The sequence below is a fragment of the Parabacteroides vesiculifaciens genome (genome assembly GCF_049860805.1).
Lineage (GTDB): Bacteria > Bacteroidota > Bacteroidia > Bacteroidales > Tannerellaceae > Parabacteroides.
Window position 1 is genome coordinate 2,306,860 of record NZ_CP187555.1, and the last position, 115,343, is coordinate 2,422,202.

A 115,343-nucleotide genomic window follows, 5' to 3' on the forward strand; every position below is an offset into this window, starting at 1 on the left:
ACAGCGGCGACCATATCCTGAAGTTAGAGGCTGTCCTTTCGGGCACGCTCAACTATATCTTCAACACGTTGAGCGCCGATATCCCTTTCAGCAAGGCAATCCAGATGGCAAAGGAGGAGGGCTATTCCGAGCCGGACCCCCGTATCGACCTAAGCGGGAAGGATGTGATCCGCAAACTGGTGATCCTGGCACGCGAAGCCGGTTACAAGGTGGAGCAGGAAGATGTGAAGCGTAACCTCTTTATCCCCGAATGCTATTTCGAAGGGTCATTAGATGATTTCTGGCGCAACATACAGGGCCTGGATGCCCAGTTCGAAGAAAAGCGCCAGCAGTTGGAGGCTGAAGACAAACGTTTCCGTTTCGTTGCCAAAATGGAAAACGGGGCCTGCGAAGTGGGTTTGCAGGAGGTCGATGCCCACCACCCGTTCTACGAGCTGGAAGGCAGCAACAACATCATCATGATCTCTACCGAACGATACCACGAGTATCCTATGATCATCAAAGGCTATGGAGCCGGGGCCGACGTAACGGCCGCCGGAGTCTTCGCCGATATTATTTCGATCGCTAACATTCGATAAATTATGAAAAGTATAATCATCCTGGGAGACGGTATGGCCGACGAGCCGATAGAGGTATTGGGTGGCAAGACACCAATGCAGTATGCAGACACTCCCTACATGGACAAACTGGCTGCACTGGGCGTTACCGGACGCATGAAGACCGTTGCCGACGGTTTCCATCCGGGAAGCGAAGTGGCGAACATGGCAGTACTGGGCTACGACCTCCCGACCGTCTACGAAGGGCGGGGTGTGCTCGAAGCCGCCAGTATCGGATATGACTTGAAACCGGGGGAAATGGCCATGCGCTGTAACCTGATCTGCGTGGAAGGCGATATACTGAAAAACCATTCATCCGGCCATATCGCCACGGAGGAGGCAGACGAACTGATCCGCTTCCTTAACGAGCAGTTAGGGTCCGACCGCGTGCACTTTTACACAGGTGTGTCTTACCGCCACCTGTTAGTGGTGAAGGGAGGTGACAAGCGCTTAGACTGTACCCCGCCGCACGACGTCCCCCTCCATCCTTTCCGCCCCCTGATGATTAAACCGGAAGTGCCCGAAGCGCAGGAGACGGCCGATCTGCTGAACAGCCTGATCCTGAAATCGCAGGAGATACTAAAAGACCACCCCGTCAACCGCCGGCGCATCGCAGCAGGGAAAGACCCGGCAAACAGCATCTGGCCCTGGTCGCCGGGCTATCGTCCGGCCATGCAGACCATGCAGGAGATGTATGGTTTCAAGCAGGGTTCCGTCATCTCGGCCGTCGACCTGATACGGGGCATAGGCGTGTATGCCGGCCTGAAAGTGATCGACGTGGAAGGGGCTACCGGGCTTTACGACACAAACTACGAAGGCAAAGCGCACGCCGCCCTCGAAGCCCTGAAGACGAACGATTTCGTCTACCTCCATATCGAAGCCAGCGACGAAGCCGGGCACGAAGGGGATGTCGACTTGAAGATCCGGACGATCGAGAACCTGGACAAACGGGCAATCGGCATCATCTTCGAGGAGTTGCAGAAATGGGATGAACCGGTGGCGATCGCCGTCCTCCCCGACCACCCGACGCCTTGTGCCATCCGTACACATACGAACGTTCCCGTCCCTTTTCTGATCTACAAGCCGGGACAGGCACCTGACAGTGTGACGCATTTCGACGAGTTCTCCGTGCTGGAAGGGAAATACGGCATATTAGAAAAAGATGAATTTATAAAAGAATTAGTATGAGATATTACAGCACAAACAAACAAGCTCCGCTCGCCTCACTGGAAGAAGCCGTAGTAAAAGGTCTTGCCGGTGACAAAGGCTTATATATGCCGGAACAGATCCGGCCTTTGGACAAAGATGTGATCTCCGGTCTCAAAGACAAGTCGTTCCATGAAATTGCCTGTACCGTCGCACAGGCTTTCTTCGGGGATGATATAGAACCGGAGACGCTCGATGCGATCGTCCGCGACACGTTGTCGTTCGAAACACCGGTCATCCCTGTACGCGACCATATCTACAGCCTCGAACTTTTCCACGGTCCGACTTTGGCATTCAAGGATGTAGGGGGACGTTTCATGGCCCGCCTGTTAGGCTATTTCATTCGGAAAGAGGGGCTGAAACAGGTGAACGTGCTGGTGGCGACTTCCGGTGATACGGGTAGCGCCGTTGCCAACGGCTTCCTCGGCGTGCCGGGCATCCACGTGTATGTGCTCTACCCGAAAGGGAAGGTAAGCCCAATCCAGGAATGCCAGTTCACCACGCTTGGACAGAACATCACGGCGCTGGAAATAGACGGCACGTTCGACGATTGCCAGGCATTGGTCAAATCCGCCTTTATGGACGAAGAGCTGAACCGCCACATGAAGCTAACATCTGCCAACTCTATCAATGTGGCACGCTTCCTGCCGCAATCATTCTACTACTTCAATGCGTATGCGCAATTAGATAAATCAGGGAAAGCGGACGAGCTGGTCGTATCCGTCCCCAGCGGGAACTTCGGCAATATCACCGCCGGATTGTTCGCCCACCGGATGGGGCTGCCGGTCAAACGCTTTGTGGCTGCCAACAACCGCAACGACGTGTTCTTAGAATACCTGCGCACGGGTGTTTACACGCCGCGTCCTTCCGTCCCGACCATCGCCAATGCGATGGATGTCGGCGATCCGAGCAATTTCGCCCGTATCCTGGACTTGTACGGGAAGAACGGCAATCCGCACGCGGAAATCAGCCGGCTGATCAGCGGTTACCGGTTCACGGACGAAGAGATAGGGGCTACCATGAAGCAGGTTTATAACGAAACCGGTTACATCCTGGACCCGCACGGCGCTTGCGGCTACCAGGCTTTGATCGAAAATAAACTGTCTCCAGTCGAAACAGGCCTGTTCCTCGAAACCGCCCACCCCGCCAAGTTCAAAGGGACGGTAGACAAAATACTGGATGCCGACATCGAAATCCCCGCCAAGCTGAAAGCCTTCATGCAAAGAGAAAAGCAAAGCATCGGATTGGAAAAAGATTTCGGAACCTTCAAAAGCTACCTGCTGGCACAATAAACGGGTTTTGCAAGCATAATGATCGCACCGTTCAGGGTGAAAAAAACTTTGCCACCCTGAACGGCGCGGCGTTTATACCCAGGACACCGATTCTACCCAAAAGACTACTTTCCGGCGATCATCTGCTCAATCTCTTCTAATGACCTTCCCGTTGTTTCGGGAACCAGTTTCCAAGTAATCAACATATAGGGCACGCACATACAAGCGAACAACAGGAAGACACCCGAAGGAGCCAGATTTGTCAACAGCCACGGCGTGAGTTGTCCGATCAGGTATGTGCCAACCCAAAGCGAAAAACCAGCTATCGACATCGCCGCCCCGCGCACTTTGACCGGATACATTTCCGATAACAGGACGAAGATGACGGCACAGATCGAGATGGCGCAACTAAAGATATAAGCCATAATCAAACCCAACAACAGGAAAGGGGAAAGCCGCCCCCCTGCATTCAGCATGAAATAAATGCTGACACCTACAAGCGTGACGATCATCCCGCTCACCCCTATGTAAATCAGTTTTTTCCTCCCTATCCGATCAATCAGCCACATGGCCAAAACGGTAGAAAAGACATTCACCAAGCCGACCATAATCTGGAAATCAAGCGAGCTGTTCTGTGCTAATCCGGCCTCTTCAAACAATACCGGGCCATAATACAACACGGCATTCACCCCCATGAACTGTCCTAACATCGCCAAGCTGATCCCGACAAACAGCACCGTGCGAAAACCCGGCTGAAGCAACAAGCGCCAATCGCTTTTCGTCTCCGTCCGGACAAGCGACCGGATCTCCTCTATCTGCTCTCCGGCGGTATGGACGCCGAACAAACGGCTCATCACTGCCCGTGCACGTTCTTCCTGCCGGTTGATCACCAGCCAGCGCGGACTTTCAGGGATGAAAAAGAGAATTATGAAGAACAACAGAGCAGGAACGATCTCCATCCCCAACATCGCCCGCCAGACCTCCATCACAAAAATCATCTGTAGCCAGTGCCCGTCAAAAGAGGAGGACAAGGAATACCTCAGCACGGCTGCATTTGCGAAATAAGAACCGACGATACCTACCGTAATAGCCAACTGGTAAAGAGCCACCAACCGCCCGCGATACCGTGCGACCGATATCTCTGAAATATAAAGAGGAGAAATAATGGAAGCAATCCCGATCCCCACTCCTCCGACAATGCGATAAACAACCAACTCGTCCACCGAAGAAGAAAACATACAGCCGATTGCAGAAGAAGCGAACATGACCGCCGAGAACAACAGGACAGGCTTCCGCCCGTAGCGGTCGCTTAACTTACCGGCCATCAGCACACCGGCTATCGAACCGATCAATGCACATCCGACATACCATCCCGTCTCTATATCATCTAATCGAAACTGGGTGGACACCCCTTTGATCGTTCCCGAAATAACCGCCGTATCGTAACCGAACAGAAAACCGCCGAGTGCCGCCACAGCTGACAAGAACACGACATATCCCATATTTTCGGAATTGTGATTTTTCATAATCTTCTCTCTTTATCCGATTTCAAAATACTCCTTATAACGGTCATACAGATGACCCGCCTGCAAATAGGAGGACTGGGGACTCATGAAGTGGGAGAACTCGAAAGTGATCGCCTTGTCGTACTTTTGCCGGGCAGCCGCTTCGAGCTTCATGCGCAACTTGTCGAACTTGATCGGGAGGAACTTGATCGGCATGTCCCGGTCAAACGATTCGGCATTTGTCCAGCACTCGATGCCATACTTATCCGCCATCTTCTTATTGACACTGAAAAATGCATCCAATTCATCGTAATCGATATGACCGTCCTGGAAAGCGCAGGCATCCACGTTCCCCTTGATCCCGTCGAATATTTCAGACCATTCTCTTTCATGCTGTTCCACAGAGACCGCTTCGGCTTTTGTCAGATCGCCTCCGGCAGCGGCAACAGCTTTCTTTCCGTCAATCCACGGAGAAATGAGAGTAGGCAAACCACCTGAAACCTCCTTACACTGCTTGCCCAAACTGCTGAATGCCGTAATCGCTCCCTTAGTCGCACGGCTGATCTCCTGGCAGAGATACCACCCCTGGAAACTTTTATGACACCCGTATTTCTTCCAAACTTCCTCAATCACATATTTATTGGATTCGATTTCCCAGGTCAGATCCCCCGTATCCCAGTATCTGCCGGAATCATATAATCCGAAAAAAAACTTCATACCGTATTTATCCGACAGACGCAGGTACATATCGATCAAATCGACCGAAGGCATATAGCAGCCAAATGTTTTCATCAGGTACTCCGAAGGATAGGTGATAAACTTGCGATAGCCGCTCCGGATCACGATTACCGTATCGATCCCCATTGCTTTCATATAAGCAAAATCCCGGTCCCATTCCTTTTCACCCCAATTCTGATGTGGGATATCATGGGATATCTCATCCAAAAAAGTCCCGGATATTTTCAGCCCCTGCGCCTTCGGGATGATTAGTTTACTTTCAATATTCTCATCCGTGTCGTTTTCCACACGGCTTGCCGATGCCTTTTCCGCACACGAAGCTAATGCCCCGGTAGCCAAAACAGCCCCAGTTACAGAAACCTGCTTGATAAAATTCCTCCTGTTGTGATTCTTCATGGTAAATATACATTTTAGTCTAACACTACAAATATATATAAAATATTTAATTAACTAAATCAAAAACGAGAGACTCCTTTAATATTATTGCATAATTATGTTCCTTTTCTTTAGAAGCATACAACAAAGTCACGACCGGATGTGTACGGATCGATTCGATAAAGGCTCTCTCGGCCACAAACGATCTACAAAAACACGCAGACCGTCGGAGACGTCCATCTCATCATAAACACGTTTCAATTTAATCCGTACCATATCTTTAATACTTTATGTTTTAGACATAAACAACATCTATCCGTAAATAGTTACCTTCCCCGAAATAAGCATATTTAGCATTCGGTTTCTAAACTTTCAGGAAAGAGAAGCTGTTTAGAATACAGAAATAAGAAACATAAAATTGATTCGCTATGAGTACAGAAACAGTAAAAAAGTCTGCTAAGAAACAGAGTATCATAAAATCCTCCAACATGGAGATCGCAACATTTATCGGAGAACTTTTCTCCTTTAACAGCAGTCTGAAGCTTTATCACTGGCATGTAACAGGCCCCGGCAGCTATGCCAAACACATGGCTTTGGACGAAGCGATCGCCTCCCTGCTGGATGTCATCGACCGGATCACCGAAACGACTTATGCTTTAGTCGGCGATTTGCATATCTCCATCCCCGAAACAAAAACGCCGGACGATATTGCCAAACATGCTTCCGACTTTTACAACTATGTGGAGAAACACAGGGATCTTTTCCCGGAAGCCTTCTCACAGTCCATCATCGACGACTACCAGGAAGCGATCCAGCAATTGATCTACAGACTGGTTCGATTAGAATAACGACAATATCTGATCTTTTTATATACAACAAAGGGACTACCTCAGCACCAGGATAGTCCCTTTATTTATTTTTCCGAACGGACAAGACGGTCATTCAATGGCCCATTCTTTCATCTCGTACATATCCTGATATTCCTCCCATTCGGGGTCAACCTCCGTATAGATAGAGAGCGGCAACGTTTCAAACGGAGCCAGAACTTCATTCAACCGCTCACCGAAAACGCGGACGGTGCGAGTGTAATAGACCCATATCCTCTCCTCGCCTCCAGTATAAACGCCGGTCAGGATCGAGAGTTTATCCTTTTCCATCGCCTTACGCAGGACTTCCTGCACCTCCTCCATCTTTTCGGCAAGCGCTTCGGAGGGCATTCCTTTGTCGTCACCTTCATATTTCCAGGTAATTTCCACCCGCTCCTTGAACTTGCCCGACTGGACAAATTCGGTTAATTCATCACGACCGGAAACAGTGACCAGTTGTCCGGATTCATTCTCTGAAAGAGCTGTAAACCATTCATTGCTTAATCTCATATCAATATCAATTATTCTACAAAAATAGGGATTATTTTCCTACCGATACATTATTTTTGCGGCAAGAATACAAGATAAAAGAGATATGATCAGGCAAGTGGAACTCCAGGATGCGAAGGCAATCACAAATATTTACAACGAATATGTACTGCATAGCGTAGCAACTTTCGACACGGAACCGGTGCAGGAAGAGGAAATGCGCGCCCGAATTGCGGAAATATCCTCCCGTTTTCCTTATTTCGTCTACGAGGAGGAGCAGGAAATCGCCGGCTATTGTTATGCCCATACGTGGAAAGAGCGTGCCGCTTACCGCTATACCCTGGAAACGACTGTTTATCTGTCTCCCGGACATACCGGAAAAGGAATCGGCAGGCTCCTGATGCAAAGACTGATCGAAGCATGTCGCGAAAACGGCTACCGCGCCTTGATCGCCTGCATCACGGAAGGAAACGAAGCCAGTAACATCTTGCACGAAAGACTTGGTTTCAAACAGGTTTCCCGCTTCAAAAAGGTCGGTTTGAAGTTCGATCGGTGGTTAGATGTCGTAGACTACGAACTTCTGCTGACCCCGACCTGCGACTGAAAGGCGCTGTTCCGACCGTCAACGGATAACTCGGAGCTACTCAAGATCACATATCTTAGATCAATTCTTTTTCCTTCTTGGAAAGGGTACGATAAACGATATCATAAGATTGCCGTACGAGTTCCTTGATCGTATTGTCGGGAACGTCCTGATTAAAGTAGACACTCATCCAATGCCGCTTATTCATATGCCATCCCGGCTTTATCCCCTGATAGGCTTCTTGCAGTTCAAGGTTCCTCTCCGGTTCGCATTTCAAGCAACAGAAATCGAACACCTCTATATTGACAAAACAAAACCATTTACTCCCGACATAGAAGCAAAGCACATCCCTGCTGTACCTATCTGCCACATCAAGGAAAGGCATCTTCTCCTGCACACCTTTGAAAGACAAACAATACTCTCTAAATTCTTCTACATTCATCTCTGTATCTTTTAATATAGTTCTAAAACCAAACTTTCCTACAACAATTTCTTCAGTTCTTCTATATCCGGTAATGCTTTACGAAGTCGTTCCGGCATATCTTCGGATGCACGGTAAGTAACAACCCCCATCGGCTTGTTATAATCGCGAACTGCAAATTCCACAAAGGTCTGATTCATCTCTCTACAAAGTATGATTCCGATAGAGGGATTTTCGTGCGGTTTTCTCACGTACGAATCCAAAGCAGAAAGGTAAGTATTCAGTTGACCTAAATACGAACTACGGAATTTCCCAGACTTCAATTCGACCGCCACCAAAGAATTAAGCTCCCGATTGAAAAACAACAAATCAATAAACATTTCTTCCTCTGCCACCTTAATACGGTATTGATTGCCTATAAAGCTGAAATCCTGCCCGAAAGTCATGATAAACTTCTTCACATTAGCAACAATAGCTTTTTCTACTATCCTTTCATCTAAATCCTCCTGCTCATTCAGTTCCTCCACATTAATAAAATCAAGCAAGTATTCATCTTTGAATAAACAAACTGCTTTTAGAGCTTGCTTAGTATCAGACAACGTTTGTGCGAAATTGTTAGGCAAAGTTCCCCGATGGCTGTACAGGTCTGCTTTTAAGTAATCCCTTAAAGTGTATTTACTCCAATAGCGAGTAGCGCACTCATGCATATAAAACAATCGTGCTTCCAAAGTCTTGGCTTTAGCTATGATTTCTATATGATGACTAAAGCCGACTGACAAGAAATCAGACCAGTTAAATTCAGCAGCCATTGGCTGCCGAATTTCCACAAGAAGGAGTTTTTCATCCAACTCTAAATCGGCAGCCAATGGCTGCCGATTTAGAACGACTGCCCATTCTTCATAAAATTGCCGCATATTTTTAATGCTTCGAGTTGAAAATCCCCTCAATCCCGGAAGCTCCTTTTGCAACATGGAAGAAATCTGCTCTATCGCGCCTTTGCCCCAAAAGCCCTTACGGGAGTTTTCCGAAACATACCGTCCGATACCATAATACAAAGAAAGCTGTTCTTTGTTCACTGATGCGGCAGCACGGTACTGGCTGCGCAAGATAGCATCCTTTATGTTTTTTACCGCTTCTATATAGTTCTGATTTATATCCATCATGTTCCTATTTACAGACAAAAGTACGAAAATAAAGCAGAGGATCAACAACTTGATTTCCAAAACCAATAAATTAAAAATGAAAAGATTATCTTTGCTAATCTTACTTAAGTATATTAGCATGATACGGAAATTAGCAAAAGAGGAATACAACAATGCCGCAGATTTATCCTATCAAGTCTGTATGGAGTGTGGTATCAGCGACTTTACCCAAGAAGGCATCGAAACCTTCAAAAGTTTCATCTATGACGCATCATTAATGAATGAACTTGACCTATATGGGGCTTTTGATAACAATCTATTGATAGGAGTCATCGGTATCAATAGAAAAAGACAACATATATCACTCTTTTTCGTCCAACCGAAATATCACCGGCAAGGAATAGGAAAATCGCTTTTCAATTATATGATGAATGATTGTGACTTCACCAAGATAACGGTCAACTCCTCAACATATGGAGAAGCATTTTACAAACACGTAGGCTTCAAAAAGGTCGGCGAGGGAGCGTTTAATAAGGGAATTTTGAGTATTCCGATGATAAAAGAATGATATGAAAACAGATTTTACAATTAGGACAGCCCGGCTGTCTGATGCCTCTGAACTCAGTGATTTATTTCGAGAGACAGTCCTCACAATCAACAAACGTGATTATTCACAGGCGGAAGTGGAAGATTGGGCATCGTGCGGAAACGATCTTTCCCGTATAAAAGAGATGATCCGGACACATTATTTTATTGTGGCTACTAACCGACAGTCACAAATTGTCGGTTTTTCATCCATTACGACACAGGGATATTTACATTCCATGTTTGTTCATAAGGATTTCCAAGGTAAAGGCATTGCTACGATACTCTTAAATGACATAGAGCGTCATGCTATCACAGCAGGAATTATGCGAATCACATCAGAAGTTAGTTTAACAGCCCGCCCATTCTTTGAAAAAAGAGGCTATATAGTAAAGGAAGAACAAAAGCGCAAAGCCAATCAACTTTCTCTCACTAATTTCTGGATGGCGAAGGAATGGGCTCATTCTTCCTCTTTTTCCAAAGCTGGTAACTGTTGAAAATATTTTGCCACAGGACGTAGGATCCGGGACCGACTGACGAGAGGGGGTCCAGATAGGTATAGGCCATCCAGATGGCGAGTACGGTGTTTTTCTGTCCGAGAGCTTGTCCGGCACTGATGCGGTCGAAATAACGGGTTCCGATCCGTTTACCTAAATAGAACTGGACGGCGCAGGTCACGAAGCCTGCTAAGGCAATCAGCACCTCCACTCCTACCGGAGCATTGCTTTCGGCAAGAGACTTCACGGTCTGGGCCGTCACGATGGCAAGTGCTACACCCCAGAGATAGAAAGCAAGATCACGGAAACCCAACAGGAAATGATGCAGCTTCGGAAGGAAATAGCGGAACAACATCGCCAGGAAAAACGGACAGAGCAGCAAAGGAAACACTTTGCTCAATATCTTCAGGAAAGCCGCCATAAAGGTTATGTCCGCATGAGGCTCGACCAGCGGGAACATCAACGGGACGACTATCGCCGCCAGAACATTCGACAATAACGTGTAAGTCGTCAGGCTGGACGCGCTCCCCCCCAACTTACCGGTGATAACAGCCGCAGCCGTAGCCGTCGGGCAGATCAGGCAGACCATCGCACCCTCGAAAACCTCCTTATAAGCACCGTCCATATGCACGAATATCAGCAAAGCAGCAATTGCCGAAGCCGAAACAAGCTGGAACAGCAGCAGCCATCCATGCCAAGGGGAAGGCAGCAACTCATGCGGTTGCACCTTACAGAAAGTCAGCAGTAGTTGTGCAAAGATCAGTGCGGGAGTCATATAGGCAATAAAAGAATTCATGAACGGCTTTGTCGGCTCCAGAAAAGCAAAGTTGGCAAAGATAAAATACCCTAACGCCCCGGCGAGCATCGCAACAGGCAATGTCCAGTTTTTCAGAAAATTCAACATAGAAACAATTCTTTTTATTCCGCTGCAAACTTACAAAACATCCGTCACTTCCCAACTATAATCATAACAAAATCCCAGATACGACAAAACCCATAGCTTTACGGATCATAAAGCATAGCCTTATGTCTCCTAAAGCTATGCCTTACACCTCCCAAAGCTATGGGTTTCACATGTATTATACAGTCTTATTTGCGGAACGGCGCTTTTACAACCTGGGCTTTCAGGTTGCGGCCCCGGACTTTGATAAAGATTTCGGTCCCGGCTTTCGCAAATTCAGGTTTCACGTATCCCATACCAATGCCTTTCTTCAAGACAGGCGACATGGTTCCGGATGTTACCACACCGATGATATTATCTTCGGTATCAGCGATTTCATAGCCATGACGGGGAATACCTTTGTCGACCAGTTCGAAAGCACACAACTTGCGAGTAACGCCCTCCTTCTTCTGACGTTCCAGTTCGGCACGGTTCGTAAAGTTCTTGCCTTCGGCGAACTTGGTGATCCAACCCAGACCGGCTTCGATCGGAGAAGTGGTGTCGTCCAGGTCATTGCCATACAGACAGAAGCCCATTTCCAGACGAAGCGTATCACGTGCACCCAAACCGATCGGTTTGATACCTTCGGGCTTACCGGCTTCAAAGATAGCATTCCAGATCGTCATAGCATCGTCCAGATAGAAATAAAGTTCGAAACCACCGGCTCCGGTATATCCCGTATTGGAGATGATCACGTTCTTGCAACCGGCAAACTCGCCCGTCACAAACGAATAGTAAGGGATGGAAGACAAGTCGACCGGAGTCAGACGTTGCAACACCTCGACGGCTTTCGGGCCTTGGATAGCCAACTGGGCGGTACGGTCGGAAGCGTTTTCCAGCTCTGCCCCTACCGTGTTATGGCTTACGCACCAGTCCCAATCCTTGGCGATGTTGCCTGCATTGACGACCAGGAGATACTTTTCCGGTTCGTAATGGTACACCAGGAGGTCGTCCACAATACCGCCCTTGTCATTCGGGAAGCAAGTATATTGAGCCTTGCCGATCGGTAGCACGGAGGCATCGTTCGATGTCACGCTCTGGATGAAAGCCAGCGCGTTCGGGCCTTTTACCCAAAACTCTCCCATATGGGAGACATCGAATACACCCACGCCGCCCACGACGGTCATGTGTTCATCAATAATACCGGTATATTCAATCGGCATGTTGAAACCGGCAAACTCATGCATTTTAGCACCCAGTGCAATGTGCACATCGGTAAACGGAGTTGTTTTCATGTTATTAATATGATTTGTTTAAGATTTTTGAGCCAGCAGCTCAGCTATTTTAATGATTGTTTCCATACTCTTTTCCAGCGACTTGACCGGAAGGAATTCATAACGTCCGTGGAAGTTCAACCCGCCGGCGAAGATGTTCGGGCAAGGAAGTCCCATGAAGGAGAGACGCGCACCGTCCGTTCCTCCGCGGATCGGCTTCACTAAGGGCGTCACACCGGCAGCCTTCATGGCATCGAAAGCGAGGTCCACGATGAACTTCTTCGGTTCGACCACTTCACGCATATTATAATACTGGTCTCGCATTTCGAGCGTCGTACTGCCTGGATGCATTTCATTCATACGCTTCACCAGCTCTTGCAACAACTCTTTCTTCTGTTCGAAAGCGGTACGCACATGGTCACGTATAATATAGGAAAGGGAAGCCTCTTCGACCGTTCCGCTCATACCGGTCAGGTGGAAGAACCCTTCATAGCCGGTCGTATGTTCGGGACGCTGTGCGACAGGTAGCCAGGACGCAAATTCCACTGCCAGCAGGGAAGCGTTCAGCATCTTGTCTTTCGCATATCCCGGATGCACATTCAACCCTTTGAAAAGGACTTTGGCGCCGGCTGCATTGAAGTTTTCGTATTCCAGCTCGCCGATCTGTCCGCCGTCGATCGTATAGGCCCATTCTGCGCCGAACTTTTCGACATCGAAATAGTCGGCTCCCGCCCCGATTTCTTCATCAGGCGTAAATCCGATACGGATCTTGCCGTGTTCGATTTCCGGGTGATCCTTCAAATATTTCATTGCGGCGATGATAGCGGCCACGCCTCCCTTATCGTCCGCGCCTAACAAAGTCCTGCCATTCGTCACAATGAGATCCTGATCTTTATAATCGTTCAGTTCGGGGAACATAAGCGGTGAAAGCACGATGTTTTCTTCGGCGCACAGCACGATATCGCCTCCCTTGTACGTCACGATACGAGGCTCGACATCCTTGCCCGACATATCGGGGCTGGTGTCCAGATGGGCGATAAAGCCGATTGTCGGAACCTGCTTTGCCGTATTGGCAGGCAGGGTAGCCATCAGGTAGCTATTTTCGTCGAGGGTGATGTCTTCCAATCCTACCTCTTCCAATTCTTTTACCAATGCTTCGGCAAACACGCGCTGCCCCGGCGTACTGGGAGTCACACCCGTAGTTTCGCTCGACTCGGTGTCGAACGTCACATACTTCAAAAATCTATCTGTTACAGTCATAAGCTTATCATTAATATTACAAGCCATAAAAGTAATCAAAGTGTCACTAACAACAAAAAAATCATGCGCATTTCTGCACATGATTTTCCTTATTCCGTCTGATCTATTTCTTTAGAAACAACTGCTTCCGTCGAAACAATGCGTACATACTTTACATTTCGGCAATCCGATCGCCTCCACGAGTGTTTCCAGCGTATTGAACTTTAACGAGCTCAGGCCGAAACGTTCGGCTATGATAGCCACCATCCTTTGGTATTCCGGCGAATCGGTCGTCGCATATTTCTCCAGGTTCTTATTCTCGTCCCCTTCCAGCTCTTTAATGATCCGTCGGGTGATCAGCTCGAGGTCGCTCTTCGACGAAGTAAAGCCGAGGAAAGGACAGCCGTAGATAAGGGGCGGACAAGCAATACGCATATGCACCTCTTTTGCGCCGTAGTCATACAATATTTTCACGTTGTCGCGGAGCTGCGTCCCGCGTACGATCGAGTCGTCGCAAAACAAGATACGCTTGCCTTCCAGCATGGCCCGGTTGGGGATCAACTTCATTTTGGCAACAAGTGAACGCATTTCCTGGTTGGCCGGAGTAAAACTACGCGGCCAGGTCGGCGTGTATTTGGCAATGGCCCGGTGGTAAGGAGCTCCTTTTCCTTCGGCATAACCTAAAGCCATACCGACACCGGAATCGGGAATACCGCAGACACAATCTACTTCGTTTTCGTCTTTCTTGCCCATTTTGTAGCCGCTCTGGAAACGGACTTCCTCGACATTTTTGCCTTCATAGCAGGAAACAGGGAAACCATAATACACCCAGAGGAAGGAACAAACCTGCATCTGCTCGTTGGGCTGGCGCATCTGCTCGATGTTGTCGGCACGCATACGGAGGATTTCGCCCGGCCCGACAAACCGTTCTATTTCATAATCCAGGTTAGGCAGACTGCTCGATTCGCTGGTAGCTGCATAGGCGCCGTCTTTCTTACCTATAATAATAGGTGTACGCCCCCACTTGTCGCGGGCAACGATGATGCCGTCTTCCGTCAGCAGCAGCATGGAGCAGGAACCTTTAATCCGGTCGAATACATTTTCAATACCCTCGACAAAATCTTTTCCCTGCGTAATCAGCAACGCCACCAGTTCGGTCTGGTTCGTCTTGCCCGAGCTCAGTTCGGAGAAGTGCATATTCGCCTTGAGCAAGTCCTGTTCCAGTTCATCGATGTTATTAATCTTGGCAACCGTCACGATAGCGAACTTACCGAGATGGGAGTTGATAACAATCGGCTGCGCATCGGTATCACTGATGATACCGATGCCTGCATTTCCCACAAACTTATCGAGAGCAGGCTCAAACTTTGTACGAAAATAAGAACTTTCCAGATTGTGAATCGAACGAGTAAAACCGGCTTCCTTATCGTATGTTGCCATACCTCCCCGGCGAGTCCCCAGATGAGAATTATAGTCAGTGCCATAGAATAAATCAGTTGAACAGGCCGACTTAGAAATAGTTCCGAAAAAACCACCCATTGTAAATAGTGTTTTTGATTTTTGAATTTGGCTGCAAAGGTACAAGATTATTTAGAAATCCGAAATATCCCATCCTTATAAACAAACTCTAAGTTTGCGTAAAGCAAGAAGCTGAGGTTAATTTATATCTTTGTTGTATGAAGAAACTAAATTAACCGACTAACGGAAGTACACTAATGGAAAACGATAGTCTTTAAAGACTAGTTATTGTAACAGACTTCCGTTAGTCAAGCAGGCAAAGACTAAATAGATTATTGATATATAATAGGATATCATTTAGAGTAGTAGCCCATTCCTGCTTTCGGTTAATCCAAAAACAATATAAAGGTATGAATAAATTATTTATCGGGATTGATTTCTCCAAGAAAAAAGTAGATGTAAGTGTGATAGAGAAAGAAAACATATCTTCAGGTGTCCACCGTGAGTTCAGTAATGATGTTGCCGGACATGAGAGTCTGTTGGCATGGCTTTGTGATAGCTATCCGCAGACAGGCAAAGATCAGATGCTCTTTTGCGGTGAGAACACGGGACTTTACAGCGTTTGTTTGAGTAACACTCTCGCGCACGAGGGTTATACACTGTGGCTGGAACATCCTTACAGGATCAAACACAGCAGCGGCATGCAACGCGGGAAAAACGATAAATTGGATTCATTGCTGATCGCACAATACGCTTGCCGTTTCGAGGATATGGCCAAGGTCTATACCCCCAATACGGAAACCATCCGGGCGCTGCACTCATTTTTCACATTCCGTGATTTATTGGTGAAAATGAAAAATGAAGCATTGGTACATGCCAAAGAACTCCATTCGGTCCTAAAAGGGAATCACGCAACAGATTACATATATCAACATAGCCTGACACAAGTGGATAACTTGAACCGTGAAATAAAAGATGTGGAAAAGGAAATAATGGATCTGATCAACAGTGAAGAGGAGATCAAAAACAATTATGAGCGTATTACATCCATCAAAGGCGTGGCTTTTGTCAACGCCCTTGCTTTGATCGTTTATACCGAAAACTTCACCTGTTTTGACGATCCGCGCAAGCTGGCCTGCTATGCGGGAGTGGTACCGTTCCAACGAACCTCCGGCTCCAGTGTCAAAAGCAATGCCAAGACAAGTGGATTTGCCAATAAAAAACTAAACACGCTACTCACCCAAGCGGCACGAACCGCTGCCATACATGATCCAATATTAAGAGAATATTACAGGCGCAAAAGAGAAGAGGGGAAGCATCATAATTTAGTTATAAACAATATTAGAAACAAACTGATACATCGAATCTGTGCATTGGTCAGGAACCAAACTTTCGACCAAACGGCTTAGATTTTTGCAATATTCTTAATTTGTTTTAAAATCTTTCCGTTTATTTGGTTGGGAACATAGATTACTCTAATCTCCAATCTTCCACTATCAAAATGTCACTACTACCCCATCAAAATCGAATTACAATAGCGGGAAATTAGAATTAGTAGCAAGGGTAATATTTTTTAACATAACTATTTCACATCAACACCCCTGTTTTCTTTATCAAAATGACAAATAGATTTCCCCAACAAACTACACACGCAAGCATTTCGCATACATTTTTTAACACATTTAAAAGCAAAAGGTTTCCAATCACTTACAAACAAATAACACCCTCATCAGCAGAAAACGCTTGCATTGTAAAAAATAATATCTACTTTTGCACCCGGGTAAGTCCTACACGGCATGCTCCCTCGGAATCCCCCAGGGCTTGACCGCAGCAAGGGTACTTGGTTGTAGCGGCGCGATGTAGTAAGCTTACCCACCTGCCTCTTTAGCTCAGTTGGCCAGAGCACGTGATTTGTAATCTCGGGGTCGTTGGTTCGAATCCGACAAGAGGCTCGGATAAATTGAAAATGGACAATTGAAAATTGAAAATTAGTTACACAAAAAATAATTATCAATTTTCAATTGTCCATTTTCAATTATAAATATTGTATATTCTCGCAAAAGGATTAATTTTGCTGATGAGAACATTAAAAACAGCATTATCATGGAAGAGAATAAAGGTTTACTGTTGAAGTGCGCGATGTCTTATGGCTTGGCTATGGGTATCTATTGGGTGATTAAATATCTGTTCCTTATTTTCGGGTATTCCATCCCCGCACTCATCTATATTTATGAAGTTCTAAGCATCGCCGTCCCTTTTATCGCCTACTACCTGACCAAACGTTACCGGCAGGACATAGGCGGAAGCATCAGTTTCTTCCATGCGTGGCGGTTCGGCATCATGCTGTACTTCTTCGCCGCCTTGATCGTTTCAATCGAGCATTTCATATTCTTCCAGTTTATCGCGCCGCCCGACTTCCTGAGCAACACGATGACACAGGCTATAATAGCGCTGAAGAATGCTAATTTCAACAGCGAAGTGATCGAGGCCATCAAACAGACCAACTTCACTCCCATCCACTTGGCTATTCAGCAGATTTTTAATAATATATTTTACGGAATCATATTATCCATACCGGTAGCTGCGCTGGTTTGCCGAAGTCGAACAGCAAGCCCGGTGTCCGAAGAGAAATAAGAAGAAAATAATAACAAATAATGGACATATCAGTAGTTATACCACTGTACAATGAAGCCGAGTCTCTTCCAGAATTGTTTGCTTGGATAGAGCGGGTGATGAAAGAACATAATTTCAGTTACGAGGTAATCTTTATCAATGACGGGAGCACGGACAACTCCTGGGAAGTGATCGAAGCACTTAAAAGCAAGAACCCGGAAGTGATACACGCGGTCAAGTTCCGCCGTAATTATGGCAAATCCCCTGGTCTGAACTGCGGTTTCCAGCGGGCAAAGGGAGATGTGATCATCACGATGGATGCCGACCTGCAGGACAGTCCCGACGAGATTCCCGAATTATACAGGATGATTACTGAAGACGGCTACGACCTGGTGTCCGGTTGGAAGAAAAAGCGTTACGACCCGCTGTCTAAAACCATTCCGACCAAGTTGTTCAACGCTACGGCACGCAAATTCTCCGGCATCACGAACCTGCACGACTTCAACTGCGGGTTGAAAGCATACAAGAACATCGTGATCAAGAATATAGAAGTCTATAACGATATGCACCGCTACATCCCCTACCTCGCCAAGATCGCTGGATTCAGCAAGATCGGCGAAAAGGTGGTGCAACACCAGGCACGCAAGTACGGAACGACCAAGTTCGGACTGAACCGCTTCGTGAACGGCTATCTGGACCTGATCACCCTCTGGTTTACCTCCAAATTCGGCAAGAAGCCGATGCATTTCTTCGGATTATGGGGGAGCGTGATGTTTTTCATCGGTTTCATCGCATTGGTCATTGTGCTGAGTGCAAAACTGATTTCCATCTGTACAGGAGATTTGCGGCCGCTGGTCACCAATTCGCCTTACTTCTATGTTTCGCTGACAGCCATGATCCTCGGAACACAAATGTTCCTCGCGGGATTCATCGGGGAGTTGATTTCAAGGGATTCACCTAATCGAAACAAATATAAAATCGAGACGGAACTGTAAGGATTTATGATTTATGAATTATGATTTATGCACTGACGGTAAATTATAATTCATAAATCATAATTCATAAATCATTCAAGCATGTCATTTTTAGAAATAGTGTTACTGGCAGTGGGACTGTCAATGGACAGTCTCGCAGTTTCTGTTACCGGCGGAGCTCTTATACAAAACTACAAGCATCACCATATGCTGAAGATAGGCTGTGTGATGGGGGTTTTCCAGGCGGGGATGACTTTAGCGGGTTACCTGGCGGGGATGAGTTTCAAGAAATACATCACGGCGTTCGACCACTGGATCGCTTTCCTGCTGTTGCTTTACCTCGGAGGTAAAATGATATACGAAAGCACACAGGTACAGGAGGAGGATTGCAAGACGAACCCGTTATGCAACAAGACGCTGTGCGGACTGGGCGTTGCGACAAGCATTGACGCGCTGGCGGTCGGCATATCGCTGGCCTGCATCGAATCGGCCATTGCACTGGAAGCCCTGACGATAGGGATCGTCACGTTCCTGATTTCAGCTTTCGGGGTTTACTTCGGAAACCATTTCGGCCGTAAGATCGATCTCAAACTGGACCTGATCGGCGGGTTGATCCTGATCGGCATCGGGACTAAGATTCTGATCGAGCACGTCTATTTCAACGGATAAGTCGCTGACGGCACAAATCCGGACCTTATTTAGACATTGTAAAAAATACATACCATGAAAAGCCAACAATTACGAAAATTAGCTCCAGAACTGGATTCGCTACGGTTAGGTAGCGGATGGAGCATCGAAGAACTCAGCAAACCGCAGATCATTGTGGAAAGCAGCTACGGACACAGCCATCCGGGCAGTGCACACCTCGACCAGCTCGTCGCCGAAGCCGGCAAAGGGGTAAACGACGGAGGGGGACGGGCAGCCAACTATTTCGTCACCGATATCTGCGACGGCGAAGCGCAAGGGCATGACGGCATGAACTTCTCACTCGTCTCACGCGACATCATGGCCGCCATGATGGAAATCCATGTAAGAGCTACTCCATTCGATGCGGGTGTCTATATCGCCAGCTGTGACAAATCCGTTCCCGCCCACCTGATGGCGATTGCCCGGCTGAATATGCCTGCCGTTTTCATTCCGGGCGGGATCATGAAAGCTGGCCCGAACCTGCTCACACTCGAACAGATCGGCACCTACAGCGCCCAGTACGAACGAAGGGAAATCAGCGAAGAACAGTTTATGGTCTACAAGCGGGATGCCTGTCCCGAATGCGGCGCCTGCTCGTTTATGGGAACCGCTTCGACCATGCAGGTCATGGCGGAGGCGCTGGGGATCGCACTGCCGGGGTCGGCTTTGATCCCGACAAAGGTCCGGGAGCTGAAAGAGATGGCACACCGGGCCGGTTACCGAGCAACGGAACTGGCGAAAGACGAGCTTAAGCCGTCGGACATTATGACGGTCAAGGCTTTTGAAAACGCAATCATGGTGCATGCCGCCATAGCCGGTTCCAGCAACAGCCTCCTCCACTTGCCGGCAATCGCCCACGAACTGGGCATCCAGCTGCCACCGGAACTATTCGACGAAATCCACCGCAAGATCCCGTTCCTGCTCAACATACGTCCCAGCGGCTTTTGGCCGGGTGAATACTTCTGGTATGCCGGAGGCGTCCCGGCAATCATGGAAGAAATCCGGGAATTTCTACACCTTGACGCCCCCACCGTAACAGGCAATACATTAGGTGAGAACCTGGACGAACTGAAACAAAACGGCTTCTACGAGCGTTGCCGCAAATATCTGCCGGCCCTCGGCGTAAAAGTGTCCGACATCATCAGACCGGCCGGCAGTCCGATTAAGGCACAAGGGGCCATCGCCATCCTAAAAGGGAACCTGGCACCGGAAGGGGCTGTTGTTAAACATGCAGCCATCTCGCCGAAACTGATGCAGGCCACGCTGAAAGCACGCGTATTCGACTGCGAAGAAGAGGCACTCCAAGCTGTCCTGACCAAACATATTCATCCGGGTGAGGCCGTCTTCATCCGCTACGAAGGGCCGAAGGGCAGCGGTATGCCTGAAATGTTCTATACGACGGAGGCCATTGCTTCCGATCCTGAACTGATCGAGACCATCGCCCTGATCACAGACGGTCGCTTTTCCGGCGCCACGCGCGGTCCTGCCATCGGGCACGTTTCTCCCGAAGCCTCCGAAGGCGGCCCGATCGCCTTGGTCGAAGACGGAGATTTGATCCGTATCGACATTCCGGCACGCAGGCTTGACATCACCGGAGTAGCCGGCATCCCCAAAAGCCCCGAAGAGATGGAGGCAGTGCTCGCTGAACGACGCGGGCGTTGGACGAAACCGGCTCCCCGCTTTAATACTGGTATTCTTAGTATTTTCACCCGCAACAGCGTTTCGCCGATGAAGGGTGCTTATATGGAGGATACGCGTCATGGCTGATCCCGCAACGCTTTTGTTAGTCACCCTCCTGGCAATCGGATTGTTGCTCATGCTGGTGCTATGGGTCAAGTTGCATCCGTTCCTGTCCCTGCTGATCACCGCCATGTTCCTGGGGATCGCTTCGGGCATGCCGTTGGAGAGGGTGAGCGCGGCCATCCAGAACGGATTGGGCGGAACACTGGGATTTGTCGCGACGGTTGTCGGGATCGGTAGTATCTTCGGACAGATCCTGGAAGCTTCGGGTGGCACGGAGGCTATCGCCAAGACGCTGATCCGGCGGTTCGGGAAAAAGAGGGCGCACTGGAGCCTGTCGATTGCCGGATTCCTGATCGCAATACCGGTGTTCTTCGATGTCGGTTTCATTATTCTGGTCCCGGTGGTTTATGCCCTGGCGAAAGACACGAAAAAGTCGACCTTATATTATGCCATCCCGCTGCTGGCGGGACTGGCTGTGACACATACGTTCATACCGCCTACACCGGGTCCGGTGGCGGTCGCCGATATGTTGGGGGCCGACCTGGGATGGGTGATCCTGGTAGGCGCAGTTATCGGGCTACCCATTACAATCATCGCCGGGCCTTTGTTCGGCTCTTACATCGGAAACAGAATACAGGTTTCCCCTCCGCCTCACGTAATGGAGGAACTGGCAAAGGGGGATGAAACGGACGATGGGCATTCGCTGCCTTCCTTCTGGATGGTATCTTCCATCATCGGCATTCCGCTGCTCCTGATGGTAGTCAAGTCGATGATCGAGCTGTTCATCAAATTAGGATATATGCATGAAGGGACGTTTTACGAAGTTGCGTCTTTCCTCGGCCATCCGTTTACAGCCCTGATCATTGCAACGTTGATCGCCGCCTGGCTGTTAGGCACGCGGCGGGGGTACACACGCAAGGAATTGCTCGACATCAGCACGAAAGCCCTGGCTCCGGCAGGTATGATCATCCTGATTATCGGTTCGGGCGGTGCGTTCAAGCAGATGCTGATCGACAGCGGCGTTGGCGACGTGCTGGCGCAACTGATCTCAAAAACACAGTTTCCTCCGATCATCCTCGCCTTCATCATTGCGGCGGCAGTCCGCATCATCTTAGGTTCCGCCACAGTCTCGATGATCACGGCGGCAGGTATTGTCGGTCCCATACTGAATGCCTACACCCTGTCGGATATGCATCGTGCACTGATCGTCATATCCATTGCCTCCGGAGCCACCATCCTCTCCCACGTAAATGACAGCGGTTTCTGGCTGGTCGGCAAATACCTGGGGCTAACGGAGGTCCAGACGTTAAAGTCATGGACGGTCATGGAGACGATCATTGCGCTCGGCGGGTTCGGGTTTGCGCTGCTGTTCAGTTTATTTGTATAGACAGAAAAGTCTTATCAGAGAGATAAACAAAAGAGTATGTGCTATAAGTCTGGCACATACTCTTTCTGTTTTATTCTATATGGATTTTCCTTGTTTGCCTGATCCGGCTTATACTGGATGCCGCATGGATGATGTCCAAGACTTCAATACGCTCTTCGCAAATGCGATAAATGATCAGGTGGGAATCCAGAATGATATTCCGGTACATACGGGTTTTCGTAGTTAAGTGGTGGCATTCGGGATAATAAGAATAGGTTGATCGTAAATCAAGAACTTCTCGTTCAATGATATCTAAATAACGATTTGTCTGGAAATAGCCAAATCGCTCGAGACCTTCTTCCATTACATGAATGAGACTTGACTGAAATTCGATGGAGGTTATAACAGGCTTCTCCCTTGTTCCTTCATCCATATCCGGACATTTCTAAAACATTCTTCAGCAGGAATAAACGGCCCCTGCTCGATCTTTCTGATATGATCCAGGAATTCATCCCGGGTGGCATGGAGGGGTTTGTTCGGGTTCCATTTCTCTTTTAGGGACAAGGCCTGGCTTTTGCGTGGTCTGCAGGTTTTGGCAGACTTGTCGGCTTCTGACGGGAGTTTGCTTAATTTTGTCATAGTCATTATTTTTATAAATTAATATGCTGACAAATATATGAAATCAGCCGGACGCAGCCTAATAAAAGAGGAGATAAATCAGAGAATAATGAAAAGGGGCTACACGACATTCCTCCAGATTCACCCAAGCCGCACCAAATCGTTGTATCTAAAATATTTACAGATATTGAGAAGTGAACTCTGAAGCAAAAATTTGCCTCTGCATTCGATTTACACTATCTTTGCAGCCTAAACGACAAAAAAATGCATAAGAGAGTTTACTTACTGGCAATTTTGGGAATTTTGTTCTTCGTTTCCTGCAAAGACAAAAAACAATATTACGAAGAAAGCGGCACTGTGTTCCATACTCTATATACGATCAAATACGAAGCGCCCCGGATTTTGACAGATAAAATAGATGCCGAACTGCAAAAATTCAACCTGTCCCTGAATCCCTTCAATCCCAATTCGATCATCGCGAAAGTGAATAATAACGAACCGGTAGAGGTAGACGAATGGTTTACGGAGGTATTCAACAAGTCGATGGAAGTCTCCCGCAATTCGGATGGCGTCTTCGATATCACCTGTGCCCCGTTAGTGAACCTCTGGGGATTCGGATTCAGCAAGAAAGACAGCGTGACGCCTGCCATGATAGACAGCCTCAAAACTTTTGTAGGCTACCGGAAAGTGCATCTGGAAGACAAGAAAGTAGTGAAAGACGATCCCCGGCTGTTGCTGAATTGCTCCGCCATAGCCAAAGGATACTCCTGCGACGTAATCGCCCGCTTGCTTGAAAAGGAAGGAGTAGAAAACTATATGATCCTGATAGGCGGCGAAGTGGTGGTAAAGGGTGTCAACCAGAATGGCGTATGCTGGCGCACCGGCATCAACCTCCCGGAAGAAGATCCGACAGGCACCAAAAACAATTATGACGAAATCGTCCAGCTATGTAAAAAGGGTGCGATTGCCACTTCGGGCAATTACCGCAACTTTTACATCAAAGACGGCAAGAAATATGCCCACACGATCGACCCCCGTACCGGTTATCCTGCCGAACAGAGCGTGTTGAGCGCCACCATCGTTGCTGACGATTGCATAACTGCCGATGCCTATGCCACCGCGTTTATGGCGATGGGACTGGAAAAAGCCCGGCAGATGGCTGACTCCTTGCCGGAGATCGAATACTATGTGATATATGCCGACGAGAACGGGAAGCACCAGATTGAATATTCAAAAGGTATGCTCCAGTATCTGCCTAAACGGAAAACAATGATTAGCTCGGATAATTCCTGATTGATTAAATATGATAAGAAACGTCCTGAACCAATTTGAGTGTAAAATAGGAAAAGCAGGCGAGATTTTATGTAATACGGATAACACTGGTAATGTCTTATTGTTTGTCTCTTCCGGAAAACTGGTGATCTATAATAGAGACCAGATGCCGGTTACAGATGTGGACGAAGGGTATTTTGTATTACTGCCTGCCGAAAAATCATTTATTGCGACTGCCATCACATCGACACGGATCATACTCATGCATGCCGGTCCGCTTTCCGAAATGATAACGGACGACCCGGAATGGGATCCGGATCGTCCTGTTGTACTCCCTATTTGCCCATCTTTAGCCAAAACCTTATACCTAATCGAATATTATCATAATGAAGAACGGGATGAACTGAACTAACGAAGCGTGGCTTTCACCAACCCGTTATTCTCCTGATGCAGGCTGACGCGCACTTTGTGGTCGTCGCCGTACTGCCAGTCCGTTACCGGGACATTGTTTACCAGCACTTCCGACGGGCGTTGCGGAGCATCGATCTCCAGTTCGTATGTCCGCGATTTACACATACCGTCATACGAACCTTCTACCGGGAAGATAGTAAATTCGACCTTCCGCCCGCTCTGCCTGCATTCGAAACGGGTTGCGGCAATCGCCCCGTTCTCGTAATTGTATGTTTTGCCGTCGTCTTCATACATCGTATAGGAAGAGACGTCTTTGGGGAATACTTTCACCATCAGAGTGTCCAGCGGTTTCTCCCCTATGAATTGCATATCTTTCTGGAACGGGATGATCGCCCCTTCGCGGACAAACAGCAGCCCGGCGCGGTTATCGGGTATCGTATGCTTGATTTCCCTTCCGCCGGCCAACTTCTCGCCTGTCCAGAAGTCAAACCAGTTTCCCTCCGGCAGGTAGATCGAATCGCTGAAGATGCCGACCAGGAAGCTCTGGCCGAACATATACTGGTAGACCATGTCATCCGTCTTGCGGTCGTCCGGGAACATCAAAGGCATGGAGCGTACGATCGGCATACCGGTCTGTGCGCCTTCAAGCGCCGCCGAATAAATATAAGGCATCAACGCGTAACGTAGCTTCACATAATCCCGGTACATCTTCTTCTCCTTCTCAGGAAAATAGAACGGCTGATGCAACGAATACCAGCTATTGATCTGTACCCACGGCAGGAAAAGGCCGAAATGAAGGCTCTGCAACTCCTCGTCCTTGTTGACATTCATCACGTCGCAGGAGGTGTTGAGGAAACCGCTCATACCCAAGTTCAGCTGGTCGAACAACGCCGTCCGCCCTCCCCCGTTGTCGCCGCTGGTAGAAGCGCTCCAGTGCTGCGTTCCCGCCCAACCGGCGGTATAATGATGCCAGGAACGGAGCCCGGTGTGTTCACGCATCATCTTATACATCTGTTTCGGAAGAAGGATCTGGTTCAGGTTGTGCATTTCCTTATCGGTATGTCCGTTGTAATACTTGAAGTCCGGATGTTCGTCTATCGTACGTGCCGGGTCCATCTTGAATCCGTCCACGCCATTGTCCACAAAGTTTTTCAGGTGATCCATCCAATGCTCCTGTCCGGAAAGGGGTTTCCCCGTCACCCTTGCTAAAGCGTCTTCTTCAGGGACGCTCAGGTCGTATTCGATACAGAGCCAAAGCCCCATATGGTAGCCCATCCCATGCAAGCGGCCAATAAGCAGGCGGTGGTTTTCTTTCTTCGGGTAGCGGGTGGAATCCCAATAGGCTTCCGCCGAGAACTTCTGATAGTTCCATTTCTTCTTGGTCGAGAAATCGTAGCGTTTCTCCATCCATTGCGGTTCGAGCCAGAACAGGTCGCAGGGGACGCCCATCTCACGGAAACGCACGGCGTCGTTCAGGATGTCGAACTGGTCTTCCAACATATTCGGACCGAAGCATAACCCGTACGCATATTTCGGCAACAAATAAGGCCGGCCGGTGATAGCCGTATAATCGTTGATCACATCGGGCATCGAATTGCCGAACATCAGGTAGAAATCCGCTTCGTCCGTCGTATTATAAATCGAGAAAACATCCGGTTGGTAGCTGCCGATATCGAAGAAGTTCTTCCGCGTCGTATTGTTGAAGATCCCCCAGTTTTCGGAGCTGAACATAAAAGGCATCGGGATCTCGGTGTGCTGGTAAGTGGTCCACATACGCAACAGTTCGCCCCGGTGCTGGATATGTTCGCGGCTGGTACTACCGCCACCATAGAAACGTTCGCCGTCTTTCAGGGAGATCGAGAGGATGCTGGTATGCTCGTAATCGCCGGTTTCAGCCATATCTTTCGAGGCTCCCGGATTATTATCGTCGCCGATGATCGTGCCGTTGTTAGGGACTTTCATGTCCTTGTATTTGGCATTGATCACTTTTCCCAGGTTGGTGCACAACGGATCGGCAGAGGTGAGGAAGACCGCTTTCTCGATAATCACCCGGCCTTTCCGGTCTGAGACAGACATAGCCCCGGTCTTTTTATCGATTGTCAGCCGGTAGCCGCCGGTCGATACTTCAAACTGCTGTTTGTTGTCTTTCGGGGAAACCGGAACCGGGTCCCAATCCGTTTTAATAATCCCGTAACGTTGCATCAACGACTCAGAAAAGGTTGAACGAGGGGTGATCCGAATCCGGAATATTCCATCCGTACAAACTTCCACATTCATGTTCAGCCCGTTCTGCAAACGGACATCGAAGGACTGCCTCTCCCCTGCCGCAAAAGCGGATTGCAGGAAAAACAGGCATACAAGCAAATAGTAAATCTTTTTCATGATACTTAAAAGTTAATACCACAAAAATACAGACTTCCTATTCGCCTTACCTTCAATAAATCACCTTAAAACATAGATTTTTGTCAAATCTTCAGAACTTCTTCAGTTCCTGGTAAAGCAGCCTGACCGGCAACCCCATCACATTATAGAAACTGCCGTTGATGGCCTCGACCGCCACATAGCCGATCCATTCCTGTATGCCATAACTGCCGGCTTTGTCGAACGGGCGGTACTTATCGACATAATAGACGATCTCCTCTTCATCCAACCTGGCAAAACTAACAGCCGACGAAGCGGAGAAAGAGATCGTTTTCTCCTTTGTCGTGATACAAACGCCGGTTATCACCTCATGGACACGGCCGGAGAGTTTCCGGAGCATGGCGATCGCATCCTCGCGGTCTTTCGGCTTCCCCAGGATTTCACCAAAAGTCCACACGATCGTATCGGCCGTGATCAGCAGCTCGTCCGCCGGCATGGAAGGGATATAGGCTTCCGCCTTTTTCCTTGCAATATAAACCGGCACATCAAACGCCGGCAACGTGTCGGGAAAAGATTCGTCTATACCGGGGATCACCTGTACTTCAAAGTCGATATCCAGACCTGCCAACAACTCGCGCCGCCGAGGAGAATTGGAGCCTAATACGATTTTATATCGATTCAGGTTAGGGAGTATGTTTTCCATTGTCTTATTTTATCTGTCAGATTCCTACCAACCGAAAGCCTCGTCACCCATCCAGTGGCCCTGGGCTTTCATTGTTTGTTCGATTACATCACGGGCAACGCCGGCTCCCCCGTTCTTGTGGGAGATGTATTTGGCGATACGCTTGATCTCAGGAGCCGCATCAGCGGGTGCTACAGGCAGGCCGACCATTGTCATCACCTCGTAGTCGGGGATATCGTCACCGGCATACATGACCTCTTCGGGCTGCAAACCGGTCTTTTCCAGAAAATCCCGGTAATCGTGGACTTTAACGGCGCTCTTCATATATATATGTGTAATGCCGAGACGCGAAAAGCGGATCTGCACCGCTTCCGTATAGCCCCCGGTAATGATGGCTACATGATAGCCTTTCTTGACGGCGAGCTGCAAGGCATAGCCGTCCTTTATATTAACGGTACGCATAGGATCGCCGTTCGGATGCAAAGGGATTACATCACAGGACAAAACGCCGTCTACATCAAAGACGAATGCCTTTATCTTTTTCAGATCATAATTGATACTACTCATGTTGTGCCTCCTTATGTATGCTCTGGCTGATCAGCCGGTAGATCGACCGCATATCGGGATCGTCCAGCATAGCCAGATGTTTGTTGATCACATTCTCATCGTACCGGATGGCCGGGCCGGTCTGTGCCTCGGACGGAGGCATCGTATGTATCTTGGCTGCCGTTTCGTCGATAAGCGGCAGCAGGACATCGGCCGGTATATCCTGCTCCTGCAATAATTTAACAGCCAACGCATAGATATGGTTGGTGAAATTACAGGCAAAGACAGCCGCCAGGTGTAAACTTTTGCGTTTGTCGGACGACAGGAAGCGGACATTTCCCGAAAGTATCTCCGCCAGCCGTTGCAACTTGCCGGCATTTTCGGGCGTATTGGCTTCGAGGAAAAAAGGAATGACGCTGAAATCCACTTCGCGCGTTTTGCTGAATGTCTGCATCGGATAAAGGACTCCGTAATTGGCGGCATGACCGCTAAAAACATCCATCGGCATACTGCCTGCCGTATGCACCCAAAAGCCGTTGTTCGGCCGGACACGGGCGATCACATCCGCCAGGGCCGTGTCTTTCAAGGAAAAGACATACAGGTCGGCATCCGTCCCGACAGCTTCGGGATCGGTTGTCCAGGGACAGCCTAAGCGGGCGGCCAGCCGTTCCGCATTTTCCGGCGTATGGCTATATACCTGCCCGATCCGCATTCCTTTCCGGTGCATTTCGAGCGACAGGCGCGTTGCCAGGTTGCCGGAGCCTAAAAAGATGGTTTTCATGCTTCCTCCTGTTGGTTTTCGGTCGGCATGCGGAAAGTTCCGAGATGTATCTTCTCCCATTGCAGGTGCGATTCGTCGAACGGCTTACGTTCCTGGTCCTTATATCCGAAACCGATGATGGACAGGACTTCCATCTGGTAAGGCACGTCGAGCAGCCCCCTCACATACTGGGCTGCATCCGCATCGTCTTCCGTCTGACGGTTGCGGATCTGGCACCAGCAACTTCCCAATCCCAGGTCTTCGGCCTGCAATTGCATATAGATGGAGGCAATCGAAGCGTCTTCCACCCAAACATCGCTTTCCATCACATTCGCCATCACAACGACAGCCAGTGCACAATCTTTCAGGAAAGCGGCTCCCGCCGGTTTGCATGCCGACAACTTGGCCAGCATCTCCTTATCTTCCACGACAACGAACTGCCAGGGATTTTTTCGTTTGGAAGCCGGCGCCATCAGGGCGGCTTTCAATATCATTTCCACCTGATCGGGATTCAGTAACTGATCCGTAAACTTACGGGTACTTCTTCTGCTCTTTATTAATGTTGCGAAACTTTCCATTTATATTTTACTTTTATTGATTGTGAAAGAGAAAACAAAGATATGTATTTAACAGATAAAGAACAAAAATCACATGCTCTTGCTTTAAAATTATCCGAATGATGATTTATACGCGCGTTTCAAGCAATTCATTTTTCGCCCGCGGGCGAAAAAATAGTCCGGTTACGGGGTCGCCTTTGCCGTCATATAACATAGAGAAGGAATTTGTAAATAAAGGGGAACCGTAGGGGCGGGGTTCTACTCCGCCCAATTGAAATCAGCATCATTCATTTAAATAACAATGGGCAGAGCAGAGCCCTGCCCCTACGGAACGACCATTATATTGTATAACGAAGCCATCCATGTTCCATACCGGCAAATCGTTATTCAGGATTCACATCTGCATAAATAATAGATAATCAGTGATTTGTAGTGAACCCTGTGAAGGATGGGTAAAAACACGATACTAATGACATCCGATATCTCCGAATCCGGTAAGAAATAGTTCCTGATATAGCACGAACTGATCGGCTCACAGCCGTGAGCCGTATGAATCACACTCGTGAGCCGTACGAACCACATCTGTGAGCCATACGAATCACGGCTGTGAGCCGATTAAAGGATGCGGCGTTTCGGATGAATCTCTGTAAGGTTTTCCGTTAATAATAGGGAATGTCTTTGGCTTGTTTCCCCATCTGTTTCGATGGACTTTCTTTTTGTGGGTTTATTTATAAAAACAGCGTAAGTGTCTCCGCGATCCACCCCGAATGACTTTTTAGAAGCGGTTTCACATCAAAACACTGATAATCTCTCAATTACAAAGGTGTGAACCCTTAGTCTCGCCAAGTATAGGAGAGGTGGGACGGTTAATGATGGACGGCTCTGCCAGTTTATCCGGGCAGATAAATCAGTGTGAGGAGCTATTTTCGGCCTTTCTTTATTTGCTTATCGGCGAAAAGAGTTATATTTGCAGCGACTAACATATATAACCAAGGTGTGGTGAACCTGCATCTGATTCGTTGCGGGCATTTTTATGCCTGCAACGATATTCATAGGCGGTTCCGTACCCCCGTGGGGAGCACTAATGTGCCTCCAGCATCTTGGTATGTGTTAGTCAACGGGAAAGGCGGAACCGTTCTTTTTTCGCCCTACTTTTTACCTTTATAATATTATGGAAGCAGCAAACACCTCGACACTCCCGAAAGAAGTTGTTCATGAAATCTTTTTCAGGGAAGAAGCCAGTCGTGTCCGGAAAGCGTTCGCCAACCGAAGCGATGAGGAAGATTTAGATTATCTCCTTCACCAATTGCAGTGCATGAAAAGCCTGATGACATATCTCAGGTTGCCCTGGGATCGCTTGATCCCGATCCTTTTTAGAAGTTTTGCCTGTTACATGCGGCAGCCGGATGAGACGGTAAGCAGCCATAAAGCCTGCAGACTTACTGCCCAACTGATGGATGGCGCCGTCTTTATGTCCCAAAACGGAAAAATGCTAAATGCACTGGTGGAATTTTTTAATCATCAAATCGACGACCTCGACAAACTGCTGGCAGAGAAAAACGAAACTTTGTCTTAATTGCTTAGTATGCAGGGATAGAGGCAGGGCGCAGGACTTTGCCTCTATTTCAGGAGGGTTTCGAAAAGGCTCTCTCTTCTTTAAACCCTGTAAGGATCATTGGTACATTGGCATATTATCCAATTGGTACATTATTGCCTAAATATGAACTCCTTTAGTTCCTGACAAATTTTGGTGTACCCCTTTACGTGGAAGGGAAATCTGCGTAAACTATTCGTTTTCATTTTAATTTTCCTGTACCTTTTCAACATAGAGAAAATAAATCTTTGTTTCTCGCGTTAGTAAAGCTATAACTATAATAGATTATGAAGATTCGTGCGATAGCTACGCTACTATTTATATTATTTTCGATATCTGTTTTCGGACAGGGGCGTGCCAAAATCAGCGGTTACATTCGCGACGCAGACGGTAATCCGCTGGACTTAGTCAATATCCGGGTTAAGAATACGTTAAACGGGACGATGAGTAATGAAAAAGGCCACTACTCGCTGTCGGTTGCAACCGGCGATTCGGTGACGCTTATCTATTCATGCCTGGGCTATAACAAGGCTGAAAGGATCATTCCGCAGGTAACCAAAGATATGCGGCTCAACGTACAGATGAATTATACATCGCTCGAATTGGGAGAAGTCGTTGCCACCGCTATCCGTAAACAAACAACGACCCTTGAGACCTTGAATGCCGACCGCGTCAAGTTGCTTCCCGACCCTGCCGGAGGAAGTATCGAGAGCCTGGTCGTCACCTTCGCGGGCGTCTCTTCCAACAATGAATTAAGTTCGCAATACTCCGTACGTGGCGGAAGCTACGACGAGAACATCGTATATGTAAACGGACTGGAAGTGTTCCGTCCGCTGCTCATCCGTTCCGGACAGCAGGAAGGGTTGAGTTTTATCAATCCGGATATGACGGAAGCCGTCAACTTCTCCGCCGGAGGGTTTGAAGCCCGCTACGGGGACAAGATGAGTTCCGTGCTGGATATCACCTACAAGAAACCGAAAGGGTTCGAAGGCTCTGCCTCCGCCAGCCTGTTGGGAGCCAACGCTTATGTGGGCAGTTCTTCCGGCAAGTTCACGCAGGTGACCGGTTTCCGCTACAAAACAGGACGTTCGTTATTGAAAACGACCGATACGGATGCCGAATATGATCCGAATTTTATTGACCTACAGACTTATATGACATACAAGTTCGCCCCGAAGTGGGAGATCAACTTTCTCGGGAACCTGGCTATAAACAATTACAAATTTATTCCCCATACCCGTGAAACCTCTTTCGGGACGGCAACCAATGCAAAGAAATTCAAGGTGTTTATGAGCGGCCAGGAACAGGATAAGTTCGAAACGCTGTTCGGTGCGCTCACCTTAAAGCACAACCTGAACGACAATACTGAACTCGGTTTGCAGGCCTCCGCCTTCACCAGCAAGGAAGAGGAGGGTTATGATATTGCCGGCGACTACTGGCTGGGAGATGCAGCCGAAGAAGGTGGCGGGGGCGAGATACAGAACTTATCCATAGCCCGCTACAACGAACACGCCCGCAACCGCCTGCACTCCAACATCATGAACGTCGGGCACTATGGTGTAGCCCGCCTGAAAAACAATACGTTGAAATGGGGTGCGACTGTCCAGATGGAAAAGATCAACGACAAGATCAGCGAATGGGAAAAGCGTGACTCTGCCGGATACTCGCTACCGCAAGGGGGCGGGAATGTCAACGTGATCGCAAACCTGTTCTCTGACAATGAACTGGAAAGTACGCGTATCTCCGGTTATTTGCAGGATGTATTCAAGTTCCGTACCAAACAAGGTCTGTTCACACTGGTCGGAGGTGTACGCGGCAGTTACTGGAGCTATAACAAGGAGTTTATATTCAGCCCGCGTGCTTCACTCGGTTTCATTCCGAATTTCGACCAGAACCTGACCTTCCGCCTGGCTTCCGGCCTCTATTACCAGTCGCCTTTCTATAAAGAATTGCGCACGACCGTACAGGATGAACACGGCAACAGCATCATACAACTGAATAAAGACTTGAAATCGCAGCGCTCCATCCATGTCATTGCAGGCGGCGATTATACCTTCCGGGCATCAGGCCGGAATTTCAAAGTCAGTGCCGATATGTATTATAAGAAGTTAGACAACCTGAACCCCTACACGGTAGATAATGTCAAAATCCGGTATTATGGCGAGAACTGTGCACAAGGCCATGCGATGGGCCTCGATGTCAAATTCTTCGGCGAGTTTGTCCCGGGTACGGACTCCTGGATCAGCTTCTCCCTGATGAAAGCGGAACAAAGCATCCGGGGCAGCGAGTATGTACCGATGCCCAATAGCCAGGGTTATAACGTTTCGCTCTTTTTCCAAGACTATTTTCCCGGCTACAAACGTGTCAAGCTGAACCTGAAAGGCGTATTGTCCGGCGGGCTTCCCGTCACCGCCCCGCGTACCGGCTATGAGGAAGGTTATTTCCGTACTCCGACTTACAAACGTGTAGACCTCGGTTTCTCCTACCAGCTTGCTGGAGGGACAGATGCGATCATGGACCGCGGGTTCTTCCGCAATCTCAAGAACATTTGGCTCGGACTCGACATTTTCAACCTGTTCGACATAAAGAATACAAGTTCCTATTATTGGATTACCAACATAGACAACCACCAGTATGCGATCCCGAATTATCTGACCGGACGCCAGTTGAATGTTCGCCTTATTGTTGACTTCTAAATTTATGATTTATGATTTATATGTCGATCATAAATCATAAATCATAAATCATAAATCACAATTTTTCTTTCCTAATTCATAAAAAAGTGTACCTTTGCCCACATAGAACAAAAAACAATATTAAATTACTAAATTATTATTGACATGGAACTTACACATATCGAACATTTGGGTATCGCAGTGAAGAGCATCGAAGCTTGTCTGCCGTATTATGAAGAAGTTTTAGGATTGAAATGCTACAACATCGAAGAAGTTGCAGACCAGAAGGTAAAAACAGCTTTCTTTAAAGTCGGCCAGACAAAGATCGAACTGCTGGAACCGACAAGCGAAGACAGCACAATCGCTAAATTTATCGAAAAGAAAGGTGAAGGTATCCACCACATCGCATTTGCTGTTCCCGACGTACAGGCAGCATTGGACGAAGCCGAATCAAAAGGTATCAAGCTGATCGACAAAGCTCCTCGCGGAGGCGCTGAAGGTTTGAACATTGCATTCCTTCACCCGAAATCGACTTGCAGCGTTTTGACTGAACTTTGCATGCCGGGAAAATAATAACACATTCGTTCATTTCTAACAACAAATCAAAAATACAATGAGTAACCAACTTGAAAAAGTAAAGGAGCTTATCGCCCTTCGCGAAACAGCTCGTTTAGGTGGTGGAGAAAAAAGAATTGAATCTCAGCACAAAAAAGGTAAATACACCGCACGTGAACGTATTGCCATGTTGCTGGATGAAGGAAGTTTTGAAGAATTCGACATGTTCGTACAACACCGTTGTACAAACTTCGGTATTGAAAAAACTAAGTATCTGGGCGACGGTATCGTAACAGGTTACGGTACGATCGACGGACGCCTGGTATATATTTATGCTCAGGATTTCACCGTATTCGGCGGTGCTTTGTCTGAAGCACTGGCCATGAAGATCTGTAAGGTCATGGATCAGGCTATGAAGATGGGCGCTCCTGTTATCGGTCTGAACGACTCGGGTGGTGCACGTATCCAGGAAGGCGTTAACGCTTTGGCCGGTTATGCAGAAATCTTCCAGCGTAATATCCTGGCTTCAGGTGTTATTCCTCAGATTTCCGGTATCTTCGGTCCGTGTGCCGGTGGTGCGGTTTACTCTCCTGCCCTGACAGACTTCAACATTATGACCCGCGGAACAAGTTATATGTTCCTGACCGGTCCGAAAGTAGTAAAAACGGTTACGGGTGAAGACGTAACACAGGAACAGTTAGGTGGCGCAAGCGTACATACGACTAAATCCGGTGTGGCTCACTTCGCAGTCGATACGGAAGAAGACGGTTTGCAGTTGATCCGCAAATTGATCAGCTTCCTGCCGCAGAACAACCTGGAAGAAACTCCGTTGATCGAATGTAAAGATCCGATCGACCGTCTGGATGATAACCTGAACGACATCATCCCTGACAATCCTAACCAGGCTTACGATATGTACGACGTAATCGGAACCATCATCGATAACGGTGAATTCTTGGAAGTACATGCCGACTATGCTAAGAACATTATCGTAGGTTTCGCCCGTTTCAACGGACAGACTGTCGGTATCGTAGCCAACCAGCCGAAAGTAATGGCAGGCTGTCTGGACAGCAACGCTTCCCGTAAGGCAGGCCGTTTCGTCCGTTTCTGCGATGCTTTCAACATTCCTTTGGTGACATTGGTAGACGTACCGGGATTCTTGCCGGGTACAGGCCAGGAATACAACGGCGTTATCCTGCACGGAGCCAAATTGCTTTACGCTTACGGCGAAGCTACAGTGCCTAAAGTTACTGTAACATTGCGTAAGTCTTACGGTGGTGCTTACTGTGTGATGAGTTCCAAACACCTGCGCGGTGATATGAACTACGCATGGCCGACTGCCGAAATCGCAGTTATGGGACCGAGCGGTGCCGTCGAAGTTATCTTCGCTAAAGAAGTAGCTGCCGCAGAAGATCCGAAAGCTTGCGCTGCCGAGAAAGAAGCCGAATACAAGAAAGCATTTGCAAACCCGTACAATGCCGCTCAATATGGTTATATCGACGATGTTATCGAACCGCGTAACACTCGTTTCCGTATTATTCGTGCTTTACAACAGTTGCAGACTAAGAAGTTAAGCAATCCTGCTAAGAAACATGACAATCTGCCTCTATAATTCTTAAAACAGGAAATGAATATGATTAATAAGAAAATAGGGGTATTGCTGCTGTTTGCCTTGCTCGTTTCATTCGGGGCAAAAGCACAGCGCGCTACCTCCATGCGAATAAATGAAGTGCTGGTCATCAATGAAGATAACTTTGTTGATGATTACGGCAAACGCCACGCTTGGATCGAGCTGTATAACGGCTCGGCCGGTTCGGTTAATATCGCCGGTTGTTTTTTGACTAACGACAAAAACAACCCGAAAAAATATCCGATCCCGAAGGGCGATGTTCTGACAGTCATCCCTCCTCGCCAGCATACTTTGTTCTGGGCAGACGGAGAACCTAATCGCGGTACATTCCATGTTAATTTCACTCTTGACCCATCAAAAGAAAATTACCTTGCATTATATGATGCTGACGGTAAAACTTTGATTGACGAGATCGTTATTCCGGCTTCACAAAAAGCGGATATCAGTTTTGGTAGAACGTTTGACGGACAAGGAGAATGGACTATTTTGTCAAAAGTTACCCCCAGCACCAACAACGTAACATTGGACTCTAACGAGAAAATCGAAAACTTTAAAGAAAATGACTCCTGGGGTATCGGTATGACCTTGACTGCTATGGCAGTTGTATTTTCCGGGTTATTCCTGCTGTTTATCATCTTTAAACAAATCGGTAAATTCTCTATCGCTGCCAGCAAACGTAATGCACAGAAAGCTGCCGGGGCAGCCGTTGTTGCTGACAATGCAGGTCAGGAATCCGGAGAGATCTTTGCGGCTATCGGTGCGGCTCTGTATGAAATGAGCGACGATAACCACGATATCGAACACACGGTTCTTACGATCCGCAAGGTTCAAAGATCTTATTCTCCGTGGAGCTCCAAGATTTACGGTCTGCGTGAAGTTCCCAAAAAGTAATTATCTCTAAAAACAAACAAGAATGAAAAGTTTTAAATATACTATTAACGGTAACGTATATAAAGTACATATCAACTCGGTAGTAGATGATATCGCTGAAGTAGAAGTAAACGGTACTCCCTATCAAGTAAAAATGGAGAAACCGGCAAAAAAACAGATGGTTACACTGAAACGTCCGGCCCAAGCTCCTACAACGGCAAGCGGCGATCCTGTTGTTTCCCGTCCGGTAGCCTCGACAACCAAAGGCGCTGTCAAATCTCCGCTGCCAGGTGTAATCCTGCAGGTTAACTGTAAAGTCGGTGATGCTGTCAAGAGAGGCCAGAATCTGCTTGTCCTCGAAGCCATGAAGATGGAAAATAACATCAACGCCGACCGTGACGGTAAAATCATTGAAATAAAAGTAAACAAAGGGGATTCCGTACTGGAAGGTGCTGACCTCGTCGTAATAGGATAATATTATGTTAGGATCAGTATTATTACAGGCAGTAGGTGCGACTCATGAAAGTTTTCTCCAGTTCCTGGGAAAAAACCTTGAGTTGTTCCTCACATATACAGGAGTCTACAACGCGACACCGGGTCACATCATCATGATCCTTATCGGTCTGTTGTTTATCTTCCTGGCTATTAAATATGAATTCGAGCCAATGCTCCTTATCCCTATCGGATTCGGTATCCTGATCGGTAATATTCCGTTCAAAGATGCAGGATTGCAGGTCGGTATCTACGAACAAGGCTCCGTACTGAACATCCTCTACCAGGGTGTAACCTCCGGATGGTATCCGCCGTTGATCTTCCTCGGTATCGGGGCTATGACCGACTTCTCCGCCTTGATCTCCAACCCTAAGTTGATGTTGATCGGTGCAGCTGCTCAGTTCGGTATCTTCGGTGCTTATATCATCGCTCTTCAGATGGGATTCGAACCGAACCAGGCCGGTGCTATCGGTATCATCGGTGGTGCTGACGGCCCGACGGCTATCTTCCTTTCTTCCAAGCTGGCTCCAAACCTGATGGGTGCTATTGCGGTATCGGCCTACTCTTATATGGCGTTGGTTCCTATCATCCAGCCGCCGTTCATGCGTTTGCTGACTACTCAGAAAGAACGTCTGATCCGTATGAAACCGCCGAGAGCCGTTTCTTCTACGGAAAAGATCGTCTTCCCGATCGTAGGTCTGTTGCTGACTTGCTTCCTGGTTCCTTCCGGTCTGCCTCTGTTGGGTATGCTGTTCTTCGGAAACCTGTTGAAAGAAAGTGGTGTAACGCGTCGTTTGGCTGAAACAGCCCGCGGTCCGCTGATCGATACAATCACGATCCTGTTGGGTATCACGGTAGGTGCTTCCACTCAGGCTACTCAGTTCCTGACATTAAACTCCATCAAGATCTTCGGTCTGGGAGCTTTGTCATTCGTGATTGCTACTTGCGCAGGTATCCTGTTCGTTAAGTTCTTCAACCTGTTCTTGAAAGAAGGTAACAAGATCAACCCGCTTATCGGTAACTCCGGTGTGTCTGCCGTACCTGACTCCGCCCGTATCTCTCAGAACGTAGGTCTGGAATATGATCCGACCAACTACCTGTTGATGCACGCTATGGGTCCGAACGTAGCAGGTGTAATCGGTTCTGCCGTAGCAGCCGGTATCCTGTTGGGATTCTTAGGATAATCGATTTATTCTACATAAAAAAGGCTCCGCATCAAATGATACGGAGCCTTTTTTATATCTATTCTTATCAGATATTCTGTTCTATAGTCATCGGATCCGTTTCAGGATTTGCCTCCTGTTCCAATGTCGTTCCAAAAAACAACCAGAACATCAACAGGATAATAGCAATCACCACTCCAATGATCAGCAGTACATTCGTTTTCTTTCGTCTCATGTCTATTCTTCAATTAGTTTGAAGATAAAACAAGACGAACCCTCGTTTGGTTTAACAAGGGTTTACTTTTGTCCGTGCGAAATAGTTTAGAAAAATTTAGTTTCCCAACACCTTATTCTTCGCAACCGTCGCCTGGAACTCTTTCAGATAGAACGGTTCGAAGTAAGCGGTATCTTCGAACCTGCCGGCGGCAAAGGCTTGTTCTGCCAGCGAAACCATGTTTACGGCGAGGGGATGGATGTCTTCGATGAAAATGGCGTTCGGAGAAGTGATGACCGGTTTGCATTTGGAAGCACCGTTACCAACGAAACAAACGTTGCCTTTTTCCAGGTAAGAAGCATATGTGCCGGCATCCACAATATCGGCAGCCGTCTCGCGGACAGGCTTCAAAGATGCATCGTAGATAGCGGCATAAACCTCCATCCGGCGGGCATCCAGCATGGCGCAATAGAGGCAACCGTCAATAGCCTTATTCTCTTTAATGGCAGTAGCAGCTATGATATCCAATGTATGAATACCGATCAGAGGAATACCGAAACCAAAACAAAGACCTTTAGCAACAGACACCCCGATACGCAAGCCGGTATAGGAACCAGGACCGCTACTGACCGCAACGGCATCCAGCTTACCACCTTTCTCTTTCAGCACGGAAAGAGCTTCTTCGACAAATACGCCTAACAAGGCGGCATGCGAAGGACCGTCGAATGAGGCCTTCTCAAAAAGGACTTCACCGTCCGTAGACAACGCTACAGAACAAACAGAAGTCGATGTTTCGATATTTAATATACAGGACATAATTAATTGCCAATCTTGATTACGGATACAAAAGTATAAAAACATAACTGTAATCACATGATCTAAATTGATTTTATTAACTATCTTTGCAATCTAATTTTTAGAACAATGATACAATCAATGACAGGATTCGGTAAGGTTACAGCCGAACTCCCTTCTAAAAAAGTAACCGTAGAAATAAAGGCTCTGAACAGCAAGCAACTGGATTTGTCTACCCGTATTCCTTCTGCCTACAAAGAAAAAGAGATGCAAATACGAAGTTTGTTACTCCAGTCGCTTGAACGTGGAAAGGTCGAATTTAATATATTCATCGAGTATATTGGTAAAGACACGCCTACACAGATCAACCTGGCTGCGGTGGAAAATTACTACACTCAAATCAAAGATATTGCCGACAAACTAAACATCGGACTTCCCGCCGACTGGTTCCAGACATTGCTCCGAATGCCGGACGTGATCAAGACGGAAGCCCAGGAAGTGAACGAAGAGGAATGGAACGTGGTTGAGAACGCAATCAAAGAAGCCATCCAACACCTCTGCGATTTCCGTATCCAGGAAGGCGCCATGTTGCAAAAGTTGTTTGAGCAGAAAATCGCCAATATAGGCCGCCTGCTTTCAGAAGTTGAACTCTACGAAAAGGAACGGATCGAAAAGGTCAAAACCCGTATCATGGACAACCTCGAAAAGATTGCCGGACAGGATTACGACAAGAACCGCTTCGAACAGGAGATGATCTATTACATCGAAAAGTTGGATGTAAACGAAGAGAAGAACCGCCTGGACAATCATTTGAAATACTATATCAGCACGATGGAAAGCGGACACGGACAAGGTAAAAAGCTCGGTTTCATCGCCCAGGAAATGGGACGTGAGATCAACACCCTCGGTTCGAAAAGCAACCATGCCGAGATGCAAAAGATCGTCGTCCAGATGAAAGACGAACTGGAACAGATCAAAGAACAAGTATTAAACGTATTATAAAACCGATATATGGCTGGCAAACTGATCATATTCTCCGCACCGTCAGGTTCGGGCAAATCAACTATCATCAATTTCCTGCTAAAGCAGAATCTGAACCTGCATTTCTCCATCTCGGCTACCAGCCGGGCCCCGCGCGGAACGGAAAAAGACGGAGTGGAGTATTATTTCCTTACGCCGGACGAATTCCGTACACGTATCGCGGCAGGTGATTTTCTGGAATACGAAGAGGTCTATACCGATAAATATTACGGTACACTGAAAAGTGAAGTGGAAAGACGGCTGGTAGGCGGCGATAACGTCATATTCGATGTCGATGTTGTAGGCGGTTGCAACATCAAGAAATTTTATGGAGACCGTGCCCTGTCGGTCTTTATCCAGCCCCCCTCGATCGAAGACCTGCGCAGACGCCTGGAAGGACGTGGCACGGATACTTCGGAGGTAATCGAAAGCCGCATTGCCAAAGCTGCGTTCGAACTGGGTTTTGCCGACAAGTTTGACGTTATCGTGGTGAACGACAAACTGGAAACGGCACAAGCAGAAGCATTGAAAGTGATAAAAGAATTTCTTGAGAAAGCATGAACGGTAAGAAATTATCCAAGAAGTGGCTATATACATTCATCGGTATAGCATTTGTCGCTCTTGCCACTTGTATAGCCGCTTTGTATTATAAGGAATATATCATTGCAACCGGTACCGGTCTGGTATTCGGTGCACAGGTCATAAACATCATCAAGTGGAAACGGGACTGAAAGAAAATACGGCAGGCAAACGTAAAACCGGTATTTATTCAGGTTCGTTCAATCCGGTTCACATCGGCCACCTGGCATTAGCCAACTGGCTATGTGAATTCACGGAATTGGACGAAATATGGTTCTTGATCACCCCACACAACCCGCTAAAAGAGAAGGAAGAATTGATAGACGACCGACTCCGCTACGAGTTGGTAAAGAAATCTATTGCCGGCTATCCTAAATTCCACGCCAGCGACTTCGAGTTTTCCCTGCCTCAACCCACTTATACCATCAACACGCTCCGGGCATTGGAAGCGAGTTATCCGGATCGTGAATTCTACTTCATTATGGGTGCGGACAATTGGAAATATATCAACCGGTGGTTAGAATACGAGGCCATCATTTTCAATTATCCGATCTTCATTTATCCGCGCAAAGGATTCGATGTCGAAATACCGGCACTATATCCACGTGTAAAAAAGGTTGACGCCCCTCTGATCGAAATATCCTCAACCTTTATACGTGAAGCATTCGAAGCTGGAAAAGATGTCCGTTTTTTCCTGCCCGAGGCTATACGTAACCAGCCTTTTCCATTACAAAACAATACCTTTTAAGAACATAAAGCGTAAAGTCGCATACGTTTTTAGTCAATAAGTAAGAAAAGTTTTGTACTTTTGCGCCGTATTATACAAAATAATAGCGTAATGAATCTATTAGAACTGAGTGAACAGGAAATCATAAGACGTAACAGCATGGAGCAGTTACGCCAGATGGGGATAGAGCCTTATCCCGCAGCTGAGTATGTAACGAACGCATTTTCCAAAGAGATAAAAGAGAACTTTAAAGACGATGCAGAGCCCCGTCCCGTACGTATTGCCGGCCGTATCATGAGCCGCCGTATCATGGGAAAGGCATCCTTCATGGAATTGCAGGATTCAGAAGGCAGAATACAGGTTTACATCTCTCGTGATGACATTTGCCCGGAAGAAAACAAAGATCTGTATAACATCGTTTTCAAGAAGTTGCTGGATATCGGCGACATTATCGGAATCAAAGGTTTCGTGTTCCGTACACAGATGGGCGAGATCTCTGTTCATGCACAGGAACTGACCGTATTATCCAAATCACTCAAGCCGCTACCGGTTGTCAAATATAAAGACGGCGTAGCTTATGACGGGTTCAACGACCCGGAAATGCGTTACCGCCAACGCTATGTCGACTTGGTGGTAAACGACGGCGTAAAAGATATTTTCATGAAACGCGCAGCTGTTATCAAAACGATGCGCGCCGCTTTAGACGAAGCCGGGTATACAGAGGTAGAAACTCCGATCCTCCAATCTATCCCCGGAGGTGCAAGTGCACGTCCGTTTATCACGCATCATAACTCGCTGGACATCGGCCTCTATCTGCGTATCGCTACCGAATTGTATCTGAAACGATTGATCGTCGGTGGTTTCGAGGGCGTTTACGAAATCGGTAAGAACTTCCGTAACGAAGGTATGGATCGTACGCACAATCCGGAATTCACCTGTATGGAACTTTACGTTCAATATAAAGACTATAACTGGATGATGAGTTTCACCGAACAACTACTGGAACGTATCTGTATTGCCGTCAATGGCACAAGCGAAAGCGTAGTCGACGGCAAGACCATCAGTTTCAAAGCTCCCTACCGCCGTTTGCCGATCCTGGATGCCATCCAGGAAAAGACAGGCTACGATTTGAACGGCAAGAGCGAAGATGAGATCCGCGCAATTTGCAAGGAGTTGAACATGGAAATTGATGATACAATGGGTAAAGGAAAACTGATCGACGAAATCTTCGGCGAGTTTTGCGAAGGTACGTTTATCCAGCCAACTTTCATCATCGACTATCCGGTCGAAATGAGCCCGCTCACCAAGATGCACCGGAGCAAACCTGGATTGACCGAACGTTTCGAGTTGATGGTCAACGGCAAAGAAGTGGCAAATGCCTATAGCGAGCTGAACGATCCGATCGATCAAGAAGAACGCTTCAAAGAGCAATTGCGCCTGAGCGAAAAGGGAGACGACGAAGCGATGTTCATCGACCAGGATTTCTTACGCTCCTTGCAATTCGGTATGCCCCCGACGTCCGGTATCGGCATCGGCATCGACCGCCTGGTGATGTTGATGACAGGCCAGACGACTATCCAGGAAGTATTGCTCTTCCCGCAAATGCGTCCGGAAAAAACCGTAAAAAAGGATGCCGCAGACAAATACGCCGCATTGGGTATCGACGAAGCTTGGGTTCCCGCTTTGCAAAAAGCCGGATATATCACGACCGACACGTTGGCCGATGTCAACCCCAACAAATTGAGACAAGAGCTCTGCGAGATGAATAAGAAATACAAACTGGAATTGCAAAACCCCGCCGCCGAAGAAGTGGAGGCATGGATTGCCAACGCAGCCAAATAATAGAATAATACTATGAAGTTGCCCGGAAAAATTGCAATAATGGGAGGCGGTAGCTGGGCTACCGCCTTAGCCAAGATTGTACTTTCTACACAAGATAGTATTAACTGGTATATGCGTCGGCCAGACCAGGTGGAAGAGTTTTTGCTATTGGGACATAACCCCAGCTACCTGTCCGCCGTCAAATTCGATACCGACAAAATTAAATTCTACACGGATATCAACGAAGTAATCAAAGATTCGGATACCCTGATTTTCGCCACTCCGTCTCCTTTCCTGAAGCAACATTTGATGAAGGTCACGACCTCTATGCAGGATAAATTCATCATTTCGGCCATCAAGGGAATCGTGCCGGACGAAAATATGCTCGTAGCCGATTATTTTGCCGAATACTACAATGTTCCGATAGACAATATCGCCGTTATCGGTGGCCCATGCCATGCCGAAGAGATCGCACTCGAACGGTTGTCCTATATCACGCTGGCTTGTCCGAATATCGAGAACGCAAGAGCTTTCTCTTCCGTATTCAAGAACCAGTACCTGAACAACTCCTGCTGTAAAGATGTTACAGGTATTGAATATGCTTCCGTATTGAAAAACGTATATGCCATCGTCGCAGGTATCTGCCACGGCATGAAATACGGAGACAACTTTCTGGCGGTTTTCATCTGCAACGCGATCGAAGAGATGCGTAACTTCCTTAATGCCGTACATGGCCTGGAACGGGATGTGACAGATTCGGTATATCTCGGCGACCTGTTGGTAACCGCATATTCCCGCTTCAGCCGAAACCGTACGTTCGGGACCATGATCGGGAAAGGCTATTCCGTGAAAATAGCCCAACTCGAAATGGAGATGATTGCCGAGGGATATTACGGGACTAAATGTATCCGTGAGATAAATGAAAAATATAAAGTAAACATGCCGATCCTGGATACTTTATATAGTATTCTATACGAAAAGAAATCGCCGACTACCGCGATACGGCAGTTGACTGAAACATTTAAATAATAATGTAAATATGAAGAACATCAGTCTTAACATTGACAAAGCGCTGGGTACTGTAACGAAAGAACAGGTGTACGCTCAGGCGGCAAAGGCTAACGAATGTAACGCCACTTTACAAAATGGTAATGGAGCAGGTAACGACTTTTTAGGTTGGTTGCACCTCCCCTCTTCTATTACAGATGCTGAATTGACAGACATCGAAAATACAGCTAACGTGCTTCGCTCCAAATGTGAAGTTGTTGTTGCCATCGGTATTGGCGGTAGCTATCTGGGGACAAAAGCAGTGGTTGAAGCCTTGAACAATAGCTTCGACTGGTTACATACGGACCGTAAAAATCCGATTCTGGTATATGCCGGACACAATATCGGCGAAGATTACCTGTATGAACTTTGCGAAATCCTGAAAGGCAAACAATTCGGCTTGATCAATATCTCCAAATCCGGTACGACAACCGAACCAGCACTGGCTTTCCGTATGCTGAAAAAGCAATTGGAAGATGCCGTCGGCAAAGAAGAAGCCAAACACCGTATCGTTGCCATCACGGACGCTAAAAGAGGCGCTCTCCGTACGCTGGCTGATCAGGAAGGCTATAAGACATTTATCATTCCTGACAATGTAGGCGGCCGTTTCTCTGTACTGACTCCGGTTGGTTTGTTGCCTATCGCCGTTGCCGGTATCAGCATCCGCGACCTGGTTGCCGGAGCCGTATCGATGGAAAAAGCAACAGATGTAAGCGTTCCTTTTGCTGAAAACATGGCGGAAATCTACGCTGCTACACGCAACGAATTATATAAGAGCGGCAAGAAGGTTGAAATCCTCGCTAACTTCCACCCGAAACTCCACTACATCGCTGAATGGTGGAAACAATTATACGGTGAAAGCGAAGGTAAGGACGGCAAGGGTATTTTCCCGGCTTCCGTCGACCTGACGACCGACCTGCATTCTATGGGTCAGTGGATCCAGGATGGAGAACGTACGATCTTCGAAACCGTTATATCTGTTGAAGAACCGACTCACAAGGTGCTTGTCCCGACAGACGATGCGAACCTGGACGGCCTGAACTTCCTCGCCGGCAAACGTGTTGACGAAGTGAACAAGATGGCAGAACTGGGTACCCAGTTGGCTCACGTAGACGGTGGTGTTCCGAACCTGAAGATCACAATGCCGGAAGTAAACCCTTACTACATCGGCCAGTTGTTCTACTTCTTCGAAAGAGCTTGTGGCATCAGCGGTTATATGTTAGGTGTAAACCCGTTCGATCAACCGGGTGTAGAAGCCTACAAAAAGAACATGTTCGCCCTACTGAACAAACCGGGGTACGAAAAGGAAAGCGAAGCGATCCGCGCACGGTTGTAATTAATAAGGGACATTCAGTAAATGTCTTTAAAAACATAAAATGGCATATGAAGATGCTTTGTTCATATCATCTCATATGCCATTTTTATTATCTATTCTTTCTCTCTGACCTAAAATCTTCTCCTTTCGGGCACGATGTTCCGGAAGAAGCCTGGGACTTCTTCTAATAGATTCTTTATACTTATGCTATGCAGCTCTCTTCTGTCTGTTTTTGATTTTATCAATCATCAATATGGCGTTTGCCGTATGTATTCCAAAGAAAATCCACAGGATTTCTGTTTTCCTGTTCCGTGCTTTGACTTTCGATAGCGAGTAATGCTGTTTTTGCGTACCGAAACTGCCTTCAAGCCTGGTGGCTCTTTCCCTTGAGAGTTCACTCCTGAGAACCTTCCTCACCCGCTCATCCTTCGCGACCCTTCCCTTGCGTACAAAGGAGGTTGATATCCCATATTTTGTACAGAACTTCCTGTTGGCATTATTGGCGTATATGGAATCGGCGGCCACACACCTGACCCTTACATTCATCAACTTCTGATGCATACGGATACAATCCTTCAAGCGTATGCCCTCATTGAATGCCTTGAAAGAGACGTGCTCGATGAACGAGATCCCGTCTATCTGTATGTTATTAACCTTTGCGCCGAACTCTACAGATTTTACCTCCTTGCCCCTTACGATAGGGCGTACGTAATGACGGTCAATACTGACAATACGGTCACTGACCTTCCTGCCTTCAAAGAGTTCCTTTTCCTGTACAAGGACCTTTCTGATGATGGAAAGCCGCTTCTGATAATCCTGTGTATATGTGAGTGAAGAGCCGTATTCTCTGTGAATGTCATCCCGTTGTATGATGAGTTTTTCCAGGAGTCTGATCATGCGACGCCTCAGCATCCTTGTCCTTGAAGCCTTCCTCTTTCTTTTCTTGCAATAGGATAGATAGGATACTGCAACATCCGCATATTTGTTACGGGGACGCCTTATGCCGAGTTGCCCACAATGTATGCGGATATGCCGGTAGAGCCATTCGATGCTTTCCCAAAGGAGCTTCATGTCCGTAGGGAAACGCATATGACTTTCATAGCATGTGGCATCGGTCATGCATACGTGAAGGTTCTCAAGATAAGGCTTCCAGTGTGAGGCAAGGATTTTCTGAAGGGAGTCGATGTCAAGACGGGATGCTATCTCATTACGGACAGCACTGATTATCTTGTAGTTCGTTATAGGGCAGGACGGGTCTATCATGATACCACAGAACAACTGATAGTGTATGTTTCCGTTAAGATGTTCTACCAATAACCTGTCAGAGAATCCGGTGTAAGCCTTCAGTACCATAAGGGCTATCTTCGAGGAAGGACTGAAACTGTTCCTGCGACCCAAGCGGGATTGTGAAAGGCCTATCTCTTTGGCTATGCTCTCGAACGGAAACACGGAATGAAGACTGCCAAGTTCACTCGCATGAAAACTCTTACGATATTTTTCCAGAATATCGAATTCTGTAAACCCTAAAGTAGGGTGAATTTCTGAAATATTTTGTATCTTCGCCATATCTTAGTGTGGATATTTCCCCCGTTTTGGCCGTCAAACCGTATTTTACGGGGGAATACCTAAAGATACAAAAAAGCCAACTAATTCGCAATACTTTTAGTATGAATTAGTTGGCTAATTTTATAGGATTTACTGAATATCCCTAATAAATACACAAGTTTTAGGCACGGATTTCACGGATCTACACGGATTAAGTTATTTTTCTTTCCGTGTTTTCCGTGTAATCCGTGCCTAAATTATATCTATTAATAAGCGAAATAAACTCAGTCTTACATCCTATAGCGCAACCCTGCCATCGCCGTACCCATATGTCCGAAACCGACCTCCACAAAACCGGCGATCTGGCGGCCGACTTCGATTCCTATCGGGGAAACCTGATACATAAAGAAAGCCTTCGTAGCGGTTTTTTCTTCCGGGCGCGATTCGGTATTGATATAAGTGGCTTTTGTAGTTGCGATGGCGACTCCGGCATTTATACGGGAATAGAGCGTGATGAAATTATAGTTATACCAATTATATTTGAGGGAAGGACAAATGGAATGGAAAGAATTATAGAAATCTCCCACCAACTTCGTATCGCGGACAATCCGTTTGTCGCTGTTCGTATACGAATAGACAACCCCTAACCCAAGATTTTCATCCGGATAAAAGAGATAACTGATGTTCAGGGCGCCGAACTTGCCCTTATCATCAAACAAATCCGCACCGGTAGAGGAGGCCGGATTAAAATAGTCTTCATAATAACTCATCAAGTCTGCAACCGGCAGGCCACCATAACTTAACGATACCTCATGTTGCAAATCTGTCCAATTTTGGGCTTTCGCCTGATAACTCAGGGCACACAACACCGCTGCTAACAACAATAAACCCTTTTTCATACTCTTCTGATTTTATTGGTAATTATTATGGCCCGAACGCCGGGATACTTGTACCAAAGGTAAAAATTTCTACAAGATTTTAATAACTTTGCAGAAGTTTTTTAAGCGTAAAAAAAGAAATGATTCAAGAAGCAATCGCTCGATATCTGCAAAAGGAGCAACAAACATCCCTTTCTCCCAAGGCCGTACTTTTCGATATGGATGGTGTCCTTTACGATTCCATGCGTTTTCACGCCCGTGCCTGGTACGAGACGGCCACCCGTCACCAGTTGATCTCCACACCGGAACTATTCTACCTATATGAAGGCCGGACCGGCGAAAGCACGATCAACGAACTCTATCAAAAGACTTTCCAACGCGATGCGACCGATAAAGAAAAGAAGACCATCTACGAAGAAAAAGCGGTCTTATTCAATCAATATAATGACGGAAAAGCCATGCAGGGGGCTGCCGAAGTACTGAAAGCAGTGAAAGCCTTCGGTTTGCAAACACTCGTCGTAACCGGTTCCGGACAACACAGCCTACTGAATAAGCTGGAACATACCTATCCGGGCTACTTCAAACGGGAAAAGATGGTGACGGCCTTTGACGTAAAACTGGGTAAGCCCCATCCCGAACCCTATCTGATGGGCTTGGAGAAAGCAGGCGTCGAGGCCCATGAAGCCATTGTCGTAGAGAACGCTCCGATGGGCGTACAAGCAGGAGTAGCAGCCGGTATTTTCACTATAGCGGTCAATACCGGACCGCTGAACGACTCGGTATTGCTGGATGCCGGCGCCGACCTGCTTTATCCAGGCATGACGGCTTTAGCGGAGGATTGGGAGAATATTATGCTTGCGATCAAGGCCACAAAAGATAATAAAAAAAGATGGTGTTAACACACCATCTTTTCACAAACCTTTATAACGCAAAAACTCCTTATTTCACATAATCTGCCTTATTCAGGTAATCATAGCTCTGCTGGACGCTAGCTACCGGATCGTTCTGGGTATATTGTTCGACTTCAACATACCAGTCTTTGATATTGTTTGCATACATCTGGTCAAAGATAGGTTTGAAATTCATCTTGCCGCTTGCGCCGATTTCCTTCTCATCTTTGATATGGACTGCCTTGAACTGGCTCGGACGGTTCTTCAAGTAAGCAACCGGATCGCCACCGCCTTCCTGTACCCAATACACATCCATTTCGAAGAATACATGGTTCGGACTTACATTATCCAGCAGGAAGTCATAGATCAACTGGCCGTCGATTTTACGGAATTCAAAAGCATGGTTGTGATAACCGAATGCGATGCTGGCGGCAGCCGTTTTGTAACCAACAGTATTGAAATAGTCACAATACATCTTCAGGTCGTCCAAAGTCGTTTTGTCAGTAACCGGCATCCAAGGCTGAACCATATATTTGACACCTAATTCGTTATGAGCGGCAATAGCCTGATCCCACCAACTCATTACTTCTGCCTCTTTTTCTTTGGTAAACTCTTGTCCCAAGTGGGCGCTCGTGCATTTCATACCTAAGTCGTTCACTATCTTCTTGAATTCGGCGGGGGCCATACCGTAAACCTTGCCATTATCATAGCCGGCTGTTTCAAGATTCTTATACCCCATCTTGGAAGCTGTTTCCAAAACTTTCTGGATTCCTTCTTCTTTTACAAGGTCTCTTAAAGAATATAGCTGAAGCCCAATGTTCTTCGAAGACTCGGAAGCGGATGCTTTACCGGCACAAGAAGATAACAACTGAGGCATCACCATACCCCCTGCAAGCATTAACGAAGCTTGCTTTAAAAAGTCACGTCTGTTCTGCATAGTACTAAAAAAATTAAGTTTGCTTGAGAATTTTCACAAAAGTAAAACTATATTCGATGGATTCTAACATAATAACGTTAAAATGATCAAAACAGAGTCACAAAAAGTTCCTTCCTTCTTTTACCGTCTTCTTAAGAGGGCGGCAAAGGAGAATAAAAACCTGCTAAGAAGACGGAAGGATATCCTCAATATCTTCGCTAAGGGAACGGTGGCTACGGATAATTTGGAAACGGTAGATAATGAGGGCCAGTACGAAGTAGACGCCTGCTTGAATCCATAACGTATGATATTCATGCATCACCTCGCTAAGGGTTGCCCCGCAAGTATTGATACGGATGAATCCCTGGATCCCGGGCGTCGAGGGGAATAGATATCCGACTGCCTGCCAGAACGGAGGGATCGCCTCTTTCGGCCAAGACACGCCGGAGATGAAAATCAGTATCACGGACGTAAAGACAAACACCAGCATAGGAGCTTCGCGAGTCGTCATAAAACCGGACAGGGTCATGGCAAAGAAAATCGAGGCAAACAGGTACGGCAGGATGAACACCAAGACCGTGACCGGATCTCCTACCTGAGGCAGGGAGAACAACTTCGGCACAATAGCCAACACCCAAATACAGACAACTACATATATAAGTATATATGTCAAAGACTTGCCCAGCACGATGCGCAACGTCCCGTTAAAATGCCGGCTAACCGGAACAAGGCAATGGAAGCGGTTCTTCTCACGAGCCGTCCCTCCCAACATACCGATGCCTAAAACCAAAGTCTGCTGGATGACCAGGATCAGGATGGCGGGAACCAGGAAACTGGCAAAGCCATTCTGCGTATTGAAGAGAGTCACAGACTCATAGGGGATCGGATCAACCGTTATCTCCTCCTCTTTTACTGTCCCCTTAAAAGGACGGCGAGCGAGGGAGATTTCTTTCCCAAGATCGAGCGACACTTCCGTCGTTGCCAACAGGAACGCCTTATAAAACAAGAGGCTACTCATATCGCAATACAAGGGAAGCGTCGTTTGCTTTCCCGTATGCAAATCCTTACTAAACTCGGTCGGGAAATAGAGGATCCCATAGGCCTCCTTCCTATCCAACATCCGCCGGGCCTCTTCCATGTCCGTCGAGACAGCGACCACCCTGACATCGGGCGTAGCGTTCACACGGCGAGTGAACTCGCGGCTCAGATAGGAGTCGGACTGGTCCACGACCACCATCTTCGCCTCATGCACCACTTCGTTATTATAAATAAAGGAATAGAGCAACGGATAGGCAAACGGCACCAGGAAAAAGAAGATCAGCACCCCCTCGTCCTTGAAGACATTCTTCAATTCGTCTTTCCAGATGTAAAAGGTATCCAGAATTCCTTCTTTTATTATATATCGTAAACGATGTTCTCTTTTCATTTCTTTCTGTTTTACGGAATATATTTAAAGTATAACAACGCGTTCTTCAGGTTCTTTCCGATCAAGAAAGGCAAAACAAGGAAACCCGTGAGCCACGCATATTCTGTCCAGCTATAGAAGAAAGGCCTTCCGTTCAAAGCCTGGTCCACATAGATCAGGAAATAGTGCCGGAGCGGGAACAAGTCAGAGAGTGCCTGCAACGTAGGGTCCATCCCTAACACCGGGAAAGAGAATCCGACGATAGAGAAAGCTATCATTCCGAACAGGCAGGCAAAACTCAGCCCCAGGCGGAAAGTCGGCAACACCCCGATCATGAAGATCCCTACCGCCTGCGAAGCGATCACCAACAAGAACAGAGCCGACAACATCGGTAGCCAACCACTATTGAGCGGAAACGAATTGAACCCGTATAAGGCGGCCGCATACAAGAACGCCACAGTCGTAAAGATCACCGTATAAGGTAATATCTTTCCTATAAGGCTCACCGTTAGCGAATTCCCGCCCATCGCCAACCATTCGCGCGCCGTCGAGTATTTGATCTCGGAGCCGATACTCATCACCGTCACCAGGAAGATCATCAATTGCAAAACACCGGGCAAGAGGGTGTTATTCAGATAGACCGAATAATTGAGCCACGGGTTGCCGATCGCATGTGTGTCGATCACAATCGGCTGGAGTTGCGCCATTATCTGGCCTTCGGTATAGCCATGCGCCAGTCCGGTTTGCAATCCGACCGAAGCGCCTGCCAGGACAGACATGGTTTTCATGTCCCGGAACAAGAGGGAGGCGGCAATGAGGTAGGTACCGTTCGTATAGAACGATAACTTAGGTTGCCGTCCTGCCGTCGCATCCACACCAAAGTCTTTCGGGATATAGAAGATGCCGTAAACTTTTCCTTCCTGCATTGCCCGGCGGGCTTCCTCGAACGAAACGGTTGTCTGCACGACCTTCGTTTGCTCGAAAGCATCCAACTGGCGTACCAAATTACGGGAGTTGGAAGAGCCGTCCATGTCTACCACCGCAATGGGCATATCGGTCGGCAAGCCCTCCTTCATCAACGAAAGGAAAAAGACCACACAGATAACCGGAGCCACCAACATACAGAAAAAGTAGACCGGTTTTTTGCAAATCCTGAATACCTCACGCCTGGCGATTTTGACAAATGACAAATGACAAATGACAAATGACAATTTGGGTTTGCTATTTATATCTTCATTTTCCATTCAAATTTGCTTTTATATTCTTCTTTTACCGTCCTCTAAAGGACGGCAAGTAAATACCCTTCTCTTTTGGAGGGCGTGTCAAAACTGTACTGTTCCCGCACTTGACACGGGGAGTTTGGCACACCTTCACAAGGGATGATTTATTTTCAATCTTCAATTTTCAATTTTTTAATGACAGACATTCCTGGGCGCAAGTCGGCTACCTTCTCCAGAGGGCGGGCACGCACTTCGAATGTCTTGGAGTCGAACTGCCCGTTCGTCTTCGTCGCTTTCCAGGCGGCGTATGTACCCATATCCTTCATATAATAGACTTTCAACTTGACCGGCCGGTTATCCAGCGCCGGGATAAAAGCATCCAGTTCGGAACCGATCTTGATGTCTTTCAGATGGTCTTCACGGATGCTGAACGTCACCCACATATCGTTTAGATCGGTGATATTCATGATAGGAGCACCCGTTCCGACCAGTTCGCCCACTTCTGGGAAACGTTCGGACACTTCACCGTCAATCGGGGAGACCAGAGCAGCTTCCTTCAAGTAGGATTCCACTTCAGCAACCGCTCCTCCGGCCTGTTGCACAAGGGCGGCGGCGGCGGCTTTATCTTCCGTACGGGCACCGTCCACAGCCATATCATACTGGGACTTGGCAGCTTTTTCGGTAGCAATCATCGCCTTGTAGTTGGCTTCCGCCTCATCGCGTTTCTGGGCGGACATCACCCCTTTGTCAAAAAGGTTTTGTACGCGTGTATATGATTTTTTGGCAATATCCAACCCAGCCTGCGCCTTCTGCCACATTTCGTATGCACCTGCTATCTCCTGCACGCGAGCTCCTCTGATAGCCTTTGCGTTCTGAGCTTCGGCAGCACGGCGTACAGCTTCCGCCTGCTGGAGTTTGGCAAGGACTTCGGGCGTATCCAGAAAGACAAGCGTGTCGCCCGCCTTCACCTTATCGCCCTCACCGAAACGGTACGCCTCGATCCGTCCGGGCACTTTGCCGGAAATACGGACTTGCGTAGCTTCCGCCTGCCCCATAATAATATCGTCCGGCGGTGTCAATAAAAAGAAACCGGTTAATGCGACTAATCCGACCACACCTAAAAATGTGATAAATGCAAGTAGCATGTTGTTGATCGAAAACTTCCTATTCTCGTTCATAAGAGTATGTATTTTGATTTATTTTTTAATTTCTAATTCTCAACTTTCAATTTTCCCATTGCTTTTGTCAGGTAGACTTCCGTCAGTTTCACCTCTATCTGCGCATCTATCAGGCTGGAACGGGCCGATACCCAAGCCGTCTGCGCCTGCATCAGGTTAAGTGCCGGGATTACGCCCTCTTCGAAGCCCAGATTGGCATGGCGGAGGTTCTCTTCCGCGTTCTCCATATTGCGGGTGGAAGCAGTCAGCTTCTTGTTCGCTTCGTTGACCTTGTAGACGGATTGGTTGACTTGCAACTCCACCTTCTCGCGGGCGTCCTGCAATTCCAACGACTTGATGCGTGTCTCGGCACGAGCCGAATTGCGCTTATAGCTTCCCTCCCACCAACCGGAAAGAGGCACTTTCACCATCACGCCGACATTGAACATCCCCGCAAATTCATTCTTGAAACCGTTCATGGCATTCGGGTTCGTAACCAGATAGTTCGCCATAAAAGCCACATTCGGCAACATATCCGACAATACGATCCGCTCCTTGCGTTTATAAATCTTAGTCGCCAGGTCGAGACTCTTCAACTCGTTACGGTTCATGAAAGCCTCGTTCACATCAGCGGCCGTAATGGACGGTTCCACCGGGAAATCCTCTATGTCTTCATCCGCCAAAGCAAGCGGCTCTTCCAACGGAAGCCCGCATATCTGGGCCAACAACATACGGGAGAGAGCGAGGCCGTTATCGACTTTCGTCTGTGCCATCTCGGCCTCGTTCAGTTTGACTTTGACGGAGAGGCCGTCGGCTTCGGTCGCCACTCCTTCGTTGATCATGGCCGTTATATCGTGATCGGTCTTGCGAAGCAAGTCGACATAGGCATCGGCCAGCTTCTTTTTATTCACCAGGGAAATCACCTGCCAATAGGTTTCATCGGTTTTATAGATGACATCCTGCAATTGCTGGTCATTCATCGACTCGGCCAGTTGTTTGGCATACTTGGTAATCTGATTGTAATTGATGATCTTCCCCCCCATAAACACAGGTTGTACGAGAGAAACGCTTCCCACCCAGATGTTCTGGATATCGAGATGTTGCAGATCGCCCACCCCTTCCATCAGCTTTCCAAACACCGGAAGCTGGGCGATCGGGCCAAGAGCTCCTCCGATAGAAGTGCCGAGTGCTCCCATATCCAGCAGATTGATATCTTTCTGGTTCCACATATACGCACCGGTTGCCGAGAGCCCAGGGAAATATTTGGTGAAGGCAGCCTTTTTCTCATAACCGGCTATTTTAATCTTTTCTCCCGAAATTTTCAACTCTTTATTGTTCTGAATAGCCAGTTGACGGCATTCCTCTAACGTCAACGTACGCCCGGCGCTTGCATAGCCCGACGAAATCAGTAAAGCTACTAATACGACAAATCTTTTCATCTCTATCTTGTTTTATTCGGATTCTATTCTAAATACTCCATCTCTATGCCAAGACCTTATTGAAACTCAGCAAATATAAGGAATCCGGTGCAAAAGTATTGGTTCGCTTTAAATATAAAATTGAACTAATTCAATTAAGATGGAAGAAATAAGACTTTCTTTTTCAACTTGCAATACCAGGCATTACTGATTCCCATATAGCGGGCGATATATTTATCAGGAACCCGGTTGATCATCCAGGCATAGTTTGTGTAGAGGAACTGGATGAACTCTTCAGCTGTGGAGGAGAGGCGGACGGCCAACAACACATCCAACTTATAGATGATCGTCAACATTATATTTTGGTAGTAGGAAGCAAACAAAGGGTAACGGAATGAAAGGCTCTCGATATGGCCACGGGAGAAACAAAGCAACTCGCCGGCCTCGAGCGCCTTGATCTCGAATTCGGAAGGCTGCTTGGTGAAATAGCCGATAGCGGAAAGAAACGGAAACATATTATCGGCCGCAAAGCCGGTGACACATTCGTTGCCATTCCCGTTTACATATAGATTGATGAAAAGGCCTTTGTTGATAAAATAGGCATCCTGGCACAACTCGCCCGTACGCAACAGGTAATCTCCTTTCTTCACGAAGATTACCTTCGCATGATTTTCCAGTTCGCCGAGAAAAGCTTCATCGCGGGCGAGGGCTTCCGGAAGATCGGCAAGTAGTCGCACGAAATGAGCATCCGTTTCCATCACTATTTTTCGAGTGTGAAGCTTTTACGACCGATCAGGTTGCCATCCGCAAATATATCGACCCGGTATGTGCCCGGAGAAAGAAATTCTTCGATATTCCAATACATCGTAACCGGCAATTCCTCACCGTCATATTCGACTAACTTCTTCATGGAGTAATTGATTTCTTTTCCTTCGAAGGTAAAGACATCGGCACGGCTCTTCAACAAAATATCATCGTCCGGCTTCATGATACGCACATAGATCGTCTTCTCACCGACCGGAGCCGTAATATTCTTGCCGATCCGGAAGTCCACGACGAATTGTTCCATCTTCTTGATCACCTTCGCTTTCTTTCCTCGGCCATTGACAGGAGTCACGTTGATACCCGTCGCATCCAGACGGCTTGCCAGTGTGACACGTTCCGTCAACTTCTCTTTTTCCTTCTTCAAAGTAGTAGCCGTAGAAGAAGCCTGTTTGTATTTCTTTACCGCTTCATTCTTTTCAACCTTCAGTTGTTCATTGGCGCGGTTCAAGGAGTCGATCTGCTCAAGATAGTTACGCATGATCTTACGCAACGTTTGCAATTCCTTTTTCAGGCGGGCAATCTCTTTCGTATTAGTCGCTTTTACGGTACGAAGCTCTTCCAACAGGCGCTGTACTTTGGCTTGTTCGGTAGAATAAAGACTCAGCAACGAGTCATTACCTATAGTAAATTTTTCTCCTTCATATTGAAGAGACATTTGGTTAAATTCATCCTCCAGCATCTCCTTATCCAGAACATAAGCCTGTTCCAACTCTTCCATCTGCTGCTTCTGGTTGAAAATATAATAAGCTGCACCAGCGATAATCAACAATAACACAACCACTGCCATGATCAGCAGTGACATTTTATTTATTTCTTTTGTTTCTTTCTTTTCAGCATCCATACGGTTACGATTAAAAATGAACACGCAAAGGTAGTATTTAATAAGTTGCTAAAAAAAGGAGTAACGGCTTATTATACTTTTTTTAAGAAAAAAGAGGATCATCATTTCGTGGCAGAAGAAGTCTCTTCTTTCGGAATCAGGGCGACCGCACCAAATTCATTTTTAAGCAATACGATCTTATGGACTACATAATATAAGGAATAATCTATCCCCGCTACAAGAAAACTTATCTATATAGGCATAAAAAATATCGGAATGCCTATCAATTCTGTAATCAGTGCCAGTGATTATAAAATCAGTGCCAGCAATTATATAATCACAACCACTGATTATAAAGTCACTGACACCGATTACAGAATTAGCAGGCACTTAAGGAAGAATTATTCGGGACAAAAACGGGTTTTTCTCTCCATTGAAATAAAAAATTGTTACTGCTGGATTTGGTGCGGTTGCCCTATTTCGGAATAGTTGACGCATCACCGTTACGAAAAGCGGTGTAATGGGGAGATAAGATCTCGACATCGGCCGCCGCAAACTTATCCTGGATATTCTGGAAAAGCTCCGAATATAGCTGGTTGAGCTTATCGGCATCCTTGATATAGGCATTAATCTGGTAAACTGGATAAAAGTCGCTCAAGGACGTTTCCAGCACAAAGGGTTCCGGCTCACTACTCACGCCAGGCGTCGCTTTTGCCGCATCGATCAACAATTGATGTACTTTCCGCCAGGGCGTATCATAACCGATCGTCACTTCTGCATGGATAATCAATCCCAGGTCACGCGCCGACTCACTATAATTAGTAGTATGGGATGACATGATAAATGAATTAGGGATTGTCACCAGTTCGTTTTTAGGCGTACGGATGCGGGTAACCAGCGTTGTTTTCTCGATCACGTTCCCAACGGTATCGTTCAACTTTATGCGGTCTCCCAATTTAAACGGCCGCATATAAGTAATCACAAAGCCGGCAATGATATTGCCGATCACCGTACTCGATCCCAACGAAACAATCAGGCCGACAAAAACCGACACCCCCTGGAACACACCCGAATCGGCCCCCGGCAGATAGGGATAAATCATTGCAACCATAAAAGCGTATAGCAGAAAACGGACGATATGATAGGTTGGCGACGCCCAGTCGGGATAAAAACCGGAGATCTTCAACTTCCCTTCAGCCACCTGATCCGTCATATATTTAATAATACGCACGACATACCGGATCACCAACACGATCACGATAATCGTAAAGAGATTGGGCAAATAATTGACAATGCCTTTTCCTATAAACTTGACTGGTTTCCAAACATAAGAGAAGAGTTGAGTCGCGAAATTCTTCGTTTCCGGGAAAATAGAGAACAAGATCGGGACCGAAAACAACAATTGCAATACGATTAACAACCAGCGTATCATATTAGCCAGGAAAATCAACAATTTCACCTGCTTGTCCGTATCCAGCAAATCATAGCCGTGGAAGGTGATCGACTTCAGCCGCGTCTCTTTCAGGGAAGCGATCTTCAACTTGGCTTTCCGGTATACAAACGAGGTCAGCCCGATCAATACGGACTGGACCAGAAGAATCGCCAGGAAATATAAGACACGCTTTATTTCCGAATCTTCCAACGACAAGGCTTGCATTTTTTTCGCCAAGCCTTCTTCCGCTTGTAGGAAAAAGGGAGATGAGAGCAACGATGCAAATAGAAAGATAACCCGTTTCATTTTTTTTGTAATCTCTGTTGAATAATACTATAACCTGATGCCTCAAAAATGGTTCAAGTTTCGAATATTATTCCTACCTTTGTGGCACTCAATTAAATAATAATTTGCATGCACGAGAAACTTATTATTCTTGATTTCGGCTCGCAAACAACTCAATTAATCGGCCGTAGAATCCGTGAGTTGAATATGTATTGCGAGATTGTCCCCTACAACAAATTCCCCCATGATGCTACAGATGTAAAAGGTGTTATCCTTTCCGGAAGTCCCTATTCCGTATATGACGCCAATGCGTTCAAAGCTGACTTAAGTGAAATACGCGGTAAATATCCCGTGTTGGGAATCTGTTACGGAGCCCAATTTCTGGCTTACACATCCGGTGGAAATGTCGAACCGGCCAACTCCCGCGAATACGGGCGTGCCAACTTGTCGTATATCGACAATACAGACGAATTACTGAAAGGTATCCATGTAGGTTCACAAATCTGGATGTCCCACGGAGACACTATCACGGTCCTCCCCGAAAACTTCAAAGTAATCGCCAGCACGGACGATGTCAAAGCAGCGGCCTATCACGTGGAAGGCGAACAAACCTGGGGTGTGCAATTCCACCCGGAAGTATTCCATTCGACCGACGGCACTAAACTATTAGACAACTTCCTGAATATTTGCGGATGTGCCAAAGACTGGACACCGGCATCCTTTATCGAATCGACCGTTGCCGAACTGAAGGAGCAATTGGGGGATGACAAAGTAATCCTGGCGCTCTCCGGCGGTGTGGATTCTTCTGTTACGGCCGTCTTGTTGCACAAGGCTATCGGCAAGAACCTGACTTGTATTTTCGTCGACCACGGCTTGTTGCGTAAGAATGAATTTGAAAACGTATTGAAAGATTATGCACACTTAGGGCTGAACGTAATCGGAGTCGATGCCAAAGAGAAATTCTACAAAGAACTGGCGGGTGTGAGCGAACCCGAAAAAAAACGCAAGATCATCGGTAAAGGCTTCATCGATGTGTTCGACGAAGAGGCCCACAAGCTGAAAGATATCAAATGGTTAGGCCAAGGCACTATCTATCCGGACGTAATCGAATCGTTGTCCATTACCGGAACCGTAATCAAGAGCCATCACAACGTAGGCGGCCTGCCTGCCAAAATGAACCTGAAACTGGTCGAACCGTTGCGCCTTCTGTTCAAAGACGAAGTACGCCGCGTCGGTATGGAGTTGGGTATGCAACCGCACCTGATCAAACGCCATCCGTTCCCCGGTCCCGGCTTGGGTATCCGTATCTTAGGCGATATCACACCTGAAAAAGTACGGATCTTGCAAGATGCCGACGAAATTTATATGTCGTTGATGCGCGAATGGGGCTTGTATGACAAGATCTGGCAGGCTGGAGTGATCCTCCTTCCGATCCAGTCCGTGGGCGTTATGGGCGACGAACGGACATACGAAAATACGGTCGCCTTGCGTGCCGTAACCTCGACGGATGCCATGACGGCCGACTGGGCACAACTTCCTTACGAATTCCTTGCAAAGGTTTCCAACGAAATCATCAACAAGGTCAAAGGCGTAAACCGCGTTGTCTACGACATCAGCTCGAAACCGCCAGCAACGATCGAGTGGGAATAAAAATCATAACGTAACATAAGACTAACTTAATATAATTTATAGGAGATAAATAATGAAGCAGGATATGATCATTATCTTAGATCTGGGTAGCCACGAAAACACGGTGCTGGCCAGAGCGATCCGTGCATTGGGTGTCTATAGCGAAATCTATCCGCACGACATCACGGTCGAAGAGCTCAAAGCGCTTCCGAATGTAAAAGGCATCATCATCAACGGCGGTCCTAACAATGTGATCGACGGTGTTGCCATCGATGTAAATCCGGGAATCTATTCGATCGGAATCCCTGTTATGGCTGCCGGCCACGACAAGGCTCTTTGCGAAGTAAAATTAGGCGAGTTCGCGAATGACGTAGAAGCGATCAAAGATGCCGTAAAGTCATTTGTGTTCGATACTTGCAAAGCTGAAGCGAACTGGAATATGACAAACTTCGTCAATGACCAGATCGAACTGGTAAGACGCCAGGTTGGCGACAGAAAGGTATTGCTGGCACTTTCAGGCGGAGTCGACAGTTCCGTTGTTGCAGCATTACTTCTGAAGGCTATCGGCGACAAGCTGGTTTGCGTACACGTCAATCACGGTTTGATGCGCAAAGGCGAATCGGAAGATGTCGTTGAAGTTTTCAAGAACCAGTTGAACGCGAACCTGATTTATAAAGATGTCACGGACCGTTTCTTGGATAAGCTGGCAGGGGTTGCCGATCCGGAAGAAAAACGCAAAATCATCGGTGGCGAATTTATCCGTGTCTTTGAAGAAGAAGCCCGCAAACTGGACGGCATCGACTTCTTAGCTCAAGGTACTATCTATCCGGACATCGTGGAAAGCGGTACGAAGACGGCCAAGATGGTTAAATCACACCACAACGTAGGCGGCTTGCCCGAAGATTTAAAATTCGAATTGGTCGAACCGTTGCGCCAATTGTTTAAGGACGAAGTACGCGCTTGCGGCCTGGAACTGGGCTTGCCCTACGAAATGGTCTTCCGCCAGCCGTTCCCCGGCCCGGGCTTAGGAGTGCGTTGCTTAGGTGCTATCACACGCGACAGACTGGAAGCGGTTCGCGAAGCGGATGCCATCTTGCGCGAAGAATTCCAAAAAGCCGGATTGGACAAGAAGGTTTGGCAATATTTCACCGTTGTGCCTGACTTCAAATCGGTTGGTGTACGCGATAATGCCCGTTCTTTCGACTGGCCTGTTATCATACGTGCCGTCAATACGGTAGATGCCATGACGGCAACTATCGAGCCCGTCGATTGGCCAATTTTGATGAAAATCACGGACCGTATCCTGAAAGAAGTCAAAAACGTCAACCGCGTTTGCTACGATATGTCTCCAAAACCCAACGCAACAATCGAATGGGAATAAGATAAAAAAAGAGATATGCGCTATTGCCGCATATCTCTTTTTTTATTGAAGCATACTTTGTTTGCCACTATATTTGCTTCCAATCCATCATCAAACGATTCTCCGGATTTACATATTCACACTTACAGTATGAGTCCCCGAACCATATTCTTTGGCAACAGTTTCACCGGGAAGCGTGACATCGGCCGTAGCCCCTTCCGGAATGGTGAATGTCCACTGCCACGTATCACCTTCATACTTCCAGGCACTCTTGATAACTCCTGCCACCGACCGGTATTCGGCCGTAAGATGACCTAAACGACGATCGGGCACAGGCCGCATGATGATATGACGGAACCCCGGACACGAAGGATCAGCAGCAATACCCGCCGCAGTCTCCCACAACCATTCGCACACACAGCCATACGCATAGTGGTTGAACGAATTCATACCGCGTGGCCCCATACCTTCCTCTATCATATAACTATTCCAACGTTCCCAGATAGTAGTAGCACCATTATCGATAGAATAGAGCCACGATGGATTTTTACGCTGGAAAAGAAGCTCATAGGCGATATCAGACATACCGTTTTCGGTAAGTGTAGCCATAAGAATGGAGGTTCCCAGGAAACCGGTCTGCAAGCAATTACCATGATCCTTAAAGTTCTGACGCAACCGGGATATCATGCGTTCTTTTGCAGCGCCTTCCATAATATTATTCTTCAGGGCAAACAGTGCAGGGGTCTGCATAGTATTCAAAATACCGGTCTTGAACTCACCATCCGGAGTAAAGAACTGCTGACGTATATAATCCCGTGCTTCATCGACCATTGAAGCATAACGTGCAGCGTCACGCCCTGTGGCATTAGCCATATCACGCATCATACCGGCATCTATCAACCAATAGCTGGCACACAAATAGTTCCAATAATCCACCGCCTCCGGCAGAGGGCCATTTGATGTGAAAGCCCGTCCACTGCAGCTCTCCAACGGTTCGTAGCTCAGCCAGTCGGCCCATTGATAATTGCCGTTTTCCTGCCTAAGCGCATTATGGTCATACTTCGTCTCTGCCACATGATTCATGAAACGCTCCATCGATTCCCAAGAATCCTCAATGACCTGTTTGTCGTCAAATTGTTTCCAAACAACCCATGGCACGATGATTCCGGCATCCGCCCAACCAAGACGCATCATATCCTGGTCTCCGCATCCATATTGTGCAAAAGGAGCCACACCGGGATAACCCCCAAAAGGAGACTGGGTGTCGCGCATATCCTGTAACCACTTATGGAAGAAACGGCTCGTGTTGGCAAAAAACGTTCCGGCCTCGGCAAACACCTGTGTGTCGGCCGTCCAGCCCAAACGTTCGTTACGCTGCGGACAATCGGTCGGGACGGAAAGGTAATTGGACAATTGCCCCCAATAAGTATTTGAAATAAGTTGGTTCACCAAATCATTTCCCGTTGTGATACGGCCCGTTTCCATTTCCTGGGCGATAGAGGTAACAGGGACACTGCGTATCTGCTTGATGACAACAGGCTCCGTAACGGTAATCGAAAGGAAACGATACCCGAAGAAAGTGTTTTGCGGACGATAAAAGACAGGCTTATCTCCTGCCGCAAATGTGTAGTCAAGCATCATGCCCGTTTCGGGTATGCGCAGATTAAGACGGTGTACGCTACCTTCCGGACCATCCATGCCCCTGCTCTTTGCTCCATTACCATCATTGAGCAACTCCGATGTCACACAGTGAAGCGTTGTCCCCTCTTTTGCCTGAAAAAGAAATTCCGGCACCGCGGCCGCATTCTGCCCGAAATCCACCACCAAGTTCTCACCCGGATTCACCAAGACGGCTTCTCCCTCTGCAAACTCTTTCTTGATGACGACCTTGCCATAAGCATCATCGTTCTGCCCGGTCACCTCTTGCCAAATATAGGCTTTTACAGGGGCAAGCGCTATATCAGAACGCATATAGATCTCCGCACCGTTGTTGGGACGTATTTTTCCTTGAAACTCACGATTCACTTCCGGTTTAGAGAGTCGTTCCGGAGTGAGAAAACCTTGCGCTTCACGGGCATCATAAACTTCACCGTCAAAAATGGCTGCATGTTTCACAGGTCCGGCTATACCGGCTTGCCACGTATCGGTATTCGTTCCCAAAAGACGTGTCGTACCATCCGCATACGTCACACGCAATACACCGCGAAATGCACATTTCGTACCATACATACCTTGATTGCCTGCAGGAGTGATGATTTTGTCGCCCCACCAACCGGGAGTCACCTGCGCTGCCAACTGATTCGTTGCTCCCGACTGTTTGTTAAAAGCCTCAGTGATGTCATACGTAAACGAACGTTTTGTTTTTAACGGATGAGTAAATCCCGGTTTGAGCACCTCTTTACCGACAAGATTCCCGTTGACATACAAATCATAGACGCCAAGTCCGGCTGTCATCCACTCTACCCGTTTCACCTTCCCCTCGTTGGTCAAAGTAGAGACGAACCAACTGGCTCCATCTGCCGCACGCGTACCATCATTCACGATGCCTGTCACCACAGGAGCATTCACTACTGAAATCCACTCGGAATTCTTCCACGCTTCATCATCAAGCGCATCGATCAATTGTCCCACATTTTGTTTGTCTGCAGGACTACAAGCTGCCAGCAAAACAAGTGCTGCACAGTAGAATGTTTTTTTGTAATTCATCTGTTTATATTATATAATGTACCGCCACATCTATATGAATTTATTCATTATTCGCAAATTTAAATATTAATCCTTAATTCCACAAAGGCAATCAGCCAAAATTCGGAAATGAAAAAGAGGTATGTGACACAACACATACCTCCCTTACCAATCGCTAAATAGATTTACCGTTTAACCACTTTAACGACCCGATTCTCCATTCGGACAAAATAGATACCGGCCGGATATTTTTGCATCGGCACGGTACTCTGTCCCGATTGACATTGAATGACACTACACACTTTTCCGCTTACATCCAATATATAAATCGTTTGCGGCTTTTGTACCACCAAATGCAAATAATCCCCTACAAGGAAAACGTTATTGCCTTCACTCACATTTTCAATCGAGGTCGGATCCTCGTTGACCATGACCGTACATATTGCTTTATATCCGCCATCGACCGTTGTGACACTGATCGTAGCGGTTCCGGCACCCACTGCCGTCACGACTCCATCCCGCACGGTAGCCACACTTTCATCCGAAGATTTCCATTCCACCCGTTTATCGTCTGCATCTACAGGAGAAACCATTGCTTCCAATTCAATCGTTTCACCTATTTCCAATAAAGCCTCTTCCGGTTCAAGGGAAACACCGGTGACAAGAATCGGATTGGGTTCAGGCTCGGGATCGGGTTCCGATTGAGTAACCGTCAGGTTGCACTGGTCAGCATAGACGCCGCAAGCCGAAACAGCGGTTATGACCACTGCCCCTTTTCCTTTGGCAACCACCCTTCCATCCTTTACGGTTGCAACCGCCGGATCAGAAGAAAACCAGCTCACCAACGGATTCTCGACCGCCTCCGGTGAAAAGGTTGCCGACAATTGCACGCTTTCCCCTACCTCTACTGAGACCTCATGCTCTCCAAGCGTAAGCGCCGTGACATTCGTATATTCATTGGTTGTAGAAACCGTTTCGATAAAACCATACGACAAAGGCGAACCGGCCACTGTCCCTTCAAAAGGCTGGCCGGCAATAGCGGTCAACTGGATAGTTGATGTAGTTACTTCCTCTTCTCCTTGACAAGAGAATGAGCCTTCAAGGGTTTGGGCTTGAAGGGAAAGAAATATTCCCTGCACAAGGAAGCATAAAAAAGTTATGATAAAACATTTTTTCATTTTTCAACTGTTTTAAATGTATCTTCAACATTTCCACTATTTTTTCCATTCTCAACCTCCCCGGCCTTTGCCGCATACAACGCATACGGAACCGGCAACATCTGCGTGGTCGAAACCTTTTCATAATTGGTTCCACCAGCCAAGTCCATGCTTAGTTGTAAAAAGTAAATATCACTACCCCAATCAATGGAAACAAATGTTCCGCTTCCTGCACTTCCTTGTCCGATCAAGAGATTGACCGTTCCAGTCTTGCTACTGGTTAGCGTATGTGTTTCGGAAAAAACGACATTTCCATCTGCTGATCCTTTCAGGATTTCGACTTTCACGCCGATTGTTTTTTCACTCACCACTTTACCCTGTGTATCACGGGGTTACAGCTTGGTAGCTGATAGCTTGTGGTATCTTGTCTTGTGCCTGCAAAAAACAGATAGCCAATAGACATACATATAAAATAAAAAGTTTTCTTGTATTCATCTGATTCACATTTAAAAAGTAATTTATTTCAAATTGAAAACAAAAGGATATTCATTCAGTACCACCCCATTTTTATTTTTTATTAATAATTTAAGGTTGTATTGCCCAGTAGGAATATCCTGATAATTACTAGTAAAACTACAATATCTACCCATTGGAGAAGAAGATGACATTTCAAATATAATTTCCGTATCGGAAAATCCTTCAATAGAAGCACTTAATTCTTGATTTATTCCATTCAAGTAAACAATACAAAATCGTAATTCAAACGGGAAAGTATCACCACTATAGCCTTCTATTTCATTCCCTAACAAAATATTGTATAACCAATTATCATCATCATGTTCATCGTCTTTTATCAACACGAAGTTTACACTTTCAGAGGCGTTACCTCCACTTCCTCCAGTAACAACCTCTCCAGCTTTCTCCGCATACAAAGCATATGGGACAGAGAGCATTTGGGTATTAGATACCTCCTTATATTCAACTTCCTTATCCTGCTTCATACTCAGTTTCATAAAATAAGGGCCATTACCCCAATCTATACTGGCAAAAACGCCATTGATGACATCCCCACCACCTATCAACAGATTGATAGTTCCAGTCTTAGTGGTTGTCAATGCGTGGGATTCGGAATAAGCAACCGGACCGGAATTGCTTCCTTGCAAAATTTCCACTTGCACAGAGATTGCTTTTTCAAACAAAACTTTCCCCGTCAAATCTCTTGCTACCGCCTGATAACTGATAAGTTGAGGTACCTGCGCCTGAACAAAACAGGCGACACAAAGCCACATACAGAGAAGAAAAATACTTTTTGTATTCATCTGATTTATAATTTAAAAAGTTAATAAATAATAGTTATCTCTTTTCATAAACCAGCATATACAAAAAAGCGCGGGATCCGTCTGTCACTTATCCCACGACTCCAGGCCTTCGCATTGCCCATTACACAAGGATAAGCAACGCGAAGCCCACGCCGATACGTATATGTAAATACTTCCGTGCACCTACTAAGCCCACGAAATCTTACAATACAACCTACGCAGACATCTACCGCTGCCCTGTCTCCTTGTGTAATTCAAAGTTGCGAAGTTCGAAGTCATAGAAGACAAGACGTCAATAAACGCCTTTCATATATATGTCTGCTCCCACCCCTAATCGGCGTGGGAACGAGACAAAGATATGGATTTTTTTCAAACCCAAAGAAAACGGACAAAAATAAAAACTCCCCAAACCGGGGAAGTTACCGATTTAGGGAGCATATTTATATGTCACTTTATATTTATTCGTTTTTTGTATACTTAGGAGATTGGCTTTTATAAACAGACAAATTCGCTTCATCAGACTTATAAATTATCGTATCGATGAAATACAAACTGCCATCTATCCCCACAAGCACATTATTGGGAACAGCATCGAATATGTCATATTCTCCATTCGTATAATACTCACCATCCATTTCCGGATGGAACCCAAGTTTCAAAAGTTCATCATGTATTTCATCCTCTGTCGCTTCACGCCCAAAAAGAATATACTGTTGAGCCAACAACGCACACACTTTTCCTTCTCTATTCATAGAAAACCCCATGAGTACATAGCTACAATCCGGAAATAACTTTTGTTGGGCTTTCAGCCGAAAGAAAAAGGGAGAAAGATTGTCATCCGAATAGCGAAAATCATTGAGTTTATATATAAACCAGCTATTTTCTTTTGACAAATAAACTTCATTCTCGGAACCACGATCCACAAAAGTTCCAAGTTCATCCATCGATTCAAACCAACAACCTTTTTCAGTAGCCCATTCTTTCAGCCTTGTGATTTGGACTCCCTTGCAAGCCGTTGTTCCCGTAAGTGCCTCAAGTGATTCAAGCACTCCTCGTGCGAAAGCTTCAGCTTTTTCCAAGAGGCCATCGACTTGAGTTTCTCGGCATTTGCCTTTTTGTGATATTCGTTTAGAGCGACTTCCATCCATTACACTTTTATTGGTTTATCCACAAAGATAGAGATTTTCTCTTAACTCCAAAGGAAGTGGGCAAAAATAAACTCCCCGAACCGGGAAATAGCCAGTTCGGGGAGCAAAAAAGTTTCAATCACGCAATCAAGTAACCGGGGTTACAACTCGCCCGGCCTTCCATCTTCCCCTCCGGAAGAAGCTTCCGAATCGTTGGTACTGTCCTTGTCATTGAAATCCAAGATCATGCCGTCCATCATTTCACGCAGTTCCGTGCATGGCACGAAACGTAATTTCATTTTACGAATAGAGTCGACATTCGCCTCCTTCTCCACGGTACTGCTTTTTGCACTGAATGTAGGGATGAAACTGTCGAAGCCTTCCACATTGACGGTATGCCCTTGCTCGATAAAGGTCTTCATGGCACGGACCAACCCATACAATGTGGCGCGAACCATCCCTGAATTAACACCCGACACCAATGCGACTTGTTCGCGAAGGAATCCAAACAATACACATTATTTATAAATTCACAAAATCCATCAACCATTTTGTCATATTATTTGCTGAATTTTGTCATTTTCCGCATCCACTGATTTTCCCGTATGCTTAGCGCTCAAAAATCACATATCGAGTAATCCGCCCGCTACACGATATAACGGCAAGACCTTACTCGATATAACAGCAAGAGCTCACTCGATATGTAATTTTTACCCGATCTTCCGAATCACCCGACAGGGATTCCCGACGGCAAGCGAATAGGCGGGAATGTCTTTTGTCACTACACTGCCGGCTCCGATAACGACATTATCGCCTATCGTAACGCCGGGAAGGATGATCGATCCTGCACCGATCCATACATTATCCCCGATCGTGATCGGGTAAGCGTATTCCAAGCCTTTGTTACGGTCGGATGCGTCCAACGGATGTCCTGCCGTATAAATACCGACATTGGGAGCGATAAAGGCATTATCGCCGATACGTACCTTTGCCCCGTCCAGTATCACCAGATTGACATTGGCATAGAAGTTTTCCCCTACTTCGATATTATACCCGTAGTCGCAGGCAAAAGGAGGTTCGATTATCAAGTTATCTCCCGTCTTTCCTAAAAGTTTTTTCAGCAATTCCGTACGCCCGGCCTGCTCGGAAGGACGCAAACGATTATAATCATAGAGCAATTCTTTGGTACGCTCACGATCTGCCAATATTTCAGGATCGTAATTAGCATCGTACAACAGGCCGAGACGGCATTTTTCTTTTTCGGTCATTGTTTCCGTATTACTGATTCAACACATGTATCGTATGGCAAGCCACCAACGCCGCCGTTTCCGTACGCAAACGACTATTTCCTAATGAGATCGGTTCGAATCCTTCTTTTAGGGCAAATGCTATTTCTTCGGGACTGAAATCTCCTTCGGGGCCGATCAGGACGAGGGCGTTTTCTCTCGGATGATAGGTTTGTTTCAAAAGAGGCTTTTCGCCTTCTTCGCAATGGGCAATGAATTTACGGCCGTCGAAAGGCCGGCTGACGAACGCGCGGAAATCGGTCATTCCGTTTAGTCCCGGCAAGGTCGCTTTCTGGGATTGTTTCATTGCGCTGACTAAGATCTTTTCCAGACGGGCTGGCTTCACCTCCTTCCGCTCTGAAAAACGGCAGTTCAGGCAAGTGATGGCATCGATGCCGATCTCGGTTGCTTTCTCTGCAAACCACTCCATACGGTCCATATTCTTGGTCGGAGCTACTGCAATATGAAGATTGAAGTTCCACAAAGCAGGCTGTTCCCACTTTTCCAGAATATTCACTTCACAATGTTTAGGATGTGCACGGCTGATTGCCGCCTTGTAAAAGAAGCCTTTGCCATCCGTCAATAGAATTCCGTCACCTTCAGCCAGCCTGAGTACACGAATACAATGTCCCGCCTCTTCTTCCGGCAGTTCCGGATTTACATCTATATCCGGTGTGTAAAATATCTGCATCTCAAATTTTCAATTTTCAATTCTCAATTTATCCAAGTATCATGCCTACTACCGTAGCAGAAAGAACCGATACCAACGCACCGCCAATCATCGCCGGAAAACCGAAACGAGTAATCAATTCCCTTTTTTCGGGAGCCAGCACTCCCATTCCACCCAGCAAAATACCGATAGACGATATATTGGCAAAACCACATAAAATATAAGTAGACATCAATACGGATTTCTGATACATAAACAAACCGTCCGCTTTCCATTCCTGTAGCTGGAAATAAGCCACAAACTCGTTCAGGATGGTTTTCTGTCCCAATAAGGAACCGACCAGCATCACATCTTGGTAAGGAACGCCGATCAACCACATAAAAGGCGAAAGGATCACTCCCAATATAAACTGGAAGGTCAGCCCTTGGGCCTTCCCGTCCGTAATAGAAACGATCCAGTCATTCAGCCCGGTATAGCGCCCGATCACACCTTCCAGAATATAATTGGCAAGAGCGACCATCGCAATAAACACAAGCAACATCGCCGCGATATTCACCATCAGGCGGACACCGGTCGACGTTCCGGCAGCCAACGCATCCAACGCCGTAGAATGCTGCCCGATTTTCTCCATCTTCACTAAGCGGTCGTCAGCCTTTTCCGTTTGCGGACAAAGGATTTTAGCCAGGACAATAGAACCCGGAGCAGCCATCAACGAGGCCGAAAGCAAATGTTTCGCAAACAAAACCCTCGCCACGGGATCACCTCCAGCCAGCATACCGATATAAGTACCCATCACCGTTCCGGCTATCGTCCCCATCCCGGAAACCATGACCAGAAATATTTCCGACCGGTTCATCGCCGGCAGATAATTCTTAATCAAAACAGGCGATTCCGTCATTCCCATAAACACATTACCGGACGTAACCAATCCTTCGGCTCCGGAAATATTCATGAAACGCCGCAACACCCAGGAGAATCCCCCCACCACACGCTGGATAATCCCCCAGTAATAAAATAAGGAAACCAAGGCAGAGAAAAAAATCACCACAGGGAGCGAGTTCAACAAAAAGATGAACCCTTCACTCTTGGTTACCAGCGGGCCTAAAAGGAAAGCGACTCCCGACTGGGTAAAATCCATCAGCTTGATAAAAGCCTTTCCCATCCATTCCAGGACGGTCCCGACTACCGGGACATACAACACAGCAAGGGCAAAGACAAGCTGCATAAACAATCCGCCCCCCACCAGTTTCCAATCGACCCGTTTCCGGTCGTAGCTCATCAGGTAAGCAACTCCCAAAACCGTAGCAATACCCAGAATACCACGTAAAAAAGATTCAAGGCTAAAACCAAGTTGTTGTTCTATCATCTGGGCCCGCCCTCCTCTTCACGACGCCGGATTTCATCCTTGTACATCTTTGCATACTCGTAATTCTCGTCGGAGATGGCATCGTCCAAACGGTCCGACAATTCATCGGCATCCAAAAGAGAAAGCCATTTTTTCAATTTAGTTTCATCTTGTATTTCTTCCGGCTCCATAGCCAGGATGGAATCATCACTATCCTTATCTACCTCTTCCACTGCATCTTCAAGTACGACTCCACACCCACGGACAATCTCGGGTGTCGTATAGATATCGCATTTCACACGCAAGGCGATGGCGATAGCATCGGAAGTACGCGAATCCAAACGAATCTGTTTGGTTCCATCCTCAAAAAGCAGTTCGGAATAAAACACGCCATCTTCAAACTTATAGATGAAAACCTCACACAAACGAACACCGAATGCCTGTGCAAAGGTAGCAAACAAATCATGCGTCAAAGGGCGAGGAGGCGTGATGCGTTCCAAAGCGATCGCAATCGACTGGGCTTCCGACGTCCCGACAATAATAGGTATGCGGCGAGCCCCATCCTCTTCTGCCAGAATCAAGGCATAGGCACCTGACTGTATCTGGCTGTTCGTCAAACCTTGCACCCGTAGTTTTATTCTTGTATCCACACTATTTAGTTTTTTAGTCAATACACAAAAGTAATATTATTTCGGAATCTTAAAAACTTTCGAAAGGAAAGAAAAGCACAAAGGGCTTAAAAAAAGAAAAGGTTGTCATCACGACAACCAATCTTCATTGCTAACCTTAAATCTAATACCATGAAAAACACAGTGCAAATATACGGATTTTATGTTATGTAGCATAGTTTTACGGCAGAATATTTAAGCTTTTAGCATTATTTTAACCTGCAAATCATCAGTTTAAAGGTGATTAACAGTTCATTGCTGATTCTTTGTGTATTCATCCGCTTTTTCTTTCATCCTTTCGACACGTTTTTGTGTTTCGGGATGGCTCGAAAACAGCTGGCGGAACTTGGATGATTTAGGAGCTTCCGCACTTAGTTCCAAGAGTTTATTAAGCGAATTATACATACTATAAGGATCGATGCCGTTCGCGATACTGAACTCAAAGCCATAATCGTCCGCCGCATTTTCCTGTTTTTGCGAATATTGCGCACCGGCAAAAGCATCCACCAAATTTCCCAATTGCGAATCTGTCAATTTGGCCGCCGTATTACTGGCGGCACCAATTGCGTTTTTAGCCGCCGACGTCATATAAGCCTGTTTCATGGCGTCCTTCGAGTCCGTATGCAGAACATGGCCGATTTCATGCCCGATAACGGCCAACACCTCATTGTCGTCCATAATCTTCATCAAACCACCACAAACACGCACACTCCCGTCGCCACAAGCGAAAGCATTCACGTCTATAACGTTATAAACCTTGAAATTCAGTTTTAACCCTTCGATCTTGATATCTTTCGTCAGATTTGCCAAACGCTGTCCCATCTCCGTTTCCGGTCCGGCAACCTCATTATGCGTATCCATCCACTGGATATACTCGCGAGCCATAGCAGCCACGTCCTCGTCCGACAGAGTCACCGCTTTTGCCGCGTCAGATGCGGCATTCACCAACTTTTTAGTATTGATGGATTTACCACCGATCTTAAACTGAGCCGAAGCATTCAGGCTGACTCCGGCCACCAAAGCCATTGATAATAAAATAGTCCTTGCTTTCATATCGTTTATCATTGTTTTAAATAATTCTCTACCTGATTGAATGTCACATCCTTCAATACAACTTTCTTATCCTTGTCCAGCAGATAAAGAGTCGGTATTGCTTTCAAATCATAAATCTCATCATTTTTCAGACTCACCGTAGCGTCATAAGAATTGATCCAGCTTGCAGGCATATAAGAAATATGGTTTTTCCAAGCCTCCAGATCCTCATCCGGATAAACAGCCAGGACTTTAAGCTTGTTGTTCCTGATCCACTCCGTCACAAGCGGAGAAGCAGCAAGCTGGTCCGTAATTTCCTTACAGGCATGGCAATCCGGGTTATAGAAAAACAAGAGCAGATAATCGGCTTTCGTGTGATAGAGCGTCCCTTTCTTACCGTCCGCCAGCGTGTAGGTGAAATCCGCAGCCTGTTTCCCTACCCTGTTTTTAAGCGCCAGTTCGAGCAAATGGGCGGGGCGTATCTTACTTACCTCATCGAGGACTGGCGCTTCCAAAACCGTTTCCAGCACATAGATATACAACGACTCATTCCGCATGGGGGAATTCGGATCATAGAGATACTTTTCATACAGGCTGGAAAAATAGGCGAACATCGTACTGTCTGCCGACGCTTTGCCCATCATATCTTTGATGGAAGCAACGGCCGTTATTTCCGGGACATATTTCATCATGCCGATGTAATCGGAAATCGCCTGCTCCGTAATATCCGGGAGATGGATCAGGGTGGTGTCCGTAAAATCGAACTTATCCCAATAGTGTTGCACTAAGTAAGCGGCGCGTTCTTCCGGTTCCGTGATGACGCTGGGGACAGAGACCATTTGAAACGTACGTCCTTTCGTGTCTCCAGCCTCCGTTTTCTTCGTCTGCTGGCCGTTGCAGGCGCTAAATATCAATGTAAAAGATAATAGGCAAAGTATTCTCATCCTCATAGTATCTTGTTTTTATCGCTTGCAAAGATATGATTTATCAGGAATTAAATAACCGGAGAAATAAATAATTAACGGTCTTATCCATAAAAGTAAGAGGTTATCCGAAAACCGGCGGGCTCATTCAGAAAAAAATGCCGGTGTTCTGTGGATAACCTCTTACAGGTTACAGGTTTAAAATTCGAGGTACCTTATATCTTTTTACCTTATCGATAAATCAAAACAAATTATAGTTCGTCCGCAATACTTTAAATTCCGTCCGGCGGTTTATCTGGTCTGCAATCTCCTGCTGTTCAGGTGTCAGTTTATCAATAAATTCTTCGGTCAGGACATCTCCTTCATTCAGGAAATCATAATTCTTGGCCATCTTCTTGTTGATCGTTTTAGGGACGCTTTCGCCATATCCTTTCGCCTCGAGCCGGTCCTGGGCAATCCCCCCGGCAATCAGATAGTCGACAACCGATTGTGCCCGCCGCTGCGCCAACCGTTCGTTATATTGCTCCGTACCTTTGCGGTCGGTATGTGCACCCAATTCGATCGTCACGTTCGGGTTATCATTCAGCATCTTGATCATTTCGTCCAATGCCTTCTTCGATTCCGGACGCAGAGTCGCCTTGTCGAAATCATAGAATATATTTTCGATCACAACAGGTTTACTGATCGGGGAAAGGAAAAAGTCCACGATATATGTCTCGTTCTTCTCCTCCGGCCCTGTTTTCAGTTCGAAATTCTGGTTCAGATAACCACGTGCGCTTGCCATCATCACATAGCGGATATCACGTTCCAGTTCAACCTTGTACTTACCGTCTTTCTTTGCCAGCACTTTTTCGTTCAGACCGTCCCTGCCGACAATACGGACCGTTGCATCTTCTATCGGGTTCTCGTCCACATCGGACACGATACCTTCGATAAAGATAGTGATAACCGGTAATTCGAAAGAATACAAATGGTCATATCCACGCGCATCATTGCGGTTGGAACTAAAAAAGCCGCTTTCCTTGTTTCCGGCAAACGTGATTCCGAAATCATCGCCGGCCGAGTTGATCGGAGCTTTCATATTCTCGACGTTCCACTTACCCGTACTGTCCAAGGTCGCTTTGAAAATATCCAACCCTCCCATTCCCGGATGCCCGTCGGAAGCAAAATAGAGCGTTACGGAATCCCGCACGTAAGGGAACATCTCATCACCCGGCGTATTGATATCCGGTCCCAGATTCTCCATCGGCCCGAAGTCGCTTCCCACGACACGTGCCCGAAACAGGTCTTTACCTCCATAACCACCTACGGCATCCGACACAAAATACAGATACTTGCCGTCCGGCGATATCGAGGGGTGACCGAGAGCCGTCACCGAATCTTTTACGATGCTCGCCCTGGTTCCTTTTCCCCATTTGGCACTACTGCGGGAAGATATATAGATTTCCGAAGTACGTGGTCCTTCCGGGTCTTGTGCGCAATAGGTATAATACATCGTATTCCCGTCTTTGGAAAAAGAAGGCGTTCCCTCATCGAACTCCGTATTTACCTCATCTTCCAGTTCGACCGGAGCCTGCCAAGTTCCATTTTCATCCTGCTTGACCAAGAAGAAATCGTTATTCCGCTGTCCGGTGATCGCGCTATTGGTCTCTTCCTTATCTTTCCCGGCACCTTTAGGCGTACGGGTGGAAGCAAAATACAACTGATCGTACTTTTCGCCATACAGCATCGGGCTGAATTCGGAACGGCGGGAGTTAAACTTGTCCATCCGCTTCACCGTATAGCGGGTTGGCGACTGTTTCCATTTCACCGCTTCCTCCGAGCCCGTCACACCATTAAAGGCCAACACGCTGCCCGGTTCCCCCAGCAAGTAATCGTTGTAATATTTGATTGCCTCCCCATAACGTCCGCTCTTCTGGTACATCTGCCCCAGACGGAGATTCACGATACTGTCCGGATATTTATACCTGAGCGCATTCATATAGGCGCTGGTCGCACGCGGCGTATTGTTGATCAAGCGGTTACACTCCGCCATCCTAAAAGCGATATATCCACGCAAGTCACGCTTGGCAGGAGGTGTTTTCGTATATACTTTCCTGTAAATGGCCGCCGCTTCAAAATATTCGCCGATACGCTGCTTTTCTTCCGCGTCACTCAGTTTCGCTGATTTACAGGAATACAAGAAAGACGCAGTCAGCAACAGGAACAAATATGGGATAAATTGTCTCATTTGCTATAATCTATGTTTTATTAAACAGGATTATGTATGATTTATTGTATGAACTTTATAACAATAGCGAGCTATCCCCGTAACTCAAAAAACGGAAATCATGCGCCAGGGCATAATCATAAATATTTTTCCAGTCCCCTTTCACAAAAGCGGATATCAGCAACAGCAACGTGCTTTTCGGCTGATGGAAGTTGGTCACGATGCCGCGCACGATCTTAAACGCATAGCCCGGAGCGATAATGATCCGGGTAGCCGTCACCAACTTGTCTGCCTGGCGACGGTCCAGATAATCCAGAATATTTTGCAAGGCCTCGTCAGCCGTCAGCTTGTTATTCGCTTCTTCGTAAGGCATCCACTGCTTAACAATCAGTTCCTCGGCAGTGGCATCCGGTTTCGAAGCCAGCGTGACGCCCATATAATAGAGGCTTTCAAGCGTACGGACCGAAGTCGTGCCGACCGCAATAATCTTACCGAGGTTATTCTTAATCCGTTCGATCGAACTCCGGCGTACGGAGATAAATTCCGTATGCATCTCATGCCCTTCGATCGTCTCGCTTTTCACAGGCTTGAATGTCCCGGCTCCGACATGAAGCGTCAATTCTTCCCGTCCGATCCCCTGCGCATCGATAGCGGCTAGGACTTCCGGTGTAAAATGCAAACCGGCTGTCGGTGCGGCCACCGAACCTTTTATCTTGGAGTAGACCGTCTGGTAGGTCTGCAAATCGCTTTTCTCGGTTTCCCGGTTCAAATAAGGAGGGATCGGCAACACGCCTGCCGCATCCAACAGGTCGGCAAACGTGCACGTCGGATGATCCCATGTAAACTCGATGAGATGGCTGTCCCCGCAGGTCTGCAATTTTTCAGCTTTCAATATGACCGTCTCGCCACCGAACTGCACCTCCTTCTTTAAAAACCCTTCTTTCCATTTCTTCAGGTTACCGACTAAGCAAGTCCAGCGGCAACGTTCGGTCTGTTGGAAAACCAACGCATAGTCATGCGGTTCTACCGGTTCCAGGCAGAAAATCTCGATCTTCGCACCTGTCTCTTTCTGAAACAGCAGACGCGCCTGGATCACCCGCGTATTGTTGAATACCATCAGAGATCCATCCGGCAAGTAATCCGTAATATGTTTGAATATACTCTCGCTGACTTTTCCTTCCTTATATAATAAGAGTTTCGATTCATCCCGTTTGGATAACGGGAATTTGGCGATCCGCTCGTCAGGCAGCGGATAATCAAAATCTTCGATACGTATCTGTTGCGTCTGTGTTGTCATGACTTTTGCTATTACAGGCTCTTTTAATCGAACCGGGTTGCAAAAGTACAAATTTATAGGTAAAAAGTATCAGAAAACACGAACAAGAATCCGGCCCCGGATTTATCAAAATGTCACTACCACCCCATCTAAATCGAATTAGTTATGCATGTATTTGGAATTAGTATTGCGGGTAATATTTTTTAACACTTCATTTTGCCATGCTTTACCCTTATAAGTATAGCAAAATGATATGCTGGTATTTCCTATAAAAAACAAGGTTGGCAAATCAACCGTCCGAAACCGGATTAATCGCTGAATTTTACTACTTTTGTGGCAAATAACAAAAGTAAATCGAATTATGAGTAACATAAAAGTAGGAGACAAAGTGCGTTTCCTGAACAGCACCGGTGGAGGTGTCGTTCGTAGTTTCAAAGGGAAAGACCAGGTTTTGGTGGAAGATGAAGACGGATTCGAAGTACCGGCGCTGATCCGTGAATGTGTTGTCGTAGGAGATAGCGAGATGCAGGTGCACAGCTCCCGGCGTTCACCGTTGCCTTCCGTGGAACAGGCGTCCGCTACACAGACACCATCGCACACCGCCACCGTAGAGACGCACAGCCGTGCGTCTCTACCGAACAACGAGACGCCTATCCCGGCAGAAACCGCCGAGGGCGAACGGCTGAATATCTACTTGGCTTACCTCCCGATAGAGCCTGCCAAAGTGATGCAGGGAAGCGGCTACGAAACCTATTTCATCAATGACAGCAATTACTATCTGTTCTTCAATTATATGAATCGCCAAAACAACAGTTGGATCAGCCGCTATAACGGTATCGTAGAGCCGAATACACAGATTTTCTTAGAAGAATTCGGCAAAGAAGAACTGAACGACTTGGAACGTATCTGCGTGCAACTGATCGCGTTCAAAAAGGACAAACCTTATTCATTGAAGAATGCCATTTCGGTAGAACTCCATCTCGATACAGTCAAATTCTATAAGCAACACTGCTTCATGGAAAACGATTTCTTCGACGAAGATGCAATGGTCTACCCGATCGTGCGCCAGGACATCCCTGAAAAAGAATTGCTGATTTCCGCAGCCGAATTACAGGAAGCCATGCAGCAAAAAGTACGCGAAGACCGCCGCGCTCCCCAAACGATCGTCAAGAAGAAAGCGACAGACAGCGCTATCCTCGAAGTGGATCTGCATATCACTGAACTACTGGACAACACCAATGGGCTGAGTAACGCTGACATGCTGAACTACCAGTTGGAAAAATTCCATGAAGTGCTCTCCAAATACGCAGCCAACAAAGGACAGAAAATCGTCTTTATCCACGGAAAAGGCGACGGGGTACTGCGCAAGGCAATCGAGAAAGAACTAAAAACAAAATACAAACAACATTATTACCAAGATGCCTCCTTCCGCGAATACGGCTTCGGAGCAACGATGGTAACGATTAAATAAGTTGTCAATTATCCACTGCTCATCATGGCTACCGAAATAGAAAGAAAATTCCTTGTCACCGGTGACTTCAGCCGGCAAGTGACCTCGGCACAACGTATCGTGCAAGGGTATATCTGCTCACAACCCGGACGGACAGTACGGGTGCGCATCCGGGGGGAAGAAGGATTCCTCACGATCAAGGGCGCATCGGATGAGAAAGGGTTGAGCCGCTACGAGTTCGAACAGAAGATACCGTTAGCGGATGCGGAAGAGCTATTGAAACTATGCGAACCCGGAGCCATAGACAAAATGCGCAATCTGGTCCCGGCAGGAAAACACACTTGGGAAATCGACGTTTTTCATGGCGAGAACGAAGGGCTGATCTTAGCGGAAATAGAATTGGCTTACGAGGACGAACCTTTTGAACGGCCCGACTGGATCGGACAAGAGGTCAGTGGAGATCGTCGTTACTATAACTCGATGTTGACAAAACATCCGTATAAACAATGGTAAGATTTATGATTTCAGATTTATGATTTATGAAGACGATAAAGCCATAAATCTGAAATCATAAATCATAATTCATAAATCATAAATCATAAAACAATGAAGAGACTCATCATCTCCCTCGCGGCAGCCATCCTGTCGCTACCGGTAACAGCCGATGAGGGCATGTGGCTGCTACCTTTGCTGAAAGGACAAAAATTCCCGGAAATGCAAGCTCTGGGACTTAAATTGCAAGATTATGACATCTATAGCCCCGACTCGGCTTCCCTGAAAGATGCCGTCGTCATCTTCGGAGGCGGTTGCACGGGCGAGATCGTTTCACCGGAAGGATTGCTCCTGACCAACCATCATTGCGGCTACGGCTGCATCCAGCGTCACAGTACGCTGGAGCATGACTACCTGACAAACGGCTTTTGGGCCATGTCGCGCGATCAGGAACTTCCGAATCCCGGCATGACCGTCACTTTCATCGATAAAATAGAGGATGTGACCGACTATGTGAAAAAGGAACTGGAAAAAGACACCGATCCTAACAGCATGAACTTCCTCTCCCCTAAATTTCTGAACGGACTGGCAAAAGCAAAAGCCGGAGAAAAGTTCCTGCAGGATAATCCGGGCACGGAAGTCGAGATCAAGGCGTTCTACGGTGGCAACCAGTATTTCATGTTCACAAAGAAAATCTATTCCGATGTCCGTCTCGTAGGGGCTCCTCCTTCGTCGATCGGGAAGTTCGGCGCAGATACCGACAACTGGATGTGGCCGCGTCATACGGGCGACTTCTCCGTCTTCCGCGTCTATGCCGATGCGAACGGCAATCCGGCTCCCTACTCCGACAAAAATGTTCCGCTTCGCCCGAAACGCTGGTTTAAGATTTCATTGAAAGGCGTCCAGGAAAACGATTATGCCATGATGATGGGATTTCCCGGCCGGACCAATAAATACTATACTTCCTGGGAAGTGGCGGAACGCCGTGATATCGACAACACGGTCCGCATCCACATCCGTGATTTGCGCCAGAAAGTCATGTTGGACGAGATGCTGAAAGACCCGGCTGTCCGGATTCAGTATGCCAGCAAATATGCTGGCTCGACAAATGCTTACAAAAATGCGATCGGCAGCAACTGGGCCATCAAAAAGCGGAATTTCGAACAAGTGAAAAAGGAGGAACAGGACAAACTGATCGCCTGGTCCAACAAAATGTGCGAACCGAGCTATCCCGATGCCTTGATGGCACTCGAACAGATCGTATCGGATCGTAAAGACCTGCGTTTCCGCAGTTGGATGTTGGACGAAGCGATTCTGAGAGGGATTGAATTTACAAGCGTGCCGACTCAAACGGATGCGGTCATAGAAGCCCTGAAAGGGAAAGACAAAAAAGCCAGACAGGAACAGCTCCGGCTGTTGGAACGGGCTTATCATGGATTTGCCAACAGCAATTACTCGGCCGACGTAGACAAGAAAATCGCCAAAGTGATGCTGAAAGAATACCGCAGCCAGATCGACCCGAAAGCGCAACCGGCCTATTTCGGACTGGTCGACAAGAAGTTTAAAGGAGACACGGACCGGTTCGTCGACTATCTGTTCGAGGCATCCATCTTCGGCAGTGAGGATAATTTCAATAAATTCCTTTCCCGCCCGTCTGCCAAAGCGTTGGAAAACGACCCGATGATTCTTTTTGCCAAGTCTGTCCGTGCAGAAGAAGCCAATCTGAAGAATGCGTTAAAAGAATTTGAAGATGGGTATGCAATGGCTCACCGCCGTTATGTAAAAGGTTTGCTGGCCATGTATGGCGACCGTGCCAATTTCCCCGACGCCAACTTCACCCTGCGCCTCACCTACGGACAGGTAAAAGGCTACAGCCCGCGCGACTGCGACTACTACGGTCATCAAACAACACTGGACGGCGTGATGGAAAAAGAAGATTCCACCAACTGGGAATTCGTCGTGCCCGCCCGTCTGAAAGAATTGTACGCCGCCAAAGATTTCGGACGCTACAAAGCTCCCGGCGGAAAAATGCCTGTCGCTTTCAGTACAACTACCCATTCGACCGGTGGAAACTCCGGCAGCCCTGTGATGAATGCGAACGGCGAACTGATCGGCATCAATTTCGACCGCAACTGGGAAGGGGTCGGCGGCGACATCCAGTACCTCCCCGACTACCAGCGCAGCATCATCGTCGACATCCGCTACGTCCTCTTCATCATGGACAAATATGCCGGAGCAGGATATTTGCTGGATGAGATGGAGATTGAAGAATAATTGGTACAATAACTCACAGCAAGCCACAGGAAGGTGTGTCAAAACACCTTTATCACGATCTTTTAGGCACGGATTTACACGGATAAATTTATTTTCTTTCCGTGTAATCCGTGCTTAAATTATGTCTATTAGTAAACAGGATTTTGTTTCGACACACCTCCAATCAAAACGTCTCATCAAAATGTCAATTTGATAAATCAGAGCCTTTTTCTATGTTCTATATGGATGGATATGCAAGACAACTCGTACAAAAGCGTTTCTCCGGAAGTTGGCATTTGACAAAACAACAGCCACAAGCCTGAATTACAAGCTGAATTTCGTCTAAGACAAACCTTATACAGATCTTTTTTGTCGTAAAGAAAGCAAAACCGGCTTTTTCCGCTTTTTATGATAGTTGAAATCAGACCATCTTTTTCTATCTTTTAGCTGAAATATCCTGCTGAAAAGCACATTTTGATAATCGATACGAGACGTTTCATACTCTTATCCGTTCACCTTTTAGAATTGATCTAAATGATTCCCGATATTCATCCGAATAAAAGTCAACTTTCATCTGCATGCTTTTCCCTAATCATTAAGATCATTTCAAAAATGATTTAGATGATTTTTGGAAAGGCGACCGGATATTTTTTGAATACCGTCCGGAATACTCTTTTCTGAGGAAGTTCGAGTGAGCAAACAGCTCCAAAACAAAGCAATTTGTAATGCAAAAATTCAAAAACAACATCAAAATCACATCTAATAGCCAGATGTTTTTTGCTATAATAATTCATCCTAATGTTCAATGTTATTGTTCGCGAAGACGTGAAATGGATCTATTATTAGATTGCAAAGAATATATTATTGCGAATAACTTATGCAATGTTTCATTAAAAAAAAGACAGATAGAATTATATGGAGAATAAAAATATCTCCATATCTGCGAAAATATTTTTTTTAAGACAAAACCTTGTTGATCAATTATTTTTTTCATATATTGCACTCGTTAACAAAAAGAGATCAAACTAAAAGAGACATCTCCCGCAATGAGATATCTTATTTGAAGCAACAGTCTTAAAAAACAGAGTTAGTTCCTATTCAAGAACCGATCCGTTTTTCTCCTCATGCGAACCATCACTTTTTTAATATATTGTGATGTGCCGATATCAAATAAAAAACGTTCATCCATAAATCATCAATCGCATGGAAAAAAATCATTACATTGTCTGGATAGCATTTATCATCTTGTCAATAGCCAGCAGTTGTTCTTCCGATCCCGATCCATCTCCCGTCGGCCCTCCTGCTCCACATATAAGTCGGCAAGACAGTTTGGCACTCGTCGCTCTTTACAAAGCCGGAGGTGGAGAATTTTGGGATAATAAATGGGACCTGAACGACTTTTCAACATGGACAGGAGTAGGAGGATATCTTTCCGATTCAGCCACAAACGAGTATCGGGTCGAAAAACTCCATCTTGTATGCAACACCCCATTCCCCAGAGGAGTGCTATCGGAAGAAATCGGAAAACTGACCGGGTTAAGAGTACTTCTGATAGACGGAAAAGGATTCGAAGGAGCTCTTCCGACATCTATTTCCAACCTGAAAAACCTGGAAGAGATTAGTATCGTAGGAACCTCAATCATGGGTCAAATACCGGAAGGGATTCTATCACTACCGAAAGTTTGGAGGATCATTATGTCAGAATGTGAACTTTCGGGCGAATTACCGAAAGATATTACGGAAACAGCTCCGAGCCTTACTATAGTGGATTTAAGCAGAAACCATTTAAGAGGAGAACTGCCTAACAATATAAAAGGTATTCGATTGGATTTAGACTACAATGATTACACCAAATTTCCTTTTGAATACATTATACAACGTGAAGAACTTAGTTTCAAAGGAGATCTTTATATGAAACATAACAAAATAACAGGGATCATCCCAGATTCGATACTAAACAATCCAAAATGGATTGGTGATTTAAATTTGTATACAAACCCTCAGAAGAAAGGGTATGGATATGCAAATGCTCCTTGGCCGAAAATTAAAAACAATTAAAATGACTAATCATATGAAAACAAATATTTTTACATCAGCAATAGCAAGCGTATGTTTTTTAACATTAGCTTTTTCTTGTAATGACAATCAATTATCGGTCTCCGATACCGATATGGGAATAAAAACAGAGCAATTGGTTGCAGAAGACACAGGTATCATTTATCCTCTTTCTCTGGAATTTAGAAATTCATTAACCAAAAGTACAGGAAATGAATTTGAAACAAATTGGGAAAATTGATCAAACTTGGTTGAATATGGGAGCCGATGTTGCAATTCCAATCAACTTAGGGACGCTTAAATCCTGGACTTGTACCAATGCCGTACAAGGAAACGCCAAGGGCATTGTTCAAGGTTGGAACTGCTTTCAAATCGCTTTGGCATATAATCCGAATAATACCTCTGTACAATATATGGAACTTTTATGCGAATCCGAAAATACTACAAATTACAACTTTTTCGGAACTTCATATGCATATTCTAATGGGACTATACTGACTTACGGATCCACTCAATCTTCTACTCCTATAAATTTAAATGTAGGAACCATTATCGGAGGAGATGCCGAAAATTATATTACTAACAACGTTGTAAATAAAACCCGTGGTATTAGCTTAGATGTAATTAAAAAGGCTGCTAAAATAGTAGGAAAACTAACGGGATTGATAAATAAGAAGCCTTCTGTTATCAAAAGCGATCTTGAAATTACAACAAGAGGTAATTTTGAAGTTACTGGAACTTCAACAATCCTGAGTTCAAATACTTCGCTTAGAGTTCCGTTTACAGAAAACAAAGTAGGCAAAGTCGGTTCCTGGAATTTGCGGGAGCAACCAACCGTATATTTAAATCCTTTGGCTGACTATGATCCAAATGTGCCGGTAAGCGTTCTGGGAGAACGAGCTTATCACCTTCGCGGAATTACTAAATGTGATTATGATTTGGTCATTAACCCGGATTTACAGTCCCATATAAAAAAGCAATGGGTTGAAATCGACTTTGTTAAGTATTGGTTAAAATCAGCCTATTCAGGAGATGTTGATTATCAGAAATATTTAAAAGAAAAAGAGGCTTTTATACCACAGAGTCCAGATTGTTATAAAGATTTTGGAAGTTTAGGAACTAATGGAACAGGATTCCAGATGACATATTACGAATCAGATGTACTTTCCGGTAGTTATACAGGAGGAAAAGGTATCTTTGATTTTGACTTTTCCAATCAGCGCTTTACAGTCAGAAGTTCTTACCAAGATCTGATAGGACATGACGCAAATGTGGTTTTTGTTCCTAACGCCCAAACATATGAAATAGCGAAAATTAATTACGAAAATCTATTTATGCGGGTAAGTCTTTATACCGTTACCGAATTTGAAGGTAAAGAGGAAACAACAATATCTACTCGTACATTCTTACCTAAATACGAATGGGATCCGGATATGTACAATGAATACAAAAACCTATATCCCAAAATGTCATCAATAAATAGCTCAGAACCGGCCAAAGACAAGCCAAACACCAGGCCAGCCGCCTTATACATAGACGAGCAGCATCCGGAGGGTCTGATCATGGAAAATTATAAATAGAAAAACAGGTTGTCATTGTATAATCCAAAAATCATAAATCTTCTTACCTTTGCAACTGAAAAGTAAGGAGCTAAATGATCGATCAACCTACCATAGACCGGATATTGGATGCTGCAAACATTGTGGACGTTGTTTCCGAGTTCGTTACCCTTCGGAAGCGGGGGATCAATTATGTAGGATTGTGCCCTTTCCACAGCGACAAGTCACCCTCTTTCTATGTGTCGCCGACAAAGAATATCTGTAAATGCTTTGCCTGCGGCGAAGGAGGTACAGCTGTTCACTTCATTATGAAGCATGAACAGCTGACTTATTATGACGCGCTTCGCTATCTTGCCAAGAAATATAACATTGAAATACAGGAACGGGAACTGTCGGAACGCGAAAAGCAGGTACGCAGCAACCGCGAGAGTATGCTGATCGTCAATAGCTGGGCGCAGAAATATTTCACGACGCAGCTCTACGAACATCAGGAAGGCAAAGCGGCCGGCCTGCGCTACTTTGCCGAACGTGGCTTCCGCGAAGATACGATTCGCAAATTCCAGTTAGGCTACAGCCTCGACCAACGGGACGCCCTGTATAAAGCGGCTACAAAAAGCGGCTACAAAAAAGAATTTCTCGAAAAGACAGGTCTGGTGATTGTCTACGACAACGGCGGGGTAAACGACCGTTTCCGCGGACGTGTCATTTTTCCGGTCCATTCGTTGAGCGGGAAGGTGGTTGCTTTCGGGGGGCGTGTCCTGAAGAAAGACGAAAAGACGGCCAAATATGTCAACTCGCCCGAAAGTGAGATTTACCATAAGAGTAACGAGCTTTACGGGATCTATTTCGCCAAGCAGGCGATTGTAAAGGCTGACCGCTGCTTCTTGGTGGAAGGTTATACGGATGTGATTTCCATGCATCAGGCAGGGGTCGAGAACGTGGTCGCTTCATCGGGTACAGCCCTGACACAGGGACAGATACGGCTGATCCACCGCTTCACCAATAACATCACTGTACTCTATGACGGCGATGCCGCCGGTATTAAAGCAGCCTTGCGCGGTATCGATCTGCTATTAGAAGACGGTATGAACGTGAAAGTGGTGCTCCTTCCTGACGGAGAAGACCCGGATTCTTTCGCCCGCAAGCACAACGCAAGCCAGTTTGCCGAGTTCATCCGGCAGAACGAGACGGATTTCATCCGTTTCAAAACGCGCCTGCTATTGGATGATGCCGGAACGGACCCGATCAAACGGTCGGCACTGATCGCCGATATTATCCGGACGGTAGCTATCATCCCCGACAATATCGCCCGTTCCCTTTATATCCGGGAATGCAGTGCGATGATGGAAATAGACGAGATGATCCTGTTGAACGAAGTAAACAGAATCCGTCTCGACAAGAAAGAAAGGCAAACAAATACTCCGTCCTCCTCCATCCCGGCTACTCCCGTCAATATCCCCGAATATCCGGATATTCCCGGTTACCAGCCCTACCCGGAAGAGGTACTGACGGAACAACCACAGGAAAGTCCCCTGCCTCCTGACAATACGATCCCGCCGCCACCGCCTGAAGAATACGGTCCCGATGACGGAGAAGGCAGCATACCGCCGCCAGCACCTTTCACACCGCCGGCTAATATTCCGGTCGGGCCGAAACGTTCGCCTTATGAGGTGTACGAAGTTGCCTTATTGCGATACATCGTGCGTTACGGCGAGCGCATCCTGTTCCAATATACGGATGAAGAGACGAACGAGGAAGTCATAATCCGCGTTTCCGAATATATCCGTTCCGAACTGGAACGCGACGATCTGACCTTCTATACTCCGCTTTTCAAGACTATGATGGACGAAGCGGCCGATCGCTGCCAATCCGAAGGGTTCATCGCGAACCGCTATTTCCTCGCCCACCCCGACCCGAACGTGAGTCGCCTTGCCGCCAACCTGATCAGCGAAAAGTATCAGCTCAGCAAATATCACACCAAATACAGGGAACTGGAACAGGAAGAAGACAAACTCGACCAGTTGGTAATCCGTGAACTGTATGCTTTCAAAGATGCCTATATCCTCTCGCAGATCAAAGAGATACAGGCGCAGATCAAAAGTATGCAAAACAACGAAGACATGGAACAGGTTTTCGAGCTGATGAAAAAGCTCACGCGCCTGAACGAAATAAAGAATGTATTAAGTAAAGAATTAGGAGAAAGAATCATATTAAAAATGTAATGCCTATGAACTTTTTAGAAACGGAAGACGTGGTAAAGCAATACGCCAACCACCTCGCCCTCAACAAGGTCAGCATCCAAGTTCCCGAAGGAAAAGTCTTCGGGTTATTAGGGCCGAACGGAGCCGGCAAGACCACACTGATCCGTATCATCAACCGCATCACGGCCCCCGACAGCGGCTTTGTCCGCTTTAACGGGCGTGAGTTTCAACCGGAAGACATCTATCAGATCGGTTACCTGCCGGAAGAACGCGGCCTGTATAAAAAAATGAAAGTCGGCGAACAAGCCATCTATCTGGCGCAGTTGAAAGGACTCTCTTACCAGGAAGCCCGCACACGGTTGATGCGCTGGTTCGAAAAATTCGATATAATGCCCTGGTGGAACAAGAAGCTGGAAGAGCTATCCAAAGGGATGCAGCAGAAAGTCCAGTTTATCATCACCATCATCCACGAACCGAAGCTATTGATCTTTGACGAACCGTTCAGCGGATTCGACCCCGTAAATGCCGAATTGCTGAAAAAAGAAATCCTCGAATTGAAAGAGGCCGGACACACCATCATCTTTTCCACACACAACATGTCATCCGTAGAAGAGATCTGCGACAACATCGCGCTGATCAACCGTTCGCAGGTTGTGCTTTCCGGTAATGTGACAGAAGTGAAAAACCGTTTCCGGACAAACAACTTCACCGTCCGTTTCCATACCGGATCAGGGAAGATACAAGCCATCCCCGGAATGTTCGGCCTGTTGACGGAAAAAGACTTGGCCGGGACAAGCGAAGTGCGTATCCATAAAGAGCCGGGCATTACCAACTCCGCCCTCCTTTCCACATTGGCGGGACAGACCGAAATCATCTCCTTCACGGAAGAGATACCTTCAATGAACGACATATTTATTAACACCGTCTCCGGTACAAACACTACGCAAGCATGAATAAAATAGGACTTATAATAAAAAGAGAATACCTCCGCCGTGTCAGCAAAAAATCGTTCTTGTTGCTGACCTTTCTGACACCGTTCCTGTTTGCCGCTCTGGTATTCGTTCCGCTTTGGTTATCCACCATCAAAGGAGATGATGCCAAACAGGTGGCGATCATCGACGCGACGGGCAAATACGCTCCGCTGTTCAAAGACACGGAAGAATATTCCTTCATTGCCGAAAAAGGCTCCAGCTTGGATGAGTATCGCAAAAATCCGGACAAGGAGATATTTGCGTTCCTGAATATAACAGATGATTTGTTGCAAAACCCGACTGCCGCAACGCTCTATTCACAGAAGCAGATACCGATGGGATTGAAAAACACGATCGACAAAACACTGTCCGAATATCTGAAAGACGAGAAGCTCGCCTCTTACAATATCGACAACCTGAAACAGATCATCGAAGACAGCAAGATCAATTTCAATATCAAGACCATCAAATGGGACGAAGACGGAAGCGAGAAAAGCACTTCGGCCGAGGTCGCCTCTATCCTCGGTATGATATTGACTTTCATTATCTATATGTTTATCATCATGTACGGCGCAATGGTCATGCAAGGAGTGATGGAAGAAAAGACGAACCGCATCATCGAAGTCATGATTTCGTCGGTCAAGCCGTTCGACCTGATGATGGGGAAAATAATCGGTATCGGTTTCGTCGGCCTGACGCAGGTATTCCTGTGGGGAATCCTGACGACCGTATTGGTATCGGGAAGCCTTTTCTTCTTCGGTGGCAGCGCGTCGCCTGAAGATATGGTGACAGCGCAGATGACCGCGCAAGGTGTAGGCGATATGGCTGCTGGCTCCTCTGCCATCAGCATCCAAGTACAGGAAATTATCAATTCGATCAACTTCGGGATGATCGGCATTTGCTTCGTTCTTTATTTTATCGGGGGCTATTTATTGTATGCAGCTTTGTTTGCCGCCATCGGCAGCGCCCTTGAGCAGCAGGAAGACACCCAGCAGTTCATGACTCCGATCATGCTTTTGATGGCGTTCAGCTTGTATGCCGGAATCTACAGTATGAATAATCCCGACGGCCCGCTGGCTTTCTGGTGTTCGATGATTCCGTTCACCTCGCCTATCGTGATGATGGTCCGTTTGCCGTTCGACATTCCGGTATGGGAATTGGTGCTCTCGTTCGCCTTGCTGTTTGCCACAGCCATATTCATTGTCTGGTTCTCGGCAAAAATCTATCGCGTAGGTATCTTGATGTACGGTAAGAAACCAAGTATCAAGGAGATGATCAAATGGGTCAAATATAAATAACCGGATATAAAAAAGGTTCGTCACTCAAAAGAATGACGAACCTTTTTTGTTGTTCAACCAGGACTCGAACCTGGACTAACAGGACCAGAATCTGTTGTGCTGCCATTACACCATTGAACAAAGTGTTTCTGACTAAAGGATCTATTTATTTTTTGTTGTTCAACCAAGACTCGAACTTGGACTAACAGGACCAGAATCTGTTGTGCTGCCATTACACCATTGAACAATTTCAAATAACTAACTCCCTTGTTAGCGAGTGCAAAAGTACATACTTTTTCAAAATAAACAAACGATACGGTAAAAATTTTTCTTTAATAAACTTTTTTCTTTTCCTGCTTGTTTTGATTTTGCAAGTATATACATATATTAATAGAGGGAAATCACCCACATAATAAATTTAAGAAGTATATTTGCAACTTCGAATATTACTCAATAAAAAATAGATGGATCAAACAGAAGAATTAGTTAAAACGATTGTAAAAGGCCTACAGGAAAAGAAAGGCAAAAACATTGTAACCGTAGACTTAACCCGATTGTCCGGCACAATCTGTCAATATATGATAATCTGCGAAGGAAGTACACCCACTCAAGTTTCCGCATTATCTGATTCAGCCTGGGATTTTGCCCACCGTGAAGCCGGCGAAAAACCGCTTTCAATAGATGGTGCACAACGTGCCGAATGGATAGGGATGGACTATGGCACGGTTCTTGTACATATATTTTTACCGGAACTTCGCGAGTTTTATAACCTGGAAAATCTTTGGTCGGATGCCAAAGTGACCCAGATTGTCAACCTCGATTGATGACCGATCTTACATAGTATAGAGATAATCACATATGGAAAATAAAAACGACATGTTTAACAAAGCGCCGAAGAACAATAAGCAAAAGATGTTCAAATTCAATCTTTATTGGATGTACGGGCTCATCTTTATAATGCTTTTCGCTTTGTATCTGACAAATGATTCTTCGGCATCTAAAGAATTAGGCTGGACCGAGTTCCAGAAATTGGCCCAGGAAAATGTATTCGACCGGATGGTTGTCTACAATAAAAAGAACCTGGTTGAAGCAACCGTAAAAGACGGTCAGAAAGGTTTGGTCTTTAAAAAAGACAGTGTGGCATTGGGCACAAACCCGAAAGTGTATGTCAAAATACCGTCGGCTGACAAATTTTCGGACTTCTACGATAAGGCTGTTGCTGATAATCATATCAATACGCAAGTCAGCTTTGAAGAAGGCGATGATGCAATCTGGAATTTCCTTGTTTCGTTCGGTCCGATCCTGCTGATCATCGTCGTATGGATCTTCCTGATGCGACGCATGTCAGGCGGCACGAGCGGTGGTCCCGGCGGAGTATTCAGTGTGGGAAAGGCAAAAGCACAGCTATTCGATAAAGACAACGACCGGAAAGTGACATTCAAAGATGTCGCCGGCCTTGCAGAGGCGAAACAGGAAGTGGAAGAAATTGTTTCTTTCCTGAAAAGCCCGGAAAAATACACGGAATTAGGAGGTAAAATACCTAAAGGCGCTTTACTTGTAGGCCCTCCCGGAACCGGTAAAACACTATTGGCCAAGGCTGTAGCCGGAGAGGCGGACGTTCCGTTCTTCTCATTGTCCGGTTCGGACTTCGTGGAGATGTTCGTCGGTGTGGGTGCTTCTCGCGTACGTGACCTGTTCCGCCAGGCAAAAGAAAAAGCTCCTTGTATCGTATTTATCGACGAGATCGATGCGGTCGGCCGTGCCCGTGGCAAAAATGTAAATATGAACAGCAACGATGAACGTGAAAACACGTTGAACCAATTGCTTACGGAAATGGACGGTTTCGGTTCCAACAGCGGTGTTATTATCCTGGCGGCCACCAACCGTGCCGATATCCTGGATAAGGCGTTGCTTCGTGCCGGACGTTTCGACCGTCAGATCCACGTGGAATTGCCCGACCTGAACGAGCGTAAAGAGATATTCGGAGTGCATCTGCGTCCGATCAAAATCGACGAAAGCGTCGATGCCGAATTCCTGGCACGCCAGACTCCCGGTTTCTCCGGTGCCGACATTGCCAATGTCTGCAATGAAGCCGCTTTGATTGCCGCCCGTAGCGGTAAAAAGTTTGTCCAAAAAGATGATTTCATGAATGCGGTAGACCGTATCGTCGGAGGTTTGGAAAAACGCACTAAAATAACAACTGCTGACGAACGCCAATGTATCGCCAACCATGAAGCTGGTCATGCCACATTGAGCTGGCTGCTGGAACATGCCAATCCGTTGGTTAAAGTAACGATCGTTCCGCGAGGTAAAGCATTAGGCGCCGCCTGGTATCTGCCGGAAGAACGCCAGATCACCACCCGCGAACAGTTGCTGGATGAAATGTGTGCAACCTTGGGTGGACGAGCTGCAGAAGAACTTTTCTTAGGCAAAATTTCGACCGGAGCATCCAATGACCTGGAACGCGTGACAAAGCAGGCATATGCCATGGTTGTCTATTTCGGTATGAGCGACCGCCTGCCGAACTTGAACTACTACGATTCGAGCGGACAGGACTGGGGCTTCACCAAACCGTACAGTGAGGAAACAGCCCGGATGATCGACCAGGAAGTACAAGCCATCATTAACGAACAATACGAACGGGCCAAAAGTATCCTGAAAGAATATGCGTCAGGACACAATATGCTGGCACAGGTATTGCTGGAACGGGAAGTGATCTACACGGAAGATGTCGAACATATCTTCGGTAAACGCGCTTGGGTTTCCCGCTCGGAAGAGATTCTGGAACTGCAAGAGAAAGCAAACGGTAAAAAAACCGAAGAAGAAGCAAAAGTAACCGATACAGAAAAGCAGGAAGATGACACAAATGTCACAACACCCGACAGTAAGACAGTAAGTGTATAACTATCCGCACAAGAATAATAATTCCATGTCCACGAAATTTGATACAGATGGGCATGGAATTTATTTTTTAATTATATTTGTAGCTGAATAAATCAATAAAAAAACACTATCGTCTTGAAAAATCTGATTATACGGGCGTTAACCGGCATTATATTCGTCGTGGTACTGGTCAGTGCCATTTGCATCCATCCGATTTTTTTCCTCATTCTTTTTTGTGTCATAACAGGATTAACCCTTTGGGAATTCGGAGGTCTGATTAAACATTATGAAAATGCGAACCTGCAACAGGCCTTGAACGTGCTTGGAGGGGTATATCTGTTTATCGCCACTTTCGTCTATGCAAACGGATTGACGGACGGAAAGATCTTCCTTCCCTATTTGCTTTTTATCATGCTGACAATGATAGCCGAACTCTATTATAAGGCACCGAACCCGATCAACAACTGGGCATTCACACTCTTTGCCCAGGTGTATTGTGCCGGTTCCTTCTCCATGCTGAACTTCATAGGCGCAGAACCGGGTACACCCGGTGTCATGACCTACACGCCGCTTTTCATCATGGCTATCTTTATTTTTGTCTGGCTGGACGATACCGGCGCGTATCTGGTCGGTTCCCTGATCGGAAAAAGGAAATTATTTGAACGGATCTCTCCTAAAAAATCATGGGAAGGCTTTTTTGGCGGCCTGATCCTCGTGTTGGCTTCCTCGCAGGCATTTGCCTGGTTCGCACCGGAAATAAGCCGTCTTAATTGGTTGGGACTGGCAGCAACGGTCGTCCTGTTCGGGACATGGGGAGACCTGATCGAATCCCTGCTGAAACGTACGCTCGGAGTAAAAGACTCCGGTCATATATTGCCGGGCCACGGAGGTATGCTGGACCGCTTCGACAGCGTCATGTTGGCTGTTCCCGCAAGCTACATTTATATCGAGTTGTTCATTCGAAATTGAAGGTAAGCGTCACCATCCGGGAAGTCGCTTTAGACAGGGAGTTCGGATATTTGATCAACTCCTGGTCCGTCAGGTCGCTCCGGTCTTTTTCCAACAAGTCGACAAGACCGAAACTAAACTTCAGTTCCGGACATAATTTAAAAAACGGAAGATAGATATCACATCCGATGCCAAACTCGACACCGAAATCCGTTCCTTTCAGCAGGATCGGATTTCCTTTTTTACGCCCCAGGTCGAAAGCACCGTAAATACCGCCAATCAGATAAGGACGATAGTTATTCACACGGAAAGCGCTGTACTTCACATCGAGCGGAAATGTCAGGTAGTTGGAGCGGACAGAAGTGGAATACATACTTACCACCGGATTTTCATCCGTACCCTCCATCCCTTCCATCTCAGGACGACGGAACACAAACTTCTTATCCCCGAAATGGATGGTCGGCGTAAAACGCAGATTGAAATAAGGATTCAGGTACATATCCCCGATAACCCCGACACTAAAGCCGGGTGAATAACTCGGAATCTCGGCATACCAGGTTTCACCGTTTGTAGCCACACCGGTATTGGTCAATATCAAATCCTGCGCATGCAAACCGACATGAAATCCCAGATGAAACCATTTCAAATCCGCATAGGGCTGATTCTTCACCTTTTCTTTCTGTGCCACTACAGCAGTTGCAGACAGAAAGAACACACATATAATAAACAGTAGACGTCTCAATTCTTTTCGTAATTTTGAATTTATAACGGGAAAGAGCCCGACTTATTGCAAAAGAGCATTTATTTGTAAAAAAAAGGGGGAGTTCTTTTTTTAATTCAAAGAAAGCTCTATTTTTGCACGAACTAATAGTTATCAATTTAAACGTTTAAAAAAATGGCTTACGTAATTAGTGACGATTGTATCGCTTGCGGTACTTGTATTGACGAATGTCCGGTAGGAGCAATTTCAGAAGGTGACAAATACAGCATCGACCCTGAAATGTGTACAGATTGTGGAACTTGCGCAGATGCTTGTCCTACTGAAGCAATTCATCCGGCATAATAAAACCGCAACATTAATAGGTTTCTTTCAACAGGGCCTATAAAAATAAGGGGCTGTTTCCCGAAAGGAACAGTCCCTTATTATTTTCTCATTCTTTCCCGACTTCGTCAAAATTCGATATCCAGCTTGATCTCATCCGGATCATCATCCTGTCGGTCTTCATCCGACGCTGTCTCCGCCGGCTTTTGTCCGGCTTTACATTGTTTAATGTAACTGATTACATCATTCATTCCATCCATGAACTTGTCAAAGTCCTCTTTGTACAGGAAAATTTTATGCTTTTCAAAAGAAACTTGCGTACCATTCTTGGGCTGTACCTTCTTACTTTCCGTCACAGCCAGAAATAAATCGTCCTTCAGATTCTTCTTTACATCTAAATAATAAATTCTTTTTCCTGCCTTAATGGTTTTAGAGTATAAAATCTCTTTGTCACCACCTTCAACCTGCATTTTCTTCATCGAGTCTTCCATTATAGCAAACATTCGTTAAACACCCACCCAATTATCATAACTTGCCTCAAATATGTGCATTTTTTTTTAAACAACAACTATTTTAACGCATGAAAATGCATATAAAGATTCAGAATATTACGAAATAATAAATAACACGCATAAAATTAAGCAAAGCGGCGAACTTTTATGAAAAGAATGACTAACTTTGCAGCTAAATTTATAACAAGTAGTTCCTTCAAACGATGATCAACAGAATTTTAATCCGCATTAAAGTTTTACAGATAGTATATTCTTACTATCAAAACGGAAACAACGACCTCAAAGTAGCGGAAAACGAATTGCTTTTCAGCCTTAGAAAGTCTTATGACTTATATCATTACTTCCTTCTCCTAATTGTCGACGTCACTAATTTGCAAAGACGCATCTTGGATGCCCGTAAAAACAAATATATGCCGACAGAAGCGGAACTAAATCCGAACACTCGCCTGATAGACAATCGTTTTGCTGCACAAATCGCCGAAAACGAAGCGCTTCGGAAGTATGTGGCCGAACAGGGCCTTTCATGGGATAACGACGAAGACTTCATCAAGATGGTGCTCGACCAGATCTTATCGTCCGAACAGTACGAGGAATATCTGAACAACGAAAACGATTCATACGAGACAGACAAAGAATTCTGGCGCACTGTATTCAAAAAACTGATTTGCGGCAACGAAACGATCGACGACTATCTGCAAGACAAAAGTATTTATTGGAACGACGACATTTCCATCGTCGAAACATTTACGCTGAAAACGATCAAGCAATTCGAAAAATCAGCCGGAAGCAAACAAAAATTGTTGCCGATGTTTAAAGATCTCGAAGATCAGTCTTTCGCCATCAAATTATTCCGCCAATCTTTGATGAAAGGAAGCGAATTCCGCGAACGTATCAACAAGCACATGAAGAACTGGGAGACCGAACGCATAGCCAATATGGACCTTATTATCATGCAGGTCGCACTGGCAGAAATCATGACGTTCCCGACAATTCCCATCAACGTGACACTGAACGAATATATCGACACAGCCAAATACTACAGCACCCCGAAAAGCGGAACGTTTATCAACGGTATTTTGGATTCTGTAGTCAGCGAGTTAAAAAAAGAAAAGTTATTGCTCAAAGATTAATTATTATCCTTACATTTGTGACAGTATCGAATTGATATTAACTTATTAATGTTTATAGTTATATGAGCTTACTTACTATTTTACTCCAGGCAGCCGGCGGAAGCCAGCAATGGTCTGGTATTTTGATGATGGTTGTTATTGTTGCGATCTTCTATTTCTTTATGATCCGTCCGCAACAAAAGAAACAAAAGGAAATTCAGAAAGCCCGTGAAGCCTTGAAAACGGGTGACAAAGTGATCACAGCCGGAGGTATCTACGGAAAGATTAAAGAAATCGGTGACACATATATGTTAATTGAAATTTCTGATGGCGTACGCATCCGTGTAGACAAAACATCCGTGTTTGCATCTGCAGAGGACGCACAGCAAAAATAAACAACGGAACATATGTCACGACTTGGACAAATCAAACAAACATTCAAGTCTGTCCGGATAGAGATTAAGGCTTTTCTTCACCGCCAACAGTGGAAAGAGGCCTTGATCTTTTTCTGTTTTATCTTGTTAGCTTTCGGCTTCTGGCTACTTCAGAGCCTGCAACAGGAGTATGAAATAGATATCAAAATTCCGGTCAAATACAAGAATGTGCCGCCGGATATATCTTTCACGGAAACACCGCCCGAAGCCATTACGGTCAAAGTGAAAGACAAAGGGAGCGTATTGCTGAACTACTCCTTCGGACGGTCGTTTGCCCCGATCGAAGCCAATATGAAAACACAGCCGGAAAAAGCCGGTAAACTGGTCATCAGCCGGAAAGATATCGAAAGCGATATAAAGAAGCAGCTGATTGCGACGACCTCCCTGCTCGGTTTCGAGCCCCAGCATATCGACGCGGCTTACAGCAAACGCATCAAAAAGGAGATACCGGCAGTATTCAACGGAACCGTCCATACCAACGCCGGTTTCAAAATATCAGGCGACATAACCATTACTCCCCGCAACATCAGCGTTTACGCCAGCGACGTCGTCCTGGACACCTTGAAAGAGATAAAAACGGTTTATACCGAGATCAAGAAAGGGAACAAGACCGTGACACGCACCGTCCAACTGGAAAAAATCGACGGAGCCACTCTCGAACCGACAAGCGTAACCGTAACGGTCCCGATAGAAGAATATACGGAAAAGACGTTGGAAATACCGGTTATCTGCACCAACCTTCCGCGTCATTACACCTTGCGCACATTCCCGTCTGTGGTGAAAGTGAGTTGCAGCGTTCCCCTTTCCCGTTTCAAGGATATCTCGGCGGATGATTTCGAGATACGGATCTCTTTTGCCGACCTGGAACAAAACGCATCAGGAACATTGCCTTTGCAACTGAACAAGAAGCCGGGCTGGGTGGATGTCGCCACAATTACGCCGGACCGGATCGAATTTATATTGGAACAAACAAAATCAAATGATTAAGATAGGAATCACCGGAGGAATCGGAAGCGGTAAATCAGTGGTAGCCGCCTTGTTAAAACTGTCAGGCATTCCCGTTTATATCGCCGATACGGAAAGCAAGCTCCTGACAGCCACATCGCCCGTTATCCGGGAAAAGCTGATTGCCTTGTTCGGCAATGAACTTTATACGGCCGAAGGTTTGGATAAGAAACGACTTGCCTCCCATATTTTCGGTAATCCGAAACGCCTCGCACAGGTGAATGCGATCATTCATCCTGAAGTGAACCGCCATTTCCTTGCCTGGGCGGCGAGGCAGAATGCCCCGGCGTGTGCGATCGAATCCGCCATCCTTTTCGAATCGGGCTTCGACCGCGTTGTCGATACGGCATTGATGGTCTATGCCCCGATGGAGGTACGCATCAGGCGGGCGCTCGAACGCGATGCCGTTCCCCGCGAAGAGATCGTACGCCGCATCGAAAGCCAGCTATCCGACGAAGTGAAGAAAGAGAAATCGGACTACGTGATCTTCAATGACGGCGAACAGGCTTTACTTCCGCAAGTAACCGCCTTCCTTGCCGGTCTGCGTTCCAAATAAGGAAATATTAATTCACCATATCATGAAAAAGACCTATTTGCTACTCACCGTAGCTGCCTTCTCCTCATTAAGCATGGCTCCACCCCCCAAAAGCATTTATCACAACGGGTGGATCGATTTCAACAAAAACGGAGCCAAAGATATTTATGAAGACCCGTCACAACCGGTCGAAAAGCGGATCAAAGACCTGCTCGGACAGATGACACTGGAGGAAAAGACCTGCCAGCTCGCTACCTTATACGGATATATGCGGGTACTGAAAGACGAACTCCCCACGCCGGAGTGGAAAAATGCAATCTGGAAAGACGGCATCGCCAACATAGACGAACACCTGAACGGCCTGAAAAAGACGGAGTGGTCTTATCCATACAGCAAACACGCCGAAGCGATCAACATCGTACAACGCTGGTTCGTGGAAGAGACACGCCTCGGCATCCCGGTCGACTTTTCCAACGAAGGCATCCACGGGCTGAACCATGACAAGGCGACTCCCCTACCCGCCCCGATCTCTATCGGAAGCACCTGGAACAAAGCATTGGTACGCCAGGCCGGACAGATCGCCGGACGCGAAGCCAAAGCACTGGGTTACACGAACGTCTACGCTCCGATCCTCGACGTGGCACGCGATCCGCGTTGGGGCCGCGTACTGGAATGCTACGGAGAAGATCCCTATCTCGTCACCGCCCTCGGACAACAGATGGTGGAAGGAATACAGGAAAACGGCGTGGCCTCCACCCTGAAACACTATGCTGTTTACAGCGTCCCCAAAGGCGGCAGGGACGGGAATGCACGCACCGATCCGCATGTCGCCCCGCGCGAAATGCACGAACTTTATCTGTTCCCTTACCGGAAAATCGTACGCGAGTCGCACCCGATGGGCGTTATGAGCAGTTACAACGATTACGACGGCGTGCCGGTCAGCGCAAGCTACTATTTCTTGACCGAACTGCTCCGCCAGCAATACGGTTTCCAGGGATATGTCGTTTCGGACAGTGAAGCCGTCGAGTTCGTCCACACGAAACACCGCGTTGCCGACACCCCGAAAGAAGGAGTTCGCCAGGTCGTGGAAGCCGGCATGAATGTAAAAACCAATTTTACACCGCCCGAAGATTTTATCCTGCCTCTCCGCGAACTGGTCCGGGAAGGGAAAGTATCGCAGGAAACCCTCGACCGGAACGTTGCCGACGTGCTCCGTGTAAAATTCCAGTTAGGGCTGTTCGATTCTCCCTATGTGAAAGACACGAAGGCCGCCGACAAGATCGTGGCATCTCCCGATACGAAAGAATTTGTCAAACAGATGGCACACGAATCGCTTGTCCTGCTGAAAAATGAGAACCAACTCCTGCCACTGAAACTAAACAACCTGAAACACATTCTCGTAACAGGCCCGCTGGCTACCGATAAGACCGCCTATGTCAGCCGTTACGGTCCCCAAAATATCGAAGTGACCAACGTGCTGGAAGGAATCCGTGAGTACGCAGGCAAACAGTCGGAAATCACCTATGTGAAAGGGTGCGAAGTGGTGGATGCCACTTGGCCGGAAAGCGAAATCATCCCGACCCCGCTCACGGATGCCGAAAAAGCCTCCATCGCCGAGGCTGTGGAGCAGGCCAAACAGTCGGATGTCGTGATCGCCGTATTGGGTGAAGACGAAGCCCGTTGCGGAGAAAGCAAAAGTCGCACGGGATTGGGACTTCCGGGCCGCCAGCTGCAACTCTTGCAGGCTTTGCAAGAAACGGGCAAGCCGGTCGTTCTGGTCTTGATCAACGGGCAGCCGCTCACGATCAACTGGGAAAACCGTTATATTCCGGCGATCCTTGAAGCCTGGTTTCCGAATGCCGAAGGAGGACATGCCATTGCCGGAACTCTGTTCGGCGACTACAATCCGGGAGGTAAACTGACCGTCACATTCCCGAAAACGATCGGGCAGATCGAACTGAACTTCCCGTTCAAGCCCGGTTCGCACGCCGGACAACCGGGCGACGGCCCCAACGGATATGGGAAAACGGCTGTTTACGGTGCACTTTATCCTTTCGGATACGGTCTGAGCTATACGACTTTCGGCTATTCGAACCTGGTTGTTAAACCGGAGACAGGCCGAACGCAAGGCAACATACAAGTCTCTGTAGACATCACTAACACAGGAGCTTTGGCCGGTGACGAAGTCGTCCAGCTCTATATGAAAGACCTCTACAGCAGCGTGACGGTCTACGAATCCCAACTGAGGGGCTTCGAACGGGTCCATTTGGAACCGGGAGAAACAAAAACCGTCCGTTTCACCCTGAAACCGTCTGACCTGGAACTGCTGGACAAAAACATGGAATGGGTTGTCGAACCCGGTGATTTTCAAATCTGTATAGGCAGCAGTTCCGAAGATATCCGGTTGAAAGAGATATTTACGCTTAGTGAATAATCATTAGAAACAAGAAAATATACTCAAAACTGCCGGAAATTCCCGGCAGTTATACTACATTTGCAGCACAAAAGTTAAACACTATTAGAAAAACAAAGTATTATGTTGAAGACGATTTTGTCTATCTCGGGTAAACCGGGATTGTTTAAATTGGTTTCCCACGGGAAAAACATGCTGATTGTTGAGTCGTTAGCAGACCAGAAAAGAGTTCCTGCATACGCAAAAGATAAAGTAATTTCTCTGGGAGACATCGCTATTTACACAGATGAAACAGAAGTTCCCTTGCATGAAGTGTTGACCAGTGTCAAAAATAAGGAGAACGGCCAGCAAGCATCTATCCCTACTTCTGCCAAACCGGACGAACTACGTGCTTATTTCGCAGAGATCCTTCCCAATTTCGACCGTGAACGTGTATATCCGAGCGACATCAAAAAATTGATCTCCTGGTATAACATCCTGATCGGTGCCGGCATCACAGACTTCACCCCGGAAGAACCGGCAGAAGAACAGGCTCAGGCTGAAGAAACGAAAGAAGAGGCTTAATCGATTACAGACGAATCAGTATAAAAAAGAGATGTACGGGGTTATCCGGTACATCTCTTTTTTTATGGTAAAAATAATTCAGATATAAAATAAAATAAATATGCACGACACCGAATGCTTACGGGTAAACCCGGATAACCCGGCGAGTATTTACAATTACCCGCCGGGAAAAACAGGATTAGATGGCGGGGATTCGTAAATTATCTGTATGTTTGGGGACAAAAAGCAATAGACAGACAATGGCAATACGGCAGGGAAAGATTCTGATAGTAGACGACAACGAGGATATTCTATTCACATTAAAGATGTTACTGCGCCCACGCATGGAAAGCATCACAACTTGCTCCGATCCGAGAGAAATCAATCAGTTGGTATCCAGAAACCAGTATGATGTCATTCTGCTGGACATGAATTTCACGGCGGATGCCGTCAGCGGGAAAGAAGGATTCTACTGGTTGGAACGGATACTGGATATCTCGCCGGAAACAGTCGTTATCCTGATCACCGCCTACTCGGACACAGAAAAAGCCGTACGTGCCATCAAAGCCGGCGCAACCGACTTTATCCCGAAACCCTGGCAGAACGAAAAAATACTGGCAACCGTATCGTCTGCCCTCAAACTCAGTTTCAGCCGCTCGGAAGTACAGACACTCAAGGCGCAAAAGTCAACTCTAACCGCTGCGACAGAGCCGGAAATAGAGATGATCGGCGAATCGGCAGCTATGCAAAACGTGTTCAAGACGCTTGAAAAGCTGAAAGACACGGATGCCAATATCCTGTTGCAGGGAGAAAACGGAACAGGGAAAGACCTGATCGCCTATACGCTTCACAAACAATCCGGCCGTGGAAAAGAGCCGTTCATCCCGATCGACCTCGGAAGCATCCCGCACGAACTGTTCGAAAGCGAACTGTTCGGCCACGAGAAAGGGGCGTTTACAGATGCAGACAAGAGTAAAGCCGGACGCATCGAGATCGCATCCGGCGGCACGCTCTTCCTAAACGAAATCGGTAATTTGCCGCTGATGACCCAATCAAAGCTACTGACGGTCATCGAACAACGTAAAATAAACCGGGTTGGCTCCACCCAAGAGATACCGATCGACATCCGCCTGATCTCGGCCACCAATACAGACTTGCATACAGCCGTGCAAGAAGGACATTTCCGGCAAGACTTGTTATACCGGATCAATACGATCGAGATTACTATCCCGCCATTACGTGAACGGGGAAACGATGTGACGCTCCTCGCCCGTCATTTCCTGCAACGCTATTGCCAGAAGTATAAAAAAGAGATAGAAGGTTTCTCCGACGAAGCGCATCAACTTCTTAAACAGTACAACTGGCCGGGAAACGTGCGCGAACTGCAACATGTGATCGAACGTGCCGTGATCCTTTCCGAAACCAAACAGTTGCAATATGACAATTTTATGCTCCACCTCCCGGCTTCCGCTTCCCAGGACAAAGAGGGCAAGTTCAACCTGGAAGAACTGGAGAAAAACACGATACAGGAAGTGCTTCGCCACTGCTCCGGGAATATGACACAGGCAGCGGGTCTGCTCGGTATCACGCGTACATCTTTATATAGGAGATTGGAGAAATACGGCTTATGAAACGTTACACGAAAAAAACGGGCGGATTGATCTTCCTCCTGCTAACGACCAGCGTGGCGTTCGGGCTACTTGTCGCTTTCCGGTTTTACATCTCTGCGATCGTCACGTTTGCCCTGATACTGATCGAAGGGTATTACCTGTTTCGCATGATGGACCGCAGCGACCGGTTGTTCAAGCAGTTTATCTGGTCGATGCGCTACTCCGATTTCCTCGCCTCCGGAACTCCCTTGCAAGAACAGAACGACAAAATCCCGCAAGATATGGTAAAGGTAATGGAAGAGGCTTTGCAACATTACAAAAAGCATTTGCAAGAAAAGGAAAGCCAGCTGCAATATTTCCAGGCTTTGGCAAACCATATCGATCTTTCCGTGTTTGTTTATTCGGACACCGGACAAGTGGAATGGATGAACCAGGCTTTTAAAATACAAACGGGACTAAACTTTGCCGAAACGATCGACGACCTGACTGCCTATCACCCGGAACTTCCCGGCCGCCTGCGCACTATGCATCCCGGAGAATTATCCATCCTGCAGGTCCGGCGGAAAGAAGAATATTCACAATTGATTCTTTCGGCCATATCTTTCGTCGTCTTAGGCAAGTCGCTTACGGTTGTCAGCATGAAAAACATCCGCTCTGTTCTGGAGAACAAAGAGACGGAAGCCTGGCAGAAACTGATCCGGGTTCTAACGCACGAGATCATGAACTCAATGACACCGATCGTTTCCTTGTCCGAACTGCTCCGGAATAAATGCATGGATGAACCAGGAGTCGATACGGAAGATCGGGAAGAAATCAACCAGGCTGTCGAAACTATTTTCCGAAGGAGCAGCGGATTGGTTCGCTTCGTCGAGAGTTACCGGAAAGTGGCGGGCATCCCGATGCCTGTTCCGGAGATTATACCGGTCAACAATTTCCTGAACGGCATCAGCCTCCTGTTCAAGGACCAGGATGACAAAATAAAAATCATCCCCTCGACAACACATCTGCAAGTTATTGCGGATAAAGGGCTGATCGAACAGGTATTAATCAATCTGATCAAGAATGCTTTGGATGCAACCCGCCATCACCCGGAGCCACAGATCGAATTGTCTGCAGGCATCAACGAAGAAGGCAAGACCTTTATCCAGGTGAGCGACAACGGGACAGGCATACCGATTGAAGTACAAGAACGTATCTTTATACCATTCTTCACGACCAAACCATCCGGCTCCGGCATCGGGCTGAGCATTTCCAGACAGATCATGCACATGCACAAAGGAGATTTATCCGTTTTATCCGAGGATGGACAAGGCAGCCGGTTCTTCGTGACTTTCGGCTCGATTCAAAAGTAAGCAAAACTTTTCTTTCAAGAGAAAAGTAATATTCCTACATTTGTATGCACAAAAAAACAATGACAACAGATAGTTATGATAAAGATATTCTCAACAGACAAAGTCAGAGAGCTCGATAAATATACCATTCAAAACGAACCGATCAGCTCTATCGACTTGGTAGAACGTGCGGCGACCGTATTTACAAGTGAATTTTGCCGCCGCTATTCCAAACAAACCCGCATTATCGTATTTGCCGGACAAGGGAACAATGGAGCCGATGCATTAGCAATCGCCCGTATGCTAACGGATGCCGGTTACCGGGTAGAAACTTATCTGTTCAATCCGACCATGCGTCTTTCCGAGGACTGCGAGTTGAACAAACAACGGTTACTCCATATGGAAAAGATCGAATTCACGGAAGTCGTGGACGACTTTGTCCCGCCCGAACTGGAAGAACGGGATGTCGTGATAGACGGTTTGTTCGGTTCCGGCTTGAATCGCCCCTTAACAGGCGGTTTTGCAGCAATGGTGAGATATATCAACCAATCGGATGCAACCATCGTTGCGATCGACATTCCTTCCGGCCTATTCGGAGAAGATAACCGCAAGAACGATCCGGACTCTATTATCCATGCTGACCTGACACTGACATTCGGTTTCCCGAAGTTGGCGTTCCTGCTTCCTGAAAATGCAGAATTTGTTGGTGAATGGAAAGTGCTGGATATTCTGTTACACCCGGAAATCATAGCCAGCACTCCGACACAATTCACATTGGTGACGGAAGAAGATATTGCTGTTGTCTTCCAACCCCGTAACCGCTTTGCCCACAAAGGGACATTCGGGCATGCGCTTCTGATAGCCGGAAGCCGCGGAAAGATGGGAGCCGCCCTCTTATCTGCCAAAGCCTGCCTTAGAAGTGGAGCCGGCTTGCTGACCGTTCACATTCCCGGACGGGGTGAACAGATTTTACAGACTGCTTTTCCGGAAGCGATGGTTGATCTGGACCAGCATCAAGATCATTTCAGCTCTGTCTCCGGCATCAAAGCCTACTCTTCCATCGCAATTGGTCCCGGCTTGGGAAAACATCCGGATTCTGCCAAAGCATTGGAACAGATACTCCAAGTAGTAGAAAAGCCGCTCGTCATCGATGCCGATGCGCTGAACCTGATCGCCGCCAATAAAGAATTATTGAAACGTATTCCTCCACGCAGCATCCTGACACCGCATCCCAAAGAATTTGACCGGATAGCGGGGGAAAGCAGCAATTCATACGAACGGCTGATAAAGGCACAGGCTTTCGCCGTCGATCATCAGGTTTGCGTCGTCCTGAAAGGGGCATATACTGCAATCTGTACAGCTACCGGAAACGTCTATTTCAACAACTGTGGAAATCCTGGTATGGCAACTGCCGGTAGTGGCGATGTTTTGACAGGTATTATCCTGGCACTGCTCACACAGGGATTAGAACCTGAAACGGCCTCCGTCGCCGGCGTTTTCCTTCACGGGACAGCAGGTGATCTGGCTACCGTCTACCGCTCTGAAGAGAGCATGATCGCCAGTGATATTGTGGAGATGATAGGAAAAGCATTCAAGCAGATAAAATAAAATTTCTCCATTTATTTAACGCGACAAAGATATTGCCACAAAAAGGGAAACTCTCTTTTGTGGCAATATCTTCGTTGTGCGATCCGCTAATCAGCTACTGTATTTACAAAAAGATAGGCATTTTTCTTATAAATAGAAGCAAATAAATAAAATGATCAAAACATTTTATTGTAAATAAATCGTTTTTTCCCCGAAAACAAGTATATTCGAATCCATAATTAAAGGAGATAAAAATGAAAAAGCTTTTACTACATATTACATCGCTTGTGTCCATTGTGTTATTCCTGTTCATGAGTGCTTGCAATAATCACCCACAAGCCCCTATGCTGCTCGAAGCAGAGAAAATCATAGAAGAGCAACCAGACAGCGCCTTGAGTATCCTAAATAAGATAGAAAACGTCAACCAACTATCCGAAAAAGATCATGCAACCTACTGCCTGCTCCTAACCCAAGCCCAAGATCTGAATTATATCACACATACTTCAGACTCTTTAATAAAAATAGCGGCGACGTATTTTGAGAAAAACAAAGACAAACCACGTTCCATGTTAGCTTACTACTATTTAGGACGTGTAAACTCTGATTTACAGGATGCTCTACAGGCACAAGAATATTACTTAAAGGCTTTGGAAATCGGAGATGATTCAAAAGATTATACTCTCCTAATTAAAATTTACAACAACTTAGGTACTCTATATGCATATCAGGATATCAACGATATGGCGCTACCCATGTACAAAAAAGTCCTGTCGTATTTGGAGTTAAAGCCTGATTCTGTAAAAACGGCTTTTGCCCTAAGAAATATTGCACGCATTTTCTCTCAGACTCATCAATTAGACAGTGCTATCACTTATTATAAAAAAGCTATATCATTTTCTACACCTAAAAATAAAGCTGCTATCTTAATCGATTTGGGAAATTTGTATCTCAATGCAAAAAAATACGATATAGCATTAAGATATATGAATGAAGCTATAACTCTAACTACCAACAAAAAAACATTATTACCTATATATTTATCAAAAGGAGAACTTTTTATTGCTATAAACAATATGGATTCTGCAAAAAGCAATCTAAATCGTTGTATAAACAGTTCCAATATTTACACACAAGCTGGAGCTTTACATCTATTAGCTCAAGTAGCTCAAAAAGAACGAAATTTTGACAACTTTTCGAATTATTTTGATCAATGTGAATTTCTTCGTGATTCTATTAAAGAATATTCTCATTTTGAAAATATACGATTAACACAAAGTATGTTTAACTACCAACAACTATCCAAAGAGAAAAACAAATTTGAAAAAGAAGCAGATCAACGGATGATCTTGATTTATCAAGTGATCATTATCTTTACAACTATCTTCATTTTGAGTTTTATTTTCTTTAAAAAAGAACAACATAGAAAAAAGAAATTAGCTGATATAAAAGAAGAACAATACAAACGTAGCCAACAATATATTGAAGACAACAAGAGACAAATTCTGCAGCTAACTGAAAAGCTTTATTCCAAACAAGAAGAAATGAGCGAAGTTCAAAGGCAACTATATGAAACAAGAAAACTAATGCTCGAAATGGAAAACAGACAAATTTTCGAGAAGCAAGGCACTTTCCTATTATTGGAAAAAGATTTTCATAATTCATCTTTATATATCAGGATTCATAGAGAGGATGGTATTCAGCTCGGTTCAAGCGAATGGGAAGAACTACATCAACTAATTGATGCAACATATCCCGATTTTACTAATCGTCTTATCCTACTATATCCTCAAATATCCATAGAAGAAATACATATTTGTTATCTTGTAAAGATGCATATCCCTATAAAAAAGATAGCATTCATTATGCATATCACAAGTTCAGGAGTGTCTCAATGTCGTAGGAGATTATATAAAAAGTTTACAGGAGAGCCTCAAAACACAGAAAAATTCGACAAGTTTATAATTGATTTTTAACAAGATACAACTTGTCACATTTTTGTCAACAAAAAAATAAGCTTCATAATGATGATAAATTTACCTTTGTCAAAAATCTCAATTTTGACTTTTAGTAAAAACAAATCTGATTTTAACATTATGAAGCATTTTATTTCTACTTTAATTTTAATTGTGTGTGGCATTTTTTGCGCACAAGCAGCATTTTGTGATTCAATCCTTGTTAAAGGAAAATGGAGTGAAGAAGACATACGTTCCGTAGTGCCTGCACCTCCTACAGCCTCCATCGAAGGAAAAGTATTAACAATTAACTTTGTGAATCCACTTGCTGATCTGATAGTAAAGGTTACAGACAAGACAGGTAAAGTGGTTTATGAAGAATGTATCTCTGTATCTGCTCCGCAAAGTAAGTCAGTTATCTTGAATGCTGATAATGGTGATTACACATTGTCATTCACTCATGAGCTCGGCTATTTAACTGGTGAGTTTGCTATAAAATAACATATTGCGTGTAATTCTCCTTTACATGTAATGCATTAAGAACAGTCCCGGGTGGTGATTTAACCAGGCCTAATATCTCGATCTCCTTTTCCGCCGCCTTGGGACCGTTCTTTATATCTTCTCTAATCTAAATAAGGAAAAGAGGCTTTTCCGGTTGGTTACTAACAAAATATTTCATAGTTTTGTGCAATCATTTATTAGAGATTAAACTTAGATTAGAATATGAAGAATTTAATCATTATAGCCAGTCTGCTCCTTAGTTTCCCGATTATGGCCCAGACGAAAGTTGTAAAGAAAAATGCCGTTAAGGCAAATAATTTCGGTATAACTTACTCACTTCCTAAAACATCTCTTATCGTAGATGCAGAAGTTACGAAAGTAACCTGTAAAGCAGGTCCATACTACAAATACGCAGAAAAATATTTAGGCGTAAAAGACGCTATCACAGAAGATAAAGTCTATTACGAATTAGGTAAGATCGGCTTGATCAACAAAGGTGTACCCGATGCGGACAATACATTTATCGTTGAATTTAAAGCCGGGACAGTCGCTCCATACGCTTATTTGACAGAAGACGGATTGCTGTGTTCCATCAACGCAGAGTATACTCCCGAAGAATCCGCACTGGAAGCAGCAAAAAAGAAAAGCCAGGCATCGGCAAAAGTAACCGACACTTCTGTATTTTCAGAAGAGTTGCTTATGGCAGGATCTACAGCTAAGCAGGCAGAAGTAGCAGCCAAGCAAATCTATCGTATCCGCGAAAGCCGTATGAACATCCTTACGGGAGATGCCGATAACCTGCCACCAGACGGTGAAGCGATGAAGTTGGTCATCCAACAGCTGGAAGAACAAGAAAAAGCGTTAACCAACTTATTCACAGGCATCCGTACTAAGGAAGTCAGTAACTATGACGTAACGATTGTTCCCTTTGATAACCTCGACAAAGAAGTATTATTCCGCTTCTCGCCCCAGCTCGGTATCGTGGATGCCGACGATTTAGGCGGAGCACCTGTGTATATGAACTTAAAGGCCATCGACCGCGCTCCTGTTTTAGAACCTAAAGAAGCAGAAAAGAAAGAAAAATCACTAAAGGGCATTATATATAATGTACCGGGTAAAGCCAGCATCGAAATCAGCATGAACAAAAAAACACTTTATAAAGGCGAAGCACAAATTACCCAGTTCGGTACACGGGAAGGACTCGCCCCCGTTATGTTTGAAGACAAAAAAGCTCCGGTAAAAGTTTATTTCTACCCGGAAACAGGTGCAATAAAACAAATCATTCAATAATCATCTAACAATTTTAATTCTATGTTTGAAGGACAGCCTAAAGGTTTATACGCGTTAGCCTTAGCGAACACTGGCGAGCGTTTCGGTTACTATACCATGCTCGCGATCTTTGTACTTTTCTTGAAAGCAAACTTTGGTCTATCACCCGGTATGGCCGGAACGATCTACTCCACATTTCTGGCGTTGGTTTATTTCCTGCCGTTCATAGGAGGTATCCTGGCCGACAAATTCGGATACGGCAAGATGGTTACGATTGGTATCGTCGCCATGTTTATAGGTTATGTATTGTTGGCGTTACCGCTGGGTAATGGGACAACCGCACTGGCCTGTATGTTTGCCGCCTTAGCTGTAATCAGTTCGGGTACAGGTCTTTTCAAGGGAAACCTGCAAGTAATGGTAGGTAATCTCTACGATGCCCCCGAATATGCAACCAAACGCGATTCCGCATTCAGTATTTTCTATATGGCAATCAACATCGGTGCCTTATTTGCACCGACGGCAGCAGTGAAGATAATGGAATACGCACAACATAACTTAGGCGTCAGCGTAAATGACTCCTATCATTTTGCTTTTGGCGTAGCCTGTATCTCGCTGGTCGTTTCAATGGCCATCTATTATATTAGCCGCAGCACATTCAAGCATGTGGAAGGCAGCAGCAAACAAAAAAGCCAAGGGAAAGTAACGGCAGTTACAGCCGAAGAACTTTCTCCACGCGAGACGAAAGACCGTATCATCGCTCTATGCCTGGTCTTTGCCGTTGTGATCTTTTTCTGGATGGCATTCCATCAGAACGGACTTACGCTAACCTACTTTGCCGACGAGTTTACGGCAAAGAGTTCTACAGGTCTGGAGAGCATGATGTTCGATGTGTGGAATCTGGTAGCCGTCATCTTCATTGTCTACGGGGTGTTCTCGCTATTCCAGTCAGCGACAAGCAAAGCAAAGGTCATATCGGGCATTATCATTTTGCTTGCACTCGCATTCTTAGGATACCGGTATAGCATAACTAGCGGATCGACTCCGGTAGACGCACCTATTTTCCAGCAGTTCAACCCATTCTTTGTTGTTGCGCTGACGCCCGTTTCGATGGCTATATTCGGCGCTTTGGCACGTAAAGGGAAAGAACCTTCGGCTCCGCGTAAAATCGGTTTGGGGATGTTGGTTGCAGCTTGTGGTTATATAGTGATGATGTTTGCTTCGTTCGGGTTATTGACACCCGATGCGCAGGCAAGTGCCGTTGCTGCAGGCGATGCGTCGTTCGTTTCACCCAACTGGCTCGTTTCGACTTATCTGGTATTGACATTCGGCGAATTGCTTCTTTCGCCGATGGGTATATCCTTCGTATCGAAGGTTGCTCCTCCTAAATATAAAGGAATGATGATGGGGGGATGGTTTGTCGCCACAGCCATAGGTAATTACCTTACCGCTGTTGCAGCATGGATCTGGGGCGACCTGCCTCTATGGATCGTATGGGGCGTACTCGTCGGACTTTGCCTTCTTTCGGCAATTTTCATCTTCTCTGTCATGAAGAAGCTCGATAAAGTGGCATAACAACTCATGAGAAAGCAGCATACATACAAGCCGGTTGCTCTCCGCTTCAAGAGGTGGAGCAGGAAAGGGTATGCCGCTTTCGTCAGTATACAGCACGCAGTGACGATCGGGCAACTGTCGGCCAACGTATCCGAACGGTTCCAGGTTAAGAACGGCTGCATCCACGCCTCCGTACTCCCTACCGGCGCGACAAGCAAAGGAGAAACAGAGGAAGAAGACGATATATGCTGGGAAGAGCGTGCGGGAAGCATCCTGTCACTCATCCTTTTGCAAGCCGTATGCCCTATCCGGACCATAAGCCGGCCTGCAGCGTCGCACGCAGATACAAGAGATAAGGACATTTCCGGAAGCGCGGAAGGTTTCAACCGATGGTTGAATGCCTTCCGCGCTTTTCGTTTATACCTATATTCAATAATAGGACAAAAGTATATTTAATAATATGATAGAAAGACTTAAACAACACGTTCTTGCCGGTGGGATGATCGACGAAGAACAGGCAAAAGGGTTAGCTGCCGCTCCTGACAAAGAGGCCCTCTACGAGGCGGCCCACCAGATCACCCGTCATTTCATGGGTGACAAGTTCGATACATGCTCCATAATTAATGCCAAGAGTGGCAATTGCAGCGAAGACTGCAAATGGTGTGCGCAGTCAGGACACTACAAGACAAACGTAACACTTTATCCACTGTTGCCGGCTGAGGAATGCATCCGTCATGCAACCTATAACTACAAGCAGGGGATCGGCCGTTTTGCCCTCGTCACCAGCGGGAAGAAGGTGTCGGACAGGGATATGGTGGAGATTACGGAGACCGTTCGCAGCATCAAGCAGGCTTGCGGCATTAAGTGCTGTGCCTCGATGGGACTGTTGAGCCGCGAGCAATTGCAGGCGCTTTATGACAGCGGCACAGAGAATTACCATTGTAATATAGAGACTGCCCCCTCCTACTTCCATACCCTTTGCACGACGCACACGATAGAGCAAAAGCTCCAAACGATCCGGCAGGCAAGGGAGATCGGCTTCCGCATCTGCTCAGGCGGGATAATCGGGATGGGTGAAACGGTCAAGCAGCGGATCGAGATGGCCATGCTCCTGCAAAGGGAAGGGATTCTCTCTATCCCCTTAAACCTTCTCCAACCTATTCCCGGCACACCGTTGGAAAAGACACAGCCATTGACGGACGAGGAGTTCCTAACCACCATCGCACTGTTTCGTTTCATCAACCCCAAAGCTTACCTGCGTTTCTCAGGCGGGCGGGCCAGGTTGAGCGAGGCGGTACAGCGCAAGGCGCTCTACATCGGTATCAACTCGGCGATCATCGGTGACCTGCTGACGACCATCGGGAGCAGGGTGGCGGATGACAAAGCCCTTTTCGTCTCCGAAGGATATTCATTAACCGAAAATACAGATTGGGAAAGATGACGACAGAAGAACTACTACATTTCGACCGGGAACACATCTGGCACCCCTACACATCGACTATCGACCCGCTGCCCGTCTATCCGGTCGAGCGGGCGGAAGGCGTCACGATTACCCTGAAAGACGGCCGGAAGCTGATCGACGGTATGTCCTCGTGGTGGGCCGCCGTGCATGGCTACAACCACCCGGTACTGAATGCCGCCGTGAAGGCACAGTTGGAAAAGATGAGCCACATCATGTTCGGAGGCTTTACCCACGAACCGGCGGTCGAGTTGGCCGCCAAGCTGCTTCCTTTGCTTCCTCCTACGATGGAAAAGTTGTTCTTTGCCGACAGTGGTTCCGTTGCCGTGGAGGTCGCCCTGAAGATGGCGATCCAATATTGGCAGGCTAAGGGGATGCCACGAAAGCACGCTTTTGCCACCATCCGCAGCGGGTATCACGGTGACACATGGCACGCGATGTCGGTGTGCGACCCCGTGACCGGTATGCATGGGATCTTTGCCGGGAGCCTGCCGGTACAATATTTTATCCCCCAGCCCTCGGTCAAGTTCGGGGAAGAATGGGACGATAGGGCGATGGAGCCTTTAAAAGACTTGTTGGAGAAGCATTCCAACGAGATCGCTGCCCTGATCCTCGAGCCTGTCGTGCAGGGCGCAGGAGGTATGTATTTCTATTCACCCCAATTTCTCGTTGCGGCACGCGAACTGTGTGACCGCTACCAAGTCTTACTTATCTTCGATGAGATTGCAACGGGGTTCGGGCGCACGGGACGGCTTTTCGCCTGGGAATGGGCCGCTGTGGAACCGGACATCATGTGCATCGGCAAGGCGTTGACGGGAGGGTATATGACACTGTCGGCGACCGCAACCAGCACGCCCGTGGCCAACACGATCTGCGGTGGCGAGGCCGGATGTTTCATGCACGGGCCCACGTTCATGGGAAACCCGTTAGCTTGTGCGGTCGCATCGGCATCGGTCACTTTGTTGCTCGAAAGCGGATGGCAGGAGAAGGTGAAGGGGATAGAGGCGCAACTCAGGGAGGAGCTGGCTGTGGCGGCGTCCTTCCCCGGCGTACAGGAAGTGCGTGTGTTGGGAGCGATCGGCGTGGTCGAGATGAAGAAGCCTGTCGATATGGCTGTCCTGCAGAAACGTTTCGTCGAAGCGGGTATCTGGGTGCGTCCGTTCGGGAGGTTGGTTTACCTGATGCCGCCCTTCATCATCTCGAAGAAAGAATTGTCGAAGTTGACGAAAGAATTACTGGCTATATTAAAGGAATAATTTGTCGACGCACCATCGACAACCTTATCGAAGCACCATCGACAGTATTGTATAAGGTGGTAATACAATGTTGTATTACCACCTTATACAATGTTGCATCGAGTGTCAATACAAAATAGCTCATTATAGAAAAACAAAAATAAGATGAAAGATTATAACGATATATTGAACCGGCTAAAGGCTACCGGCAACCTGCGCAACCTCCCGGAAGTTGTCCATCGTGGCAAATGGATCGAAAAAGAGGGGCGGAAGATGTTGAATCTATCGTCCAACGACTATCTCGGTCTGTCGTCACGACAGGAGTTGCGGGATGAGTTTCTATGGCGGTTGCATGAAAACGGGCTGCCGTTCTCATCCGCCTCTTCCCGGTTGCTGACGGGCAACTTCACGGTTTATAGTGAGTTGGAACAATTGATGGCCAGTCGGTTCGGACGCGAGGCTGCTTTGCTTTTCAATAGTGGTTATCATGCCAATACGGGAATATTGCCTGCCTTGGCGGATAAGCGGTCATTGATCCTGGCGGATAAATTAGTGCACGCGAGCATCATCGATGGTATCTTGTTGAGCAGTTCACCATACCAGCGTTACCGGCATAATGATTATCGCCACTTAGAACAGTTATTGACTAAATATGCAAATGACTATGAGCAGGTTATCATCGTTACGGAAAGTATTTTCAGCATGGACGGGGATGTCGCCGACCTTCGCCGCTTAGTGGATTTGAAGAAGAGCTTTCCAAATACCTGGCTTTATGTAGATGAAGCACATGCGATCGGTGTCAGGGGAGAAAATGGCTTAGGGATTGCCGAAGAACAGGGGTGCATCGGGGAGATCGACCTATTAGTCGGCACGTTCGGCAAGGCATTGGGCTCGATGGGGGCTTATCTCCTGTGCAGCCGTGTGATCCGGGAGTATTTAGTTAACACGATGCGTCCTTTGATATTCAGTACGGCACTGCCGCCCGTACAAGTCGCCTGGACGAAACTCTTGTTTGAGAAACTTCCCAACTTGACGGAAGAACGGCGCCGGCTGTCCGTGACCAGCCGCCTGCTCTCGGACGCTTTGAAAGGGAAAGGCGGTGAGATCTCGGCCAGCCATATCATCCCTTTCATCATCGGTGAAAACGAAGATTGTATCCGCACAAGCCTTGAACTGCAACGCAAAGGTTTTTACTGCCTCCCCGTCCGTCCACCGACCGTCCCCAAAGGAACCGCTCGGATTCGCTTCTCACTAACGGCCAATGTGACGGAGGAAGAAGTAAAGAGTTTAGTACGTTTAATTTATTCCCGATAGGGCGTATATTCCAGTAAAAAATTATTCATAGAACAACTATAATTAAATGAAAATATATAAACAAACGAAGGAAGCCAATCGCAAACTCCTCCTTCTCTTCTCTGGCTGGTCAGCTTCTCCCGAAGCCTTCCGCCATTTAGAGACGGAGCCGGACACGGATCTC

Annotated in this window: 107 protein-coding genes, 3 tRNA genes and 1 pseudogene (2 of these 111 only partly in view); 64 read left to right on the forward strand and 47 right to left on the reverse strand. The window is 46.6% G+C overall.

What is annotated here, in order from left to right:
• The 3 genes in view from thrA to thrC are tightly spaced (at most 3 nt apart) and all read left to right on the forward strand, a layout consistent with a single transcriptional unit that may run on beyond the window.
• Positions 1-578, forward strand: the 3' portion of a protein-coding gene (gene thrA / locus ACPYIV_RS09350; RefSeq protein ID WP_293740199.1) for a bifunctional aspartate kinase/homoserine dehydrogenase I. 1,861 nt of this gene lie to the left of the window's left edge; only the last 578 of its 2,439 coding nucleotides appear in the window; its start codon lies off the left edge, out of view; the stop codon is at positions 576-578.
• A 3-nt stretch (positions 579-581) separates the two neighbouring features.
• On the forward strand, positions 582-1,784 hold the full coding sequence (locus ACPYIV_RS09355) for a cofactor-independent phosphoglycerate mutase (RefSeq protein ID WP_425886399.1): 1,203 nt from the start codon (positions 582-584) through the stop codon (positions 1,782-1,784).
• On the forward strand, positions 1,781-3,094 hold the full coding sequence (gene thrC, locus ACPYIV_RS09360) for a threonine synthase (RefSeq protein WP_293732261.1): 1,314 nt from the start codon (positions 1,781-1,783) through the stop codon (positions 3,092-3,094). Before ACPYIV_RS09355 ends, thrC begins: the two co-directional genes overlap by 4 nt.
• A 104-nt stretch (positions 3,095-3,198) precedes the next feature.
• On the opposite strand, the gene ACPYIV_RS09365 is transcribed toward thrC, so the two are convergent.
• From ACPYIV_RS09365 to ACPYIV_RS09375, 3 genes are all read right to left on the reverse strand, one after another.
• Entirely contained in the window at positions 3,199-4,599 is a 1,401-nt protein-coding gene (locus tag ACPYIV_RS09365; RefSeq protein ID WP_293740201.1) for a sugar porter family MFS transporter, read from the reverse strand.
• Positions 4,600-4,611: 12 nt separating this feature from the next.
• A complete protein-coding gene (locus ACPYIV_RS09370; protein ID WP_425886400.1) occupies positions 4,612-5,712 on the reverse strand; it encodes a DUF4434 domain-containing protein in 1,101 nt (366 codons plus the stop codon).
• A 129-nt stretch (positions 5,713-5,841) separates the two neighbouring features.
• Positions 5,842-5,967: a DUF488 family protein gene (locus ACPYIV_RS09375; RefSeq protein ID WP_370648543.1), complete on the reverse strand. Its 126-nt coding sequence runs from the start codon at positions 5,965-5,967 to the stop codon at positions 5,842-5,844.
• A 152-nt stretch (positions 5,968-6,119) separates the two neighbouring features.
• Between ACPYIV_RS09375 and ACPYIV_RS09380 the strand changes: the two genes are divergently transcribed.
• Entirely contained in the window at positions 6,120-6,539 is a 420-nt protein-coding gene (locus ACPYIV_RS09380) for a DUF5856 family protein (protein WP_293732264.1), read from the forward strand.
• A gap of 90 nt (positions 6,540-6,629) precedes the next feature.
• On the opposite strand, the gene ACPYIV_RS09385 is transcribed toward ACPYIV_RS09380, so the two are convergent.
• A complete protein-coding gene (locus ACPYIV_RS09385; protein ID WP_293732265.1) occupies positions 6,630-7,067 on the reverse strand; it encodes a DUF695 domain-containing protein in 438 nt (145 codons plus the stop codon).
• Positions 7,068-7,152: 85 nt separating this feature from the next.
• Here ACPYIV_RS09385 and ACPYIV_RS09390 point away from each other — a divergent pair, with 85 nt between their 5' ends.
• A complete protein-coding gene (locus ACPYIV_RS09390; protein WP_293740204.1) occupies positions 7,153-7,650 on the forward strand; it encodes a GNAT family N-acetyltransferase in 498 nt (165 codons plus the stop codon).
• Positions 7,651-7,705: 55 nt separating this feature from the next.
• Here ACPYIV_RS09390 and ACPYIV_RS09395 read toward each other — a convergent pair whose 3' ends face one another.
• Together ACPYIV_RS09395 and ACPYIV_RS09400 are read right to left on the reverse strand one after the other, a co-directional pair.
• Positions 7,706-8,071 carry an MmcQ/YjbR family DNA-binding protein gene (locus ACPYIV_RS09395; protein ID WP_293732268.1) on the reverse strand — a complete coding sequence of 122 codons (366 nt, stop codon included), beginning with the start codon at positions 8,069-8,071 and terminating at the stop codon, positions 7,706-7,708.
• Between the two features lie 38 nt (positions 8,072-8,109).
• Positions 8,110-9,210, reverse strand: a complete 1,101-nt coding sequence (locus ACPYIV_RS09400) for a PDDEXK nuclease domain-containing protein (RefSeq protein ID WP_425886513.1) — start codon at positions 9,208-9,210, stop codon at positions 8,110-8,112.
• Between the two features lie 121 nt (positions 9,211-9,331).
• Here ACPYIV_RS09400 and ACPYIV_RS09405 point away from each other — a divergent pair, with 121 nt between their 5' ends.
• Together ACPYIV_RS09405 and ACPYIV_RS09410 are read left to right on the forward strand one after the other, a co-directional pair.
• Entirely contained in the window at positions 9,332-9,760 is a 429-nt protein-coding gene (locus ACPYIV_RS09405; protein WP_425886401.1) for a GNAT family N-acetyltransferase, read from the forward strand.
• Position 9,761: 1 nt separating this feature from the next.
• Positions 9,762-10,274, forward strand: a complete 513-nt coding sequence (locus ACPYIV_RS09410; RefSeq protein ID WP_293740209.1) for a GNAT family N-acetyltransferase — start codon at positions 9,762-9,764, stop codon at positions 10,272-10,274.
• Here ACPYIV_RS09410 and ACPYIV_RS09415 read toward each other — a convergent pair.
• From ACPYIV_RS09415 to ACPYIV_RS09430, 4 genes are all read right to left on the reverse strand, one after another.
• Positions 10,210-11,178: a transporter gene (locus ACPYIV_RS09415; protein ID WP_425886402.1), complete on the reverse strand. Its 969-nt coding sequence runs from the start codon at positions 11,176-11,178 to the stop codon at positions 10,210-10,212. The genes ACPYIV_RS09410 and ACPYIV_RS09415 overlap by 65 nt on opposite strands.
• 185 nt (positions 11,179-11,363) lie before the next feature.
• Positions 11,364-12,449, reverse strand: coding sequence for a glycine cleavage system aminomethyltransferase GcvT (gene gcvT, locus ACPYIV_RS09420; RefSeq protein WP_293732273.1), 1,086 nt, complete (start codon positions 12,447-12,449; stop codon positions 11,364-11,366).
• Positions 12,450-12,467: 18 nt separating this feature from the next.
• A complete protein-coding gene (gene pepT, locus ACPYIV_RS09425; RefSeq protein ID WP_293732274.1) occupies positions 12,468-13,688 on the reverse strand; it encodes a peptidase T in 1,221 nt (406 codons plus the stop codon).
• A 111-nt stretch (positions 13,689-13,799) separates the two neighbouring features.
• Positions 13,800-15,206, reverse strand: coding sequence for an amidophosphoribosyltransferase (locus ACPYIV_RS09430; RefSeq protein WP_425886403.1), 1,407 nt, complete (start codon positions 15,204-15,206; stop codon positions 13,800-13,802).
• Positions 15,207-15,535: 329 nt separating this feature from the next.
• Here ACPYIV_RS09430 and ACPYIV_RS09435 point away from each other — a divergent pair, with 329 nt between their 5' ends.
• The 7 genes from ACPYIV_RS09435 (at position 15,536) to ACPYIV_RS09465 (ending at position 22,529) form a co-directional block, all read left to right on the forward strand.
• On the forward strand, positions 15,536-16,534 hold the full coding sequence (locus tag ACPYIV_RS09435; RefSeq protein ID WP_290092606.1) for an IS110 family transposase: 999 nt from the start codon (positions 15,536-15,538) through the stop codon (positions 16,532-16,534).
• Between the two features lie 469 nt (positions 16,535-17,003).
• A tRNA-Thr gene (locus ACPYIV_RS09440) sits at positions 17,004-17,077 on the forward strand.
• Positions 17,078-17,228: 151 nt separating this feature from the next.
• On the forward strand, positions 17,229-17,759 hold the full coding sequence (locus ACPYIV_RS09445; protein WP_293740212.1) for a DUF4199 domain-containing protein: 531 nt from the start codon (positions 17,229-17,231) through the stop codon (positions 17,757-17,759).
• Positions 17,760-17,779: 20 nt separating this feature from the next.
• Positions 17,780-18,733, forward strand: coding sequence for a glycosyltransferase (locus tag ACPYIV_RS09450; RefSeq protein WP_293734512.1), 954 nt, complete (start codon positions 17,780-17,782; stop codon positions 18,731-18,733).
• Positions 18,734-18,814: 81 nt separating this feature from the next.
• Positions 18,815-19,381: a manganese efflux pump MntP family protein gene (locus ACPYIV_RS09455; protein ID WP_301705190.1), complete on the forward strand. Its 567-nt coding sequence runs from the start codon at positions 18,815-18,817 to the stop codon at positions 19,379-19,381.
• Positions 19,382-19,435: 54 nt separating this feature from the next.
• Entirely contained in the window at positions 19,436-21,166 is a 1,731-nt protein-coding gene (ilvD, locus tag ACPYIV_RS09460) for a dihydroxy-acid dehydratase (RefSeq protein ID WP_425886404.1), read from the forward strand.
• Complete coding sequence (locus ACPYIV_RS09465; RefSeq protein ID WP_425886405.1) at positions 21,159-22,529, forward strand: gluconate:H+ symporter; 1,371 nt, start codon at positions 21,159-21,161, stop codon at positions 22,527-22,529. The genes ilvD and ACPYIV_RS09465 overlap by 8 nt, the downstream gene beginning before the upstream one ends.
• Before the next feature lie 70 nt (positions 22,530-22,599).
• Here the strand turns inward: ACPYIV_RS09465 and ACPYIV_RS09470 are convergent, their stop codons facing one another.
• A complete protein-coding gene (locus tag ACPYIV_RS09470) occupies positions 22,600-22,941 on the reverse strand; it encodes a type II toxin-antitoxin system RelE/ParE family toxin (RefSeq protein WP_299363604.1) in 342 nt (113 codons plus the stop codon).
• Positions 22,908-23,147, reverse strand: coding sequence for a hypothetical protein (locus ACPYIV_RS09475; RefSeq protein WP_301705187.1), 240 nt, complete (start codon positions 23,145-23,147; stop codon positions 22,908-22,910). Before ACPYIV_RS09475 ends, ACPYIV_RS09470 begins: the two co-directional genes overlap by 34 nt.
• Positions 23,148-23,390: 243 nt before the next feature.
• On the opposite strand from ACPYIV_RS09475, the gene ACPYIV_RS09480 reads away from it, so the two are divergent.
• Both ACPYIV_RS09480 and ACPYIV_RS09485 read left to right on the forward strand, forming a co-directional pair.
• On the forward strand, positions 23,391-24,419 hold the full coding sequence (locus ACPYIV_RS09480; protein ID WP_293740216.1) for an FAD:protein FMN transferase: 1,029 nt from the start codon (positions 23,391-23,393) through the stop codon (positions 24,417-24,419).
• A gap of 10 nt (positions 24,420-24,429) precedes the next feature.
• Positions 24,430-24,810 carry a hypothetical protein gene (locus ACPYIV_RS09485; RefSeq protein ID WP_293734519.1) on the forward strand — a complete coding sequence of 127 codons (381 nt, stop codon included), beginning with the start codon at positions 24,430-24,432 and terminating at the stop codon, positions 24,808-24,810.
• On the opposite strand, the gene ACPYIV_RS09490 is transcribed toward ACPYIV_RS09485, so the two are convergent.
• The 5 genes from ACPYIV_RS09490 to ACPYIV_RS09510 all read right to left on the reverse strand — a co-directional run bounded on the left by ACPYIV_RS09490 (position 24,807) and on the right by ACPYIV_RS09510 (position 29,736).
• Positions 24,807-27,191: a TIM-barrel domain-containing protein gene (locus ACPYIV_RS09490; protein ID WP_425886406.1), complete on the reverse strand. Its 2,385-nt coding sequence runs from the start codon at positions 27,189-27,191 to the stop codon at positions 24,807-24,809. The genes ACPYIV_RS09485 and ACPYIV_RS09490 overlap by 4 nt on opposite strands.
• 91 nt (positions 27,192-27,282) lie before the next feature.
• On the reverse strand, positions 27,283-27,873 hold the full coding sequence (locus ACPYIV_RS09495) for a Maf-like protein (RefSeq protein ID WP_293734521.1): 591 nt from the start codon (positions 27,871-27,873) through the stop codon (positions 27,283-27,285).
• A 24-nt stretch (positions 27,874-27,897) separates the two neighbouring features.
• The gene (locus tag ACPYIV_RS09500) at positions 27,898-28,419 is read right to left on the reverse strand and encodes a KdsC family phosphatase (protein WP_293734522.1); all 522 of its coding nucleotides are present in this window, start codon (positions 28,417-28,419) and stop codon (positions 27,898-27,900) included.
• Complete coding sequence (locus tag ACPYIV_RS09505; protein ID WP_425886407.1) at positions 28,412-29,179, reverse strand: Rossmann-like and DUF2520 domain-containing protein; 768 nt, start codon at positions 29,177-29,179, stop codon at positions 28,412-28,414. The genes ACPYIV_RS09500 and ACPYIV_RS09505 overlap by 8 nt, the downstream gene beginning before the upstream one ends.
• On the reverse strand, positions 29,176-29,736 hold the full coding sequence (locus ACPYIV_RS09510; protein WP_293734524.1) for a nitroreductase family protein: 561 nt from the start codon (positions 29,734-29,736) through the stop codon (positions 29,176-29,178). The genes ACPYIV_RS09505 and ACPYIV_RS09510 overlap by 4 nt, the downstream gene beginning before the upstream one ends.
• A 1,150-nt stretch (positions 29,737-30,886) precedes the next feature.
• Here ACPYIV_RS09510 and ACPYIV_RS09515 point away from each other — a divergent pair.
• From ACPYIV_RS09515 to ACPYIV_RS09545, 7 genes are all read left to right on the forward strand, one after another.
• Positions 30,887-31,291, forward strand: a complete 405-nt coding sequence (locus ACPYIV_RS09515; RefSeq protein WP_293734039.1) for a hypothetical protein — start codon at positions 30,887-30,889, stop codon at positions 31,289-31,291.
• A gap of 305 nt (positions 31,292-31,596) precedes the next feature.
• Positions 31,597-34,005: a TonB-dependent receptor gene (locus ACPYIV_RS09520; RefSeq protein ID WP_425886408.1), complete on the forward strand. Its 2,409-nt coding sequence runs from the start codon at positions 31,597-31,599 to the stop codon at positions 34,003-34,005.
• A 144-nt stretch (positions 34,006-34,149) separates the two neighbouring features.
• The gene (gene mce / locus ACPYIV_RS09525) at positions 34,150-34,557 is read left to right on the forward strand and encodes a methylmalonyl-CoA epimerase (protein WP_005640217.1); all 408 of its coding nucleotides are present in this window, start codon (positions 34,150-34,152) and stop codon (positions 34,555-34,557) included.
• 40 nt (positions 34,558-34,597) lie between these two features.
• Positions 34,598-36,151 (forward strand): acyl-CoA carboxylase subunit beta, encoded by a 1,554-nt coding sequence (locus ACPYIV_RS09530; protein ID WP_293734037.1) that lies wholly within the window; start codon positions 34,598-34,600, stop codon positions 36,149-36,151.
• A 21-nt stretch (positions 36,152-36,172) separates the two neighbouring features.
• Positions 36,173-37,060 (forward strand): OadG family transporter subunit, encoded by an 888-nt coding sequence (locus ACPYIV_RS09535; protein ID WP_293740222.1) that lies wholly within the window; start codon positions 36,173-36,175, stop codon positions 37,058-37,060.
• Between the two features lie 22 nt (positions 37,061-37,082).
• A complete protein-coding gene (locus ACPYIV_RS09540; RefSeq protein WP_293734035.1) occupies positions 37,083-37,514 on the forward strand; it encodes a biotin/lipoyl-containing protein in 432 nt (143 codons plus the stop codon).
• Between the two features lie 4 nt (positions 37,515-37,518).
• The gene (locus ACPYIV_RS09545) at positions 37,519-38,715 is read left to right on the forward strand and encodes a sodium ion-translocating decarboxylase subunit beta (protein WP_293734034.1); all 1,197 of its coding nucleotides are present in this window, start codon (positions 37,519-37,521) and stop codon (positions 38,713-38,715) included.
• A 67-nt stretch (positions 38,716-38,782) separates the two neighbouring features.
• Here ACPYIV_RS09545 and ACPYIV_RS09550 read toward each other — a convergent pair whose 3' ends face one another.
• Together ACPYIV_RS09550 and tsaB are read right to left on the reverse strand one after the other, a co-directional pair.
• Positions 38,783-38,929, reverse strand: a complete 147-nt coding sequence (locus ACPYIV_RS09550; RefSeq protein WP_293734033.1) for a hypothetical protein — start codon at positions 38,927-38,929, stop codon at positions 38,783-38,785.
• A 96-nt stretch (positions 38,930-39,025) separates the two neighbouring features.
• The gene (gene tsaB, locus ACPYIV_RS09555; RefSeq protein WP_425886409.1) at positions 39,026-39,724 is read right to left on the reverse strand and encodes a tRNA (adenosine(37)-N6)-threonylcarbamoyltransferase complex dimerization subunit type 1 TsaB; all 699 of its coding nucleotides are present in this window, start codon (positions 39,722-39,724) and stop codon (positions 39,026-39,028) included.
• A 108-nt stretch (positions 39,725-39,832) separates the two neighbouring features.
• Between tsaB and ACPYIV_RS09560 the strand changes: the two genes are divergently transcribed.
• From ACPYIV_RS09560 to ACPYIV_RS09590, 7 genes are all read left to right on the forward strand, one after another.
• On the forward strand, positions 39,833-40,705 hold the full coding sequence (locus ACPYIV_RS09560) for a YicC/YloC family endoribonuclease (protein ID WP_293734031.1): 873 nt from the start codon (positions 39,833-39,835) through the stop codon (positions 40,703-40,705).
• A gap of 9 nt (positions 40,706-40,714) precedes the next feature.
• On the forward strand, positions 40,715-41,284 hold the full coding sequence (gene gmk / locus ACPYIV_RS09565; protein WP_293734030.1) for a guanylate kinase: 570 nt from the start codon (positions 40,715-40,717) through the stop codon (positions 41,282-41,284).
• Positions 41,281-41,454: a hypothetical protein gene (locus tag ACPYIV_RS09570; protein WP_293734029.1), complete on the forward strand. Its 174-nt coding sequence runs from the start codon at positions 41,281-41,283 to the stop codon at positions 41,452-41,454. The genes gmk and ACPYIV_RS09570 overlap by 4 nt, the downstream gene beginning before the upstream one ends.
• Entirely contained in the window at positions 41,439-42,050 is a 612-nt protein-coding gene (gene nadD, locus ACPYIV_RS09575) for a nicotinate (nicotinamide) nucleotide adenylyltransferase (RefSeq protein WP_425886410.1), read from the forward strand. The genes ACPYIV_RS09570 and nadD overlap by 16 nt, the downstream gene beginning before the upstream one ends.
• A gap of 90 nt (positions 42,051-42,140) precedes the next feature.
• Positions 42,141-43,871, forward strand: a complete 1,731-nt coding sequence (lysS, locus tag ACPYIV_RS09580; RefSeq protein WP_301704634.1) for a lysine--tRNA ligase — start codon at positions 42,141-42,143, stop codon at positions 43,869-43,871.
• 12 nt (positions 43,872-43,883) lie between these two features.
• A complete protein-coding gene (locus ACPYIV_RS09585; protein WP_293734026.1) occupies positions 43,884-44,879 on the forward strand; it encodes an NAD(P)H-dependent glycerol-3-phosphate dehydrogenase in 996 nt (331 codons plus the stop codon).
• A gap of 10 nt (positions 44,880-44,889) precedes the next feature.
• A complete protein-coding gene (locus ACPYIV_RS09590; RefSeq protein WP_293734025.1) occupies positions 44,890-46,233 on the forward strand; it encodes a glucose-6-phosphate isomerase in 1,344 nt (447 codons plus the stop codon).
• A gap of 186 nt (positions 46,234-46,419) precedes the next feature.
• On the opposite strand, the gene ACPYIV_RS09595 is transcribed toward ACPYIV_RS09590, so the two are convergent.
• Positions 46,420-47,778, reverse strand: a complete 1,359-nt coding sequence (locus tag ACPYIV_RS09595; protein WP_425883030.1) for a transposase — start codon at positions 47,776-47,778, stop codon at positions 46,420-46,422.
• A 269-nt stretch (positions 47,779-48,047) separates the two neighbouring features.
• Positions 48,048-48,656 (reverse strand): hypothetical protein, encoded by a 609-nt coding sequence (locus ACPYIV_RS09600; protein ID WP_299359797.1) that lies wholly within the window; start codon positions 48,654-48,656, stop codon positions 48,048-48,050.
• A gap of 119 nt (positions 48,657-48,775) precedes the next feature.
• Between ACPYIV_RS09600 and ACPYIV_RS09605 the strand changes: the two genes are divergently transcribed.
• Complete coding sequence (locus ACPYIV_RS09605) at positions 48,776-49,534, forward strand: HAD-IA family hydrolase (protein ID WP_425886411.1); 759 nt, start codon at positions 48,776-48,778, stop codon at positions 49,532-49,534.
• Between the two features lie 40 nt (positions 49,535-49,574).
• Here ACPYIV_RS09605 and ACPYIV_RS09610 read toward each other — a convergent pair whose 3' ends face one another.
• From ACPYIV_RS09610 to ACPYIV_RS09645, 8 genes and pseudogenes are all read right to left on the reverse strand, one after another.
• Entirely contained in the window at positions 49,575-50,462 is an 888-nt protein-coding gene (locus ACPYIV_RS09610) for a sugar phosphate isomerase/epimerase family protein (RefSeq protein ID WP_293734022.1), read from the reverse strand.
• Positions 50,463-50,625: 163 nt separating this feature from the next.
• On the reverse strand, positions 50,626-51,867 hold the full coding sequence (locus ACPYIV_RS09615) for an ABC transporter permease (RefSeq protein WP_425886412.1): 1,242 nt from the start codon (positions 51,865-51,867) through the stop codon (positions 50,626-50,628).
• An 11-nt stretch (positions 51,868-51,878) separates the two neighbouring features.
• The gene (locus ACPYIV_RS09620) at positions 51,879-53,090 is read right to left on the reverse strand and encodes an ABC transporter permease (RefSeq protein WP_293734020.1); all 1,212 of its coding nucleotides are present in this window, start codon (positions 53,088-53,090) and stop codon (positions 51,879-51,881) included.
• 146 nt (positions 53,091-53,236) lie between these two features.
• Entirely contained in the window at positions 53,237-54,244 is a 1,008-nt protein-coding gene (locus tag ACPYIV_RS09625) for an HlyD family secretion protein (protein ID WP_293734019.1), read from the reverse strand.
• 32 nt (positions 54,245-54,276) lie between these two features.
• Positions 54,277-55,662 (reverse strand): TolC family protein, encoded by a 1,386-nt coding sequence (locus ACPYIV_RS09630; RefSeq protein WP_293734018.1) that lies wholly within the window; start codon positions 55,660-55,662, stop codon positions 54,277-54,279.
• A gap of 134 nt (positions 55,663-55,796) precedes the next feature.
• The gene (locus ACPYIV_RS09635; RefSeq protein WP_293734017.1) at positions 55,797-56,399 is read right to left on the reverse strand and encodes a Crp/Fnr family transcriptional regulator; all 603 of its coding nucleotides are present in this window, start codon (positions 56,397-56,399) and stop codon (positions 55,797-55,799) included.
• Positions 56,400-56,401: 2 nt separating this feature from the next.
• A complete protein-coding gene (locus tag ACPYIV_RS09640; RefSeq protein ID WP_293734016.1) occupies positions 56,402-57,307 on the reverse strand; it encodes a hypothetical protein in 906 nt (301 codons plus the stop codon).
• Between the two features lie 454 nt (positions 57,308-57,761).
• Positions 57,762-58,910 (reverse strand): annotated as a pseudogene (locus ACPYIV_RS09645) (mechanosensitive ion channel family protein); the annotation flags it as partial.
• Positions 58,911-59,132: 222 nt separating this feature from the next.
• Between ACPYIV_RS09645 and guaA (ACPYIV_RS09650) the strand changes: the two are divergent.
• Both guaA (ACPYIV_RS09650) and guaA (ACPYIV_RS09655) read left to right on the forward strand, forming a co-directional pair.
• On the forward strand, positions 59,133-60,653 hold the full coding sequence (gene guaA, locus ACPYIV_RS09650; protein WP_293734932.1) for a glutamine-hydrolyzing GMP synthase: 1,521 nt from the start codon (positions 59,133-59,135) through the stop codon (positions 60,651-60,653).
• Between the two features lie 52 nt (positions 60,654-60,705).
• Positions 60,706-62,013, forward strand: coding sequence for a glutamine-hydrolyzing GMP synthase (gene guaA / locus ACPYIV_RS09655; protein WP_293734931.1), 1,308 nt, complete (start codon positions 60,706-60,708; stop codon positions 62,011-62,013).
• A gap of 108 nt (positions 62,014-62,121) precedes the next feature.
• Here the strand turns inward: guaA (ACPYIV_RS09655) and ACPYIV_RS09660 are convergent, their stop codons facing one another.
• The 14 genes from ACPYIV_RS09660 to ACPYIV_RS09725 form a co-directional block, all read right to left on the reverse strand.
• Complete coding sequence (locus ACPYIV_RS09660) at positions 62,122-64,698, reverse strand: family 78 glycoside hydrolase catalytic domain (protein WP_425886413.1); 2,577 nt, start codon at positions 64,696-64,698, stop codon at positions 62,122-62,124.
• 164 nt (positions 64,699-64,862) lie between these two features.
• Positions 64,863-65,855, reverse strand: coding sequence for an Ig-like domain-containing protein (locus tag ACPYIV_RS09665; RefSeq protein ID WP_425886414.1), 993 nt, complete (start codon positions 65,853-65,855; stop codon positions 64,863-64,865).
• A complete protein-coding gene (locus ACPYIV_RS09670) occupies positions 65,852-66,202 on the reverse strand; it encodes a hypothetical protein (protein ID WP_301704040.1) in 351 nt (116 codons plus the stop codon). Before ACPYIV_RS09670 ends, ACPYIV_RS09665 begins: the two co-directional genes overlap by 4 nt.
• A gap of 150 nt (positions 66,203-66,352) precedes the next feature.
• Positions 66,353-67,153, reverse strand: coding sequence for a hypothetical protein (locus ACPYIV_RS09675; RefSeq protein WP_301704041.1), 801 nt, complete (start codon positions 67,151-67,153; stop codon positions 66,353-66,355).
• Between the two features lie 458 nt (positions 67,154-67,611).
• Positions 67,612-68,301: a hypothetical protein gene (locus ACPYIV_RS09680; protein WP_293732827.1), complete on the reverse strand. Its 690-nt coding sequence runs from the start codon at positions 68,299-68,301 to the stop codon at positions 67,612-67,614.
• A gap of 140 nt (positions 68,302-68,441) precedes the next feature.
• Positions 68,442-68,792, reverse strand: a complete 351-nt coding sequence (locus tag ACPYIV_RS09685; protein ID WP_425886415.1) for an HU family DNA-binding protein — start codon at positions 68,790-68,792, stop codon at positions 68,442-68,444.
• 198 nt (positions 68,793-68,990) lie between these two features.
• A complete protein-coding gene (locus tag ACPYIV_RS09690) occupies positions 68,991-69,548 on the reverse strand; it encodes a sugar O-acetyltransferase (RefSeq protein WP_293739440.1) in 558 nt (185 codons plus the stop codon).
• Positions 69,549-69,558: 10 nt separating this feature from the next.
• On the reverse strand, positions 69,559-70,257 hold the full coding sequence (locus tag ACPYIV_RS09695) for a 16S rRNA (uracil(1498)-N(3))-methyltransferase (RefSeq protein ID WP_293739441.1): 699 nt from the start codon (positions 70,255-70,257) through the stop codon (positions 69,559-69,561).
• A gap of 28 nt (positions 70,258-70,285) precedes the next feature.
• Positions 70,286-71,602 (reverse strand): NupC/NupG family nucleoside CNT transporter, encoded by a 1,317-nt coding sequence (locus ACPYIV_RS09700; RefSeq protein ID WP_293739442.1) that lies wholly within the window; start codon positions 71,600-71,602, stop codon positions 70,286-70,288.
• Entirely contained in the window at positions 71,599-72,231 is a 633-nt protein-coding gene (locus ACPYIV_RS09705) for a bifunctional nuclease family protein (RefSeq protein ID WP_293732822.1), read from the reverse strand. The genes ACPYIV_RS09700 and ACPYIV_RS09705 overlap by 4 nt, the downstream gene beginning before the upstream one ends.
• Before the next feature lie 270 nt (positions 72,232-72,501).
• Positions 72,502-73,302, reverse strand: coding sequence for a M48 family metallopeptidase (locus ACPYIV_RS09710; RefSeq protein ID WP_425886416.1), 801 nt, complete (start codon positions 73,300-73,302; stop codon positions 72,502-72,504).
• Between the two features lie 8 nt (positions 73,303-73,310).
• A complete protein-coding gene (locus ACPYIV_RS09715) occupies positions 73,311-74,231 on the reverse strand; it encodes a DUF5106 domain-containing protein (RefSeq protein ID WP_425886417.1) in 921 nt (306 codons plus the stop codon).
• A gap of 214 nt (positions 74,232-74,445) precedes the next feature.
• Positions 74,446-76,434 (reverse strand): OmpA family protein, encoded by a 1,989-nt coding sequence (locus tag ACPYIV_RS09720; RefSeq protein WP_299360329.1) that lies wholly within the window; start codon positions 76,432-76,434, stop codon positions 74,446-74,448.
• Between the two features lie 55 nt (positions 76,435-76,489).
• A complete protein-coding gene (locus ACPYIV_RS09725) occupies positions 76,490-77,710 on the reverse strand; it encodes an S-adenosylmethionine:tRNA ribosyltransferase-isomerase (RefSeq protein WP_293732818.1) in 1,221 nt (406 codons plus the stop codon).
• 340 nt (positions 77,711-78,050) lie between these two features.
• On the opposite strand from ACPYIV_RS09725, the gene ACPYIV_RS09730 reads away from it, so the two are divergent.
• The 9 genes from ACPYIV_RS09730 (at position 78,051) to ACPYIV_RS09770 (ending at position 89,968) form a co-directional block, all read left to right on the forward strand.
• Complete coding sequence (locus ACPYIV_RS09730) at positions 78,051-79,160, forward strand: DUF2027 domain-containing protein (protein ID WP_425886418.1); 1,110 nt, start codon at positions 78,051-78,053, stop codon at positions 79,158-79,160.
• A gap of 24 nt (positions 79,161-79,184) precedes the next feature.
• The gene (locus tag ACPYIV_RS09735) at positions 79,185-79,652 is read left to right on the forward strand and encodes a CYTH domain-containing protein (protein ID WP_425886419.1); all 468 of its coding nucleotides are present in this window, start codon (positions 79,185-79,187) and stop codon (positions 79,650-79,652) included.
• A gap of 93 nt (positions 79,653-79,745) precedes the next feature.
• Positions 79,746-81,905 (forward strand): S46 family peptidase, encoded by a 2,160-nt coding sequence (locus ACPYIV_RS09740; RefSeq protein WP_425886420.1) that lies wholly within the window; start codon positions 79,746-79,748, stop codon positions 81,903-81,905.
• A gap of 1,182 nt (positions 81,906-83,087) precedes the next feature.
• Positions 83,088-83,942 carry a leucine-rich repeat domain-containing protein gene (locus ACPYIV_RS09745; protein ID WP_293732815.1) on the forward strand — a complete coding sequence of 285 codons (855 nt, stop codon included), beginning with the start codon at positions 83,088-83,090 and terminating at the stop codon, positions 83,940-83,942.
• Between the two features lie 13 nt (positions 83,943-83,955).
• On the forward strand, positions 83,956-84,180 hold the full coding sequence (locus tag ACPYIV_RS09750) for a hypothetical protein (protein WP_293732814.1): 225 nt from the start codon (positions 83,956-83,958) through the stop codon (positions 84,178-84,180).
• Positions 84,152-85,519: a hypothetical protein gene (locus tag ACPYIV_RS09755; protein WP_293732813.1), complete on the forward strand. Its 1,368-nt coding sequence runs from the start codon at positions 84,152-84,154 to the stop codon at positions 85,517-85,519. The genes ACPYIV_RS09750 and ACPYIV_RS09755 overlap by 29 nt, the downstream gene beginning before the upstream one ends.
• A gap of 74 nt (positions 85,520-85,593) precedes the next feature.
• Complete coding sequence (gene dnaG, locus ACPYIV_RS09760; protein WP_425886421.1) at positions 85,594-87,720, forward strand: DNA primase; 2,127 nt, start codon at positions 85,594-85,596, stop codon at positions 87,718-87,720.
• A gap of 5 nt (positions 87,721-87,725) precedes the next feature.
• Positions 87,726-88,652 (forward strand): ABC transporter ATP-binding protein, encoded by a 927-nt coding sequence (locus ACPYIV_RS09765; RefSeq protein WP_293732809.1) that lies wholly within the window; start codon positions 87,726-87,728, stop codon positions 88,650-88,652.
• Positions 88,649-89,968, forward strand: a complete 1,320-nt coding sequence (locus ACPYIV_RS09770; protein ID WP_293739453.1) for an ABC transporter permease — start codon at positions 88,649-88,651, stop codon at positions 89,966-89,968. Before ACPYIV_RS09765 ends, ACPYIV_RS09770 begins: the two co-directional genes overlap by 4 nt.
• 49 nt (positions 89,969-90,017) lie before the next feature.
• Here ACPYIV_RS09770 and ACPYIV_RS09775 read toward each other — a convergent pair.
• Both ACPYIV_RS09775 and ACPYIV_RS09780 read right to left on the reverse strand, forming a co-directional pair.
• Positions 90,018-90,088, reverse strand: a tRNA-Gln gene (locus ACPYIV_RS09775).
• A 35-nt stretch (positions 90,089-90,123) separates the two neighbouring features.
• Positions 90,124-90,194: transfer RNA gene (locus ACPYIV_RS09780), tRNA-Gln, on the reverse strand.
• 217 nt (positions 90,195-90,411) lie between these two features.
• Between ACPYIV_RS09780 and rsfS the strand changes: the two genes are divergently transcribed.
• From rsfS to ACPYIV_RS09795, 3 genes are all read left to right on the forward strand, one after another.
• Positions 90,412-90,771 carry a ribosome silencing factor gene (gene rsfS / locus ACPYIV_RS09785; RefSeq protein ID WP_293732807.1) on the forward strand — a complete coding sequence of 120 codons (360 nt, stop codon included), beginning with the start codon at positions 90,412-90,414 and terminating at the stop codon, positions 90,769-90,771.
• Between the two features lie 34 nt (positions 90,772-90,805).
• Positions 90,806-92,851 (forward strand): ATP-dependent zinc metalloprotease FtsH, encoded by a 2,046-nt coding sequence (ftsH, locus tag ACPYIV_RS09790; protein ID WP_293732806.1) that lies wholly within the window; start codon positions 90,806-90,808, stop codon positions 92,849-92,851.
• Between the two features lie 114 nt (positions 92,852-92,965).
• Positions 92,966-93,799 (forward strand): phosphatidate cytidylyltransferase, encoded by an 834-nt coding sequence (locus ACPYIV_RS09795; RefSeq protein ID WP_293732805.1) that lies wholly within the window; start codon positions 92,966-92,968, stop codon positions 93,797-93,799.
• Here ACPYIV_RS09795 and ACPYIV_RS09800 read toward each other — a convergent pair.
• Entirely contained in the window at positions 93,786-94,520 is a 735-nt protein-coding gene (locus tag ACPYIV_RS09800) for a porin family protein (protein WP_293739454.1), read from the reverse strand. The genes ACPYIV_RS09795 and ACPYIV_RS09800 overlap by 14 nt on opposite strands.
• A gap of 153 nt (positions 94,521-94,673) precedes the next feature.
• On the opposite strand from ACPYIV_RS09800, the gene ACPYIV_RS09805 reads away from it, so the two are divergent.
• Positions 94,674-94,841 carry a DUF362 domain-containing protein gene (locus ACPYIV_RS09805; protein ID WP_186931001.1) on the forward strand — a complete coding sequence of 56 codons (168 nt, stop codon included), beginning with the start codon at positions 94,674-94,676 and terminating at the stop codon, positions 94,839-94,841.
• 107 nt (positions 94,842-94,948) lie between these two features.
• Here the strand turns inward: ACPYIV_RS09805 and ACPYIV_RS09810 are convergent, their stop codons facing one another.
• Positions 94,949-95,311 carry a DUF3276 family protein gene (locus ACPYIV_RS09810; RefSeq protein ID WP_293739502.1) on the reverse strand — a complete coding sequence of 121 codons (363 nt, stop codon included), beginning with the start codon at positions 95,309-95,311 and terminating at the stop codon, positions 94,949-94,951.
• Positions 95,312-95,535: 224 nt separating this feature from the next.
• Here ACPYIV_RS09810 and nusB point away from each other — a divergent pair, with 224 nt between their 5' ends.
• The 18 genes from nusB to ACPYIV_RS09900 all read left to right on the forward strand — a co-directional run.
• Positions 95,536-96,462, forward strand: a complete 927-nt coding sequence (gene nusB / locus ACPYIV_RS09815) for a transcription antitermination factor NusB (RefSeq protein ID WP_293732803.1) — start codon at positions 95,536-95,538, stop codon at positions 96,460-96,462.
• A gap of 62 nt (positions 96,463-96,524) precedes the next feature.
• Positions 96,525-96,836, forward strand: a complete 312-nt coding sequence (gene yajC / locus ACPYIV_RS09820) for a preprotein translocase subunit YajC (protein ID WP_293732802.1) — start codon at positions 96,525-96,527, stop codon at positions 96,834-96,836.
• A gap of 12 nt (positions 96,837-96,848) precedes the next feature.
• Positions 96,849-97,862, forward strand: a complete 1,014-nt coding sequence (locus tag ACPYIV_RS09825) for a CdaR family protein (RefSeq protein ID WP_293732801.1) — start codon at positions 96,849-96,851, stop codon at positions 97,860-97,862.
• Positions 97,855-98,436 (forward strand): dephospho-CoA kinase, encoded by a 582-nt coding sequence (gene coaE / locus ACPYIV_RS09830; protein WP_293739455.1) that lies wholly within the window; start codon positions 97,855-97,857, stop codon positions 98,434-98,436. The genes ACPYIV_RS09825 and coaE overlap by 8 nt, the downstream gene beginning before the upstream one ends.
• A 22-nt stretch (positions 98,437-98,458) precedes the next feature.
• On the forward strand, positions 98,459-100,849 hold the full coding sequence (locus ACPYIV_RS09835; RefSeq protein ID WP_425886422.1) for a glycoside hydrolase family 3 N-terminal domain-containing protein: 2,391 nt from the start codon (positions 98,459-98,461) through the stop codon (positions 100,847-100,849).
• Positions 100,850-100,951: 102 nt separating this feature from the next.
• Positions 100,952-101,392, forward strand: coding sequence for a DUF5606 domain-containing protein (locus tag ACPYIV_RS09840; protein ID WP_293739457.1), 441 nt, complete (start codon positions 100,952-100,954; stop codon positions 101,390-101,392).
• Between the two features lie 239 nt (positions 101,393-101,631).
• Positions 101,632-103,002, forward strand: coding sequence for a sigma-54-dependent transcriptional regulator (locus ACPYIV_RS09845; protein WP_425886423.1), 1,371 nt, complete (start codon positions 101,632-101,634; stop codon positions 103,000-103,002).
• Positions 102,999-104,333 carry a sensor histidine kinase gene (locus ACPYIV_RS09850; RefSeq protein WP_425886424.1) on the forward strand — a complete coding sequence of 445 codons (1,335 nt, stop codon included), beginning with the start codon at positions 102,999-103,001 and terminating at the stop codon, positions 104,331-104,333. The genes ACPYIV_RS09845 and ACPYIV_RS09850 overlap by 4 nt, the downstream gene beginning before the upstream one ends.
• Positions 104,334-104,408: 75 nt before the next feature.
• Positions 104,409-105,920 carry an NAD(P)H-hydrate dehydratase gene (locus tag ACPYIV_RS09855; RefSeq protein WP_425886425.1) on the forward strand — a complete coding sequence of 504 codons (1,512 nt, stop codon included), beginning with the start codon at positions 104,409-104,411 and terminating at the stop codon, positions 105,918-105,920.
• Positions 105,921-106,153: 233 nt separating this feature from the next.
• Positions 106,154-107,872, forward strand: a complete 1,719-nt coding sequence (locus ACPYIV_RS09860; RefSeq protein ID WP_300761355.1) for a tetratricopeptide repeat protein — start codon at positions 106,154-106,156, stop codon at positions 107,870-107,872.
• Positions 107,873-107,920: 48 nt separating this feature from the next.
• The gene (locus tag ACPYIV_RS09865) at positions 107,921-108,352 is read left to right on the forward strand and encodes a DUF3244 domain-containing protein (RefSeq protein WP_293732793.1); all 432 of its coding nucleotides are present in this window, start codon (positions 107,921-107,923) and stop codon (positions 108,350-108,352) included.
• 222 nt (positions 108,353-108,574) lie between these two features.
• Entirely contained in the window at positions 108,575-109,642 is a 1,068-nt protein-coding gene (locus ACPYIV_RS09870) for a DUF4831 family protein (RefSeq protein ID WP_293739463.1), read from the forward strand.
• Between the two features lie 21 nt (positions 109,643-109,663).
• Complete coding sequence (locus ACPYIV_RS09875) at positions 109,664-111,193, forward strand: peptide MFS transporter (protein ID WP_425886426.1); 1,530 nt, start codon at positions 109,664-109,666, stop codon at positions 111,191-111,193.
• Between the two features lie 6 nt (positions 111,194-111,199).
• Positions 111,200-111,628 (forward strand): hypothetical protein, encoded by a 429-nt coding sequence (locus ACPYIV_RS09880; protein ID WP_293739464.1) that lies wholly within the window; start codon positions 111,200-111,202, stop codon positions 111,626-111,628.
• A gap of 4 nt (positions 111,629-111,632) precedes the next feature.
• Complete coding sequence (bioB, locus tag ACPYIV_RS09885) at positions 111,633-112,613, forward strand: biotin synthase BioB (protein ID WP_425886427.1); 981 nt, start codon at positions 111,633-111,635, stop codon at positions 112,611-112,613.
• Positions 112,610-113,887: an adenosylmethionine--8-amino-7-oxononanoate transaminase gene (gene bioA, locus ACPYIV_RS09890; RefSeq protein ID WP_425886428.1), complete on the forward strand. Its 1,278-nt coding sequence runs from the start codon at positions 112,610-112,612 to the stop codon at positions 113,885-113,887. The genes bioB and bioA overlap by 4 nt, the downstream gene beginning before the upstream one ends.
• Positions 113,888-114,031: 144 nt before the next feature.
• Positions 114,032-115,180, forward strand: coding sequence for an 8-amino-7-oxononanoate synthase (locus tag ACPYIV_RS09895; RefSeq protein WP_425886429.1), 1,149 nt, complete (start codon positions 114,032-114,034; stop codon positions 115,178-115,180).
• Between the two features lie 46 nt (positions 115,181-115,226).
• Positions 115,227-115,343 carry the start of a DUF452 family protein gene (locus ACPYIV_RS09900; RefSeq protein ID WP_425886430.1) on the forward strand. Its footprint extends 549 nt past the window's final position, so 117 of the gene's 666 nt are visible here — the first part of the coding sequence; it begins with the start codon at positions 115,227-115,229; its stop codon lies off the right edge, out of view.

Coding starts and splice junctions, on each gene's coding strand:
- mce (WP_005640217.1), top strand. CDS start 34,150: ATGGAACTTACACATATCGAACATTTGGGTATCGCAGTGAAGAGCATC.
- ACPYIV_RS09585 (WP_293734026.1), top strand. CDS start 43,884: ATGAAGTTGCCCGGAAAAATTGCAATAATGGGAGGCGGTAGCTGGGCT.
- yajC (WP_293732802.1), top strand. CDS start 96,525: ATGAGCTTACTTACTATTTTACTCCAGGCAGCCGGCGGAAGCCAGCAA.
- gmk (WP_293734030.1), top strand. CDS start 40,715: ATGGCTGGCAAACTGATCATATTCTCCGCACCGTCAGGTTCGGGCAAA.
- ACPYIV_RS09545 (WP_293734034.1), top strand. CDS start 37,519: ATGTTAGGATCAGTATTATTACAGGCAGTAGGTGCGACTCATGAAAGT.
- bioB (WP_425886427.1), top strand. CDS start 111,633: ATGATAGAAAGACTTAAACAACACGTTCTTGCCGGTGGGATGATCGAC.
- ACPYIV_RS09665 (WP_425886414.1), bottom strand. CDS start 65,855: ATGAAAAAATGTTTTATCATAACTTTTTTATGCTTCCTTGTGCAGGGA.
- ACPYIV_RS09695 (WP_293739441.1), bottom strand. CDS start 70,257: ATGCAGATATTTTACACACCGGATATAGATGTAAATCCGGAACTGCCG.
- ACPYIV_RS09835 (WP_425886422.1), top strand. CDS start 98,459: ATGAAAAAGACCTATTTGCTACTCACCGTAGCTGCCTTCTCCTCATTA.
- guaA (WP_293734931.1), top strand. CDS start 60,706: ATGAAGCAGGATATGATCATTATCTTAGATCTGGGTAGCCACGAAAAC.
- ACPYIV_RS09375 (WP_370648543.1), bottom strand. CDS start 5,967: ATGGTACGGATTAAATTGAAACGTGTTTATGATGAGATGGACGTCTCC.
- ACPYIV_RS09730 (WP_425886418.1), top strand. CDS start 78,051: ATGAGTAACATAAAAGTAGGAGACAAAGTGCGTTTCCTGAACAGCACC.
- ACPYIV_RS09715 (WP_425886417.1), bottom strand. CDS start 74,231: ATGAGGATGAGAATACTTTGCCTATTATCTTTTACATTGATATTTAGC.
- ACPYIV_RS09855 (WP_425886425.1), top strand. CDS start 104,409: ATGATAAAGATATTCTCAACAGACAAAGTCAGAGAGCTCGATAAATAT.
- ACPYIV_RS09710 (WP_425886416.1), bottom strand. CDS start 73,302: ATGAAAGCAAGGACTATTTTATTATCAATGGCTTTGGTGGCCGGAGTC.
- ACPYIV_RS09405 (WP_425886401.1), top strand. CDS start 9,332: ATGATACGGAAATTAGCAAAAGAGGAATACAACAATGCCGCAGATTTA.
- ACPYIV_RS09640 (WP_293734016.1), bottom strand. CDS start 57,307: ATGGATGCTGAAAAGAAAGAAACAAAAGAAATAAATAAAATGTCACTG.
- ACPYIV_RS09750 (WP_293732814.1), top strand. CDS start 83,956: ATGAAAACAAATATTTTTACATCAGCAATAGCAAGCGTATGTTTTTTA.
- ACPYIV_RS09470 (WP_299363604.1), bottom strand. CDS start 22,941: ATGGATGAAGGAACAAGGGAGAAGCCTGTTATAACCTCCATCGAATTT.
- ACPYIV_RS09595 (WP_425883030.1), bottom strand. CDS start 47,778: ATGGCGAAGATACAAAATATTTCAGAAATTCACCCTACTTTAGGGTTT.
- ACPYIV_RS09400 (WP_425886513.1), bottom strand. CDS start 9,210: ATGGATATAAATCAGAACTATATAGAAGCGGTAAAAAACATAAAGGAT.
- ACPYIV_RS09660 (WP_425886413.1), bottom strand. CDS start 64,698: ATGAATTACAAAAAAACATTCTACTGTGCAGCACTTGTTTTGCTGGCA.
- ACPYIV_RS09605 (WP_425886411.1), top strand. CDS start 48,776: ATGATTCAAGAAGCAATCGCTCGATATCTGCAAAAGGAGCAACAAACA.
- bioA (WP_425886428.1), top strand. CDS start 112,610: ATGACGACAGAAGAACTACTACATTTCGACCGGGAACACATCTGGCAC.
- ACPYIV_RS09540 (WP_293734035.1), top strand. CDS start 37,083: ATGAAAAGTTTTAAATATACTATTAACGGTAACGTATATAAAGTACAT.
- ACPYIV_RS09805 (WP_186931001.1), top strand. CDS start 94,674: ATGGCTTACGTAATTAGTGACGATTGTATCGCTTGCGGTACTTGTATT.
- dnaG (WP_425886421.1), top strand. CDS start 85,594: ATGATCGATCAACCTACCATAGACCGGATATTGGATGCTGCAAACATT.
- thrC (WP_293732261.1), top strand. CDS start 1,781: ATGAGATATTACAGCACAAACAAACAAGCTCCGCTCGCCTCACTGGAA.
- ACPYIV_RS09560 (WP_293734031.1), top strand. CDS start 39,833: ATGATACAATCAATGACAGGATTCGGTAAGGTTACAGCCGAACTCCCT.
- ACPYIV_RS09880 (WP_293739464.1), top strand. CDS start 111,200: ATGAGAAAGCAGCATACATACAAGCCGGTTGCTCTCCGCTTCAAGAGG.
- ACPYIV_RS09625 (WP_293734019.1), bottom strand. CDS start 54,244: ATGAACGAGAATAGGAAGTTTTCGATCAACAACATGCTACTTGCATTT.
- ACPYIV_RS09850 (WP_425886424.1), top strand. CDS start 102,999: ATGAAACGTTACACGAAAAAAACGGGCGGATTGATCTTCCTCCTGCTA.
- ACPYIV_RS09490 (WP_425886406.1), bottom strand. CDS start 27,191: ATGAAAAAGATTTACTATTTGCTTGTATGCCTGTTTTTCCTGCAATCC.
- ACPYIV_RS09675 (WP_301704041.1), bottom strand. CDS start 67,153: ATGAATACAAAAAGTATTTTTCTTCTCTGTATGTGGCTTTGTGTCGCC.
- ACPYIV_RS09720 (WP_299360329.1), bottom strand. CDS start 76,434: ATGAGACAATTTATCCCATATTTGTTCCTGTTGCTGACTGCGTCTTTC.
- ACPYIV_RS09825 (WP_293732801.1), top strand. CDS start 96,849: ATGTCACGACTTGGACAAATCAAACAAACATTCAAGTCTGTCCGGATA.
- ACPYIV_RS09535 (WP_293740222.1), top strand. CDS start 36,173: ATGATTAATAAGAAAATAGGGGTATTGCTGCTGTTTGCCTTGCTCGTT.
- ACPYIV_RS09765 (WP_293732809.1), top strand. CDS start 87,726: ATGAACTTTTTAGAAACGGAAGACGTGGTAAAGCAATACGCCAACCAC.
- coaE (WP_293739455.1), top strand. CDS start 97,855: ATGATTAAGATAGGAATCACCGGAGGAATCGGAAGCGGTAAATCAGTG.
- ACPYIV_RS09770 (WP_293739453.1), top strand. CDS start 88,649: ATGAATAAAATAGGACTTATAATAAAAAGAGAATACCTCCGCCGTGTC.
- ACPYIV_RS09840 (WP_293739457.1), top strand. CDS start 100,952: ATGTTGAAGACGATTTTGTCTATCTCGGGTAAACCGGGATTGTTTAAA.
- pepT (WP_293732274.1), bottom strand. CDS start 13,688: ATGACTGTAACAGATAGATTTTTGAAGTATGTGACGTTCGACACCGAG.
- ilvD (WP_425886404.1), top strand. CDS start 19,436: ATGAAAAGCCAACAATTACGAAAATTAGCTCCAGAACTGGATTCGCTA.
- ACPYIV_RS09365 (WP_293740201.1), bottom strand. CDS start 4,599: ATGAAAAATCACAATTCCGAAAATATGGGATATGTCGTGTTCTTGTCA.
- ACPYIV_RS09600 (WP_299359797.1), bottom strand. CDS start 48,656: ATGAAAAAGGGTTTATTGTTGTTAGCAGCGGTGTTGTGTGCCCTGAGT.
- ACPYIV_RS09725 (WP_293732818.1), bottom strand. CDS start 77,710: ATGACAACACAGACGCAACAGATACGTATCGAAGATTTTGATTATCCG.
- ACPYIV_RS09485 (WP_293734519.1), top strand. CDS start 24,430: ATGATAAGAAACGTCCTGAACCAATTTGAGTGTAAAATAGGAAAAGCA.
- ACPYIV_RS09385 (WP_293732265.1), bottom strand. CDS start 7,067: ATGAGATTAAGCAATGAATGGTTTACAGCTCTTTCAGAGAATGAATCC.
- ACPYIV_RS09740 (WP_425886420.1), top strand. CDS start 79,746: ATGAAGAGACTCATCATCTCCCTCGCGGCAGCCATCCTGTCGCTACCG.
- ACPYIV_RS09570 (WP_293734029.1), top strand. CDS start 41,281: ATGAACGGTAAGAAATTATCCAAGAAGTGGCTATATACATTCATCGGT.
- ACPYIV_RS09520 (WP_425886408.1), top strand. CDS start 31,597: ATGAAGATTCGTGCGATAGCTACGCTACTATTTATATTATTTTCGATA.
- ACPYIV_RS09680 (WP_293732827.1), bottom strand. CDS start 68,301: ATGGATGGAAGTCGCTCTAAACGAATATCACAAAAAGGCAAATGCCGA.
- ACPYIV_RS09465 (WP_425886405.1), top strand. CDS start 21,159: ATGGCTGATCCCGCAACGCTTTTGTTAGTCACCCTCCTGGCAATCGGA.
- ACPYIV_RS09480 (WP_293740216.1), top strand. CDS start 23,391: ATGCATAAGAGAGTTTACTTACTGGCAATTTTGGGAATTTTGTTCTTC.
- ACPYIV_RS09755 (WP_293732813.1), top strand. CDS start 84,152: ATGAATTTGAAACAAATTGGGAAAATTGATCAAACTTGGTTGAATATG.
- ACPYIV_RS09450 (WP_293734512.1), top strand. CDS start 17,780: ATGGACATATCAGTAGTTATACCACTGTACAATGAAGCCGAGTCTCTT.
- ACPYIV_RS09390 (WP_293740204.1), top strand. CDS start 7,153: ATGATCAGGCAAGTGGAACTCCAGGATGCGAAGGCAATCACAAATATT.
- ACPYIV_RS09430 (WP_425886403.1), bottom strand. CDS start 15,206: ATGGGTGGTTTTTTCGGAACTATTTCTAAGTCGGCCTGTTCAACTGAT.
- ACPYIV_RS09865 (WP_293732793.1), top strand. CDS start 107,921: ATGATGATAAATTTACCTTTGTCAAAAATCTCAATTTTGACTTTTAGT.
- rsfS (WP_293732807.1), top strand. CDS start 90,412: ATGGATCAAACAGAAGAATTAGTTAAAACGATTGTAAAAGGCCTACAG.
- gcvT (WP_293732273.1), bottom strand. CDS start 12,449: ATGAAAACAACTCCGTTTACCGATGTGCACATTGCACTGGGTGCTAAA.
- nusB (WP_293732803.1), top strand. CDS start 95,536: ATGATCAACAGAATTTTAATCCGCATTAAAGTTTTACAGATAGTATAT.
- ACPYIV_RS09845 (WP_425886423.1), top strand. CDS start 101,632: ATGGCAATACGGCAGGGAAAGATTCTGATAGTAGACGACAACGAGGAT.
- ACPYIV_RS09455 (WP_301705190.1), top strand. CDS start 18,815: ATGTCATTTTTAGAAATAGTGTTACTGGCAGTGGGACTGTCAATGGAC.
- ACPYIV_RS09610 (WP_293734022.1), bottom strand. CDS start 50,462: ATGCAGAACAGACGTGACTTTTTAAAGCAAGCTTCGTTAATGCTTGCA.
- ACPYIV_RS09875 (WP_425886426.1), top strand. CDS start 109,664: ATGTTTGAAGGACAGCCTAAAGGTTTATACGCGTTAGCCTTAGCGAAC.
- ACPYIV_RS09475 (WP_301705187.1), bottom strand. CDS start 23,147: ATGACAAAATTAAGCAAACTCCCGTCAGAAGCCGACAAGTCTGCCAAA.
- ACPYIV_RS09615 (WP_425886412.1), bottom strand. CDS start 51,867: ATGAAAAGAGAACATCGTTTACGATATATAATAAAAGAAGGAATTCTG.
- ACPYIV_RS09700 (WP_293739442.1), bottom strand. CDS start 71,602: ATGATAGAACAACAACTTGGTTTTAGCCTTGAATCTTTTTTACGTGGT.
- ACPYIV_RS09810 (WP_293739502.1), bottom strand. CDS start 95,311: ATGGAAGACTCGATGAAGAAAATGCAGGTTGAAGGTGGTGACAAAGAG.
- ACPYIV_RS09495 (WP_293734521.1), bottom strand. CDS start 27,873: ATGGAAAACATACTCCCTAACCTGAATCGATATAAAATCGTATTAGGC.
- ftsH (WP_293732806.1), top strand. CDS start 90,806: ATGGAAAATAAAAACGACATGTTTAACAAAGCGCCGAAGAACAATAAG.
- guaA (WP_293734932.1), top strand. CDS start 59,133: ATGCACGAGAAACTTATTATTCTTGATTTCGGCTCGCAAACAACTCAA.
- ACPYIV_RS09895 (WP_425886429.1), top strand. CDS start 114,032: ATGAAAGATTATAACGATATATTGAACCGGCTAAAGGCTACCGGCAAC.
- ACPYIV_RS09435 (WP_290092606.1), top strand. CDS start 15,536: ATGAATAAATTATTTATCGGGATTGATTTCTCCAAGAAAAAAGTAGAT.
- tsaB (WP_425886409.1), bottom strand. CDS start 39,724: ATGTCCTGTATATTAAATATCGAAACATCGACTTCTGTTTGTTCTGTA.
- ACPYIV_RS09590 (WP_293734025.1), top strand. CDS start 44,890: ATGAAGAACATCAGTCTTAACATTGACAAAGCGCTGGGTACTGTAACG.
- ACPYIV_RS09445 (WP_293740212.1), top strand. CDS start 17,229: ATGGAAGAGAATAAAGGTTTACTGTTGAAGTGCGCGATGTCTTATGGC.
- ACPYIV_RS09735 (WP_425886419.1), top strand. CDS start 79,185: ATGGCTACCGAAATAGAAAGAAAATTCCTTGTCACCGGTGACTTCAGC.
- ACPYIV_RS09510 (WP_293734524.1), bottom strand. CDS start 29,736: ATGGAAAGTTTCGCAACATTAATAAAGAGCAGAAGAAGTACCCGTAAG.
- ACPYIV_RS09395 (WP_293732268.1), bottom strand. CDS start 8,071: ATGAATGTAGAAGAATTTAGAGAGTATTGTTTGTCTTTCAAAGGTGTG.
- ACPYIV_RS09550 (WP_293734033.1), bottom strand. CDS start 38,929: ATGAGACGAAAGAAAACGAATGTACTGCTGATCATTGGAGTGGTGATT.
- ACPYIV_RS09515 (WP_293734039.1), top strand. CDS start 30,887: ATGGAAGCAGCAAACACCTCGACACTCCCGAAAGAAGTTGTTCATGAA.
- ACPYIV_RS09410 (WP_293740209.1), top strand. CDS start 9,762: ATGAAAACAGATTTTACAATTAGGACAGCCCGGCTGTCTGATGCCTCT.
- ACPYIV_RS09415 (WP_425886402.1), bottom strand. CDS start 11,178: ATGTTGAATTTTCTGAAAAACTGGACATTGCCTGTTGCGATGCTCGCC.
- ACPYIV_RS09635 (WP_293734017.1), bottom strand. CDS start 56,399: ATGGAAACGGATGCTCATTTCGTGCGACTACTTGCCGATCTTCCGGAA.
- ACPYIV_RS09370 (WP_425886400.1), bottom strand. CDS start 5,712: ATGAAGAATCACAACAGGAGGAATTTTATCAAGCAGGTTTCTGTAACT.
- ACPYIV_RS09620 (WP_293734020.1), bottom strand. CDS start 53,090: ATGGAAAATGAAGATATAAATAGCAAACCCAAATTGTCATTTGTCATT.
- ACPYIV_RS09745 (WP_293732815.1), top strand. CDS start 83,088: ATGGAAAAAAATCATTACATTGTCTGGATAGCATTTATCATCTTGTCA.
- ACPYIV_RS09355 (WP_425886399.1), top strand. CDS start 582: ATGAAAAGTATAATCATCCTGGGAGACGGTATGGCCGACGAGCCGATA.
- ACPYIV_RS09870 (WP_293739463.1), top strand. CDS start 108,575: ATGAAGAATTTAATCATTATAGCCAGTCTGCTCCTTAGTTTCCCGATT.
- lysS (WP_301704634.1), top strand. CDS start 42,141: ATGAATCTATTAGAACTGAGTGAACAGGAAATCATAAGACGTAACAGC.
- ACPYIV_RS09500 (WP_293734522.1), bottom strand. CDS start 28,419: ATGAGTAGTATCAATTATGATCTGAAAAAGATAAAGGCATTCGTCTTT.
- ACPYIV_RS09630 (WP_293734018.1), bottom strand. CDS start 55,662: ATGAAAAGATTTGTCGTATTAGTAGCTTTACTGATTTCGTCGGGCTAT.
- ACPYIV_RS09505 (WP_425886407.1), bottom strand. CDS start 29,179: ATGAAAACCATCTTTTTAGGCTCCGGCAACCTGGCAACGCGCCTGTCG.
- ACPYIV_RS09530 (WP_293734037.1), top strand. CDS start 34,598: ATGAGTAACCAACTTGAAAAAGTAAAGGAGCTTATCGCCCTTCGCGAA.
- ACPYIV_RS09860 (WP_300761355.1), top strand. CDS start 106,154: ATGAAAAAGCTTTTACTACATATTACATCGCTTGTGTCCATTGTGTTA.
- ACPYIV_RS09380 (WP_293732264.1), top strand. CDS start 6,120: ATGAGTACAGAAACAGTAAAAAAGTCTGCTAAGAAACAGAGTATCATA.
- ACPYIV_RS09690 (WP_293739440.1), bottom strand. CDS start 69,548: ATGACCGAAAAAGAAAAATGCCGTCTCGGCCTGTTGTACGATGCTAAT.